Consider the following 115,343-nt stretch of genomic DNA (forward strand, 5'->3'; position numbering starts at 1 on the left):
GAACTAAAGCCATAAATCCTCCATATATAGCTGAAAGGATCCCCAAACCAGTAAGAATCGCTGGTGTAATCTGGGTATCGATTATAGGTAGGGTTCTCATTACACCATATATCCCCATCTTAACCATCACACCTGAAAGAAGAGCTGATGCAGGTGCTGGCGCAAGTGAATGTGCATCAGGTAGCCAAAAGTGTAAAGGAATTATAGCTGCTTTAGCTGAAAAACCTAATATAGTTATTAAAGATATATGTAGAGGCATTATATTTGTCACCAATGGAATATCAGTTAAATACGTAGATAATGCATTTAGGAATCCTCTATTTAAGGATAAATAGGCTAAAAAACTCATTAAAGCTAGATCTGCTGGTACCATTGATACTACTAAATATCTTAAACCTGCTCTAAATGTCTCAGTTCTTATTTCGTACACTATTGTGAAAAAACCTATGATTTCGGAGAGAAACCAGAAGATGATGAATAAAGCAATAGTGGGTGCTAGAAAAGTCAAGTAGATTGATAGAGCAAAGAGATCTATAAGTATATGTAAGTCTGAGGATCTGTATTTCTTTAATTCATATGTATCACTATACATTGATGCAGAAAAGCCTATAGCTAATGCTAGGCATGAGAATACTAATGAAGGTGTATCTATGAAATCTTGGCCATATGTTACTAGAGTCATGAGAACTAATCCTACATATCCTATGAATCTCAATTTTCTAATCTTTTTGAAGCTTCCAACAATAACTATAAAGATTAGTGTCACTATAATAAGTATGAAATAAATGGTTTTGAAAGATTCTTCAACAACTATCAAGGTTTATCACCCAATATTCTGGCAATATCTTCAACTATTTTTATATACTGCTTAACACCATCTATTGAAGAGACATGAATATTGTTGCTGTATAGAAATGTGTAAGGTTCTCCCTGAATAGATATCATTCCCAGAATCATTAATCCTATTGCCATGATCATGCACACTATTGTTGCTATGGTTACGTCAACTCTTTTCTTGTTCTCTTTTGGTTTCTGAAGGAAAAGAGCATATATAAGTTTAAAATAACCTATAGCAGTAATACCTGATATTACTATTAATGCTATTGCATAATAAATGAAATTTGCACTTATTAGTGCAAGAAAAAGTATATATTTGCTGAAGAAGCCTGCTAAAGGGGCAATACCTAGAAGACTCAATAAACCAATAACTATAGCTATAGACAAGTATGGATACATTGTTCCATAACCATATATATCGTTAATTTTTCTACTGTTTGCTATACTAGCTAGAGTTCCTAATCCCATAAAAACCATTGATTCTCCTAGAGCATGTGTAATGCTGTGAAAGATTATTCCTGTTAAGGTTAACGCTATAGTTACTTCGGTTTGACTTGATGTTAAACCAGCCATAGCCATGAACATAAGCCCTATATGACTTATTGTACTATAGGATAAAAGTCTCTTAATATCTTTTTGAATGGTCATTATGAGAGCTCCAAGAAGTCCTGTTATAAAACCAAGTACACTTAGAACATATAGTATAAAGTCTCTAAAAGATACTCCCCATAACCTAAACATCAGAGTTGAGCCGTAAGGTGTAAATATTGTTAAAAATAGCCTCAAAATACCATAGATTCCAACCTTATCAACTATGCCTGCAAAGATTGCTGAAGCTGGTGTAGGTGCTTCAGTATATGCGCTTGGAAGCCAGTAATTATTAGGAAAGAGACCTGCTTCGAAAGTTAGTGCCCAGATCATGAATGCTGTAGCTGTGGCTGAAGCTAACACAATGTTTCCTATACAGATATTATCAGTACAGTTTCCACTCCAGTGACTCATTATCGAATTATAGTTGTGAGCTTTAGCTGAGAGATCGGCAATATTTAGTGTTCCAAAAGATAGGTATAGAAAGCTTACGCCAAAGAGAAAGAATGTCGTTGCTAAAGAACCTATAAATGCATAACTTGCTGAAGCTTCTATAGCCCACTTCCTTTTCTTAAAGAATGAAACAAGAGCGTATGAAGATAGTGCTAGGACTTCGAGCATAACGAAGAAATTGAATATATCACCAGTATAGATGCAACCTGTTATACCTGTAACTAAGAGTAAAAACAGAAGTGTATGCCATACATAATCTCTAATTACTTTATAGTACCAGAAAGTATATAGTGAGACTAGGAAAAATATTGTACATGCAAGTAATCCGTATACAGCATTAATGAAATCAGCTACATAAACTATGCCCATAGGTGGAGGCCAGCCACCAAACGCATAGACAATAGCTCCGTTTTGCAAAACATTCTTTAGAACAATCAATGACAATATAAGCATCATGATTGCAGCAGAAAGCTGTAGAAACGAATAAATATATCTGTTTCTTGTAACTAAAGCAAGAAGGGGTATAATGAGAGCTATAATAGTTGGTACTAATGGTATTAATGCAAGTTCATGATTAAACAATTTTCATCACTTAATCAAATATCTTTTTGGCATAGCTATCGAAAACTTGCGCAATATTCTTGTAACATTCTAAAGGATCAGTAGTTGTAACATTTATCCAATTAACATACGCTAAACCCTTCTCTTTATCTACATCTACAACAACTGTTCCAGGAGTATTAGTAATTGATATAGACACAAGGGTCCAAGCATAATCACTTTTAGAACCTATTGGAACTCTAACTATCCCAGGCCTTATAGACATTCTAGGCGAGAGACCTAATTTAATTACATGTATATGGGCCTTCATCTCATCTATTAAGAAGTAACGTAAGATGTATACAATTAGATATAGAAATCTCTTAATATCCAAGCTTTTTCTCCAGTCCTCTACTAACATTGGAGATAGTATTGAACCAATCACTATGGCTACAACTGCACCACTCACAAGATCATATACCTTTAGAGAACCTGTATATATTATGTATATGGTAAAGGCGATAATAGTTGGCGCTATAGCTTTAAGCACTCTCTTCAACTATCATCACCTTTTTCATACTACCTATTTCATCTACGTCAATTGTAGAGAAATGCCTATAGAGATGAATTATCATTATAGCTAAAAATGTGTTAACAGCTAAACCTATGACTATAGCTGTTAGAACTAGCGCTTGAGGTAATGGATCTACAGATCTCATCAGGAACTGCTTCAGATCTTCATCTGTAGGTGACCAATTGAGTAATACTGGAGGTTGTAATAATAATCCTGGTCTCCATAATCTATATCCACCAAGTATTAGAAAGACATTTATAGAGTCTTGAAGAATAGTTAAAGCTATGAATTTCTTAATTAGGTTAGGTTTAGATATAACTCCATAGATACATAATGCTATATTCACATAAAGCGAAGCTATGGTGGCTATGTACATAGCAACCCTAATATCCATATTCTTCACCTAGGATAACCTCTTTGGATACTTCTTCGCTATAGAGAATTATATTGAAAGCTAGATAGAATGCCATAAAGACTGCTAATCCCTCAAATAGGTTTAAAAACCATAGAGAACCACCCATAGGTACATCGAATATGTATGTGGGATATGAGAAGTTTGTGGAACGTTTATACTGGTTTTGGAATATAAAAGCATTACCAAAACCTAGAATTATTGGTATTAATGCTGTTAATGCTATACCTAATATAGCTAGATTTCTGAAAGTTACAACTTTACTGTACGATAATCTAGAGGTATCGACTAAAAGTCTTGAGAAGACTATTATTACAATAACTGGCGCTACAGCCATTATAGCACCTCCTTGGAATCCTCCACCAGGAGTTAGCATTCCGTGAAGGACTGTAGAAGCGCCAACTACCAAGATTCCTAGAAGCGATATAGCTGTAACCCTTTTTACAACAATACTTAATCCTTCACCTTTCGAAATATCACGCTTACCTAGTATCTCTCTATACAGGATTAGACAACTTACTATAGCTGTATAGAAAACTATCGTTTCATAGAATGTATCCAAACCTCTATAGTCCCACACAATAGCTGCAACGGCTTCAGGTGATGCTGTCCATAGATCTTTGATGTAGATATTGAATGTTGAGTTGAGATAAGCTTTAGCCAAGGGTCTTATATCTCCATGAGGTATAGGTCCAATGCCTCCTAGTAGTGTTGGTATTAATATTACCAACATGATTACTATCAAAAGTGTAATAAATATCATCTCTCTATGTTTTTTCATATCTTCCCACCTTTTTAATCAGTACAATAGATATTAATGGTAGAAGTCCTACAGATATAGCTATGTAGACAAGTACTATATCTGGTGCCATTAAGAGAAAGAGAAGAAAAGCGTAGAGAGTACTCTGTACTGCTGAAAACATTATAGCTTTTAGAAGATCCTTCGAAACTATTGCTAAAGCTACAAACAAAACAGAGATCATCGAGATGAGCCCTATGATTATGAATATTGTCTCCTCTAACATGTTTTCTCACCTTTATCTTCAGCTAGATGATCTACGTAACAAGGATCAAGAACAACTGTCTTAGATCTATGAGCCGCTCTAGAGATGGCATGAGTACCAGCTCCACCAAGGATAAATGTAAAGAATGCTGCAACAAATGCTCCTCCAGCTAAATACCATCTGTGGTCACCTAGAAAGGGAGAGCCTAATGCTATCAGTCCAGCACCTATCATTGGTACAACAGCTCCACCAATGCTTCCAATAGTTAATGCATGCAATCTTACATAGAAATTGGGGAATCTTATCATAAGAATTGCTGCTATAATATCACATAAAAGACCTATAGCCACCATTATTTGCCCAATTATGACTAATATTAGGTTGAGCGTCTCTTGCATAATTCAGTCGCCTAGCTCTTTATGTTCTAGATACTTAGCCACATATATATCGAGAGCATAAATCCATAGAGTTAAAACAATAGCACATATGATTAGAATAGGGGATCTAAAGAGCACGCTTAATACAATGAAGAAGGCGGCAAGATCGTAACCCAAGGCATCAATAGCTATTACCATATCTGGTAATGTTGGTCCTTTAATTATTCTAACTAAGTATAGTGAAAACGAAGTTATGTATATAGTTATAGAAAACATAAGAAATGAAGAAATCCAGGACTCTATATCGATAACCATTTTACATCATCTATACTGAGACAGATAGAACTATTTAACTTTAACTCTTAATGGCTCTATTTTATTCTAATACATCGAAGACATAGAGGCAAACAATAATAGTATTTCTATGTGTTGTGTTCCAATCTTCCCAAAATATTATAACATAAGTTTATGAATACTGTTAAAAGATCTTTATCTTGTTTCTGTAAATATTCGAGAAGCTTTCCTTCATTTAAAGCGTGAGATAATTCCGGTTTTATAGGTAGTTCAGCCAGAATTGGTGTCTCACTAAGATTGATTTCGCCATAAATCTTGTGAGTAGATCCACATACAGGACATCTGAAGTAGGACATATTTAGGATAGCTCCCAGAAGATCTACGTTAGTATTTTTCAGGAACAATCTAACTTTGTTAACTATATGTGCCACAAGGTTTCCTGGTGTTAAAACAAGAAGAGCTCCTCTAACTATAGATCTAAGCGTATGAATTATTGTTAGATGTTCATCTCCTGTACCTGGAGGCATATCGACTACCATAAAGTCTCTATTTCCCCACATAGTTTTTGTTACAAGCTCAATTATTGCCCGTGTCTTAAGGGGGCCTCTCCAGGCAATGGGGTTATATTTTTGACTCAAGAGAAGTTCAAAAGATGCAACAGCTATACCATCAACTTCTTGTGGAACAAGGTTACCCTCAATAGATGCTCCCATGAGGCTATTTTCAATTCCTAAAATCCATGGAACGCTAGGTCCATGAATATCAGCATCAAGAATAGCTACACTATATCCAAGATTTTTTAAGGCTATTGCTAGAGATGTAGCTACAAAAGATTTTCCTACACCACCTTTCCCACTCATAACGATTATAGCATTCCTAACATTTTTTAGATTAAGAGTCTCTATAACTGATGTTACTGACATCTATCATCATCGAGTTGTTACCTTTAGTTGGAATATAACTGTTATGGTGACATAGAGAATTAATAAAACTTTGTATTATTTTTAGATAGTAATAGCACATAACAAACTGATGATCGTCCAACACAAATGGACTAAGTCATTGATCCAATAAGTTTAGTAAGATAAAGTCATTGAAAATGAATGAAGCAAAAAATATATAGCTTCACACCACTAGGTAGTGTACAGAATAAAATCCCGCCGTAGCTCAGCGGCAGAGCGCCCGGCTGTAGTGAGGCGGGTAGATACCGGGTGGTCGGGGGTTCAAGTCCCCCCGGCGGGATTAACCATAATGTTAATGATACTATTGTTATACACTATATGTTATACAGATGTAGTTGTAGTCAAGCATTTAATATTGTTGTATAGATCATTTACGAGCGGTTTAGAAATTTGATGATGAGGGAGGTGATCTGGGATAGATGACGAGAGATCAACCATCTGATTTACGCTATAATTCTATTTAGAAATTCAGTCCATGGAAAGTTACATCATATTTCAGCTCCTGCCGAATACATCATTTGTACAAAAACAATATGTTTTAAAAATTATAAAAATTTATTTGATATGAATATAAATTAGTTGTACAGATGTATCTATCTATTTCACATTTGTTACTGCCTGTTGTCATCCCTAATGCACAAAAAGATGGTTGAGTCATCAAGTACCCTATCCTAAATCTACTATACTAAATATTTGTTATCTATTAATCTAGTGTTACTGTGATTTTGTTACATGATAGTAATAGATAGTAATTCTTTTAACTTGTTGGGAAACTTGTAATGAGATTTCGTTATTTTGTGAAGACTCTAATTAGATGTAGCAATGCTCTATACTTATCTTGATGTTCTGTGAAGTAGTTTTAGCTCTACCCCTATATCGAATTCTTATGTATTGTTACTACACCTGTATACTAAATAATGTACAGTATATTAGGTGGCTCATCACTATACTAATCGTTGAATAGACTTTATAAAGTAGAATATTTACCACTAGTCGAAGATGGTTAAAAAGTTAAAAGATTTGAGGTTACGCATTAACGTAATCAGAGCTATATGATAGTTAATGCTAGAGATTCAGAGGTATAAACGTTATCAACAAATTTTGCTGTAATTATGAGACCCACTTTTTTACCTATTAAGGGGCTATTGTCATGAGTTGATAACCGGATTATTAATGGTATTTCCTGGCCTGGTGAAAGGATAGAGTTTCTGAGATCTATATCTATTCTACCATTGCTAGTGGTACTTGGTGTAGGAGATAGAAGTTCTAGATTAATGCTTCTGTTAGTAGCAATCATTATGCTTAATGCATGGATGTCTCTTGTCCCTAGATTTCTAACAGATATTGTTGCTATAGCAGTGTTTTTATCTATGACCGATGTCGATGTCACTACAATGCCTACCTTTTGTTGCTGTATAAATGTGTTCACAAAATTGGGTATAAATGTATAGAATGCTACACCTATAGCTATTGTTATAGCGATACCTATAACGATAGCAAGTAATTCGCTTATGCCTTTATCAATTTTCTTTACATTACATATTGTTAACAACAGTTTTATCCCTAATCTGTTGCTGTATTTATAAGGTGTTCATGTAGGCAATCAAAGTAGCAAAGGAAGTAGAGTTCCTATTGCCAGAAAAGCTATTGACCTAAACTCGATAACCGGTAAACCTGTACGTAATGTGCTTGAAACCATTGTGTAGCCCAATAGTGACGAGTATATGAGTAAGTATAGCATATTTATGTCTATTCCGAATGCTGATCCTATACCCATGTAGCTGAGTGATGTATGAAGAGGTATCAACGTTCTCCATATCCATACAATCAGTACCGTATTTACCAATGCGAAAACATCAAAAAGAGTACTAATCTTCTTAACAGCATTTTGCAGTATACTAATTTTGTTAATATATTCGTATACTGCTTGAAATACTTCTGGATCTCCTCCACCACATTCATGTACTAGTCCTAATGTAAATAACGTGAATTTGAACAAGAAACTATGGGTGGGGATTTTCATTGAAGTCTCTGTTAGAGATACACCTTGACGAAGCATGGTTAAAGCGAGCCTAAGTTTTCTTTTTGTAGTTTCATTGAGTGTATTCGTGGATATTATATATTCTATGGCTTTAGCTACATCGTAACCATTTCTTCGAAGTTCAACCATGAGTTTCATAATCTCTATGCAATCCTTTTCTAGAATCGATATCTCTTTTAGAATAGACCGATATCTATGTGACAATATTAAGGCTAGAATCCATCCTATAGCTAATGAGATAGAGCCCATAAATACGTAGAGTAGGAGTGATGATAGTACCATTACCGTTAAGGTGATGAATAGGTGCTTCATGGGGAAAATATCTAAGGATTTTGGTCTTATTGTGTACATGGTAAGCACAAGTAGTGGCGTCACAGCTGTGTTTAACAGCATAACTGTAGTTATATTCAGAGCATATGTGGAAATAGCTACAAGTGGTAAAAGTGCATAGAGCGCCAACATAATCTGTCCGAAGATGTTTGAAATTCTTTCGCTATAAAGTTTTGCAGAAAATTCGCTAATAGTAAGTTCCTCGCCTAATTTAGATCTTAGCCAAGAAACAGTATCACCACCACTACGCAATCTACTTGCATAACCGGTAAACATGTTGGATAATCTAGAGTTGGGTGTGTATTTAGCTCTATGAATAAAGGAATCGATATATGAAGGTAAATAAAGTAGAGAATCTCTATTAATGACTGTAAGCTCTTTTGTGATTGCAGATAGAATGCGTGTACGTTTTAACTTATCTATAAGGAACCCTATGTTAGCTCTAACACTTTCTGTAACAATCATCAAGATAAGAAACCATTTAAGCTCATTTTCAATATTTTTGCTATGATCATATACATCAACAAAAGGTTTTGCAATTACGTATCCGAGGAATATTAGTGGTACCAACGAAAAAAGTGTAAATACATACAATCTAAAAATAATTCCTGATACCATTAACAGTAATGTCAATGGCAACATAGTTATAAGGATGTTCACGTATTTTATCGCTATTTCAATAGAATTAAATCTTAAACTTTTTACAGCAAGAGATCTATATATATTACGAACACTCTTGATAACATTCAGAGAAGCAACAGAAACGAAAGGTAATAATATTACACTCAATGTATAGCCAAGGTATATACCAAGTTTATTTGGATTATGTGGAAATTCATCAAATGACGAAACCTTAATGTCATCAATATTGATGACCAGTATCGCAGTCTCTAGAATAACGATAGAGAGTACTAAAATAAATTGTATCAATATTTTTCTTCTAGTTAAATTTTTGTGGCTTAACGAAAAGATTACGATAGGTATCTCCCTAACTGAAAGAAACAGTATATAAGATGTAATTCATATCTACTAAGTTTAATTAAATATGCCCTATGGGAATCCATTAAGCTTTGGTTTCATGTTGTTACCATCATTACCTAAGGCACAGACTCTTCGATCTTGAAAACCATGCACTCTGATAAGAATAACATGTTATCTACTTTAAACACATTAGGGATTGCTGATTCGCTTACAATAGATGTTTTCATACGCTTTATGGTCTAATCTAGCTATTGTGGTATCAGATAGATATGTAGCCCCAGGGCACCTCTTTCAAATCAATTTGCATCAAAACGTCTTGGTATCTCCGATTTCTGTTTGTAGATCATACTACTGAATTACGCTGTTTACTATTTTAACTCCGTAATGTATTGATGTTCCTTGTGTTCCAGCCTCGAACTTGAAGAGCAATGAAGTATTTCAGGTGACATGAACAGTACTCAAGTCGTAGTTTATTTGGCGCCGCGGCCGGGATTTGAACCCGGGTCACGGGCTTTCTGCACGCCAAAGATATGCGACAGGCCCGCATACTGGCCTGGCTATACTACCGCGGCACACCATTAGGATTTCTTTTGTGGTCTCCTTATAAGCTTTATGTTGTTATGTTCATTGCTGGTTTAGCTATAATCAGGGTTGAATTGTAGCATTAGTAGTTTGTTTACTGTTATTCTCTATAAACAATTTAAAAGTGAGTACACTATATTGAGCATTAAAGGAAAGCGGGATCTTAATAGATGGTGTTAATGGATGGCAGTAGTTGTGTTTAGTGATTGGGATATAGATGGTGCTGTTTCTGCTGCAGAAATACTATATTCACAAACTGTTCTAGGGATATATCCTGTGAACAAGAAGTGTAATGTCGAACTGATACCCACATCACCAAGATCTATAATTAGAGATTTCAGAAACATTAAAGATATTGAGGTCGAGTACATAGTTATTCTTGATATAGCTTACTCAGAGTTTATGAATAAAGCTCTGTCCATATTCAAGGAAAAGGGAGCAGAGGTACTGTATGTCGATCACCATATTTCCACGGCAATTCATGCTGATGAAATAAGATCACGTACAGTAAACCTTGTCATAGGTAAATCTGCAACAGCAGTACTTGTGTATAATTTGCTGAAATCTCATGGACTAGATGTTACTGATAGATTGAGAGCATTCATAGAGGCTGTATCGTTCATTGAGAAAGGAGGTGATAAGCTTAGGATCAAGTCCATAGATAGAAGACTGGTGGATATTGTTGTAGCTATTTCCAGAACACTAATTAAATCCAAGAATAAAGATCTATGGGTAAAAACAGTTAACTGGCTTACAGAACCTCTACCTAGATTATCTATACCGTTCAGTATTGATATCAAGCAGTTTGTTAGCAGATCGCAAAATGATTTTAAAGAGCTTAAAGCTATAGCGAATGAAATTGCTTTAAGTGCTATAAGAATATTCAATATTAGGTTTATAGACATTAGCCATAGAAATTATCCCTATAAGTCAACCTCTATCGCATCAATACTCTACAGACTTCTCAAAACACCTGTGTTTCTTTTAGCTAAGAGTAGACAAGGACGAAAGATACTGATAATAAAATCTGATGGAACATTAGCATACGACTTAGCACTCCATCTCTATAGAGCCGGTATCGCAGAGGATATTGTTGGTCACCAAACGCTAACAATATCATTACTAAGACCTGATGTAGACAAAGATATGGTGCTACAAAAGATAAGAGAAATAGTTACCAGTGGGCCCGCCGGGATTCGAACCCGGGATCACGGGGATCTCCGCTGAAGAGGTCCCGAGTCGGGCACCTAATCTAAGGTGTACCCCGCATCCTAGCCAAGCTAGACTACGGGCCCCCAACTAGCTCGTAATTGTGTAGTAGATTTTAAAGGTAATGGTTTAATCAAAACTAGTCTGTATAATTTTTGTATATTGAAACATAGGTAAACTTGGTCTATCAAATTCTGTGTTTAAAACATTTATTTGACTATTGTGGTTAATGCATGTAGGTGAGATAGATGAGCACCAACAGTCTCATTGAAGATAAAAACAATGTGCATGAGTTGATTGATATAGAGTTTTTCAAGAAAATAGATTTAAGGGTTGGTTTAATTAGAAATGCTGAACATATACCAGGCTCAAAGAAGTTGATAAAACTGATTGTAGATCTAGGTTCAGAAGTAAGACAAATTATAGCTGGTCTAGCTGAATGGTACAATCCTGAAGATCTTGTTAACAAATATGTTATCGTTGTAGCTAATTTGAAGCCTAGAAAGTTAATGGGTTATGAGAGTCAAGGAATGATTCTAGCTACGTGTAGTAAAGGTAAACCAAGTATATTAACGGTAATGGAACCTGTAGAGCCAGGTTCAAAGGTATGCTAGACGCGATATAAATAAGCTTTATAAAGTTTCACTCACAATTGGTAAAATACCTAGTGTAGCTGATTGAAGTGGATGTACATTGTCTTTAGAAGAATTAGTATCACCATCTATAAAGGGACGTTATGACCCTATATCTGTAGAGAAATGGGTGATGGATTTCTGGAAACGACATAGAATATATGAGAAAGTCAAGAAAGAAAAATGCAGAAATGATAATAAGAAGTTATTCAGATTCCTCGAAGGTCCTCCAACAACTAATGGATTCATGCATGTAGGACATGCTAGAGGACGTACCTATAAAGATGTTGTACTTCGTTATGCTAGACTCAAGGACTACTGTGTATGGGATCAAGCTGGATGGGATACGCAAGGACTACCCGTAGAACTTGAAGTTGAGAGAAACTTGAGGTTTAAGACGAAAAAGGATATAGAGGTTTATGGTGTTGATAGATTCGTTCAAGAGTGTCAGAAAATTGTGGATTTCTATATAAGTCAGTGGAGAAAAGGTAGTGAAAGGCTTGGACTATGGCTAGATTACGATAATGCTTATGAGACAAGGAACCCCAAATACATAGAGGTTGTATGGAGATTTCTGAAAAAAGCATGGGAAAAAGGTTATCTATACGAGGATTTTAGGGTTGTACCAATATGCCCTAGATGTGAAACGGCACTAAGTTCTCATGAAGTAGCTCAAGGATATAACACAGTAGAGGATCCTAGTCTCTTCTTTAAAGTGAAGCTAGTTGACGAAGAAAATACATACCTTATAGCATGGACAACAACCCCCTGGACTATTATAGATAATGAAGCTATAGCTGTTAATCCAAATGAGATATATCTAAAGCTTAGGGTAGGAAATGAGATATGGATTGTAGCTGAGAAGAGATTAAGAGCATTAATCTCTGAAGCAAAAATAAATGGTTATGAGGTTATTGAAGCACTTAAAGGTTCACAACTATTTAATAAGAAGTATATTCATCCATTACTAGAAGAAGTTCCTGCGCATATAAATCATGAACCTCTGAATCACAGAATTTTGTTAGCTGATTGGGTTAGCATGGAAGAAGGAACAGGTATAGTACATATAGCTCCTGCCCACGGTCCCGAAGATTTTGAATTATGTAAAAAATATGGCATAAATGTATTCAATAGTCTACAGAAAAATGGTGTTTTTAATGAATTGGCTGGCAAATATAGAGGGCTATGGTTTAAGGAAGCCAATAGCATTGTAATTGAAGATCTAAGAAGAAAGAATCTTGTTGTACATGTGGGGGTTCTTCAGCACGAATATCCGCATTGTTGGAGATGTGAAACACCACTAATGTTCTATGCAGATAAACAGTGGTTTATAAAGATAGAGCCTATCAAGAACACTATGTTGCGTGAGAATGAAAAGGTTACATGGTATCCTGAGTGGGCGGGAAAAAGATTTTCTGATTGGATAGAGAATGCTAGAGACTGGTGTATATCTAGAGAGAGGTATTGGGGTACACCTTTGCCTATATGGACATGCAGCTTCTGTGGATATAGGGTTGCTGTAGAAAGTATTGAAGAAATAAAGAAGCTCTCAAAAACAAGTGAAGCTCCAAAAGATGTGCATAGACCGTGGATCGATAAAATTGTGTTTAGATGTCCTAGATGTGGAAACGATATGTATAGGGAACCTTATGTAGTAGATGTATGGATGGATAGTGGTGTAGCACATACAGCTTCACTAGTACAAATAAACGAAGAGTATCGATTCAATGAGCTGTTTCCGTATGACTGGATTACAGAAGCTGTTGATCAAACAAGAGGATGGTTCTATACCCTGTTGTTTACATCTATAATTATGCATAATGCAGTGCCCTATAAGACAATATTGTGTCAAGGTCATGTACTAGATAAGTATGGTAAGAAAATGAGTAAGAGCAGAGGTAATGTTGTATGGGCTTTAGACTTTATGGAGAAAAACGGTGCAGATTCTCTAAGGCTGTATCTATTATCTAAATCTGCTCCATGGGATAGTATAAACTTTGATCCTGATGAAGTTAAAGACGTGAAGAGAATACTAGATATACTATGGAATTCAGTTAATTTTGCTAAAACGTATATGGATCTAGACAGATGGAGTGCTGTATCAATAGAAGAGGATCTTAAGCATCTTAAGGCAGAAGATTACTGGTTCATATACGAACTCTATATGATGATTAACGATATTGATAAACACATAACCTCAGGAGATCTGCATTTGGCTACAAGAAGGTTATTGAACTTCATAGTCGACGTATTGAGCCACAAATACATAACCGTTATAAGACCTAGAGTCTGGCTTGAAGAAGAAGCTCCACAGAAAAGATCTGCTTACGCTATATTGTTCATGGTGCTTACAGCACTCATCAAAGTGTTGGCACCCTTTGCACCTTATGTATCGGAGTACTTGTATCAAGCATTTATTAAAAAATATGCGAAAGAAAATGAAGTTAAGGAAAGTGTTCATATCGAGGTACTTCCAACAATTCCAGAAAATCTGCTCAATAAGAAGTTATGGGAATGTGTATCAACGTTATTTAGGTTATCTGAAGAGGTCCTAGCTACAAGATCTAAATATGGGATCAAGAGGCGATGGCCATTAAAGAGAGTGATGATAATAACGAATGATGCTGATAAGAACCTCTACGAGAAGGCTATAGATGTTGTGAAAACATATGCTAATGTTAAGGAGATACTTGTTTACAGCAGTACCGAGAGTATAGATACCTCTGGGTTAATCGAGATAGACCTTAAGTACTTAAAGGGGTACGTAGACATTACAGTGGATGAAGATTTACTGCATGAAGGGTTTGTGAGAGATATCGTTAGGAGGATTCAAATGTTACGTAAGGAAAGGAGCCTTCCTGTAGATTATGTACTCAACAAGGTATCTATATATACAGAATCTGAAGCCATACGCAGAGCTGTAACTAAATTTAGAGAGTATATAGCTAGAGAAACAAGAGCTAAGGAAGTAGTATTAGTAACTTCGAGACCTAGTAACTCTATAGAATTCGATATAGAAGATCAGAAAATATACATAGCCATAGAGCTGTAAAGAGAAGTAGAGATGAGACTTTATATTCTTCCAAACAATCTAAGGAAGATTTTGGCAGAATTACATGTGTATGCTGAAGGCTCATTAACTGTTGTTATAGGTTCCAGGGAATATGTAGGTCTTTCGCTAAGAGCTAAGCTGTATTGTGATTTACATAGGGTAGCTGTTATCGGAGACACCGTTTGCTATACTTTTCTTAAGTTTGTTGGTATACCAAGAATATGTGTAATTGACGGGAAATCCCTTAGAATACCTATAAATTATATGGCTGAAATTATGGAATGCTACGATTGTGTAACCCGTTGCTCAAATCCTCCAGGTACGATCTCTCAAGAGTGTCTTGATGTATTGAATAACGCGATCAATTCACATCGTCGATGTTTAATTATAGTAAATGGTGAAGAAGATCTTTTAGTGTTAGCTACGGCTTTAAATACTCATAAAATTACATACATTGTCTATGGAATTCCATCTAAAGGTGTAGCAGTAATAGATGGTGAGAAATTCATAGAAACAGCTATAAATCTATTTTCACAATTCAAATCTTAGTGGTTAAGCGAGTAAAATATTTAGGAAAGCGCTATGGCTGTTCAGCGTTTCAATAATGTAATAGGCTTATCCAGGAGATATCTTGTAGATCCACATGGTTTAGATGATATATGTTATGCTCTCTTTAAGATGTTCAAAGATGAGTCTGTATCTATAGTATACGAGAAGCCAATATGTTCACATATATTTGTAATAGGTAGCAACTTCGAGATCAGATTATTCATAAATACTTCTTATGAGCTACATCTCAGTATAATCTTTGACTCAGTTAATTCTCTTTCGACGTCAACTCTACGGTTCATTCAAGACATTTTTCACAATCTCGATAAAACCTTCAGCAAGTTCTGCAAATCTTTTGGAGATATTCAGCTTTCTCTAAGGAGTACATTCAAAATAGATCATATTAATATGGATAAGCTTATGAAGTCCTTATCGAGTTTGGGAGTAGTTATCGAAACTAAAGAGAAACACCATATAGATAACATAACTATTGTTGTAATCCGCGGAAAAACTGTAGGTAAACATTTAAAAATGTACAATATTATGGTGACGCTTCTGTATGACGATATTTCCGAAGTTACATTCACCATAGATTCAGAGGTAAAGACCGATGATGATATAGTTCTATGGGTTGTTGATATACAGAACTTTTTGTATAATACTATTGAACATCTATTCAATTACACTAAAAATGGTATATATACTCTAACATAACCTGATAGCTTAATTTAGCTAATTACTGTAGCCAGAAACAAGTGTGTGGTGGAAACTATGCATGAGTGGGCCTTAGCCGAAGGAATTGTAGAAGCATTAGTAAGAAGAGCTAAAGAAGTTGGTGTAAACAGATTCAGTAGGCTCAAGATAATTTTGGGAGAATTGCAGCAAATAGATAGAGAAATACTTAAGTACGCTCTTGATGAGTTACTCAAATTGACTAGAAATTCTCTAGATATTAATGTTGATAATATTGTTTTTGAAAAAGAGAATGTGGTTTTGCAATGCTCCAGATGTGGCTACATATGGAGACCAGCTCTAGATATTCTTGATGAATCTGTTAAAGAATGTATACATTTCATTCCAGAAGTAATTCATGTATATATCTCATGCCCTCAATGTAACTCACATGACTTCAGTATTGTCGGTGGACGAGGTATAGCTATCGAGATAAGTTGATCTCTATGACCATAGACCCCAGAATCTTCTTAGCTTCAAGTAGATTATCTGTATTTAAGTATATAGTTCCGGTACTAAGTCCTAAGGGAGGTGTAGGTAAGTCTACAGTAGCTACGGCTCTTTCTCTAGTATTAACCGACAGCTTTGGAACAGTATCTCTGGTGGATCTAGATATCAATAACCCAACAGCTCACATCATTCTGGGGGTAGATGCCGGTTCACTAAAGATAGAAGAAGATAAAGGAATACTTCCTATAAAACTATTCGATTCTAGACTCGAGTTCATGTCCATAACACTATTTACAAGAGATAAACTTGTACCATTGAGAGGTAGAGATATATCCAATGCTATTCTAGAAATCTTAGCAATCACCAGATGGAGTGGCAAGGTATTGATTGTAGATACACCTCCAGGATTTTCAGATGAGGTTATGGATTTGATGCGCATAAAAAGCATTATCAAGCCGATCATTGTATCAACAACAGATAAGCTTTCCTTATACTCAGCAAGCAGATTGATTGAGCTCTTAAAGAGTGAGGATATAGATATCTTAGGTATTGTAGGAAATATGTGTAAAAGTGGTGATATCCATATCTTAGAAACCTATCTACAGAGAGATGATGTTATAGCTTGTATACCAAAAATAGATGGATTTGATAAACTGTACGGACGTATAGACACCATATATGAATTATTTAAACAGCACCTTATGAAAGTAGTGAAGGTATTGATAACCAGATGAGAGCATATGGTAGAGATAGTTAAGAAGGAAGATATATGTAAGTTTATACACAACATGTTAAAGAACTCGTATACAATTGTGTGTATAGGAACATACCTAAGATCAGATGATAGAGTAGCTCTAGAACTATGCAACACCATCAATATACATAATATTACTACTATATCATGTGAACATGGGCTTGAAAATTGTATACATGAAATAATTGAGAAAAAACTATCGAAACTAGCTATATTTGATGCAGCTATAATAGAAGGAGCGGAACTAGATGGTATAGCCATTCTCTCATTAGATGAATTAGAAGATACTCATGGGGTTTCGTTATCATCGCATTCTATACCTATGAACACAATAGTGAGATATCTAAAGGATGAGTTAAACAATGTTGATATCTTATTCATAGCTATACCTGTTAAGAATTTGGATATAGGTTTGGAGATGTCTCCTGAGGTTAAGAGTCTTTTAGAAGATGTAGTTAAATGCTTTACATATAACTAAGATTTTGTGTAACGAAATTAGTGTAGCGATGTAGCGAATAATTGTATAATTAAGTGTTACAATAAATGACAATGATCGCTATTCTGATTCAAAATGTATAGTTATAGAATTATCTGAAGTGAGTAATGAAAAATTTTGAAGAAATAGTAGAGATCACTATTCAATCATAGGGTATCGAGCTAAAAATTACTAACAATATTAAATCCAACAATATAAAAATCAGATGCAACATTCATAAATTCTCCTATACCTCTATATCACTACACCCAAACCATGTATACTACTATACATCCTAGAAGGGATAAAGCTTCATGAACACTTAATCACCATTACCCCTGTCCAGTAATTATCCTGCTTATACTTTCATCATTTTCTCACAAACCATAAATAAAGTAAATGCTCGTTTAATTATTCCGGGAATTAGCTTGAGCTCTGTACATATTAGGTTTACAGAGTACAGGAAGAATAACATGGTTCTCTGCACTGTATTCGTTCTCCTGCTTCTGGCACTGAGGATATCATATACTACTGTCAGTTACGGTTGCAGTAGCTATGAGGATTAAAACTAAGAGGTTGATGGTCCTCTCTACAAGTCTAAGCAGAATAATATCGTGCAATGGTTTTTGCACTCTTCCGGAGTGAATCAACTGCTAGGTGTGCTCTATTATGAGAGTAGTAGCTGTGCTCCTCGAGAAACAGGTGGCATGGGTGTGTTGTAGAGTTGCTGAGAGAGGTAAACTAGCAGGTCTTGGTGTAGTCCTAGAACATACAATTCACGAAAAGCTCACAATCTATTAACGGCAGAGACACATCAATATCTTTGATAATATTATCTAAAACATCTATGACCAAGAACATTCTTCAAATACCTCAAAACACACGTAATGGTTCTATAAGTAACATAAATTCTCTAACATGATCCGTAATATCGCTATTACAAGAATTAACCCTAAACCTCTTAACCACTCTACCTCCCATCCTATCTACACGATAACGAAAACAATAAGAATGAACATGAGAATCTGTTTCTATGTTTTCCATGGAGCTTGAGAAAGAAGATAGAATTTAGAATTGATCTACCCGAAAAGCGTTAGCCTATAAACATCATGGGAAGCACTAACAATAATATCTCTCCTCTTCATCAACCTTTTCTCTAGTCAAATCAACTACAGTTGAAGGCTAGATAAAGGACCGTTGCCATAAGGTTGATGGATAGGATATACATAAAATGTCTTTAGGGTCATTATTTAAGAGAATTCAAATTAGTTCGAATCATTGAAGATGTTCCCACAATAGTATAACTCTATACTCAATCAAGCTCGTACCAACGTAAAGTTTTACAGTACCCTATACTACATAGATAGAATACAGATATATTTAAGGTGTTCATATGGATGTAGCGATAGTTGGAGCAGGAATTTCAGGTATCCTAACGGGGTACACCTTATCAAGAAATAGGAGGATATGTAGAGTAGATATTTTTGAGAAAAGAAAGGATGTTTCTCCAAGAAGACATTGTACTGGCCTTGTTTCGAGGAGCACATTAAAGCGTATGCCTTTTGCTGATAAGTTTATTGTAAATAGTTATAGTTGCATTAACATAGTGATGTTTGAGGGAACAGATTTCAATATATATTTAGAGAAGGATGCGGTATATAAAATTGATAGAGTTGCTCATGAATCTTATCTAATTGACATAGTTAGAGACAAAGGTATTGAAGTTAGATTCAATAATAACGTTACTAGTCTAGAGAAGATTAACGAGAAAATTCATGTAATATCGGTAGGTAGTATCACTAAGAATGAGTTATACGATATTGTGATTGTTGCAGAAGGTTTTCCCTCTAGGCTAGCTAAATTAGCTGGATTAAAATCCTACAGAGAATGCTTAAAAGGATTTCAGGTAGAGGTATTTTTTAGTAGAAAGACCAGCAACTTGGCCATAGACAATCTATATGTTGCTACGTCATTTAAAAGATTTTTGTCTGAATTTGGATGGTTCGTACCTATATCAGATAGAAAGGCTGTAATAGGTGTAGCGTTACCTAGTGGAAATGTTCTTAATAGTGTCTATGTGTACATGAAATTTTTCGAGAAAAAATTCGGTATAGAGATATCAAAAATAGAGAACGGTTATGGTGGAGCTATTTTAAGGGGATACCCAATAGATATTGTAAAAAAGGACTTTCTAGGCATTGGTGATGCTATTGGAGCTGTAAAGAGCATTAGCGGTGGTGGACTCTATGCTATATCTATTCTCTCAAAAATCTATGGAGAAAATATACACAGAAATGATTTAATTAAAGAGAAGGTAGAGATGTTAATAAACGAGCTTAAGAAACAATACAGAGTTTACTATATTTTGTACAGAACCTTTAGCAAAATCAACATGAACTGGACAAAAATCTTTAAAAAAGTATCGATAGACATAGGTAATGAGTACTATTATGATCACCATGAAGGAATATTGACTAAAGCAGTTTTAAGCCTATTCAAATAGATGTTTGTATCCCTTGGAAAAGAATATTCAAGTATCTCAATGCATGGCGCTCAGAAATATTGCTTCATTACGTACAAAGATCTTCTGGGCATTAAAGTATCTAACTCCATCTCTAGAGCCGCGGCCGGGATTTGAACCCGGGACCTCCGCCTTACCAGGGCGGCGCTCTACCAGGCTGAGCTACCGCGGCTTGTTCAACAGAAAATGGTGAAAGTCCAGGTTTATTAATATTTCTCTTTAATTAACGTTATAATCGATGCTCAACTTAGATAGCCATAAATTTAACAATATTTCTGAAGGTATCTACATTTATTGTCTGATATGTCTTGAGCTTCTCAATAGTCCTTAGACAATCTTCTTCAATTGAGTGAAGCTTTTTTGCCGGTATGATTAATGTATATACAGTTTTATCAAAATACTCTTTAAGCACTTCTTTGATAGTTCTAATCTTTATTTCACATTTAGGGCTACCGATAGCTTTTAGTATTACTACTACATCATCTTCACTTAGTACCTCCTCTCCTAGTAGTCTTTGAATATATAGCAGAACAGTTATAGCATCCTTAGGAGTCATGAAGTAGTCTTTCTCTATATCTACTTCCAGAAGAATTAGTGTATGTAGACCAAGAGATCTATTAATCTTTATAACGTGTATGGGGTATTCATATACTATACCATCCTTTGGTTTAACTACTGTTACAGTCTTTCCAAATCTATACATCTGTAAACAGCTTAAAGACATTGCAGCATTAAGTATAGATGTAGAGGGAAAAATCTCTAGCTCCACACCATTTCTTGCAGCTTCAACTGCTATAGCTACATGTGTTGTTGCTATCATGGGATCTCCAGCTGTAGCTATACAGACATCAAATTCCGAAGCTTCTCTCACGATCTTAGAGATACTATAGCCTTCGAGATCCTTTCTATAAGCCATAATCACATCAATACCATGCTCCTTTAAAACTCTAGCAAGCTCGTCTATGGAGGGAAACCACAGGTTCGTGTATACATCGATATAAACTTTTCTGCATTTTAAGAGCCTGAGTATCGCTCCTATAGCTAGTTGCTCTAATGATAATCCTAGCCCTACGAATCTAATCATTCAATTATACCTCGAGATCTTAATGCGTTATACACCTTACTCCATTCACTATTCAATACATATAATCTCTTTATGTGGTATCTTCGTGGAATATACTTTACAATGCTTGTCTCAATCATTGTTATTGGTATAGACTTCTTACCCGAAATAATTCTAGGCACTATATGGGGATCCTCATCGATTATCTTTATATCATCGACAAAGGGCGCCATTTGGTATTCTTCAACTATACCTCTCACAATAGAGGTTATGTGACGTATCATCTGGACATCAGCATCATTACTAACATCGAGCTGGGTGTTCCCAAAACTTGATCTATCTATAATTATTTTGTAGCCTTTCCTTTTGAAAAAAGAGTCTATAAGTTCTATAAGCTCCTTAGATACTGATCTAGACCTATATACTTGTATCATTAATCCTGATAACCATTCATCATTCCAGTAAGCTATATCACCGTTTCTAATTGCTTTAGCTATATCTTGAAGAGACTTAAATAGGAGCTGATCTGAATAATTGTTACATAGATATTCATAGATTTTCCTAAGCATAAGCTCGTATCCTACAAGAGTTTTATGATAGTATACAGCTCTATACATATGCATTCTGGCTAGATAGAAGTTATCGATGGAATCTATACCTTTATCGAGAACGGCTATATTTCCATCACCATCAACACTTATTGTAGCTATTATCCTGTGTATATCTATCATTCCATAGGTTACACCGGTATGAAGTGCATCACGTATCAAATAGTCCATTCTATCTATATCTATATCACTAGAGAGAAGCTGATTATATAGAGGCTCTTTATACCTTCCCTCTAAAAGAGCCAATATCTCTTTATAATCGAAACCATGTTTTGATAACACATCTCTTAATTCAGAACTCTCACTTATTATGACTCTAGATATATCTTCATGATTTATGTTGAGTCTATGTCTATAGAATGGCTCTATAGCGTGACTAAAAGGTGTGTGACCCACATCGTGAAGTAATGCGGCTAAACGTAGAAGCTGTATATCGTCTACGTCATATATGTATCCAAGCGTATAGAATTTAGATGCTATAAGACCTGCTATATGCATGGCGCCCAAGCTATGACTAAAACGTGTGTGTGTTGCACCTGGATATACATACCATGCAGTTGCAAGCTGTTTGACATATCTAAGTCTCTGAAAAATGGAGGCATTCACGATATCTAGTTCTATATCAGATAACTCTATATATCCGTGTACCTCATCATATATTCGTTTAACTATATTACGTACTCTGATATCACTAGGATTCACAAAACCACCCTTTAGATACTGGTAGCCTATCTATACACGGAATCTAACTTGTTTACTGTTTAACCACATATATCTTTATCTACAAGAAACCTCCACACATTTTTAACAAACTCTCTGGATAGGTTCTTCTTCTTTTTCAGAAGTTCTTCGACTGGATCCACAGGTTTTGGATAGATATCGCTACACACCATAATTAGACTAGCTAGCACTTCAAGTGATTTAGGATCCAAAGTTCCTACACGACTTCGGAACTCCTCTAAGAACTCAATAACATTCTTTATTGCCATCTGTGTGTCACTATCAAGTTCCATACTAGGATCTATATCTCCGCGTCTAATACCTTCTATCGTAGTAGCTATAGCGCTATAGAGGTTCTGCAGAGACTTAGAGTATGGACCCAGAGAAAACCATCCAAATCTAAGTTCCAGATCCTGACCAATCTTCTGGTATATATACCCAACCTTCTGGACAACTATCCTGAAATCAAAATTATTACCGTCGATAATCTCAACTATATCAAGATCTGTAATAATTTTACTTAATATAAGTACTATTGGTTGATGTCCGGCTACCATAAGATTCTGCCACAACTATACTGTAGTTTAGAAGAATATATGAGGAGAGAGATTAGTGAAAGAGTTCATCCAAGGTATCAACTAAAATCGCAATAGATGATATCCTTCAGTCACGTAATTACTGGTTTAGAAATAACTGTAGAATAAGCATTAATAGGTAGTTTTGAGATCACTCTTTAAATATTTCTTTAAATATTTTAAGTATATGGTACACGGTATCATATTAATGAAATGTACATACAACCTATGGTGAATAACCAATGTTTGGTGGACCGGCCGGGATTTGAACCCGGGACCTCTCGGATGCCAACCGAGCGCTCTTCCAGCTGAGCTACCGGCCCACCACAAATACTGCTATAGTGAATTATGAGAGGATTATAAGTTTTATTGATGATTCTATATTCTATAGGTTTATAGATGCCTTGAGTTTTACTACAATTATTCTCGCTATATCTTTACTATTCATCACTGCGGGGCTTCATCACTTTTCAGTATCGGAGATCCCATTCATCGTGATACCTTAGTATCTTCCAAGATATATAAGGTTTTCAGGTTTGAGGTTTTCTTTTATCAAGATGATCGAAAATAATGTTCAAACACTCGTTTACTACATCATTAACTTTACGTGAAGCGTCTACAGGTACCAATTTGTTCAATAATACAAGCTTCTCATATATATCTTGAGCTTTTTTTAACCGTTCTATATCTTCAAAATAGCTCCATTTAGATTCTTTCTGTTTTTTTCTCTCTATAGCTATATCAAATGGTACCCTCAAGTATATCGCTACATCAGGTTCTATAGCGTATCTATTGACTATGTATATCCAATCTAGATCAATTCCACGAGCACCTTGATAAGCTATAGACGAATACAAATACCTATCGCTAACAACAATAAATCCTTCGTTAAGAAGAGGTAGTACAACTTTCTTAATGTGATACAGTCTGTCTAGAGCCATTGTGAGTGTCTCTATTTCTGGTTCTGCACCTCCATATGTATCGATGTATTGTTTAAGAGCTTGTGAGAAAGGTGATGCAAATGGTTCATATGTATATTCAGCTCTATAGCCCATAGATTTAAGTTCTTCAACAAGTTTTTTAGCTATGGTTGTTTTTCCTGACCCATCTATTCCTTCTATAACTACAAAAAATCCTTTTCTACGACTATACATACCTCGTTTGCACCCTTATCCATTTCGATTCTTATTTTATCATCTGTAGAAATAGAGGAAAGAAAGTTTTCTGAGATACCGTAAATTAGTGGAATTCCACAAAGAGCTGCACCAGCAACTACAACAGGATCTGGTTCAATCGATATTATAGCTTTTGGCGCTAAACCTTTTCTACATAACGAATAGAGTACATAGGTTCCTACAGTACTACCTCTAAATCTTTCAACCACTAGGATCTTGTTCTTTATACTACAACCAAAACAGCCACTATCTTTAGATATTATGGTTCCTTTCTCTCTATCAATATCACCTAGAAACGATATTACAGAAACCTTTACAACTTCACCTTCGATAGTGTTCATGATATCATTCTCTAACTTCATGCAATATCTACTAAACATGCTGAAGCACCAGCTGTTTTAGGTATATAGTGTCGTGCTTTTCCATGAACAGTTGACACAGCCTTTAAATTCTTTAAATCAGATACCACAGGACATGCACCGGGGAGATAAACAATCTCAATTCCTTCTAAAGAACCAATATACTTAAGGATCTTCTCTTGTTCATACATAGGTACAGAGACATACAGTTTTTCTATTTTCAATATCTTCAATACTTCTATAGAGTTTCTCAAAATCAATTCTAATTCATCTATATCTATATGCGGACATCCTAGGTAGAGAACTGGTGAACACATGGAATCAAAGAAGGTCTGGACATCCTTAAAATCTATAGAGATCTTTTCCAAAGAACTATGTTTATCCACATACTTTTGTGCCTCAGGAGAAACACCTTCTATTAATACTAAAGGACAACTTGATGTAGATGCTAGTGAGGCTAAAAAAGATCTTAATACCACATTCTTTAGTTTTTCATCGATATACATCTTCATTTTTATGTAAGGAATACCTCTTACCACATTCCCTATGTATAATCCTATGGCAGAAGCTTCAGCTATAGACCTTATGGGAAAATCTATCACTATAGTTTCCGTGGGACATCTATTTTCATCTAAGTGCATACCGCTGAAGCATGTTCTTCCGGCTATAGCTGCCATAAGTGCTGTTACGCCACCCTCTCTATTCGTTTTAGCTCCCAAAATAGAGTTTGCATAGATAACGGCACTTGATTCAGCCCATGCTAAATGCTCACCAAGTACAGGTGTTTTCAATTTATATGGTATACAAGTAAAGCTCTTTCTATCTATACCGATAGATATCAAGATATCTATGATTTTCCTCTGTTTAACTATTATTTCTGCACTATATGAATCTCTAAATTTATCGAGAAAAGCTATAGAGGCAGGGTTAGCTGTGGTATAGATAGATGTTTTTGCCCCTTTCTTCACAAGGTCTTCTAGAAATTCTATTCCTTCATCACCTATATTGAAATACGATACACCTGAAACATGTGCATGAGAAATTTCAACAAGTTTCTCAGCTTTAAGAGCTCTGCAGACTTTTACAAGAACATTCATAGATAGCTGAAGAGCTTCTCCAAACTCACCTTGTAATGCTTTTTCTTCCCATTTACCTAAATACATAGTTCATCCAGGCTTTACAAACATGTACTTAAGCTTATTCTCATTGAAAGGTATAGTTAAATCAAATCCAACCTTATCGCATAAACCTGTACTAGAGCTTGGATCTAGTGTAGAGCATCTAGCTTTATCTATAATGATCATACTATCTCTTCCTCTGAATCTTGTGGATAAAGCCCATAGAATCATATCATACGAATCTACATCGATATCACCATCTACAGCCATCACCATCTTTAGACTTGGATTAGCTGCAAATGCTGCTAATATAGCGTTTTTTGCATCAGCATCATGAGCTTTGTCTATCGATATAGCTACTAGTAGCCATGAGCCTGAAGCCTCGAGAAGTCTAACCTTATGTACCTTAGGGACAACATGTGAAACATAACTCCATATAAGTGCTTCTCTATAGAAACTCTGCAGAATTTTATGCTCCTTTCCAGCTGGTAATATGACATTGAAATATTCTTCAGGATTAATATATACACGATCTATTCGGATCAAATGCTCTTTACGTACAGCATCATATAGATGCAGTAAATCAACAAAAGGACCTTCATCAACTAACTGGCTCGTTATTCTACCCTCAAGAACTACTGCTGCATTAGCTGGAACAGGCAAACTATAGAGAGGTGTGTACGATATACTGAAACTATTTTCGAGATTTGGGACAAGCTCTAGTTCAAGATCACCAAAAGGAGGTGAAAGTGCTGAAGCTAGAAGAACTGCAGGATGTACTCCCACAACAATAGCTACAGGAACCTCATCTCTACCTCTTTTCCTATAAGAATCGTATATATATCTCAAGTGTCTAGGCACAATTCTAGCTACAACACTATCTTTAGTCACGATCATTGTTCTATGTATAGATGCATTACACACCTCATCTAAACAGGCTATGTATATAGATGATGATAGGTAGGGCCCTCCATCCATTGGGTAGAACTTTATGAACGGTATAGATGCGAGATCAACGTTGGGCATCATTCTGTAGTTATGTTCAAAGCTTACTTCTTTAGGTTTGCTAGGACTTAATGATAATACCCTTCGATAGGCATCTTCATCAGTCTCTACACCTAGAACATACTTATAGAACCTCTTTCTGCTATTGAGAACATTACCTATACATTTAAAAGGACTGTTTTCAATTCTGAATAAAACCATCATTTGTTCATTATCATATTTGGCAAGATACTTGGTTGGCTCTAATTCACGTTTTAGGGGTTGCTCTATATACACTATTTCATCTCTTGTTAATTCACAAAAACTCTTCAAGCTCATTTATAATCACGCTATACACTTACTGAACCGAATATTGTCGTCCCACTGTTCACCTATTTTAACTTTACCCACGATTATACCCCCTATTTCACCCATGTAATCGGTTAATACACATATTTTCTTTTCGATAAAGTTTATATCATCAACTACAGCTACTCCTCGTTCACGTAGATTCTTATCTGTAACAGCCGCTATGAGACCTTTAGCGCTAGAGGGTTTAACTATAAAAACCCTGTGTCCAGAAGATATTCGTTCAAGTATTTCTCTAGGTACGAGAATTCCATCAGGAACAGCAACAATATCTACATCAGTATACCTAGCTATATGGAGAACCTCTGTACCCAATATCTTCTTAAGCTCTAATAGCTCGTCACTATTCGAAGGTACACCATTGAGCAAACACAAGCCTATTACGGCTATAGAGTTCATATCTAAACAGATCCTCTTAGCGTTATTGAACCATGATTGATAATTATATCTTCTCAGATCTCTTCTATCCTCTCTATCTCTTTCTTTAACTACCTTGGGTCTAGGTATGCAGTAGACCTCTATAGATGTGTTTTTGAATGCTGATTGAAATGCACTACAAAACTCCTGACCTAGGACAATAACTGTATCGGGCTTTAAAGTCTTTATTAATGTGTACTTGTACTCTATTGAGGCAACATCACCGAGCCAACCATCAGTATTAACTATTACTAGATCTCTGTTCAGATCTCTGGCTTCAGAAACCAAGTCCATAACAGATGTGATCACTCTAGCCATAGCTAAGGGATTCGATGGCGATAAATAGCCTACAAACCTCATAGAGCTACATCTCTCCCCACGTAACCATAAAACTTTCCTGTCCATGCACTTCATGCCTATAAATGTTGGTGGAGCTAGATCACCTTGACCGATATCGGCATCAACAATACAGGGCTTTAAGCCAAGATCTAGAGCAATATTAGACAAAAGTGTTGAAAAGGATGTCTTGCCGCTTTCTACAGCTCCTACAATAACAGCTATACCACCTTTTTCAGCAACAGTTTTTGCAGTGCTTTCCCATACATCTATTACCTCTTCACCAGGTTTAGGTTTCTCGATACTTCCTCCTTCACCAATCAAAATGCTTAGAATAGAATCTGCTACAGCTCTTAAACAATAGCTCCTATACTTACTAACCACTATAGATTCTCCTTTAGATACGTCTAGACCAAGTATCCTTATATCACCTTCTAGAACACTCAATTTTGCTGGACCTATTACTCTAACAAGAGAATCTTTTTCTAGCTCTATTCGTGTCTGTAGAGCTGATGGCTGTATCAGTAGATTCATACAGATCTAGCCTATAGCTTTAGAAAGAAGCTAGAGATTTTAGCTGTTACCCCTATATAGAGCTATATTGATGGCTGCAACTTCGTCTGACTTCAACCTTTGGCGATCAATGAAGTATCTAAGCTTTGAACTTCTATGTTCTGGAACAAGCTCAATACTGGCCATACCTCTAAATGTGTTAATAAGTGTATCGATAAAGGTATCCTCAAGATTCGAGGCTATACCTATCCTTATGATCTTTACTCGTGTATCCACATTCTCTATAAAGAACCTAATATCTTTTAGCACATTTTCCTTAGATCTGTAGCTATTTATGTACACTATATCGCTATTAACGATAATAGCGATACCTATACTCTTTCCATAATCAATACCAACTATAGTATTCATTAAAGGTCTAACCACAGATGTTTTCGCAAAAACTACTGTTGTTGCTAAACCTTTCTCAAGCCCCCATTCATCGATATCAATAATGTATCCATACACATCTATACTATTTGATGCCAGGTATTGGCGGCCCTCGGTATCTGCTACAATAACACCGTGGACAGATCTTGTATGGGCATCAACACCTCTAACCTTAATTCCATATTTATCAAGTATCTCGAGTGCCTTGATGAACTTTTTTGGATCGCATACAACAACGTAGACGTCTCTAATCTGTTTGTTAACTTCTATCAGCATCACCTAGGCGTGGTACCAGAGTTAGAAATTTTGTGTAGACATATAAATCTAATCAGCTGTAAATCTTCATCATTATTCAGATCCCGGATTCCTCTTCACTGAAACAGTTATGTGGAACTATCAAGACTAATATACTTATCCGTTATATCACAGAATTCTGAAGGTGTTTTATTGAATGTTAACTAGGTTCAGAAGATCTGTATCGAAAAGTATTGAAAAATTTGCCAAAAATATCTCTGAATTAGGGATGACACCAAATAAAATAACATTAATAGGTCTGATTATCTCATTCTTATGTCCTTTTGCAGCACTTAAAGGTAATGTATATATTTTTCTAATATGTATGGTGATTTCATCATTCATGGATGTACTTGATGGAGCTGTTGCAAGGGTTTCGCAAAAGGTAACAAAGTTTGGCTCTATTTTGGACTCATTTAGCGATAGAATTGAAGAAACAATGTACATGATATCGCTGGAAATTCTAGGAGTAAACAGAATTGCAGTGACAATCTCAATTGTTTCATCGTTTTTGATAAGCTATTTGAGAGCCCTAGGAGAGAAACAAGGACTAGTTATGGAAGGTATAGGTCTAATGGAACGAGGTGAAAGATTAATTCTCGTGATAATAACTGGAGCATTTATTGCTATAGGTTATCTACATCTAGCAAACATAGTACTCATAGTATTAATTTTATTGTGTAACCTAACTATTGTACAAAGAATTACGTATATCTATAAAAATAAGTAGTATCTATCTAGAGCTTTTGTAAAACTGTTCGCTTGGTTCTTTCATCTTCTGCTCTAACTTTTATAACACCATAGAATATAGCACAATTGATGCAATAACATTTTGTAACAGGGTACCTCATTATTATTGCGCCTTTCTTTTCAAGTTCTTCCGCTAACTGTGGATCCACAGGAGAGTGCATCCTAGTTACACATACGATCTTATCTTCTGGAACAAGTGCTCCACAATTATCGCAATGCACTCTTGTTACTGATCCTTTATCTCCCTTTCTTCTACCTCTATTTTCTCTCTTCTTAGGCATGAGTTTTAACCCTGATGATCTACATCTTTTCTAATCTTAACCTTTAGTGATTCAAGTATATATACTTTAGTATTTCTTTGCTAAGATCATGTACCTATGAGCATCTCTACCACAGAAACCACATTTCATGTCCTTTACATTCTCGATACCCAGGATATTTAGGGTTATTGGCAATGGTTCACCTAGAGCATCTATACCCTCTACACCTTCTATGTGGCCATGAACGCAAGGCTCGTATCCACACCATGGAATAAAAGCTAATCTCCCTTCACTTCTAATATGCTCTACGGCTTCATCTATATTGTTGAAAATCTTTACATTATCTTTAATCCATTTCCAAGCTCTTTCACGTAAATTCTTATATATATCGTTGAGAGCTTCTTTGATACTATCAATCATTTTATCTATAACTACATTTGTACGTTTCATAAGGTCTCTTCTGAATATCGTTACGGTACCATTTTCAACCTCTCTTGCCCCTATCTCGACTCTTATTGGGACCCCCTTTAGTTCCCATTCATAGAATTTTTCAGAGGGTTTTACATCAACTCTGCTATCTGTATAGACTCTTACTTCTTCCCTCCTTAGCATTTCCTCAATATTGTTGCAGTACTCAATAATTCTTTTGTATTTATATTGATCGGCATGTTGAATAGGCACGATAACCACTTGCCATGGAGCTACTGGTGGCGGTAGTATTAATCCTTTCTCATCGCTATGGATAGCCACTATAGATGCTACTACTCTTTCCGATATACCGTAGCTTGTTTGCCACACATAATCTATAGATTCATCACGCTTCTGTATCTTAACATCAAAAACAGATGAAAACGTTTGGCCTAGATTATGAACAGTACCTATCTGTATGGCTTTTCCATCTGGAAAGAGAGTATCGAAGGCAATTGTGTAGAGAGCTCCTGCAAATTTGTCCCATTGAGGTCTACGGGAAACTATATAGGGTATAGCCAACGTATCAAAGAATTTACTGTAGATAGATATGGCCTCTAAAACCTGTCTTTCAGCATCTTCAAAATCTTCGTGAACTGTATGAGCCTCTTTAAATGTAGTTACTTCGCGAACCCGCATCATAGGTCTCGTCATCTTGGTTTCATATCTAAATATACTTACTATCTGGTAGTACTTCTTTGGTAACTGTTTGTAGCTTTTTATCCAGAAACTCTCCATATATGTTAAAGATGTTTCACTTGTAGGTCTCAGAACCAGCTTTACATCAAGTTCTTCAGCACCTCCATGAGTAACCCATAGCACCTCACCTTCAAATCCTCTGACATGTTCGCTTTCTTTCCTAAATATTGTTTCAGGTATCAGTATTGGAAGGAGAATCTCTTCATGGCTAGTAGCATCAAGTAGACTTCTTATAGTCTCGATAACCTTCTGTCTTATCTTGAATCCATAGGGAAGCCATACACCCATACCTTTAACTGGGTAACGACCATAATCATACAGTTCTGCTTCAGAGATTATCCAATCAAACCATTCGCTAAAGTTCTTAAATTTATTCAAAACTGTCTTAATCGTGTGGGTCACCAATCAGCACCACGTATAACCCATTTTAATGGGATCTTGCCATCAACTATTTTACAAATTAAGTGATAGAGGTATATAATCTGTTATGACTTATTGTGGATCAGATTGCTATAGAGATAGAGATTGTGTGAACTAATTGTGATTTGAAACCCTTCACTATTTTTTCTATCTATTGGATAAACTGAATGCCTCACTTCTTATGATGTTAACACATTCTTCTAAACACTTCATAAAATCACTAAAGCTAAATACTATAGGTTCTCGATATCTTCTGAACACATAGATCTTAGTCTCAACTTTATCTTCGTAATATTCATGAACAGATTTGAAAGTTGTATCAGATATAGATGCTTCAATATTGGTTGTATAGTCGTCTGTGTGATTTCCTATCCTTACAATGTTTATGCCTCTCGACTTAAGGTACATAACCTCGTTATATAGCTCGCGAAATATTGACCCATAATTTGAAGTAATTAATCTAATTACATGAACTCCGTGAAAGACAACAATATCTGGTTTAATTTCATTAATTAGTGAAAGTTCTTGTGCCACTAACTGTGAAGTACTGTATGCGTAAGGATTAACAGCTCTTATGGTGATGTATTTCTCTATGATCTTTAGAACTTTTTCGCTATCTATTCCATACCGTTCTAGTGTCCTTGAGATTAGCTCAAGTAATGTTGAAGGTGGTGATATGTAGCTTATCAGAAGGATTTTCATTGAATTCTTTATAGCAAATGCTAATAGATAGCTTAGAGCATCTTTACCATAGATAGTTTCTGGCTGATAGAATACATTCACCAGAAATCCTCGATGGAAATGCCCTATAGTCTCCCTATGTGCATTGCAAGGTGGATACAGCTCTTCTCCCTGTTCAGGAATTTTTTCTAGTATCGGTGGAGTGAATACCTCTACACCTCTACCTTGAACAATTGCGAAAGGTATCTCTGCAACATATATTGGTGCTCCTCTAGTTTTTCTAATCTCTAGAAGTCTTACTAAGAATCTTTCTTCAACTCTATGTTTAAGTATTAGTATAGAATCGGTTATAAATTCTATTGATCCTAAGCCTAGCTTTTCTTCACCGTATGGAAGCTCTGAAATAAGTATTAAGAGTCCATTAAGAAGCTTGGGGAGCTGATAGAAGTAGTTGAGGAGCCAAGCCCTCTTTGTAGCAGACTCTTCTACAGATTCTAACAAAGCTGTTATAGAATCTATAACAACAATATCATAACCTTCTGAAATAACCTCATTTATGGCGTTAACAACATCACTAACATTTAACGTTAGAGGTAGGTTAAAGTATTTGAACAGACCTCTGAATTCGGCATCAGTAAATCTGAGACCCAACCTATCCATGAATCTATAGAACTTCTCCTTATCTTCGTAGAGAGACAAGTAAAGACATTTATGACCTTTTAACGTGTTGGCGTAGCATATTGTTGATGCTAGTGTTGTTTTTCCGGAACCAGGATGACCCGCAATAAGGATAGCATATGGAGCACTTATCGTGCCTAAGAGTTCTTCTAAGTTACTTATTCCAATGGTGAACATTTTCAATTTCATCAACTTTATATAGTCTTTCTGTAGTATGCTCGATTGGTTTAATGTGGCCTAAAATATAAAGCCTTTTTGTTGCGGTATCGATAGATATCCTATGTTTAGCATCCTATGGATAACCTGGTCTATAACTGATATACGCTAACCTTATTATCTATACGCTAACTGTTTATCGATATCAAGTACTGTCCTCTGGTGAAGAACATAAAGGCTCACGTATATGTCGATACCTCTTCGGTTATTGCTCATCTCGATAAAAGAATCTATGGTCAGTTTATTGAGCATGTTGGTAGATGTATATATGGTGGTATATGGGTCGGAGAAAAATCTTCGATACCGAATCTAAATGGTTATAGGCTTGATGTACTCAATGCCGTAAGAGAGATAAAGTCCCCTATAGTTAGATGGCCTGGAGGAAACTTTGCTTCTCAGTATCATTGGATGGATGGTATTGGACCTAGAGAACAAAGACCTAAGAAATTCGATCTAGCTTGGGGTCTAGTGGAACCAAATGAGTTCGGAACTGATGAATATATCGAGTGGATCAGGTTATTGGGAGCTGAACCCTATATAACTGTTAATGCAGGTAATGGTACACCAGAGGAAGCTGCTGCATGGGTGGAGTACTGTAACTCAAATAGAGATACTTATTATGCTTCTCTGAGAAAGCGGTATGGTCATAAAGAGCCTTATAATGTTAAGTTGTGGGCTATAGGCAATGAGCTAAATGGATGGTGGCAGGTGGGTTTTTGTAGAGATGATGAAGAATGTGGATGGAGAACTGTGGAGTTTGCTGATCATATGAGAAGAGTTGATCCTTCTATAAAGCTTGTTGCTGTTGGTGTCGACTATGATCCTGAATGGAATATAGATATGATTAGGATAGCTGGAAACTATATGGATTACCTCTCGATACACACCTATATATTTAGAGAAAGACAGGGCAAAACGTATGAAGATTTTGTTGCCTGGCCTATATACATAGAGGAGAATCTTAAACATATCTATTACACAATAGAGCAGACTAGATACAAATATGGTATAAAGAAGAAGATAAAGATGGTTTTTGATGAATGGAACGTATGGTATCCCGAAGCCCAGTCTCCATACCTAGAACAAATAACAAGCATGAAGGACGCTATATTTACAGCTCTTATTCTAAATGTTCTACAAAGACTTTCAGATATAGTGCCTATAGCATGTTTTGCTCAAACAGTTAATGTACTGTCTCTGATTCTCACAAAAGATGATAAAATTCTATTGACACCTCAGTATTACGTATTTAAACTCTATACAGAAGTAACAGAAGGTAAAATAATTAGTGTTTCAGCATTCTCGCAATCATATAGATCTAACGAATTAGATAGAAATGTACAGTACATAGATGCCTCGGCTATATACAACAATAACACGGTTTACTTATTCATGGTAAACAGACATCCAGAAGAAGAAGCTGATGTAGAACTACACATAGGTAGCTTTGCGCCTTCGGTAGTAAAACACAAATACATTGCTGGACAAAGTATCGATGATAGGAACACATTTGAAACTCTAACTAATGTAGTTATAGAAGAGAAGAACTATTCTATTACATCAACAAGGACAATAAAACTAAAACCACATTCAGTCAACTTACTGATACTTGCCTAATGATATCTATTAGGTGACTATGATCTAGATCTATTTTCGAATATATATTACATTCGTATCTATATGACTATACACAAAGTTGTTGATTACAGATGAGCTACTAGCATACACCTCCAATATCTAAAAGAATATTCAAAGTACCGATAAATCACTAGACAGCTTGCAAACTAGTTGAGCTCAAAATGCTAAAGATGGTGTACTGATAATGTATGGACCTCACCTATATTGGTATTGAAGAACTCAGATAGTTACCTAATAAGCTGGTACTATATTTCATTCAATGTTTATTAGTCTTAGATAAGCTTCTCCTAAAGGCTTAAGAATTCTTCCCACAAATTCTACCTTACCTACTAACATGATTATGTTCCTGATAATACCCTTATCTACAAATAACGGTAGAAGTGTCAGATAGACTGAGCTGTATATAGTAAGTCCTACAATAATGCTTATGATTTTTGCTACAAAGCTTACACCAATATTTGTTAACAATCTTAGTATAGTGTAGGTAACAATATAGGCTAAACCTGAAGGTAATAGAGCTTTAATTTCTGGCTTAAGATTTACCTCTAGACTGAATAGTTTCTTGGCTATATAGAGACCAGCTATAGATGATACTATCGATCCTATTGCTTGTGAGATTACAGCACCATATACATTGTATCTAGAGGTGAGCGTTAACGCCAAGATGATTGTTGTTAGTTGACCAATTACAGATGTTATAGTATTCCATTTGGTTACCCCTATGGTTATGAAGTAGCTTCCTACTACAAGAGATCCTAAAATAGCTGAAACCACTATCCCTATAGAATAAAGTGTTGCATAAATAGGTGCTTCAGCATAAGCTCTACCATAAAATAAATGTATAGTGGGACTGATTACAGAAATATAGCAAAGAACTAGAGCTATAAATATAGTTGAAGAGTAGAGTATGGCTTCTTCTGTTCTCTTCTTAAGGCTGTTGCTATTGTTTAGCAATAGAGGAAGAGAAGTGAGTGTAGCTACAGATATAGCGCCTTGAAGAGCTACAATGGGTGATAAAGCATTTAGAGCTACACGATAATTGCCGAGATCATAATCTGATACATATCTAGCTAAAATAGTACTTACGAAAGGACCTACAGCTATACCACCTATAGAAGCTATATAGAGGGGTATAGAGAGTCTCAACATATCTGCTAAAGCTTTTCTTGAAAAACCTATGGGTTTAACATGTTTAGTATATATGATGAAATAAATTATTGATAGAATTGTATAGGCTAGCGAACAAGCAACTACTGCGCCATATACACCAAAACCCATGAGTATGAATAAGATAGACAAAACACCTCTTAGTATAAACTGAGAAATATTTATTGAAGCAGAAATCCTGTATCTACCTAACCCATTAAAGATAGACCCTAAGGCAGTCAAAAGTACATAAGAGGCTGTATATACAGAAAGTATCCTCATATAGTCACCCATATATTGTCTAGCGAGAAGATGAGCAAAAGCATTAGCAAGAAAATAAACAGTTAAAGCTCCAATAAAACCGAGAAGACATCTGAAGATTATTCCTGTCCATATGTATATATCCCTATCTCTATTGGATAAAGTAGCATATCTAGCAAAAATAGTTGCAAGACCCAGATCAACTAATCCTGCAACCATGGATGGATAAACCAAAGAAAGACTCCATATACCGTAACCTTCCGGTCCCAAAAGTCTTGCAATAATAATGCTGAAGATGAGGCCAACAATATCAGCTATAACGCTACCTACTGTAAGCATAAAACTTCCAGATACTATTCTAACAGTAATCTCCTCCTCATCCATAAATGCTACAACCAATTACTCTCGCATATGTTTTAGTATAAAAACTATATATAGTGCTAAAACTCTTCAAACTCTTTTCAAAAAGACCTTATATCATTTCAATGTGTTAATTACATCAATATTGCTACACCATAGAGTTATAGAACCTCGGGGACTTCTGTTAGAGACATAGCTATTCGGTATCCTACATATAAAAATAGGATAGTATTCTAAACAGTCTGATTTAGAACATTAAGTATAGATAGGTGAGAAAGGTTCAGAACAACGTTTCTGAATATAAATGAGAGGTATATGGTACCGTCATCAGCTATCATTAGGATTGTTACTTGTTTTCGAGTTTCTTGACCATGTCTATGTATTCTTGTGTTGTTCTCCATCTTTTTCTCGATTCACCGCTCTTTATCTGTTCCACAAATGTGTTGAACCATTTCCAGTCTCTTTCATAGACATGATAAGAATCAGCTACATGTATATAGTGACCAACAGAAATCCCCAGCTGATTAGCTATGTATTTCTGTAGTTCTGTGAATGCATACATGTTCATGTATGTAGCTTTCAAAGCATCATTGCTTCTCATATGTACATGTAGAACTAGTTTATTGTCTATAACTCTAAACCACATTCTCTGTAGACAAGGTGGATGCTCTGTCTCTAGATCTCTCCATGGTTGCCAAGTTATTGCTTGTGCTCTTCTGCTGTAGGGTGCTTTCTTTAGCTTCTCAATAATCTTCTCTATCTGATTAACAACAACACCATTTGGTAGTCTATAGCTAAATAATCTTTCGTGATATGTGTAGCCGAACTTTTCGACAAGATGGTCATGAACACCATACACAACTTCATCAACATACTCTAGCAAACCCTTGAGAGAACCCGCAACAATACCTCTGAGATGCACTCTAGGCTCTGAGAAAGGTTCTTCAACAACTATAGCAGCAGGAGCATCAATAGATTTCTCACCATACTCAGTATCAATAACTATCCCCAGATTCTTAAGCTCAACCAAACTCTTCTCCCATGCCTCAGGCAAACTCTTAGCATACACATATACAATCAACACACTACACCAGAAACTATCTGTATCGTCTCTAATTTATATTCTGAGAGACTATTCAGAATGTGTTATCTATCTCTATATAGATATATCGATTAAATACTTAGATTAACACTTATATTCTGAAAGCAATAATGTATCTAGAAATGCATCTAGATGAGTTGATTTAGCCATGAAGAGATTGTTTGATACACATCTATATGAGGTTGGATTCAATAATATAGTTGACTTCTTCTACAGACTAGCCGATGTTAGTGATAAACTTAGATCGAATGGTCTCTACTTTAGATATGGTCCAGAAACATTACCAGACACAATAACTGTTCCTGCTAAAGGTACTCTGAAGGTTAAGTATGGGTTCCCTGTGTTCCAAAAATATGGAGTATGTATGGATGTTACTAATGTCGAGCAAGCAGTAATAGCTGAAGAAGCTGGAGCAGTTTCGGTTATGGTCCTAGATAAACTTCCTTATGATGTTAGGAAAAGCGGTGGTGTAGCTAGAATGGCCAGCGTTAAAAGGATAGAGGAGGTTCTTGAATCCGTAACTATACCAGTTATGGCTAAAGTTAGGATAGGTCACTACATGGAGGCAAAAGTTCTCGAACAAATAGGTGTAGATATGATAGACGAGTCTGAAGTTTTGACACCTGCAGATGAGGAAAGACATATAAACAAGTGGTTATTCAAGATACCGTTTGTTAATGGTGCTAGAGATCTTGGAGAAGCTTTGAGAAGGATATACGAAGGAGCATCGATGATCAGAACCAAGGGAGAAGCTGGCACAGGAAATGTTTCTGAAGCTGTGAAACATATGAGGTCGATAATGGAGAGCATAATGGTTGTTGTCAGCATAGCTCCAGAGGATAGAATGAGAAAGGCCAGAGAATATGGTGTACCCTATGAATTGGTCGATCTTACAGCTAGACTGAAGAGATTACCTATAATTAATTTCGCGGCTGGAGGCATAGCTACACCCGCTGATGCAGCTCTACTTATGTGGCTCGGTTCGGATGGGGTATTCGTTGGTTCAGGTATATTCAAGTCTCAAGATCCTCAAACAAGAGCAGAAGCAATAGTTCTTGCTACATCTATGTGGTATGATCCTGAAACTGTAGCAGAAGCACAGGCTATGATAGATGAATCAAAGAGTATGATGGGTATAGATATAAGGCAGTTGAAACCTGAAGAACTTCTTCAGGTTAGAGGGATATAGTTATGAACATAGGGGTACTTGGGTATCAAGGAGGTATAGACGAACACAAATATATGGTAATTGAATCATGTAGGGAATTGAATATACAGTGTAACGTGGAAACAGTAGTTAAACCTCAACAGCTAAATAAGCTAGATGGTCTCATAATACCTGGTGGCGAATCAACAACAATAGTTAAGCTAGCCAAGAGGTACAATATGGTTGAGGAGATCAGAAGTAAGGTGATAGAGGGATTACCTGTCTTAGGTACTTGTGCAGGAGCAATATTCTTGGCAAAGAGGGTTACAGATCTAAAAACAAGAAAAGAACTTCAAGGTACAATAGGTTTGTTAGATGTTGTTGTCGTCAGAAACTTCTATGGTAGACAGAAGGAAAGTTTCGAAATAGATCTAGAGATACCTACTTTAGGAGAAAAACCATTTAGAGCTATATTCATAAGAGCTCCAGCAATCATCGAGATCTCAGGTAAAGTCAAGCCTCTGGCTATCTATGGAGAAAACTATGTGTTTGTACAACAAGACACTATACTGGCTGCAGTATTTCATCCGGAGCTATCAGGCGATACAAGAATACATAGATACTTTCTAGAGATTGTTAAAAAATAAAGAATAGCATAAAGAGGGGTATGATATCTTATTTATAATTACTTTTATGGTTTTATGGTATATATTGTTTAAGGTATTTCACAGATGCTTCTAGATTCTTTAGGACCTCTTCATCTGGATACTCGAATGGGGGTATATACTCTAGAAGTAGGTATACTTCTTTAGCTCCCGAAGCTTCTATTGCTTCAACAACTTTATCCGGCTTTATGATACCTATCCTGTTGTATTCTTCAGTAAAAGGCCAATGTCTATCTCCTTTACCATCCGTTTGCTGTATATGTATTGCAGGTGATTTTGGGGCAAATCTCTTTAGCCATTCATAGGGATCAGCTTCCATACCCTGTAATGTACATTGATGACCCAGATCTATATTTAGGAGTACAGATACTCCAGGACCTTCATTGGCTTTAACAAGTATTTCTTCTGTCTCGTTCATTGTCCAAGGAGTTTCTCTAGGAACAGGCATAGGCTCCCATAAGATCATTTCTAGTCCTTTTGCTTTAGCATATATTCTTAAAGCTTTCATGTTATCTATTAATGCTGAGTCTATGTATGTTCTTCTTTTCGGATCATTATAGTCTTTCACACTTTTAGCAGCTATATGACCCCCGGTAGCTTTTACCGATATTTTAGAGGTAAAGTCTATAGCCTTCATATACCAATCTAGAGCATCATACCTCATTACCGGGTCTGGATGTGATAGTAGATTGAATGAGTATGCAGCTAAACCGGTAAATGTTGAATGGATAACTATTCCATACTTCTTTATAGCGTCCAGGATAAGATTAGCCATATGTTCTACAGCATCATGTGTAGATCTAGGGTCAAGTAGATCATATGAAAACTGAACATACTTTACATCAAGTTTAGCCACTATTTCTGCCCATTCATCTGGCATAGGCCATCGTTTAACAGCCCAACTAAGATTCAAACCTAGATGTAGTTTAGCCATAGTCTCTTCCCACACCTATTACCTTTGTAGCTAAAGATTATAAATTTATCCATGAAGATTTTGAGATCAGTAGGAAGTCTTATCAATAGATTAATATTCTACTAAATCTCTTTTTAAAACATCGTTGTCTATCGACGATACACAATGTCTCGTCATGAGATTTGCATAACAATTCGAATTCTTTTTCCTTCCTTTTCTAGTTTTAGGTATCTCGGTATCTGACAACACTAAGGTTATATGCGTTAAACTTATTATGTTGTCCTGAATACGATAGTAGCTTGGGTATCTATGGCATATAAGCCAAAGGTGGATTTCGAACCTTATCACACATGGATAGACAAGAGTTATGCACCAGATCTTAAGAATGATGTTATTGTTACCTTTAGAGTAACACCAGCTGAAGGCTTCAGTATAGAAGAGGTTGCAGGTGGTATTGCTGCTGAAAGTAGTACAGGTACCTGGACCACGCTCTATGTATGGTATGATCAGAATAGATTAGAGAAACTCAAGGGCAGAGCATACTTCTTTAAAGACTTGGGCGATGGTTCTTGGCTCATTAGAATTGCATATCCTGTAGAGCTTTTTGAAGAGAATAACATGCCTGGTTTCTTAGCTAGTATTGCTGGAAACATCTTCGGTATGAGGAGAGCTAAATGGCTTAGAGTAGAGGATATGTATCTTCCATATGATTTCATCAAATATTTCAGAGGCCCTGTTAAAGGTGTTAAAGGTGTTAGAGATATATTCAAAGTCTATGACAGGCCTATTGCAGGTACAGTACCGAAACCTAAAGTAGGCTATACTGCAGATGAAGTAGAGAAACTAGCTTACGAGATTCTAAGCGGAGGCATGGACTATATAAAGGATGACGAAAACCTTGTTAGCCCAAGTTACTGTCGTTTTGAAGCAAGAGCAAAATCGATAATGAAGATCATAGACAAAGTCGAGAAAGAAACAGGTGAGAGAAAGGTATGGTTTGCTAACATTACTGCTGATGTTAGGGAAATGGAGAAAAGACTAAAGCTTGTAGCTGATTATGGTAACCCATACATAATGGTTGATGTAGTTGTCACAGGTTGGTCTGCTCTAACATATATCAGAGATCTAGCTGAAGAATACGGTCTAGCTATCCACGCACATAGAGCTATGCATGCAGCTATAACGAGAAATCCATACCACGGTATCTCAATGTTCACATTAGCTAAACTTTTCAGGATAATAGGTGTTGATCAACTACATATAGGTACACCAGAAGTAGGTAAGCTAGAGGCAAAGACCATAGATGTTATAAGGAATGCTAAAGTACTTAGAGAAGATCCATTCACACCAGATAAAGATGATATATTCCATCTCGAGCAACACTTCTACCATATAAAACCATCAGTACCAACATCATCTGGAGGACTACATCCAGGAACTCTTCCAGAGGTTGTTAAAGTATTAGGTAGAGATTGTGTTATACAAGTAGGTGGCGGCACTATAGGTCATCCAGACGGTCCTAGAGCTGGTGCAGCTGCTATCCGACAAGCACTAGAAGCTATCGTCAAAGGAATACCTCTAGATGATTATGCTAAAGATCATCCAGAACTTAGGAAAGCTCTCGAGAAATGGGGATATGTGAGACCGATATAAATAAAGACAATTATTTTTAAATAAATATCTTCTACTTTATTACCTAGTCTATGAAATATTTGGGTAGAAATTCATGAATCTATATGATATACTTGAAAGATATCTTTATAGTAATATTCCAAGCGCTCTCTTCATTGATATAGATGGCGTGATGACCGTAGCTAGAGGTAGCTACGTGATGGATCTTGAAGTAGTTGGTTTTTTGAGAGAATTAGAGTCGAAAGGTGTTCCTGTGTATCTCGTTTCTGGTAATGCTTATCCAGTGGTACTGACTTTGCAAAGATACCTGGGTCTTTCATCTATATTTATAGCTGAGAATGGTTGCGTCATTCAGATGCATGAAGAAGTCTTAAAAATATGTAAAGAATCTCTAGATAGTTTAGCTGATGTAATCTCAAAAAGTTTCAGTCTCAAGCCATCACCAAGTAACGCTTACAGATTATGTGACAGGGCATTTCATGTACCTAAAGAAATCAGGAGTGATGTTCATGCTGTTAGAGAGCTTGAGAAAAAGATAATGCATCTATACCCAGATATCCATGCATTATACACAGGTTACGTCATACATATCTACCCTAAGTATTGTTCAAAAAGCTCAGGTATCAGAATTGTGGCTGAGAAACTCGGTATGGATCTCAAAAAAGCTGTAGCTATAGGTGATAGTGTAACAGATATTGACATGATTAAAGCTGTAGGAATAGGTGTAGCAACAGGTGATGCTGATGAAGAGCTTAAAAAAGAGGCAGTAATAGTTTTACCATTTAGAGCTTCGGAATCAACAAAGTTCTTCCTGAAAAACCTGCTATCATATATAGAGATTAAATTTCGAGTCTCAAGCTCTATATAGATCTTGCAATTTTAGCCATCTCCTTATGAATGCATCTTTATATGGTCTATACACCTCAACCAAAGCTTCATCAGGTTCTACAGTATCAATAGGCTTCAAGAACATTCTTTTAACTTCATCTATAGAGCTATAGAATCTGTTTCTAATCAATAAGGGTATTATTACCCCTGTACCAACAAGATCTCCATGAACTATGATTTTCTTTCCATATACTGAGGCTCTAATCTTGTTCCATATCTTGGATTTGGTGCCACCACCAGTTAAATTGACACAATTTGTATCTATACTGAAGAGCTCTCTAAATAATTCAATAAAATAGTTTTCAAGCAATGTTATTCCAAGCATAATGCTTCTAATGAATCTCCCTAAAAGTATTTCTCTAGGTTCATCCGAAATCTTTATACCTGTTATAGCTGGCTCTAATAACGGATTGTATGTAGGACCTCTATCGCCATAGGGAAAGAACATATACTCGCTACCAGCTTTAACTTTCTCGACATACTCAGAAGCCTTATCTAGAGGCATTCCAAGGACTTTTTCTGAATACCATGAGAGAAATGCTCCAGTAAATCCTGTTGCAGATCCTGCTAAATACCCCTTTATCGGATGTATATGGTAATAAAGTGCTGGATGAGTTACAATTCTGTCAACAACTATCTTCGGTACAGTTGTTGTACCTATGTACATGTTTATGTCCCCTATATCTATAGCACCACCAGCTATAGCTGCAGCATTACCATCTGTTAACCCTTGATAAAGTCTAGCATTTTTAAGACCAATTTTTTCAGCAAATCTGCTTTTTGCAATACCTATAGCTTCACCTACTGGAGCTAGTTTAGGTAATTTATCTGCATCTATACCTAGTTCATCATATAGTGGGTAGAACCATGTTGGTGGAGAAGATGTGATATCTATGCCGAACTTCAAGGCATTTGTGTAGTCCATGTATACATCTTCCCATATCTCGCCTTCATCATAGTACAGCTTGTATAGAAGATATGTTGTTGGTGAAATAAACCAGTGGACGTTACTGTAGATATCATGGTGTTCAATCTTTAACTTCAGGATCTTTACAGGAGGTGATGTTTGATCTATTTTAACACCTTTCTCGTTCAACTTCTTGATAGAGCTATAGTTTTTGATCTTTTCGTACCATTCATCAATTCTTTCATAGTACATTATGGGACCGTGAATCACTTCACCATATCTATTGACACCTATTAAGGTTCCAGAGGTACTTGTGACAGATACATGTTTTTCACAATCGGTGCATTCTTTAACAATGTTTGGTACAGAAGCTTCTAATGCTCGCAACCATTCTTCACAAGTTTGATTATGGATAGACTCCTTACCCATAGCTACCAGGTTTCCCTCAATATCGTATACCTCTACCCTAATACCACTACTACCTAAATCTATTCCTATAAAGAGTTGCTTCATAGAGTCACCAGAGGACGAAAAATAGAAAACATAGTTTTAGAATTTAAATCTTATTTAAAAGTTGTGTATATAGGTTAGGGTTCTACTATTACTTCAGCTAACACTTTCTCTAAATTGTTGCTGAATCTAAATGCTACTATATCATAGTATGGCGATAAATCTACTATATTCCATCCCTGCTCTAGGTTTACAGAATCTTCATAAACTTTTGTAAGCAAATTGTATTCTGCAATACTCATCTTCACCTTATCTGATACATATATTCTCATTTTCCTTACAGTAAATCCTTTAAGAGGTATACCACCGAACCATCCTTCTATACCTGTTTCATCAAGCTTATAAAATCCATCGAATACCCATAATCTAAGAGAATTCCAAGGTTTTGTGAATAACTCTTTCACAGGTATAGCATATATGCCTCCATCACCTGTTCTGTAAGTATATGCTGGACAGTGATTTGCATATGATGCTCCTAGATATACATATTCTCCATCTGATATCATACCCGAAACGAAGCCTGAGAGAGACACTATCTGCGGTACAACAGGATCTACTCTCACTAAGAGTCCAAATGTGGTTCTAAGTGTAGGTTCTGTTAGTCCTTCAGATGGATTAACAGCTATAATAGGTATTCCAAGGGGGTAAACCTTCTGTGTTCTAAGTCCAGGTATATATGGAGGTCTCTCTGATTCGGGACTAACAATCTCTAGAAACGGATAGAGAATATGTCTATCTCTATAGGGATCACTAACTATCAGTGTACCCCCGTAAAACGATATCAATCGATTTTGTATCTGTACTATTTGACCACCATCTCTCTTTATAGAAATTTTCTTATCTGGGTCTAAAGCAAAATTGAAGTCTTCAATAAGTCTACTTTCTCCACTGAGGGTATCGTATATAGCTACAGCGGATTTCTCCATATGAGCTGGATTGAATAGTGTAGCAAATATTTTATCGTCTTTCATCTCCATCTTATATACTGTCCTGTTTCTAATTATCCATTCAACTTTTTTATCATTTAGAGATATCCTCCATAAACCTAGTTCTGCATATCCATCAGCTCTACTAAAGTACAGTATATTGTCATGTCCATCATACAAGAGATCTGTTACCTCTCCATACCAATGGTTTGGAGGAAGTTTATCATCCCATTTCCTAGACCATAGAAGCTCTACTTTACCATTTTCATCAACTGTATGTATATGGCTGTACTTCTCTCTCATATCTTGTTTAGCAAGAGTTCTATCCGTAGATACGAGCAGTCCTGGAGGAGCCTTCATCCAGCCACCTATGAATACGTATTCTCGAGACCATGTTATAGCACCATGAGTATCTCCTCCAGCTCTAGGCGGTCTACCAATTAATGCAAAATCATATATAATTTTTCCATCCATATATATTTTTCCTGAATGACCCTCATGTACAACAAATGCGCCATTGACTGGGTGAAAAGCCATATAGAAACATCTGAATTGATTTTGACCCATACCTACTTCGTCATGCTGTACGTATCTTTTTAAGTGAAGATTTGGTCTACCCAAGGGAGAGACCCAAAGTAGGGGTGTAGGTTGTATAACTTAATAAGTTTATATATATATCATCTATTCATTTGTATATTCTCCTATGATTAGGAGAACTAAACAAACAAGGATGAACTAGTTAAAAAAATAATAATGTTTGGTAATCATTTTATTCTATATATGCTTCGGCAGTAAATATCTTTCTCTCTTTGAGTTCTATAGTTTCTCCAACAATTTTGATCGTTGTTTCAAAGATACTTTCTTCGCTATTGCGTCCAACAACTACCTTGTATTCACCAGGTTCTATAACAAGTTTTGTATCCCTATTGTAAAATGCTAGAAGTTGTGTAGGTATTTTGAATGTCACTCTCCTTCTTTCTCCAGGCTTGATCTTTATCCTCTTAAATGCTTTCAGCTCCTTAACCGGTAACGCTAAACTATTGTAAGTTCTGGCAATGTATATCTGTACAACTTCATCAGCTTCATACCCACCTATGTTCTCGACCTCAACTGATATCCTGATTTCTCCAGCTATTGGTACTTCTAGTGGCTCTACGTTGATGCTAGTATACCTAAATTCTGTATAACTTAGTCCATAACCGAATGGATACAAAGGTTTAGAAGGCATCTCTATATACTCGCCAAATGATGAAGGTCTTCTTGAATAGTATATCGGTAGCTGACCACTTGATCTAGGTAGAGATACAGGCAGTCTCCCACTTGGTGAATAGTCACCGAAAAGAATATCAGCTATAGCATTACCGCCTTCAGCACCTAGTTTCCAACACCATAGAATAGCCTTTACATCTTTCTGTACATTTTCTAGAGACATAGGTCTTCCAGCTACAACAACAAGAACTACAGGTTTGCCTAAATTACTAATACTCTTAACTAGCTCCTCTTGTGGTTTTGTTAGAGAGAGATCTGTTCTATCAATACCTTCACCTGAGGTACATCTATTCTTATCAAATATGCAGGAAATATCACCAATAACAATCACAACTACATCAGCTTTACTAGCTATAGCAATAGCCTCATTAAGCATATTAAGGTCTGAGGTTTGTACCTCACAACCTTTAGCATATGAAACTGACGACGGATCTATCTTGTTCCTTATCCCTTCGAGAACCGTCACTATATGTATATCAGGTTGAACTAAACCTATGTGTGATGCGTAATGATAATCACCCAACATAGCGAAAGGATTATCTGCAAGAGGACCTACCACCGCAATCTTTATGTTAGATTTCGGTAAGGGTAGTACTCCATCGTTCTTTAGCAACACTATAGATTTTCTCGCAACTTCACGTGCAAGCTCTCTATAGCTGGGGCCATCTATGGTTTCTGGAACTCTTGCTTCATCTACATATGGATTATCAAAAAGCCCCAATAGATACTTGACGTAGAGAACTCTTTCAACACCTCTATCTAGAAGTTCCTCGGGTATCTCTCTCTTCCTTACAGCTTCTACAAGCTCTTTAAAACAGTCATTATGCGGAAGCTCTATATCTACGCCAGCTGATAAAGCTAGTATTGCCGCTTCTTTGCAACTTTTTGCAACTCTATGAACAGTATTAAGCATCCTTACACCCCAATAGTCAGATACAACAATTCCATCGAATCCCCACTCGTATCGAAGTATCTTGCTCAGTAGTTCGTCATTAGCATGACACGGTATTCCATCGATTTCATGGTAAGCAGGCATTACAGATTTTAGTTTAGCTAGCTTCACGACTGCTTCAAAAGGATATAGATGAATATTTCTAAACTCTCGAACACCTATATTTACAGACGCTATATTTCTACCCCCTTCAGGAACACCATGTGCAGCAAAATGTTTTGCTGTAGCAACTACGTAAACTCTATCTCCATCGCCTTGCAGACCTCTAACATATGCTATACCCATAGCCGCTACCAAATTGTGGTCTTCGCCAAAGGTTTCTTCACATCTACCCCATCTAGGATCTCTACATAGATCTAGTACAGGCGATAAACAATGCTTAACACCAACCAGCAATGCTTGTTCTCTTATCTTTTCTGCAACGTTTTTAACGAGGTCGGGATCCCATGTGCTTGCTAATGCTAAAGGTATTGGAAACATAACAACAGAAGGTCCCATTAATCCTGAGAGACATTCCTCATGCACTATAGCTGGTATTCCCAATCTAGTTTTTTCAATCAAGAACTTCTGGATCTTATTAACTATTTTAGCAACTTCTCTAGGTTTGAACCCTAGTTTTGATCCTGCTACTCTACTTATCTGTCCAATTCCATGCTTTATAAGTTGTTCAGCTTTAGCTTCAGAGAAATCACCATTCTCAATGAGATCATCAACAAATATCGAGGTCAGTTGAGCAATTTTTTCCTCTATACTCATCTTTTTGGTGATTTCTTTGATCTTGCAGTAAATAGTGTTTCACCAAAGCAAAGTAAAATGATATAGGTATAAAAATATTTTCATTTATGTCGGTAGAATATTGTAAAAATATTGTGAAAGGTAATGCATAGTCCAGATGTTTTAGATATATACACCAAGAATTTCTCTCAAAAGTTTCTGAGATTCTATAGGATTATTCAATTCTATAGTTTTTCTTATCTTACTCCAGCCAACCTTCTCTAAAGCATTATAGAGTGCTTTAATGTTATATATACTTTGTCTAACCATTTCGGCTGCATCTAGATATCTTGGGAATAGATCTAGTCCATACCAACCATCGTATCCTATCTCGTGTAGCCAGTAGAGTAGTTCAATGAATTCTAGTAGATGTACACTCGCGGGAAAGAGATCTAGATCTACTTCTGTGAATATATCGTTTAGATGTAGATGATACAGAGCTCTATACCTGGATATAAGGACTATAGTTTCGGGTACATATTCTTTTGCTAGCTTTGCATGTGCAAATTCAACATTTATACCTACATTATTTACTCCCTGGGACTTCAACTCAAGAATTGTTGTTAGAGCCCTGGCAGCTGAACCATGAAGAAGATAGCTTGCTGGATCCTCTATTTTATACTCTAGTGCTACCTTTAGATCTGAACCATATTCTGATATCTCCTTTATCGCTGAAACATAGTTGTCCCATAGCTTCCTGTAATCTGTTGTGAGAGGAAGGTCAAAACCTTCTCTACCAGGCCATATAATGAGCATTTTTGCCCCAAGTTCTCTAGCAATATCTATAGCCTTCTTGCACCTATCTATAGCCTTTCTCCTAGTATTTTCATCAAGTGCCGAAAGAGCTCCTCGAGCCCATTGAGCTTCTTGAGAAAGTACTGGAGCTATACCAACAGCCTCAATACCGTGATCCAATAGAGCATCTCTAACATCTTTAACATTACTTTCATCAACTTCTGTAGGATAGTGAAACTCTAGTCCTTTAAGATCATCTACTCTACTTGCTTCATGTACTAAATTCACGATATTTTTAGCCACTTTATAACCTGTAGGCGCAAAACGTTCTACACCTGCTCCAAAAACCCATATTCCTGTGGAAAATCTTATTCTCATATATCTTAACCCGACTAACTAAGTGTGGTTTAACTACTATAAAAATGTACTCTTAATGAAATCATAGAAATCTGAACAATTAGAATAATGATTGGATTTAGAATTAAAAAATAATTAATATAACACAATATTACTTCTTTTTAATGAACCAACCTATAGCTAAACCAACAATAAGCAACACTATACCTACTACTATGGTCATTGTCCAATCAGTAACAGTTACTTCTGTTGTAGTTGTAGTTGTTGCAACAGTTGTTCTCACCTCCGTCTTTGTAGATACTGCTGTTGATGTTACGGTTACTGCAGCTTGTGTAACAGTAGATACTGCTGTTGATGTTACGGTTACTGCAGCTTGTGTAATTGTGGTTGGGACTGTAATTGTGGTTGGGACTGTAATTGTGGTTGGGACTGTAATTGTGGTTGGGACTGCAGCTCCTGCAGCTTTCTGTAGCTCATCAAAGAATACAGATGCTGATATTCTATTGCGTGGCTTTAGGAACTCTGGAACAGTATCTACATCAGCTGTTCCTGGCTGAATCTCTTTAGATGATTTAATCTGGAAGAGAACGAATAGGAATCCTGGATCCCAATTTGTGGCATAGAATGCTCCGTACTTGTTTATTCTGTCTATGTTTGGCCAGCCAACCCAGTATTGTTCAGAATACTGGTACCAGTGAGGATCTTGACCAAATATAAGGAACGGTAGATCTCTAAGCCATATCTCTTGCAGTAATCTATAGAGATATGATCTTCTGCTTTCATCCCATGTTCTACCAACTTCGTCTAGCAACCAATCGGCCACAGGGTTCTTGTACCTGGATATAGGTCCTCCCCATGGATTTGTTGGTAACCTTGAGTCCATAGCTACATCAAAGTTTATCCATGGTGAAGCTGCACCCATTCTCGTGCTATGCAACCACCATGTGGCTTCATAATCTCCTTTACTAATACTGTCCCATACCACGCTAAAGTCTTTCTGATCAACTATAACATCTATTCCCAACTCTTTTCTCCATATCTCTGCAAATACTGTCGCTGAACCTATTACTGGTACCCAACCTGCTGGAACTATTACCGAGAATCTAAATGGTTTTCCATCAGGTAACTCTCTGATTCCATCACCATTTCTATCAATTATACCAGCTTCATCAAGCAACTTTCTGGCATTCTCTATTGTAGCTTCTCCCAAGAAGTTCTCTATAAGATCTTTAGCCAAGTATTTTTCTGTTCTTTCGAGAAGAGGTATTATAGGAACAGGATATACTCTTGCAGGAATGAGGTAGCCTGAGAAAGCAGCTTCAGAAGCTTTTTTAAGTGCTTCCATGTTGTTTGCAAGCATGACATAGTATAGAGCTTTTCTAACTCTTATGTCATTAAATGGATATTTTTCTAGATTGAATGCAAAGAATACAACGCTACCTCCGAACATACAAGGTGGACAGTTCTTGTTATCGAATGTTCCTTTTGTTGGATCTGAATTGATTATCTCCCATAATCTGTCAACGAAGTGGGACATGTGGTCTCTGTTTCCTTGTATCCATTCAAGTCTTACTTGTTCATCGCTCTTAGGTGATATGTGCATTACATATTTAGGTGCAGGTAACCCGAAGTATTTCTTGCCCCACCAATTGTCAATTCTTTCATAGACCCAGGTATCTCCAGCCCAGTAAACAGGTCTATACGGACCTCCTACAACAATTTTATCGAATTCTGTATCCATGAACTCTGTAGCTATTTTACAGCCCATTTCATTGTATAGTTTCTCCCATCTATGCTTAGGTAGAATAAGCCATGTAAGTACATCTACTATTCTGTAGTAGTTAACGTTGGTTTTATTTATATGGAATCTGACTGTCTGTGGATTAACTGCTTCTACAGCTGATATATAGTTCCATATATAGCTTCCGGCTGTTGAACATAACCTGTTCACCTCAAATGACCATACAACATCATCAGCAGTAATGGATTTTTCATCAGACCAGTAAGCATCTGTCTTTAGAGTAATTTCTAATGTGTATTGATCTACCCATCTAAAGCTTGTAGCCAGATAAGGCACAAAGTCGTCAGAGTAAGGTCCATAGACAAATGGTCGAGGATACATCAGTATGTCTGTACCCCAGGCGTATCTTCCAGAGACTAATGGATTGAAACCTCCAGGGGTTCCCCATTGTTGTGATATTATTGCTGTTTGATCTCGTGGAAATTCTTGTGCATAAACTGTGGATGAGATTACAGGTAATATTAGTGCTAATGTTAGTATTAGAGCTAATGATACCATAAATATTTTATTTTTCATGTTTACACCCTACTCTAGGATAACTATATTGTTATGGGTTCTCTTTAAAAATATTGATGAAAGTGTATAAGGATGTAGAAGTGGTTCATAACTGTTTGAACCATGAGGTATAGAGTTTTGGTACTGAGTTTAGTAGGTTTTGTGTGTATTCATGTTTTGGATTGTTGAGGATTTCCTCTGGAGTTCCTTCTTCGATTATTTTACCCTTATACATGACCAATATTCTATCACTTACATATGTGGCTAGTCCTAGATCGTGTGTTATAAACATTATTGATATTTTCAATTCTTCTCTAAGTCTCGTGAATAGATTTAGTATACTGAGTCTTAGCGTGGCATCTATCATACTTGTAGGCTCGTCAGCTATTACCAGCTTTGGTTTTATTAGGAATATTCTGGCTATCAGTATCCTTTGCCTCATACCTCCAGAGAGCTCAAAAGGTCTTCGTTCGAGAACTTCTTCTGGTATAAGTCCAACTGATTGTAGAGCTTCTCTAACTAAGTTCATTTTTGTTTCATTATCATAGTTATGCTCAAATAGGTTAAAAACTCTTAAGAGATCGTCTCTGATTCTATGTGTTGGATTAAATGATGAGAAAGGATCCTGAAAAACCCCATTAACATTTCTCCAATACCACTTAAGATCGTTTTTCGATTTAAGATCGTGCCATATATCTTTACCCATAAAGACTATGGAACCTGATGTAGGTTTCAACAATCTTAGAATAATTCTTGCTGTTGTTGTTTTACCCGAACCACTTTCGCCCACAAGAGATATGATTTCGCCTTCCTTTACATCAAGACTCACATTGTCGACAGCCAGGATCATCTTGTGTGTAATCAAACCTGATCTATAGGTTTTTGTTAAGTTTTTAACATTGAGTAGAGTCATATGTGTTACCTCATCTCTTTAGATATAACCAACATGCAACATAACTATTTTGTCCTAGTTTTTCAAGTTTTGGCTCTTCTCTTCTACATGTATCCATAGCGAATGGGCATCTTGGATGAAATCTACAGCCAGGTGGAGGATTTATTAGGCTCGGAGGTTCACCGGCTAACGCTAGTGATAGTACTTTTTTCACTCTTTCTACTATCTGTGTTTCTGGTGTGAGTATCGAGAACATAAGTGCTTTAGAGTATGGATGTAATGGATTATGTATGATTTCTTCTGTTGGACCATCTTCAACTATCTTACCTGCATACATAACTACGATCCTATCGGCAATTTGTCTCACAGTGGCTATGTCATGTGATATGAATAGGATGCTTTTTACCAACCCTCTCACAAAAATACTGTGTATTGTGGAGAGCACTATTTTTTGTGTTGATACGTCCAATGCTGATGTTGGTTCATCAGCCATCAGTAGCGATGGATTAAGCAGTGTTGCTAATGCTATCAGTATTCTCTGCCTCATACCGCCCGAAAGTTCGAAGGGATACATATTCAGACTTTCTACTGGTAAGTTTAGCTCCTTTAGTCTTTTTTCTGCTAGTTCTGTTATCTTCTCTGAATCGATATCGGTTTTCTCCGATAATACGTCAACTATAAAGTTCTTTATCTTGACCGTAGGTACTAGAGCGTTCATAGCTGATTGTGGTATTATAGAAACTTTAACTCCAGCTATTCTTTTTCTAGCTTGATTAAGAGGCATTTCTGTAACATCAATACCATCTATAACTATTTTACCGTCAATAAGTTTGAGTGGTGGAACTATGTCGAGTGCTAAAGTTTTTGCTAATGTTGATTTACCGCATCCAGATTCACCAACAATACCTACAATGCTTCTCTCGTTTACTATGAGATCTACATTATCAACAGCTTTTACTGTACCTTTGCGTAGGATGTAGTAAGCTTTTAGCTCTCTAGTTTCTAAAACCACCATCATATTCACCTAAATTTATACAGAGCCTACTTTTGGTGAAAAGTATTCATCTAACGATATGGCTATCATGTAGAGGGAGAGATATATAGCTATTATTGCTATTGTTGGTGGTACGAATGTCCACCATATGCCTTGTGTAATGTTTGCATATAGCTGAGCTATATATAGTACAAGTCCTAGGGTGATGTCTTTAGTCATACCTATGCCTATTACTGTTAAACCAACTTCAGACATAACAGCAAAAGAGAATACCATTGCGAAAGCTGCCAATACATATGGAGAGATAACCGGTAGAATATCTCTAACAATTATGCTGAATCTAGAAGCTCCAGAGAGAACAGCCATATTTATATACTCTGACGAGAGTATGCTCATAGATCTGGATCTGAATCCTCTCGCCCATCCACCCCATGATGTTATACCTATAACAAATGCTACAAGCCATAGATTCCTTTCTGGTAGATATGCAGCCAAAACCATCATTAGTAGGATAGCTGGTATTATTATGAAGATTTCTGAAACCGTCAGTATAGCTTTATCCACTAATCCCCCGAATACTGCTGCTATAGTTCCAAGAAATATCGCTAATGCTAAAGCTATACCGGAAGCTACTGAACCCACCAACAGAGATCCTCTTATACCGTGAAGGAATTGCGCTAAAACGTCTCTTCCTAGAGCATCTGTTCCCAATGGATATTTTGTTGATGGTGGTAGATATCTTCTATCGACCATTCTGCCGGGATCAACTTTATAGAAAATTGGACCTATGAGTCCTGTAAGAACTATGGCAGCGAATATCGCGATACCTATGACAAACTTTTTTATCCTTAGTATACCGGGTATCTTCAACTTTATGCACCTACATATGCATATCTAACTCGTGGATCGATAACAGCAAACATGATCTCTGATATAAAGTTGGCTAGTATTATTGTCCCTATCAGTATTACGAAGAAGCCCTGTATCAACATATAGTCTGTAGACTGTAGTGCTCTCCAGAGAGCTGTGCCTATACCAGGGTAATTGAACACTATTTCAGTTATAACTGAACCGGCCACGCTCCATCCTAAAACTATTGCTAAACCAACTATTTGTGGTAGAGCTGAGCACTTAAAGAGGTATCTCATGGTCTTTTTTTGCGAAAGTGCTAGAACTCTGACGTAGTCCATGTAATCTGTTGTCAATTCTTGTAAAGCAATATTCCTCATACTTAGTCCCCATCCACCTAAAGATGTTAGGAATATTGATGTGAATGGTAGTATGTAGTGTCTTAGGTAGTCTAGAACAAATGTTGCAGATAGGCTAGGTCCTAAAGTTGGAGACCATCCACCTCCAGTAGGTAGAATTTTGAGATATACACCAAAAATTAGCAATAGATACATGGCGAATATGTATGGAGGTGTACCTTGAAGAACTGCAAGTAATGGTAGAACGATTTTATCGGTAAGTTTTCCTCTGTTTATAGCTGCTACAACCCCTATGGTGTTTCCTACGATCCATGAAGCTATTATTGCAGGTATAAGTAGAGCTAAAGTCCATGGAAGGTATCGTATAATAATATCGTTAACGGTATTTGGAAAGAACATTATGGATCTTCCTAAATCTCCTCTAAAGAGGTCTTGAATAAATCTGAAGTACTGCTCGTGTAGAGGTTTATCGAGCTGGAAGTACTCTAAAAGCATTCTCTCAACTGCTTTAAGTCTTTCAGGATCGGTTGCACCAGTCTGAACTAGAGAATATATTAGCATGGCTAGTGGGTTTCCTGGGATAAGACGTGGCAATAGGAATATCAATGTCATTGCTACAAAAAACGTTAGGATCATCATGCTAACTCTCTTTATCATAAAAACTATGAATGGATTTAGTTTAGTCACAATATACACCTATTGATACAGCCTTGTATTCTCGGTTTTAAACCTTTATTAAAGTTATAGTTATACCAATTATTACTAACCTAAGTTACCAAGAATAACACTCACTGTCTGCCATGATACCAGCGAGGCGTATGTGGATATAGTGCATAGTATAATACATTCACTTAGTACGACTTTAGTGCAACGAACTGATAAGAAGGTTTATATTCAGATCCACAGAAGATAGTATCATGGGTGTATACCTCGTGAGCGAGATTGTTGCACTAGCTTTCGATTTGGGTGCTAGCAGTTGTAGAGCTATGATTGGGTTTATTAATGAGAAGGAAAAGAAGGTACGTGTTGAAGAGCTTTATCGTTGGCCTAACTATATGGTTAGGGTAGGTGAGAGTCTTCATTGGGATGTTCTCAGGATATGGCACGAGATGAAGTATGCGATAAAGCTTGCCTATAGAAGGTACGGTAATAGGCTTCTATCTATAGGTGTAGATACTTGGGGAATAGATTATGCTCTTTTAGACGAGAAAGGTGAACTCATCGGTAATCCACACACATATAGAGATCCTAGAACTGAGGGTATACTTGAAGAAGTTCTGAAGATAGTTCCAAAAGAGAAGATATATGAGAGAACAGGTATACAGTTCATAAGGATAAATACATTGTTTCAAATATATTCAATGGTTAAGAAAGGTTCTCCACAGCTGAAGATAACCAAAACCTTCCTAATGATACCCGATCTATTCAACTACTGGTTAAGCGGTGAAGCCTTTGCAGAATTTACTGAAGCAACAACAACACAGTTTCTCGATCCCAAGGCAAAGAACTGGGCATATGATATACTTGAGGCATTGGGAATACCTACACGTATATTTCCTCCAGTTATCGAGCCAACCACAAAATTAGGTAAAATATCTCCAAAACTCGTCTCGGAACTTGATGTACCAAAAGATATAGAGATAATTGCGCCAGCAACCCATGATACTGCTTCAGCAATAGCAGCAGGACCTATGGTTAATGAGAGTGCTGGTTATGTGAGTTCTGGTACATGGTCTCTAGTAGGTGTAGAGCTTCCAGAACCTCTAATAAACAGGAAAGCTATGGAGTACAACTTTACTAATGAGGGAGGGGCGTTCAATACTATAACATTTCTCAGAAACATCCAAGGTATGTGGATAGTTGAGGAAGTTAGAAGAGTACTAAGTGAGCAAGGTCAGCAACTCTCTTATCCAGAGATACTCAAGATGGCTCTAGAAGCAAAACCATTTAAGGCATTCATAGATCCTGATGATGATAGGTTTGTAGCACCATTGAACATGGTTGACGCTATAATGCAGTACCTCGAGGAAACAAAACAAGAAAGACCATCAAATATTGGTGAACTCTTCAGAATAGTATTCGAAAGTCTTGCTCTAAAATATAGACTTGTTTTTGAACAAGCAGAAGATCTTATAGGTAGAAAACTAACACATATAAACATATTTGGAGGAGGTTCTAGAAACTGGCTACTTAACCAACTTACCGCTGACTTCACTAACAAAAAAGTGTATGCAGGTCCTGAAGAAGCTACATCGATAGGTAATGTACTTCTACAAGTAGCAGGCTTAGGTATAATAAAGTCTTTGAGAGAATTAAGAGAATATGTTCAGAATTCATATCAGATCAGTGTATATGAACCTAATCACAGTAAAGAACATGATGAGGCATACACAAGATTTCTTGAACTACTTTACGGTAAGGCTTAACTGAATACTAATAATTTAATTTATCTTTTTATTCAACAGTAAATGAAATCGTGAGGAATATCTTGACTTAACACAATCTTTGTAGAAACTTAAAATGTTTCCAGAGGATAATTATTCACGAGGTTTCAGTAAGAGTATGATTAGAGTTAAATCTGATGTAGTTACGATCGAAACGTCATCCAAGTAAGGTTTTGAATTATGTAAAATGAATATTAAAATAGGAGAGCTTCACGACATCTAGAACTACTAGAAAATTTTATGTATGGAGCATGCTAGCGAATCTTGTTGAGATAAATTCATGTATATGGTTATGACATTTTGATCAAGATGTATGATGTTTATGTATGGGGTATCAATATACCTTTAATATTTCATTATTGTTTTGTGAATACTTCTTTAGAAACTCTTCAACTTCACTACGTGTTGGCATACTTTGAGCACCCATGCGCATAATCTTTAAAGTAGCTGTTGCATTAGCATATTTGGCAGCTTCAACTATATCTCTATTTTCATATAGCGATACTGCAAGACCTGCTACAAAGGCGTCGCCAGCTCCAACTGTATCTACTATCTGGGTCTTGAATGCTGGAACAATAACTCTTATTGATGGAGTAACTACTGCTGCTCCCATAGATCCAAGTGTAGTAACTACAGCGTTACAGCCATAGTTTAGTAGTTCTTCGCTAGCCTTAAAAACATCATCAATGGTAGCTATCTTAATGTTCGTGAGCTGCTGAAGCTCAACTCTATTTGGAACGATTACGTCTATGTAGCTATAGATGCGCTTATCTAAGGATCTTGCTGGCGCGGGATTCAATATAGTAGTCATATCCAACTCTTTAGCTATTTCAATTGCTTTATATACTGTTTCTATAGGTATTTCAAGTTGAACTAAAAGGATTCTAGCTCTATTCCTCAGATCTTCGAGAACACTCTCTACGTAATTTGGTGTAAGAGCGTTATCAGCACCAGATGAAACTATTATCATATTTTCACCAGTTTCTTCGTTAAGAATTATAAAAGCTACTCCACTACTACACTCTGCTGTAAAGATATAGTCCACCTTTATGCCATTCTTTGCAAGATTCTCAACGAGCAGGCGACCTATATAATCATTGCCTACAGCTCCTATCATATATGTCTCAATACCTAGACGAGCACATCCTACAGCTTGGTTAGCACCTTTACCACCCGGGTATATTATAAAATCGCTACCGATGATTGTTTCATCTGGTTGTGGAAACTTTTTGGTCTTTATATAAAAATCTGCATGTATACTACCAACAACAGCTATACACATACTAAGCACCATGAATTAGTGCTTGAGCGATACAATATAAGGTTTAAGCTCTACTTTTAACTATTATCTGTTCCCTTACGCTAAGTATTGTTAAAAATGTTACGATATTGCTGATCTTTGATGTAATCTACGTGTATAACATTAGAGCCAGGTTCATAGATTTACAGTATGTCAGAATGTGGCTTTCTGATCTGCATAACGTTAGGTGAGAGGACTGAATAATTAGGGTTACCTATACTGTTACTTAATACTTCATTATGTTAACTTATGTACTCAGTAACAAATGAACATCAATGATGGTATGAGGGTACAACAATCAACATATAGATGAGAGGTTGAGAGATTTTACCTATACTTCTGTTTGGCACAATCCTTCATTTCTAGCTTAATTCACTTAACTTTAAGCTCTAGATATGTAATGAAAATTTTTATAGTAAGTGTGGATAGCTAGTCCAGGAGAGAAAATATGAATATAGGTTCTCGAGGATATGGCTCAGCTGGATTCTCTATGGCACTACCTACACTAAGTTTTAAGGGTTCTTCGCATAAAGTAGATGAGAATTACATTAATAAACTTCTGCTTCCTAGAGGTATATACCTACACTTGTGTCCCAATTGCGGTGGTCCTATAGAAGACAGTAGATTGTTGTTTCGAAATGTTTGTTCAAAATGTATGGGTACTAACGAGATAATACCTGTTAGCAATATGATTGAACTAACAGAACATATTAAAGACATGACTCTCGAGAGTAGCGTTAGAAAAGTTGTTGATGTTCAGAAATTTGTTCAAGATTTTAGTGAATTTTTTGTCAAGTGTTTGAAGAGTTCTCCCTGGCATCTCCAGATAAGCTGGACTGTGAGGATTGCTCAAAATCAGAGTTTTGCACTTGTGGCTCCTACAGGTGTAGGTAAAACAACGTTTGGATTGATAGTAGCTCTCTATCTATCCTATAGACTGGGTAAAAAGACATACATAATCGTTCCAACATCTATCCTTGTGAAACAGTGCGAAGAGAGATTAAGGGAGTTTGCAGAAAGAGCAGGTATAATAGTTCAGATTATAGCTATGCATTCAAGGCTTTCACCAAAGAAAAGAGAAGAATATGAAAAAGCTATACGTGAGGGTTATTTTGATATAATTATCACAACGTCTAAGTACCTCATGAGAAACTTTAACGAAGTGTTCAATTACTTTCTATCCAAAGGATATAAGATGGGGTTCGTGTTTGTGGACGATGTTGATGCTGTAATGAAGGGTAGTAAGGCCATAGACATGATTTTGAAGCTTATAGGGTTTAGTGAAAAAGATATAGAGAAAGCGTATAAACTTATGGCTCTTCGTCAAAGAATGATAAAGTGTAGCTCATCTGAGAATGAAAAAGCTAGAGGTATCTGTTATGAGGGTGAGAAACATATCAGAGATGTTTTTAATGATCTTCAACGCGAAGTTCTAGCTACAAGAAGGAAATGTGGGATACTGGTAATTAGTTCTGCTACAGGAAGAGCTAGAGGCAAGAGAATTAGGTTATTTAGGGAGTTGTTGGGATTTAATATAGGGTCTGCTGTTGAAGTTTATAGAAATGTTGTAGATACCTACATGTTGATGCCTAAAGAAGAGGAAGTAGCAGATATTGTTGCAAAGCTTATCAATAAGTTAGGTGATGGCTGTTTAATATACGTAACGATTGATCGAGGACTAGAATACGCTAACAAGTTCTGTAATGAGCTCAGAGGCAGAGGTATAGAAGTCGAGGTACTCTCGAGTAAGAGAACAGATACTCTAGAACGGTTTATCTTGGGTGAGGTAAAGGCTCTAATAGGTGTAGCTACGTACTACGGTCTTCTTGTGAGAGGAATAGATATTCCGGAGAGGATCAGGTACGCTATATTTATCGGGGTCCCTCGACACAAAATTTCGATAACACAAATAGGATTCAATCCCCAGAACTTACTGAGGCTTTTAACAGCACTTTTAGATGTTATAGAGGATAAGAAACAGAAAGATAGGGTAATTAGACTTATAGCACAGCTCAGAAGGATTCTTCGACAGATGTCTGCTGAAAGAATTAAGATTGTAGTTGATAAGATATCTTCACAAGAGCCTATAGAAGAGCCTGTAGCCTCCATAATAACCGAAGCCCACAATCTCGTTGCATCTCTTCTATCTGATAAGAATATAGTTGAGGCCCTCAAGAAATATCAGAAAACATCTATTGTTGAGGAAAATGACACACTCTACATACTGGTACCAGATGCACCCACATATATACAGGCTAGTGGCAGAACTTCGAGACTTTTTATTGGAGGTATAACGACGGGACTCTCCATAGTATTAGTCGATGATATTAGGTTGCTTAATGGACTTGTAGACAGAGTGAAGTACTTTATAGAGGATTTCTCAATGAACTCCTTAGAAGCAGTAGATATTGACAATGTAATCAAACGTATTGATGATGATAGAGAACTATTGAAAACAATTAGATCTGGTAAACTAGATCTTCGTGAAGTACCCAAGGAGCTTAGAGTTAGAACAGCTTTATTTATAGTTGAATCTCCCAATAAGGCTAGAACTATAGCATCATTCTTTGGAAGACCAACGTTTAGGGAAATAGATGGTCTAAGAATTTATGAAACTAATGTAGGCGATATACATCTGCTTATAACCTCTACTGGTGGTCATGTTTTTGAGGTTGTTGAAGAAGGCATTCAAGAAGATAGCGTTTATGGAATAGCTATTGCTAAACACAACGAGAAGATACTCTTTTTACCAAAATATGATTACATTAAGAGATGCTTTAGATGTGGTACACAATTTGTAAGAGGCGAAACTTGTCCTATTTGTGGAAGTGATAGAGTAAAATCATCTAGATCTATTATTGAGGTGCTTCAGAGAATAGCTATGGAAGTTGACGAGATATTTATAGCTACAGATCCTGATGCTGAAGGCGAGAAGATAGGCTATGATATAGCAATATCCTTAGCACCTTTCGCTAAATCGATTATGAGGATAGAGTTCCATGAGGTTACTAGAAAAGCTGTACTAAATGCTCTTAGAAATCCCAGGGAAGTTAATTTATCGCTTGTTGAAGCTCAGATAACCAGAAGGATAGAGGATAGATTATTAGGGTTTGCACTTTCTGAATATGTGACAAACAAGCTGAAGACCCTCGATATAGGTTTGCGAGAAAGAGAAGGAAGGTTAAGTGCAGGTAGGGTTCAGACACCCGTTCTTGGCAGAATCATAGAGCTCTACATCAAGAAGCTGATAACAGCCAGAAAAGCTAAGATCATATATCTTGATGGAATATCTATAGAAGTTCCTCAGGATTTACTAGAGAAGGTTCTTGGTGAAGAAATCAAAAGGCTTTCTCCCTCACGTGTGGAGGTAGTTTTTAGATCCACATCAATAAACATTGAGAGACTATACCCATTACCACCATTTACAACAGATGAAATGATAACCGAGGCTCATAGGGTTCTGAAGATCGATGCTGTAGAAGCTATGAGACTTGCTCAAGATCTTTTTGAGCTTGGATTTATAACGTACCATAGGACAGATTCAACAAGAATATCGTCAGCCGGTATAAGTCTGGCTAAAGAGTATCTATCCAGTATCTATGGCGATAAGCTCTCCGATGTTTTTGAACCTAGAGCTTGGGGTAGTGGAGGAGCTCACGAAGGTATACGTCCAACAAAACCTATAGATGTGGATAAACTTAAAGAGCTTATAGCTGAAGGTGTTATAGAGACTCCATTAAGACTTACTGCTAAACATTTCAAGCTCTATGATCTTATATTCAGAAGGTTTATGGCAAGCCAGATGAAGCCCGGTATTGTGGAGAAAACTAGATACATTGTAACAGTCTATATCGATAGTAACGAGGTATTCTCACAGACTATAGAGCTTGTAACGAGCGTAATTGACCCCGGATTCCTATTGATGTATATGCCAATAAAAGTCATCTCTACACCTAATACAACATTTTCTCTAAAACCTTCAAAGATAAGAACTGTTGTCTTGAGCGAATACACGATGCCAACTCAAGGCGATATAATTAGGTGGATGAAGGAGGTAGGTATAGGTAGACCCAGTACATATGCCAAAATCGTAGACACAATTATTAAGAGAGGCTATACAATGAGTGTAAAAGGCGGTATACTTATACCTGATATAGAAGGGATATATGTGTATCTTCTTCTTGCTGGAGCGGGTTTTGACAATAAAGATATCGGTCTTGAGACATTTCTAAACACCATAAGGTCTGTATACAGAAGAAGTGAAAATATTGTTGAGAATGTTACCAAGGTACTCAACATGGTTCGTGATGAACTAAGGAGGATGGTAAGTGTCAAGAGAACACAGGAACTCTATACAAAGATACAGTCTGTAGAGTTAGGTAAAGCCAATTATATAGATGTAATACAAGAGTTATTCAAAGAGGTGTGTAGATACATAATTTCTGAACTATATGAAGGTGTGAAGGCATGTCAAACAACGTAAAAAGTGTTATGTCTGTTCTTCATAGTGTTATAGATCTCGGTAGATATGAACAGAATATGCAGAGAATTGAAGAAATGATAGAGCGAGCAAAAAACGAAGGTGCTGAAGTAGTTTTATTGCCAGCTATGATGAATGGTGTATCGATTTTCGATTTAAAGAAGAACTTGAAGATTAAGAGGGTTACAGAAACTATACCTGGAAAAACTTCTGAGCATTTAGCGAGAATTGCAAATAAATTCAAGATCTATATACTGAGTGGACCCATACTTGAAAGAAGAGGTTCAAAAATATATAGATCGGCATTTCTAGTAGATCCATCAATGAACATTAAATCAGTTATAAGTCAAGTGAACACCCCTTCGAAATTTGGACAAAGTTCTTCACCTCCTGTAGTCAATATCTGTGGACTTACTGTAGGTATATTCATAGCCGAAGATATCCATCTACCAGAACTTTCACTCTTGATGAAGATAACGAATGTTGATATAGTGGTTTTCTATCCATATCCACAGATATCAGTAGATAAAATAACAGCTATAATGAAAACCAGATCATTAGAGCTTAACACAATGATCATAAGTATTGGATATACCATTAGAAGAAAAGATGAAGAAATACTGTTTATGCCCACATCAATAGTTGATGAAAATGGTACCGTTATTCATGAAGTGTTAGATAAATCACCAAAGATAATTAAAGTTAATTTGGATAAAGGTAAATCAAAGATAAATGTAGAGCCTTCGCCTTCTCCATCACATAAAAAGCTACTGAAAGTATTGAACAGAGCTATATCATACTACATCAAATGATAGGGATACTCGATACCGCGCCATATAATTCATTGTAATACTGCACAAAATGAAGACTTTTTACTTGCGTAGCGAAACCACAATAACTCGTCTATTCTTGGCAACTATCTCAACTCCCTGAGACACCGCTGCTCTAAGTAATTTCTTAGCCATACTATATCTTATATTGTATTTCTGAGCCACTTGAAACGTAGTTATGTGGCTCTGACTCTTAAGCTCCTCTACAATTTTTTTGATCATTGATTGATCTACTATACCCAATTTTTCTTCTTTCTTTTCCTCTTTTTTCTCTACTTTTTTCTCTACTTTTTTCTGTTTCTTTTCTATAGATGATATAGGTTTACCTCCCTTTGTACCCATAGCTAGCCCACTGCTGTGAATATCTCCCCTAGCTTATAAATTATTATCTTTAGTATAACGCTTATGGTGACACCTTTGCGTATAGTTACAGTAAAAATACCGGAATCATACATTGAGGCAATAGATGAACTTGTTAGAATAGGTAGGTATACCTCTAGATCAGAAGTCATTAGAGCAGCCATTAGGGAATTACTTAAGAAAGAGCTTTGGTCTAGTGGTAATAGGGTTATTGAGGGAAAAAGCAATAAAAGCAGAGTTATAGAGGTTATAGAGGATTTTTGAGTCACAAATTTTAATTTGAGATAGTAGAGATAATGACAAGTTTTTAAGAATTAAGATGTGTATCAGTTACTCTAGGTTAAAGTATCCGTAGATCTTTATCAATTCAATAGTTATTCATATCTTTAATAACCATCATATTATGCCTTAGTCATTAGAGCATGAAGAGTTATGAACTTCATAGACGTAGTGTTAAGATAGTTACGTTATACGATGATGAGGGCTGGTATTGGTGATGTGATGAAGAATGACGTCAGGTCTGAGTGATAACCTCTACGTTAATCCAGATGATAGGGTACTCATCTACATAGATCGTAGACGTAGATGGATTACAAAAATAGAGAAAGACAAGGTTTTTACATCAGATAGAGGCTTCATATATCTTGGTGATATTATTGGTCTTGGATACGGATCTAGAATCAAAACCAGCACCAAGTTCGATGTATATCTTCTGAAACCGCTTCTCATAGACTTTCTTGAAAAAGGTCTCACTAGAGTAACACAAGTAATATATCCTAAAGATCAAGGATTCATAGTCATGCTCTTAGGGCTGTCGCCAGGATCAAGAGTTGTTGAGGTAGGTGTAGGTACGGGTAATACTACAGCTGTATTAGCTAATATAGTTAGACCAACGGGTCATATTTATGGCTATGAAATAAGGAAAGAATTTCTGAATATTGCTAGAAAAAACCTCGAGATACTAGGTTTAGCGAGTTATGTAACGTTAAAGCTTAAAGACGCTAAAGAAGGTATAGATGAAAGAGATGTTGATGGAGCAGTAATCGATGTAGCTGATCCATGGGATCTTTTGGAACCCCTGCACATAACCCTAAAACCTTCAGCTCCTGTGGTTTTCTTCATACCATCGTTCAATCAAATTGAAAAGCTGTACAATTCTTTAGTAGAACATGGAGGATACATAGATATCAGATGCTACGAAGTATTGCTACGTGAGATAATGTTAACCAGAGAGGCAATAAGACCATCATCGCTAATGATTGGGCATACAGGGTACATAATGTTTGCAAGGAAAGTGACAAAGGTATAAACAGCAATACATATATCTTCTTAATCAATAAGAAAGGCATCGGTTCACGTAGTGACTAACTAGCAATCCAATTAGCAATCGATGATCGTAATCGAAATTCCGATCAAACTACAATACCTAGTTATTTGTCGTAGGTGTACATGCCGTGTTCGTTTAAAAGTATAGTCAATTCTTATAAACACTAATTTGTGGGTATCATTCATATCCTTTGTACCGCTTTACCGGCAAAGCATTGGGTGGTTGACATCACAGAGAATACGCTCCAACACGATATTACTTTAATGGTTATGTATTTGACTATAGACTCTGTGATGTATAGTGGTTGACATCATAGGTTATTTAGTTATTTCAAGATATGGATGCTCTATAGTCTGATTTAAGCGAAAAACTTTTAATTTTATTCAATTTGATTAAGAGAGGGTGACATCATGCGCCAATGGAGTTAAATCCTGTTAGATCTATTCAATCAGATGATATAACACCAAAATACTGGTACAATATTGTTCCCGATCTCCCTGAACCATTACCGCCAATGATTAAACCAGATGGATCAGTGGTTGAGCAAAAAGATCTAGAGGTGTTATTCCCTAAATCGCTAGTGCTACAGGAATTCTCTGTAGACACATTTATCCCCATTCCTGAAGATCTGCGTCAACTCTATCTAGAGATCGGTAGACCTACACCACTGTTGAGAGCCTACAGACTTGAGAGATATCTGGATACACCAGCTAAGATATACTTTAAATATGAAGGTGTCATGCCTACAGGTTCCCACAAAGTTAATACAGCTCTAGCTCAAGCTTATTACAATAAACTCGAAGGTATTGAGAGACTTACGACAGAAACTGGTGCAGGTCAATGGGGTTCTGCTCTAGCTTTAGCTGGTGTGATATTCGGACTCAAGATCAGGATATATATGGTTCGTGCAAGCTATGAACAGAAACCCTATAGAAGGATACTTATGCAACTATATGGAGCAGAAGTAGTTCCTAGCCCCAGCCCCTATACTAATTCTGGTAGAGCTATTCTTGAGCAGAATCCGAATCATCCAGGATCTCTAGGTATAGCCATAAGTGAGGCTATAGAGGATGCGGTAACCACTCCAAAAACTAAGTATAGTCTTGGATCTGTACTAAATCATGTGCTCATGCATCAAACAGTAATAGGTCTAGAAGCATTAAAACAGCTAGAGCTAATGGGAGAAGAACTTCCAGACTATGTAATTGGATGTGTTGGTGGTGGAAGTAATTTTGCAGGTCTAGCGTATCCGTTTTACTATGATGCTGTAGTTAGAGGCAAGAAGCGAGACATAAAGTTCATAGCTGTAGAACCCAAGGCAGTTCCATCAATGACTAGAGGGATCTATACATATGATTATGGAGATACAGCTAGATTAACGCCATTGATAAAGATGTACACAGTAGGTCACAAATACATACCACCGCCGATTCATGCAGGCGGTTTAAGGTACCATGGAGCGGCGCCCACACTTGCCCTATTAGTTAAAAACAAAGTAGTTACACCAATAGCATATCATCAAACAGAGGTATTTGAGGCAGCGAAAATCTTTGCGCAAGTAGAGGGAATTGTACCTGCACCAGAATCTGCTCACGCAGTTAAGAGTGTCATAGATGTTGCTTTAGAAGCGAAGAAAAAGAACGAAAAGATAGTAATATTATTCAACATGAGTGGTCATGGGTTGCTAGATCTAACTGGTTACCAAGAGTATCTAGAAGGGAAACTGAAAGATTATGAGCCAAAAGAAATAGATTTAACGTACATACCTAAACTGTAGAGTAGCTAGAGTCTTTAATACCATAATCTCTAATAATAAATAGTTCAGTTTTTTAATTTCGAAAGAGTAGGCTAGATACGTGTCGCATATGACTTTTAATTACGTGGGTAAGAAAATTAGACTCTCGAGAATACTGAGAGATAGTAAAGCTGTTGTATTTGCTTTTGATCATGGTGTAGAGCATGGACCAAAAGATTTCCCTCTAGAGCATGTTGATCCCAAGGTTATTCTGAAGAACTGAAGAAGGTTGTTGATGCTGGTGTTGATGCTATTATGCTCTTACCTGGTTTAGCTTCTTTAACCCATGATGTATGGGCTAATAGAACTGCTCTTATTGTAAAAGTAACAGGTAAAACTAACCTAAGACCAGAGGATCAGAGATTGCTTCAAAATGTCTTCGGTTATGTTGAAGATGCTGTTGCTCTTGGTGCTGATGCTGTTGCTGCAACTGTCTACTGGGGAAGTCCTTACGAAGGTGTTATGATGGATCTATGGTTTAGTATACGTGAAGTTGCTGAAAGATATGGTTTACCATGTCTACAGCTAGCGTATCCTCGAGGTCCAGCTATAAAGAATATGTATGATGTGGAAATCGTTAAGTATGGTGTAAGAGCTGCTGTAGAGAGTGGAGCCGATCTAATCAAGACTTACTATACAGGATCTAAAGAATCGTTCTCAGAAGTTGTTAAGATAGCTTCGGGTGTGCCTATCCTTATGAGTGGAGGACCTGCTAGAGAGAATCCTCTAGAGTTTCTACGAGATGTTAGAAATGTTATTGAGGTAGGTGCCCAAGGTGTTGTAGTAGGTAGAAATGTGTTTCAACATAAGAATCCCAGAGGAATGATTAAAGCCATAATGGCTATTGTGCACGAGGATAAGCATCCTGAAGATGTTGTGAAATATCTTGAGTAGGGGTTTGAGTATTGTCTAAGAGATACGATCTTGTTGCTGTAGGTCATGCTCTAGTAGATATAAGGATAGTTGTGAATAGGTTTCCACAAGCTGATGAAGAAGCCAAGGTTGTTAGCCAGGTTTGGGGTGCAGGAGGATCAGCTGTAAATGTTGCCATCGATGGTTGTAGACTTGGCTTAAAAACGGCTGTTATAGCCAAGATAGGTTTTGATAGTTTTGGAAGAATTATTGTTGATGAGCTTCTTAAGGAAGGTGTAGATATAACTGGTTTAAGGGTTTCATCGAAAGGTCAAACAGGATTCACCATAGTTGTTATAGACAGTAATGGTGATATAGTTATGTATGGTTATAAAGGTGTTGCAGAAGAACTAGAACCAAACGATATTGTGGATGACATTATTGCTAGCTCTAGATATGTACATATAGCCAGTCTTAGGGTAGATACATCATTAAGGGTTATCGAAATAGCTAAGAAGAATAATGTTAAAGTTTCCTGGGATCCAGGTAGAGTGCTTTCAACAAAAGGATTAAAAGAGCTCGAAACCCTGATTAAGCAGGTAGATATAGTTACACTCAATTATAAAGAAGCTGCAACACTAACACAAATAGAATCTGATAACTATAGAGAAGCGGCGAGAATCTTGAAGAACTTAGGACCCGAACTAGTAGCAGTAAAGCTTGGTCCAAGAGGGGTTTATATCCTAGGTGATGGAGTAGATGAAGAAGTACCAGCTGTAAAGACAGATAAAGTAGTTGATAGGACTGGTGCTGGAGATGCCTTTATATCAGGCCTTATATCTGGATTCATAAGGGGTTATACGGTAAAGAAGGCGGCTCTATACGCAAATGCTGTAGCAGCTCTAAAAATAACGAAGTTAGGATCTCATGAAGCTCCTAGACATAGCGATGTAGTTGAATATCTTTGGGAAGCTGTCTAAGTTATAGAAAATAACAAGAATTCTATGTACATTGTTTTAAGCTACATTAATGGGTTAGAGGGAGTCAAGCTAAGTAGCTATAAATTCTTTAGCTAGATGAGGAGCTATATGCTTTAAGAGGTCTATATTTTGAAGAACTTTAAACATCTTTTTCTCGTGATACCTTAATGTTTTCGAAATGTTTTTTGGATATAGATGTAATTCATCCAAGCATAGTCTAGAATACTTCTTGCATAAATTTTCAACTACTTCAATATTCTGGAGTTCTTGATGAGAATTTATATTCATTTCTGTGACATATCTATACACATCTTGTAGTGTTGCTCTAACAATGTATTCTTTCAATAGATATATACCACAGCAATCAGAAGCTGTATGAAGATCAAATAAACCTTCTTTACATGTAGCAAACGTTATTCCATGTTTTTTCAGTTCGTTACTTAACATAGTATATGTTTTCTCTAGTAGGTGAAGAGATATTCTAGCTAAAGGCTTTAAACCCTCTACTTCTCTTAAGCTGTAGCTATCTATATCTATTTCAGTTTCAGTAATGTTTAGATATTCAAGAAGATTTCTTATGTTGTTTGTTTCCATTCTAAGTGCTTCAACAATTATATGTTTAAAGCCTAGGTCTCTAGCTAGATAAACTAGATGCTCTATATCTCTTGATTGTGTAGGCGATGTGTAAGGTATATATGGAGAAATCCTTAAAACCAGCGGGATATCTGTAGAACCGAGTTGTTTAATTGCATTCAATCTCTTTTTCGCTTCTGGTGCTCTTGGCTCAATTACTTGAGTAATATCATTGTTAAGTGTTGATATAGATATCTGTAGAATAGTTAATCTATCATCTAATAGTTTCTCTACATAACTTTTTAGAGGTTGATGAAGAAAATAGATGCTTTTTGTGTTGATAACCAAGGGGTAGCTGTATTCAAGAGCTACTCTCAATATATTTTCTGATACTCTATAGAGCTGTTCATGGGGAGGGAAAGGATCAACAAGTGTTGAAAGTCTGAAGGGAATAGGCTTTAAACTTCTCCTATAAATCTTTAGAATCACTTCTCTAAACATACCTAAAGCCTTAGGTCTTGGATACACATACCTTGAAGGAGACTTCATATACCATCTAGAGTAACAATAGACACATCTAAATGGACATATTGTGTAAGGCTCTAGCTTAAGTATAGTATAGCATAGAGATGATATAATATTGCTAACATTTATCACAAGTTCAGGCATACAAATCAGCTATACCTACTACTATTCATCTCACAAGCTCTTCTGCAGATAAAGAACTTTATACCAAATACACCTCAACTCAACTCAATTATGTCTAAATTAATTAAGACATATATTGTGATGTAATGCATATACAGCAACGAGAATAAATTAGTTACCGATATATACTAACTGATTTGACGAGATCTACATCCTGAAATCTTCCTCATTTAGAGTAGAAAGGAGATCAAAAATTATGAGCTTTAATCTTACTGAAGCATCATATAGATAGAAACCAAAACCTCCAGATATTTAGATTTTACCACTATCTTCACAAATATTGATTCTTGTACAGCTTCACTACTATCTATCAGCAACCTCAGGGATGTATTGATGTTACTAGTTTTTGCATTAACAACGAGAGATAACTCTTCGCGTTTGATCTCTATCTATTCTATAGCTACAGAGTTTATCATCTATGATACTACTTTCAGTAAATTGTACATATTCTTGTGCTAGCGAACCATATAACAACAACTGTATCGCAAATTTGGTTCATCTAGCTATAGTTATACGCTTTCAAATGATTATGGAAGAAATATAGATGAAACAGATTATGATTAACCTTTATATTAATAAAGTTTTATGGTATGTAACAAAAAACTTTAATAATTAAGCTATACCACACCCGCAGCTCTTCTTAAGTATCTTCTAGCTTCATTAGCTGCTTCTGAATCTCCTGGTTTACAGCACAACCACCAATCTAGACATTCATATTGTTTAACTCTTTCACTAGCTTCTTGTACTGTTTTAGCTGGTGGTACAATGATCTTCTCTCCAACAATTTCATTATTTGGCCAGTTAGCTGGTATGGCCCCCTTCAGTTTTTCACTAACTTGTAGTGCTAGTATCATTCTCAGTATTTCATCGATGTTTCTTCCGAGTTCTTGTGGATAGTAGAGTATAGCTCTTATAATCCCATTGGGATCCACTATGAATACTGCTCTAACTGTATGTGTAGCTGATTGTGCATGAAGCATGCCAAGCTTCGAGGATACTTCTCCTCTTGGATCAGCTATTATTGGGAATGGTATCTCTACACCAAGTTTCTCTTTAATCCATTCAATCCACTTGATGTGACTAAATGTACTGTCCACACTAAGACCGAGTAGCTCTACATTAAGCTTCACGAAATCATTATACCTTTTTGCAAATGCCACAAATTCGGTAGTACATACTGGTGTAAAATCTGCTGGATGACTAAATAGTACAAGCCACTTATCTCTATAGTCGTCTGGAAGAGTTTTTACTCCATGTGTTGTTTGTACAACCATTTTTGGAAATTGTTCACCTATTAGAGGTATTTCTCCAGGCATATGTTCACCCTACCTAAGATATCTCTAGCGAATACTTATAAATGTTTCTTAGATAAACTAAAATGATGTATTAACTTTTTGAATCAAGTCAAATAGAAATTTATATGGTTTTTATGACAATTTTATATTTATAATCTTTTATAGCTTTAGAAGTTGTGGTGATACATAATGAAGAAGGCTTTAACTATAGCTGGTAGTGATTCAGGTGGAGGTGCAGGTATACAAGCAGATCTAAAGACATTTGCTGCTCTAGGTGTTCATGGAATGAGCGTGATAACTTCTGTAACTGCTCAAAATACTTACGAGGTTAGAGCTGTTCACGATATTCCTCTAGACATAATAAAAACTCAGTTTGAAGCTGTTGTAGAAGATATAGGTGTTGATGCTGCTAAAACGGGGATGCTTAGCAGATATGAAGTAGTTGAACTAGTCTCTTCTCTAATAAAGAGCTATAGTATACCTGTTGTTGTAGACCCGGTTATGGTTGCTAAAAGTGGTGCTCCTCTCCTTAAGGAAAATGCTGTTGAAGCTTTAATCAAATATCTAATACCTATAGCAACAGTTGTTACACCAAATAGATTTGAGGCAGAAAAGCTCACAAGTATAGCAATAAAAAGTATAGATGATGCTAAAAGAGCTGCTAGAAAGATAGTTGAAGATCTTGGTGCTCGTGCAGCTATTGTTAAAGGTGGACATATGGAGGGTGAAGACTCTATAGATATACTCTACGTAGATGGAGTTTATAGAGAGTTCAGAGCCAAAAGGATAGAGACTAGGAATACTCATGGAACTGGATGTAGCTTTTCTGCAGCTATAGCAGCAGAACTTGCCAAAGGCAAGAACATTGTTGAAGCTGTCAAGACAGCCAAAGAGTTCATAACCATAGCTATAGAGCATGGATTACCCATAGGCAAGGGTCATGGTCCTGTGAATCCTATGGCATGGCTATATATACCGGCGGAAAGGTATAAGGTTCTAGAGGATTTAAAGAAAGCTATAGATATTCTTGAAGCTAACAGCAATATTGTGGTGCCTCTCATCCCTGAAGTTGGTATGAATATAGCTGTATCTCTTCCTAAACCATATGCTAGAAGCTTAAACGATGTAGCAGCAATACCGGGTAGAATTGTGAGAGCTGGAAACAAGATTAAGGTTGTTTCTTCTCCAGAATTTGGGGCATCTAAACACATGGCTAGAGCTATCCTAAAAGCTATAGAGTACAATGAGAATGTAAGAGCTGTAGCCAATATAAAGTTCAGCGAAAAAATCATTGAGATAGCTAGAGAACTAGGTTTTACAGTAGCTTTCTATGACAGATCTAAAGAACCTCCAGAGATAAAGAGTATTGAAGGAGGATCTATACCGTGGGGTATAGAGCAGGCTATCAAGATGTTAAACAATAAGGTTCCTGATATAGTTTACCATAGAGGGGATTGGGGGAAAGAACCAATGATAAACATCTTTGGTAGAACAGCTACAGAAGTTGTTGAAAAAATGTTGATTCTAGCTGAAAAACTCTTCGGCTTAGAGAAACAGTCTTGATCCCTATAGCATTCTTTACTTAGTGCATCAAATACGTATATATATCACCAGAAAGCATATTCTTAGGTGGTAGGAAACAATGTCAACTGTAGCTCCACTTGAAGAAACAATAGCAACTCTTCTATCACAACCACCAGTATTAATAGCAATTGCGATACAGTTTCTGTTAGGTCTAGCATTAGGCTATATATCAACAAAGATTGTTAAATATATACTTGCATTTGTAGCTATATTGGTTTTAGGTACATTTCTATCGATATGGAGTTTGGGAACAACACCAGCAGAAGTCTTATCGACACTTGGTATAGCTGCTGAAGCAGCTAAAAGACTAGCCATAGTACTTGGACTTATGTCTGTAGGGCCTGTTAGCATAGGCTTTATTGTCGGTATCGTGATAGGCATGATTAAGAAGTAGAGGTAGTAGGGAGCTAATTAACATATTCTCAAAAATTTTTTATCTATACTCTTTTTCTGTAACACTTCGATAATGTATTTTATCATCTTATGAAGCATATACATATATATTGTTTAGTGGTTAAGAGCCAGAGAATAGTGGATTGATGGCGAATATATATGGATGAAGACTTAGCTCTCTATGCCATCGATTATGCCTGCAAACTAGGAGCGTATTACGCTGAAGCTAGGCTACATAGAATTGATGGTTTCACTATAGTTTCAAGAAACGGTTCAATCATTGGTGCAGGAAAAAGTGTTAGTCATGGTATTGGTGTAAGAGTTTTAGTTGATGGAGCTCTAGGTTTCGCATCAACAAACATGCTAAATAGAGACTCTGTTAGAAATGTTATTGAAAAAGCATATAGTTATGCTAAAGCTCATGCAAAAATCATGAAGAAACCTATAGTTTTTTCACCAGCTAAAGTTGGTAGAGCTAGCTATAATGTTGTTGAAAAGAAGAGGTTTACAGATATCTCGCTAGACGAGAAGATAGCTCTACACAACAATTTATGGAGCGCACTACATAATGTTGTTTCAGAAGCCAAAGTAGCAACATTCTTTTTAGGTTATAACGAGTCTATTGAAGAAAAAGTTGTTGTAAATAGTGATGGTGCTTTCGTTAAAAGTTACATACCCAGACTTATGGTTTACTACAATATTGTTGTAGCTCATCCACAGAAAGGTTTTCTACAAAGGTTTGAGGAAATTGGAGGTAGTGGAGGAGTAGAACAACTAGATACATGGAGACTCGAGGAAGAGATTCCGAAAAACATCAAGATATACGAACAGATACTGTTATCAGCTATAGAGCCTCCAAAAGAGGAGATACCTGTTGTTGTTGGTAGCGAAATTGTTGGTCTAGTGGTGCATGAAAGTTGTGGTCATCCTAGTGAAGCCGACCGTATATTAGGTAGAGAAGCGGCGCAAGCTGGTAAAAGCTTCATAAGGCAGGACATGATTGGTTACAGAATCGGTAATGAGTATGCCATAGTCATAGATGATCCCACAATACCTGGAGGTTTTGGTTTCTATCTATACGATGATGAAGGTGTTCCAGCAAGACCAAAGCATCTATACAAGGAAGGTGTAATAAATGAATTTCTACACAACCGCTGGACTGCATATATCTTTGGTGTAGAAAGTAATGGTTCAGCTAGATCTATGAGCTATATGGGTGAACCTATAATAAGGATGTCTAATACATACCTAAAGCCAGGTGACTACAGATTTGAAGAACTTATAGAGGACATAGATCAAGGAATCTACATCAAAAGCTATATGGAGTGGAATATTGATGACGAGAGATGGAGCCAGAGATATGTAGGTCTTGAAGCGTATCTGGTAGAGAAAGGTGAGCTCACTAAGTACGTTAGAAACCCCGTATTAGAGCTAACCACTAAAGCATTCTATAGCTCTATAGACGCTGTAGGTAGAGAGCTAAGGTTTAGTGCAGGTACTTGTGGTAAAGGTGAACCAATGCAAGGTGTACCTGTGTGGTTCGGTGGCCCTGATGTGAGGCTTAAGAAGATTAGACTGGGTGTAGCATAGGATGGAAATAGATGTACATGATCTATCGGTTGAACTTACAGAGAAAGCTCTTAGAGAAGGTTTCGATGAAGCTATAGCTATTGTTACGAAGAGAAGTACCGTTATGACCAAGTTAGCGAATAGTGAGATAAGCGTTATACAGAGATGGAATACCCTAGGTATAGACCTGTATTTAGCAAAAGATAGAAGGATAATTATATTATCACTAGAACCTAGTAGGGCGGAAGATATAGATAAATCGATAAAGGATCTTCTGTCTATTGCTCCAAAAATCCTCGAGTCACAACTTTATGCACCACTACCTCAACTAGAATCGATAGAGCCTCTAAATGTTGTAGATACTTTGGTAATAGAAGCTATGGATAGAATTGATGATATTGCTGAACAAGTTATTGAGGTTAGTCACAGAGAAAGAATAGATAGTGTTGCAGGTATGATTCAATTAAACTATACAGAGAGATCGCTATCTTCATCAAAAGGTGCTTCAGCAACAGAACGAAAAACAAGTACAACTACCTACGTAAGAGCGTTTTCTGGACAAGGATCAGGACAATGGTGCCACACATCAACAAAACTTGATCTGAATAATATTAGAGAGGTAGCTCTAATAGCATCTAGATTTGCTGTAGACTCTAGGAACAAGAGAGAAATAGAGCCTGATAGATATGACATTATATTAAGCCCTATGGTGTTTGGAAATTTACTCAATTACATAGTTGATATGGCTTCAGCTTTCTCGGTAATGATGGGTGCATCAATATTTATGAATAGAGCAATAGGTGATAAAGTTGCTTCAGAAAACCTTACGATACATGATGTACCTAGGGATATAGAGCTTCCAGGAGCCACAGGTTTTGATGACGAAGCTATGAAGACATTCAATAAACCTGTTATCGAGAAAGGAAAACTAAAGACTCTGCTACATAATACAAAAACAGCAACAATTATGAAAGCTAGAAGTACTGGTAATGCTGGATGGATTCAACCAAGGCCTTGGAGCATAGCTGTAAAATCTGGAGATGCTACTGTAGACGAAATGATTGCGAATGTGCATAAAGGTCTGGTAATAACTAACAATTGGTACACCAGATTACAAAACTATGTAGAAGGAACATTTTCGACTATAGCTAGAGACGCAATATTTTTAATTGAAAACAATAGAGTAGTAGGAGCTGTTAACAAGATAAGAATAGCAGATAATCTCAATAACTTATTGAGCAACATAGACATGATTGGAAGAGACCTATATAGTATGCAATGGTGGGAGATAGGAACACCAGTAAGAGCACCGTATGTATTGGTAAGAAACATAAGGACATCTAAACATTTCATCTAATCATTCTATACATGGTTACCATATCAATGTGTTGAGTACAGTATATCATTTTTGTTTTATAATTAGATTCAGAATCAGAATAACCTATAGAGCTAAGTAAGTCAGTAGCGTGGTGTATATCGATCTATGTAGTTGTGAAGTTGCAAAACATATTTAGTCTACACGTTCTCTACACTATGGTGTTGAATATATGGTTATTGCTGAAGACTATAGATTTCTAGTAGCTGAAGATGCTGTCAACAGAATAGAGAATAGGATTAAAGGCTGGAGTTTACCTTATCCACTAAATAGAGGACATGCTCTAGAGTGTGTTAAAAGAGTTAGATTAGATCTCTTCTGATGAAGTTAAAGTACATGTATCTTCCACACTATGCTTATCAATTCAGACGAACTTAGGCAACTAGAGGTACAGGTGAGAGAATTATCATCTTTCCTTCTACCACCTAGAAACATTAGAATTGATGGAGTATCGATGAAATTTGCTGTAGCAGAATTACGTTATGCCTTATCTATCCTATTAGGTCTTAGAGCTAGATTGGCTCTTGGTGACGATAATTTCCCTGAATATGCTGTGGATATCGTTGGAGTTGAAGTTGGATTCCTGGAAAAGCATCCTAAAGCTGATAAACTGTGTATAGCTAGAGTAGGTACAGAGCATTTCTCATTTGCTGTTGTCTAAATATCAGACATAAAGAAGGGAAAGTCAGGGGTATAGCTATTCTACCTCCCATTATATTCTTTGAAGTAGTAAGCGAGCTATGTTTTGTTCAGCTCCTCTAGATGCAAGTTACAAGGGTAAAAGAGTTCCTGTAAATCTCATCAATAGAGCTGAAGTATCTAATGTTGTTGAATCCATAGTCAAAAAATTGAAGTAGAGATCTCCATCTACTTGCAAGTCAAATACTAATACATATCATAATTCAGTTGTCACATAGGTTCAGATATTCATTAGCTATGTGGATACAAAATAATTATTTAAGTCATTATAGGTTGAAAATTGTATTGAATCTGTTAACTACATTAATCTGATTGCAATGTTTAGGTTCTTTTCGAATGCTGCTATATAACATAAGCACTATATTTACATTGTTATGTATATAATTATTTTCAGCTAGATTTTTATTCCCTCAGTAGCAGTAGTATCACTTATGGAAAGAGTGAGACTATGTCTGAATTAATTGTATCTATAGATGAGCTTATCAATAGACTCAGAGCTCTATATAGAGATATAGATTGTGCTGTCGCTTGTGTAAGTGGCGGTGTTGATAGCACAACTTCGGCTGTCTTAGCAAAGAAAGCCTTAGGGGATAAGGTGTATCCAGTATTCATTAACACAGGTTTTATGAGAATGAATGAAGGAGCTAGGGTTAGAGAAGCTCTAAAGGGTATTCTAGATTTAGAGATATACGATTTCTCTGAAGAGATCATATCTAGAATCGAAGGTCTTGAAGATGCTGAAGAAAAGAGGATAGCATTTAGAGATGCCTTCTATATGTCTGTAAAGAAGATAGCAGAGGAAAAGAAATGTGGATGGATTGTTCAAGGAACTATCAAGGCTGATGTTGTTGAAACTATAGGCAAAATTAAGACGCAGCACAATGTATTGACTGATGAGCTTCTTAAGCGCTATGGATTAAAGGTTATCGAACCTGTGATAGATCTATACAAACATGAAGTTAGAGCTTTAGCTAAACAGCTAGGTCTTCCTAAGTGGCTTGCAGAAAGACAGCCATTTCCTGGACCAGGCCTACTGGTTCGTACTGTTGGTAAACTATATAGAGAAAAGTTGGAACTTGTTAGAAAAGCTACAGCTATTGTTGAAGAAAGGCTTAACGGAAGAGGATATAGTCAGTATTTCCCAGCTATATGGGAACATGATATCCTAGACAAAGGTGTCATGGGCGATATCGAATATTTGGTATTCAAAGTTAAAGCAACAGGTGTTATAGATGGTAGAAGGATCTACGGTCATCCGGTTATGGTTAGAAGATATCATCAGGTTACGGATATATACACTTTCTATAGACAATTCAATTCAGAGAATTATCCACATGTACTCCTACAGCTTAGAGAAAAAGAAGATGGGGAATTCGTTATAGCTATAAGGATTGTTAAAACTGAAGACTATATGGTTGCAGAAGTGCCTAGAATAGATATCTATAAAGAGCTTAAGGAGTTAGCTGAAGAACTTCTATCTTTACCCAAGATAAAGGCCATAGCATTTGATGTGACACCTAAACCACCTGCAACAATAGAATATGAATAACAAACAAGGATTATAGAATCTTAGTTTTACATTTTTTATTTTTTGCACATGATTATGTATTGAATTTCAGAACCTATGTGTGAAGCTTATGGAATTAATATGCATAGAGAACTAATAGAATATAGTTATAGTGCTTAATTATCTTTTGATATATTTTCTGTACTTCTTGGTTAGACTATCTGCCATATATAAGGGATTTGGTAGAGGAAGCTCCTTATTCCATGTAGCTTTAACAACAGTTAAAGCTTCATCTGGTGTTATTCTATGGCCTACAGATACATATATTTCTCCACTCCATTCAGTCTCGATAATGTATCCAGCTTTAATTCCATCAACAACAATTATTTTCTTATTCTCTACAATCACGATATCTCCGTAGAGAATACTTCTAGCTACACCAATTGATGGTTTTTCTAGAGCTACACCTATATGTGATGCTATACCGAATTTTCTTGGATGTGTAATCCCATGTCCATTAACCATAACTATATCGAAATCAGTACACTTATGTATGAGTTCCTTAATCGCTGCAATCATTATTGGTGCTTCTCTAAATGCTAAAAGACCCGGAATATAGGGTACAGCAACATCGCCTACTACAGCAGTATGGCACACCTCTCTATTTCTTTTAACGCTATATGCTACAGCAACACCTACACCTATAGACTCTCTATACCCTACATCAACACCTACAATAATCTCTACGGCTTCTAGAGTAAGAGGCTCAATTCTTACAAAAGTGCTTAAACGTTCTTGTAGAGATTTAGCCCTTGATATATTAAAATCAAGTATACCTATTTTCGTAAAATTACACCAGGAATTAATACTATATTCTTTAAGAACTTGTTCCAAATCATAAAGTTAACTAGGTTAAAGGTATAGTCTTCTCCCTAATACCATTACTAGTAATAACAGCTGTATCTATACCATCACCAGAAACAGCATCTCTAGATGCAGCAGCTTTGATAGACTTTATGCACAATTCTTCAGCTTCATCTAGAGTCATATTCTTGTTATAGTTACTCTCTATGATACCTATAGCTATAGCTCCCCCAGTACCTACAGCAGCATAATCATCTTCTATCAGCGATCCTATAGGATCAAGAACGTAGAGATGATATCCATCAGAATCATATCCAGCAAAGATGATTTCTGATATGAATGGCATAAGCTTATAGCTATAGAGAATAGCTGACAAAAGTTTAGCGGCAGCTCTAACACTTATCTTTCTTGAAGTTAGTCGCTCTCTATACATAATTTCAGCTACAATTAATCTACTTATAGTCTGCATATCACCGAAAAGACCTGCTGCAGCCATAGCCATTCTATCGCCTATAACAAAAACCTTCTTACCAACCTTACTGAGAACAAATCCACCGTAACTAACTCTCTTCTCTGCTCCAATAACTATACCGTTATTTACCTTTATACCTACAGCTGTTGCGCCTATCATAGCTCTTTCATAAGCCATAGTTGGAGTCACCATCTACGATAATAGGGATAGGAAATTAAAAATCTATAATAACTTAACATCTGAGCAAATATTATTCAGAGAATTCGTAGAATGTACTCTAAGACAGTATAGTATTACCGTATCTTTTCGGCGGGATCATAACCATAGAGAGCTTTAAAAATCTTTCTACCTTCTTCTGTCATTCTCTCTGGCGTCCACTGTGTACTTAAATCAAGTCTTATATTGATATTCTTATTTTTGAAGTGCTCCTTGAGCATAGACTCTACCTGATAAACAACTAGATGTGCAATAGGACAGAAAGGTGTTGTGAGCCCTAAGACAACCTCTATATCGGTATCATTTACATTAACTTCGTAAACTAGACCTAAATCATAGATGTTTATAGGTATCTCTGGATCATAGACGTTTTTGAGTATCTCTATAACTTTCTGTTTAACTTCATCAATCATCCTCTAATCACTTAACACCTCTATTACCTATTATCTGAATACTCTTAAAGAATTTTAGGTTTAACGTATGTGAAGCAATTCGCAGGTTTTAGAGAGATTTCAGTATATTTAGAGCTGCTAGAGTAGCTTTATAGGGATCAGGATCTCGTGTTATAGCTGAACCTATCACTATTATTCTTGCTCCATGAGATACGAACATCCCCACTTCATGAGGTTTGATGCCTCCTGCAACCATAACAATAACATCGCTCGCCGCCACCTCTGCCACTTCCTTGAGTAGTTCTCTAGCTGTTAAACCTCGTTTCTTCTGCACATCTACCCCTAGATGCATAGCCACAACATCTACACCAAGTTCTGCTAATCTTAGTGCTTTATCGACAGGATTGGGAGTATAGATCATGTCTACTATTAGAGCTGAACCATACCTTCTGCACAGATTTAGCGCATCTTGAACAACATCTTCATCAACTATACCGAGTAACGTAACACCATCAACACCTTTGCTAAGGTATGCTGAAAACTCTAGTTCTGTTGCATCAACAGTCTTCAAGTCAACAATAACTAAGTTGTTTTTGGATACATCCTTGATTCTATCTAGAGCTAAGAAACCAAAGGTCTTAACTAGAGGAGTCCCTATCTCAACTATATGTGCGCCAGCATCAACAACTCTTGTAGCTACTCTCAGCGCCTCCTCTAGGTCTACGAAATCCAGAGCTACCTGGAGAAGAGGCTTTTTACGGGCTTCTTCAACTAATCTAGATTTCATCTCTTATACCCTATACTCGTGTCTATCTGCTGAAGGAATTCTTTACCTTCTTTAGTTTTTGGATAAGTAATCGTTAATATGGATTTCGGAAATGATTTACGCTTAACATATTCTAGATACTTTTTAGGCCAGCTAGATGGATCAAAACCTTTTTGAGCTAGAAGTGCTATAAGCCATCTCTCACTTCCAAAACCTGAGCACCCGGTCCATAGAGTTTCATCCTTATTGTGCTTTATTCTAAATGATTGTGTGAACTTTGTTCCGTGTATAGATATGTTGCCTACCTCTAGCCAATTCTTGTTCTCTTCTCTATCACCTCTGTATGGAAGCCATACCTCTATATCTACTGTACCAGGTCTATCTATATCTATCTCGATTTTCTCTTCAACTATACCACTGTGTTCATAAAACCATGGAGTTACCCAAGCGAATCTCCACTCAAGATCTAGAACCTTGTCTAAGAAGTATTCGTATCTATCTAAAAGCTTATTCCTGATATCTATAACTTGCTCAGGTTTTCCAAGCCAAACAACTTCTATTCTATGAAACTCTATAACTCGCTCTATACCGTGTATGCCACCAGCTTCCCACCTAAATGAGGGTCCACTCATATCGTACCACTTAACGGGTAGCAGGTTATCATCTAATATTTCGTTCTCAAAGAACCAGTAGAAAGGTTCGCACTGAGCGAAACATAGAAAATATGATGGTGGTTCTACATATTTTTGTAATTCTTTTGGTGGTGCCTCGTCCATTACAGTCATGTAGTCTATTAATGGTTCGAATTCAGATATATTGTAGCTCTTAGGTAGAGAAGCGAAAACCATGGAGTTTATAACGCCTTTGAGATGTCCTGTCCTTAAACCTACATCAAGTGGATACATCTTCGGGAACACGGCTTCTTCGAAACCCAGGGGCTTGATAACCTCGTCTAGGAATAGTTCTTTAAGCGAGTTAAGTAGATGTGTAAGTGGTGGAGTATAGATCCATTGACCTATGGAGGTTCTCTTAATCCATCCAATTTCTTCGAGAATCTTGTTCGGATCTTCGTAGAATAGAACTGGCTTAGTAGAGCTCTTCTTAAGTAGAATCCAATGTTCGGCTTTACCACCCCACCTATATCTCTTTTCTTTTTCCTCTATAAGTCTAAGAAGTCTAAGGAATATAGGTTTCTTAAGATCACTTTCAAATAAATCGTTAAGTTCAACGATAGTTTTTCCTTCCTCAGAATAAACTTTTTTTATGAATGGAAGAGATATGGATACTGATATAATACCATCGAGAAGTATCTTGGGTTCAGCAAGTTTTAGATTCCTCACACCAATCTTATAGTTTCTCCCGAGTATAGAAGAAAGAACATTTTTTATTCTGAGTGAAGCTTCATCGATACGTACCTTAGAACCTGTATTCAATTTTATGACTAGTTTATCTTCACTAATCTCGAAACTGTCTATATTGGCTGCTTCATTTGGATCTTTTGTACCCTTCTTAAGGTAGTCATTATTGAGATACTCAATAGCTTTTTCTATATCACCCTTAGCTTCCATAGGCAGAGCTTTACTAAATACTATCTCAAGCGTTCCTACTATCCTCATAGCTATTCACATTACAAGATAAATAGAGGAATAAATGCAATATAAGCTTAATGCATAAGATACACGATGAGTAAAGTTATATATCTGATGCTCAATAGGATAGTAAAACAGGATCCTGATGTGAAACCAATGGATATTTACGAAAGGTATGATCGACAAATCATGATTTTTGGTCTCGAAGGCCAGAAGAAGCTATCTAACTCTAGTGTAGCTGTAGTAGGTGCTGGTGGACTTGGTTCCCCGGCTATACTTTATTTAGTTGCTGCTGGTGTAGGTAGGATGTACGTTATTGATAGAGATGCTGTATCGATTTCAGACCTAAATAGACAGATACTGTATACTGAAAACGATATAGGTAGAAAGAAAGCTGATGTTGTATGCGAGAGAATCATGAGATTGAATAGCGCTATTGAAGTATTGTGCAAAGATGAAGAATTCAATGAATCTAATGGTAGAGAAATAGTCAAAGATGTTGATATAGTGATTGATGCTGTCGATAATTGGGAGACCAGATACATAATAAACAAGTTATGTGTTGAGCTAAAGAAGCCTCTCGTTCATGCTGGTATAATTGGTTGGTATGGTCAAGCTACAACAATTATACCGGGTAGAACTCCCTGTCTATCATGCATAATACCCAAACCCTCACCTAAGAAGAAGATACCAGTCATAGGTGTGACACCAGGGGTTCTCGGTGTAATTGAGGCAGCTGAAGCAATAAAATATCTTCTCGGTACAATTCCTTCATTACTAAACAAGCTTCTCATAGTAGATCTTCTCTATATGGAGTTTAGGACTGTAGAAATTAAAAGGAATACACAGTGCCCTGTATGTGGAATGCTTAAGAACGATGAAACAGTTAGAGAGCATGATATGTAGGGTTATTCTCGGTCCTTCTCTATAGCACCTATTCTGTAGAGATAGTTGAGTATCTTCTTAATATCTCTGAACGCTATTGATCTTCTATAGTCTTGCTCTATATGTCTAGCAATATCATAGATGTTCATGGATTTTATCGAAAGAATCAACGGTATGTATCTAGTGAACAGATGATACATAAACTTGTTCTCTATATCATTCATTATGTTTAAAGTATCTTCAAAACCTATGTGGGTATAGAGATGTCTCACAGATATAACACCTTTAGGTGCTATATATCTATAGATAGCTGTGTCTTCAAGATCCTCAAACTTCTCAGATGTGACATCCTCTTTCTCTTGTTTTAATTCTCTATAACTCTCCATAATATATGTATACATATTTTCAATACTCTTCTTTGTAGATTCGCTTAACTGATTTGAAGATTGTACATATATGGCTACACCTATGGCTATCGATATATATGAGGTTATATCTGGATCAAATTTATCTATAGTATCCATATCTGTATGATAGTAGATATCTGGCCACTGATTGATCATTACTGATGGTATTTGGAACTGGAGATAAATATCATGATCGCTTCCACTATCGTAAGGTACTACATCGAATCTATATGATATCGTCTTTATAGATGATGAGAATGTCGAGACTTTAGAGAGGCTATAGTTCAGTAGCTTCAGCATCAAACCTTCGTATAACTTGTTCGATAAAATTTTGGGAGGAGATATGAAGTGAAGTGTGGAGTTCGTTATCCATTGTTTTTCTCCAATCATATCGAGATTTACACTGAATTCTATATTGCTAGATTTTGTTTTTTCAAGCAGGTATGGAAGTGAGCCATAGTATTCAGGAAACAGAACAAACGCTATTTTTCTGTACCTCGGATAGCTAATACTATCTTTATTGAGCGCTCTATTAATTGCTTTAGCGAGCTCTATAAGTGCTACTACGCCACTAACATTATCGTTAACTGTTCCAGCAGGATGACATATATGTGCATATGCATGAATTTCTCTTTCTCCATCACCTAGCGATAGCTCAAGTACTGGTATATATGCTTCTGCTCTAAAGCTAGATTCTACATATATTCTTGCAATAACTTTATACCCCTTCTCTATACTGTTAATGATATGTATAGCGGCATGTCTAGATATCGATGTAGCTGGCGCTCTACATGTTTCTGTGTCTTCTCTAGACAGAAAGAGTCCTATGTATGGTACAGCTTCCTCATGAGCATCTTTCTTAAAGAATATGAATCCAGAAGCTCCGAATCTACAACCAGTTCTATAAACTATGTATGGAGACCCATAACTTAAGACTATTCTACCATCAACATTTCTGTACCTATTAAGATCAAGACCATCAGCCACATAAACAACTTCTGCTTCTACGTCACCTCTAGGGCTATGAGCGACTACAGCTGTTTTAGATGATAGGAATTTACTTAACATTTTATGTTTTGGTTTGACTATAGATGTGAATCCATCTTCTATATCCCATCCAACGATATCGTAATGAGTGCCATAATGTTCACCATAACTGAATCTATATGTCCTCATCTCAAAGTTCTCTAGATCAAGAAGGTTCTTAGCTACATAGTCTACAGCTTTTTCAAGCTCATTACTTCCTTGGATTCGATGAAATCTAGATATAGATGAGGCCATCCATAGAAGTTCTTGTTTAGAGTAGAAAGATTCTAGAGCACTATATATACCACTAATGTTAACCATGATATAGTCTCGCCTCTGCCAAATGAGTTACTAAATTGATGAAGATACACTAAAGCTATAAACCGTTAGTAACTCGTATAGTATATCGGTATCGGATAAAAAATTAGCAAAAGAGAGTTTGAGTATATGAAGGATTTGATTTCATGTCTATACTTTCTCTAGTAGTTCAGCTTCAATAAGTCTATCCACAATATCTATAACAGCATTATATACGGTATCTATATCTAGTCCTTCAACATTAGTCATTATGTCTTCAACTATGTGACCAATACTTGTTTCTCCATCGCAATGCGACCATATGTAATACACGATAGGTGCTAATGCATATGCCTTCTCTTCATTTACAGCAACTATAAACTCATCTTTATCTACTCCTACTTCAACACCCTTCTTCCTATACATTTCATTCCATCTAGGTTTTGATTCTTCATCCATGACCTATTCACCTAAACCTTCTACCACCACGTCCTCTTCCTTCTCCTCTTCTAAAAGATCTTCTTTCAGGTTGATAACCTTCAGAAGATTTAGGCGCATCTTCAGGTATAGACTCTGCTGGAGGAAGATTTTCATCTGGAACCTTATCTATACTACTGTTCTTACCAGCGTTAAGTTGTACTTCTCCTTTGAATGACGTTACCCAGGCATTCCTTATAGACACAGTGTCTCCAGAAGCAAGAGATGCTGCTTTCGCACCCCATAAAACTAGCTTCACTCTACCACTTTCGTCACCAACAATATATTCTCCAAGAGTTCTTACACCAGCTTTCGTATTGATTGTTCTTACACCAAGATTTTCCAGAACCCTTACTTCAACATTTACGTTCTCCATTCCTGGTTTAAGGTTTATTATCTTTGTTTTTTCTGACATTCAAATCGAACCGAAGATTTGGTTGATTTCTCTTTGTTCTGGAAGTTTATAAATATATATGCTGTGAGAGATTCGATGGTTAGAGGAATTGAATAACTTATGGAGTAAACAGTTTTGTGTTTTCAGTAACTATGGATTTTTAGTATGCGTATAGAGACTTTAAGATCTTTAGCTAACGCTACAGATTCTGACTGCATAGTGATTATGGTTGCACCAAATGTACTCTTTATAGCTAAAGTTGATGCAAATCAATATGACACAATAATTGCATATAGATGGACCACTAATGAATATAAAATACTTGCCCCTATTGATGCTAAGGAGAACCTTTCCATATCTCTTCAAGGTAGATGTAATATAGTTTACTACTCATTTAATTTGCATGAGAAAGAAGGTTACGTAATAGGTAGAGACTTTGAGAAGATATTGATAGTTTTTGAAATCTTTTATAGGACTTAATCTTAATACAGAAATACATGCACCATTTAAATACATTGACTTAGCTCTAGCTCGAATACTTCACAAGTATTGGAAAATAAGAGATGCAACTAAATCACTAATGTTTATAAGAGCTAAAAAGAGTCGTGAAGATCTAGAGAACATAGCTGATGTATCTAGATCTATTCTAAATATTTTGAGAGTTACAAGGATTTCAAAACAATAATGTAATTTAAGAATATTTCAAGCATGTGGCTAAAATTGTTGATGCAACTTGTATCGAACCTTTGTCTGTTTCTAGAGATATCGTTTCGATCTATGCATGCATAAAGAAATGTAATATAAAGATTGGGCTTTAAGGTGTCCATGACATTGAATGAGGATATCAAAAGATTCATCGAGGTCGTTAATGATGTTCTCGAGAAATTGCTTGAAAACGCTGTTATAGGAAGTAGGTGCGATGATATTTACAGAATATTTAGAATAGATTCGTATAGCGGAAGGAATGTGTGTATAGATGTTATGTGGTGTAGGTGCAGAGGTATGTGAGTATCTCTCGGATTCTGTATGGTTATTGTACTCTAGATAATGGTATGACTTTAATGATTAATGCTATGTTGAGGAAACTTATATATGTAACCTAAACTTGTTATCGTTAAAGTAGGTGTTGTGGTGATATAGATGGATGATAAAGAATCTACAAGTATGTCTGTAAGTGAGAAAAAAGCATCTATAGATCTAAACAAATTAGGACAGGCATTCATAGTGTACGATGGAGCTACAGATACTCTACATGTAACCTTATCTGATGAAGAAGCTGATGAAGTTGTATTACTTGAAAATGGAGTTATAGTTCAATTAAAAAAAGGAGCTGTTATAGGGTTCTCTATACCAAATGTAATGAGGTATGGCTAGACTTTAACGTTTCTTCATAGTGTTATCTATCTTCTGAATCTGTTAAAAAATATGTGAAATGTCATATAAACTATTAACATTTTTAAACCTTAACAACCTAGATTAGCTATAGGTATTGGGTTGTATGAACAGCACTAAAATTGTTGAAACAAGAAGGGTTCAGAAGTTCGGAAAATCAACATTGATGATATCTCTTCCAGCTGAATGGGTTAAATTTGTGAATCTCAAGCCTTCGGATATGGTTAGACTTGAATCTAAAGAAGATGGTTCTCTCATTATAATTCCGCAGAGTATTCTAGAACAGAAGGCTAAAGGTAAGGAGGTCAGACTCATTGTTTCTCAAACAACTCCTGAAGATATTCTTCTAAGATCTCTTTATGCATCATATATAGCTGGATACGATAGAATTATTGTAGAGAATTCCGAAGGGATACTTTCACCATCTCATATGCAGGCTATAAGATCACTTGTTAGATTATTGATAGGTTCTGAAATAGTTGATCAAACACCTGGAAGGGTTGCTATACAGATATTTGTTGATATAAATAGGTATAGTCTTGATGCACTTGTCTCTAGAGTAATATCTACGCTAAAGAATATGTTCAACTTTCTAACGCTCTCGATAAAGAATAGTAGTGTGGATCATCTGAAGGAAATAACGGAACTAGAGGTAGAGATGGATCGTGTTTATGCACTAGCCATAAGATATGTATATGTGTTGAGCTTGCTAGGATCAACACCTTTCATTACAGAATATAGAGCGTTGATAAAAGCGTTAGAAGATGTAGGAGATGCACTAACACAAGCATCATCGATATTCATAGATAAGCCACACTTAATGAATGTAGTAAAAATGTTTATCGAGGATAAACTCGATGAACTCAATATGCATATACAGTACCTACTAGACATAATACTGGATACGATGACGAAGAACAATGTGTATGTTGCTAGTAGGGCGATAGATTTAGCTCAAGAATCTTCAAAATTTATAGCTCGAATGGAGATGGATGTCATACCCAAATACAAGTCTATAGATGATTACCTTAACGCAAAAGCATTCTTCGAGAGGTTACAATTGATATGCTATAATCTTCAAGCAGCTACAGAAATGATTTTTGATATAGTTGTAGGTAAGCAGGGCAACGTAGTTAATCTAGTGTCAGATAGCGGCTAATGCTAACAGAATGTATCTCGAGGAGTGCTAGAGTTCCTGGATTTTTTCTTAGGTTTTTCATCTTTTTCTTTACTTTGAACCATTACCTCCACCAAAATCACTATTCTGTTCAGAACTATATCTGTTTTTCTTTTCCACAAGATATCTTCTCCAAAATGTCGATATTTCTGCTAGCTTCTCGATAGTTTTATCGTCAACATTTATTACTTTTCTGTCTAGTAGTTTAGCTAATAGTTTCCTTAGAGTCTTTCTTATAATCCATCTCTTTTCAAGAGATCCAAATAGCTTGAGTGATGTTGTTCTAATGCTTCTGTATCTAAGGATATGCTCTACAATTCTTTTCTCTTCCTCATCGAGAACATCTCTTAGATATCTATTAGCTAAGATAGCTATGGTATGGGGAGAAAAACCCAAATAAATATCCTCGGGATTTATATCGCTAAACTTCTTGGTGATCTCAAACTCTATTATGGATACCACATCCTCTTGATGTATATCACGACCATAGATATCTCTTAGATCGTTAAGAAGTTCCTCAATAGAATTATAGCCATCGCGTTTAGCATCTTCATCTGTAAGTTCACGTACCTTCTTATACGTAACATTCTTTATTAGGGCTTCAGCTATAGGTTTACCATCGCTATGTATTATAACAGTCCTAAGCCTAGGTACAACTTTACCCAATCTAATGGTTGTAGTTTTAAGACCATCAAGAATTAGCTGAGCAAAGTATCCTTTAATCATTAGGTACCTTCTGATAAATATCTTTCTCATAGCCACACCACTTCATCAATATTATTGCATCATTATAAGTGACTGCGGTAAATCGTAAACTGATTATCGTACACAAGATACCACACTATGTACAATCTCCAGTAACAGAATGAGCTTTAAGCTTTATTATGTAGATGCTTATACTAAACTGAATACGATGCTTAAATGAAGAAGCTTATGAATAACATCGAAAAAATACTGTTAAGAGTTTGGTGGCTCTACTCATATGAGGTAAAGAACCCGGTACTGAGCAACATATCAATAGAGGTAGCCTCTACCTTAAATGTCAGACCTTTCGAGAAAATCAAGATTTCTGAGAAATTTCCTCTAATTAATGCAGCTGTTGTCGGACTCAGGTGTAGAACCATTGTATTAACACAAACTTTATTAGAATTAATGAGCGCTGAGGAACTTAAAGCAGTATTTCTTCACGAATATGCACACTGTAAGCAGAAACACCAGGTCAAGTTACTAACGGTAGCATTATTAATATTGATACTAATGATGTTGCCCACGTCTTTAATATTCCTGAACATAGAGAATGAACTGATTGCAATATTGCTACTGGTGCTAATGACTTGTACTGCGTACATTGTTATGTTATCTATTATCAGGTATCTAACAAGGAGATTTGAGTTTGAAGCAGATCTTGTAGCAGTGGAGGCTTTTAGAGATCCAGCTATATATATAAATATGCTTAAAAAATTGAAAATATTTGACGTAGAACCATCTAGAAAAAACCTTATGAATATATTCAGATCTCATCCATATGTAGAAGAAAGAATAAATAGAATTATTGAAACATTTACCAAACATGTGTGATGTGGCATATATAGCACGTGTGTAGTGGGCCCGGGGGGATTCGAACCCCCGACCTACGGGTCTCTCCGATATATTCAACGCTCCAGCATTATTTCATCCCTTACGGTCATAAGACCCGTAGCTGCTGGAGCTTCGGCCTTTCTACATGGTCCGCCGCTCTACCTAGCTGAGCTACGGGCCCGCTAGCTATCATCAATACACAGAATTCTGTATATCTCTAGAGGTTTTAAAGGTTTATAGTACTACAAGATGAATATTCATGATGAGGATTCGGCTATCTACAAAGGATAACAATCACAGTTCTTTTACCCATATGTTTGTTGCACGAGTCCTTCTGATCTGTTTCATAAGTTTATCTATGTGTCTATATACTGTTGAGTGTTGTCTACCCTCAATAAGCATCATTATAGCTTCACGTGCAATATTAGCATTTTCATAGTTTCCTATAATTGCTACTGTTTCTCCATAAACAGATATATACGTATCGGTCATCTCCTCTATATTTTTTCGTGCTTTACCTTCTTCACCTATTATCCTACCCTTAACCCTTGTTAAATGGTTTTCAGAGTCTTTAACGTATTGAGTAAGGTCTATAACTATAAGAACATTATCTTCATCAAGTAGCTTAAATGCTTTCTCTGGAGAAAATCCATAGCCTATAGCTCTTATAACGTCTTGAGCCTTCATAAGATCGTAGGGTGTTGTCTGGGGTGATGCAGGCTCTATTACGGCTACACCATTGGTTTCATCAACAGTTATCTTAGTTCTTGTGAGTTCCATGATTTTTTTGATGATCTCTCCATTCTTACCTATAACAATACCTACTCGATCGAAAGGTATTGTGGTATATAGCTTGGTCATACCAATAATCACGTTTCTTTTCGAAACATTAAAACTACCGATTTGAACCTTAGTTGTAGACTTTCTTGGACCTTTGTTCAACTCCTCAGTCATTTTTGTTCCACCCAGGTATAAGAGCTTCACGAGATATTAAGCTTAATTAACTGTTACTACTTACCGTAACTAGTCTTGATTAAGCTTTTTCTCTATAATCAAGTCAAATATATCTTTAGCTGGAGGAACATTTATACCAACTTCATTGTTAAAGAATCTCACAATATTATGTATATCTCTATATAGAAACTGGGTAGCATTAGGATGATCAACTTTAACAGCTTGACTTACATCTATTATATATGGTTCACCCACAAACACCATGATATTGTATTCACTCATATCACCATGAACGAGTCTTGCCTCCCAGTAAAGCTTGTAAATGAAGTATAGAACTTTATCAAAAATCTTTTCAGCAATTTCTTCACAAAGCTCACCATTTTCGTGAAGCTCCTTAAGAAGTGGTGCTCTTGCACCATTCTCGCCTATAAACTTCATGACCAAGACATTTTTATTGACACACAAAGGTTTAGGAACACTTACACCTACATCATATATCCTCTTGAGATTTGCAAACTCTTTTCTAGCCCAAACAGCCATGAGTTTATGTGAAGGTAGTGAAGCTACCCATTCATATCTTGGATCGCCATGTATGTACTTCCAGATACCTTTTCTGAATTCAGCTGTTGCTGTAAGGTATATCTTTACAGCAAGATCAGATCCATCAAATCCTTTGGCCCAATACACCCTAGCTTCCTTACCACTAGCAACAACACCTTTTAATGTCTTTATACATTTCCTCCTTCTAAGGTCTAGAATAGCAAGGATAGTTTGTCTATCGAAAACTTCTTCAACAACTTCAAAAAGGTCTTTATCTCTTAATCTAGGTTCTCTGAATTCCTTCTTGATCTCTCTATCAACTTCACTATCAATACTGTCTTTTTGGACCAGCTATTGACTCCCCTCTATAAACTCTTTTGCCACTACATTCATATTTATAAGTTTCCTAATCTCATCTTTTTCGTACCTATGTAATATATCTCCCTTATTCGGCTGGAAATCCCAAGGTGCTACAAGAACAACATCTCCTTCAGATAGCCATGCCCTTCTTCTGAATCTACCCGGTATTCTACATATTCTTGTTACACCATCAGAACACCTAACCTTTGTGTAGTCAGCACCTATTATCTCTTCTACCACACAAATAGTCTGACCTTCACTAGGCAACATAACGTCTTTTTGTAGTGGTTCAGTTTGCTTTCTCTTTACTATAAATTCCTCACCTTTGCATCTAATTACTTTATGTTACTACTTTATTAACTTATTGCTTTTCAATATGTTTATCTAGCTCTTTTCTTCATCTTGTTATACATGTTCAGTAGCTTATCTAGAGACACAAAAATCTTTTCTCCATCACTATCAACAACATCTATACCGTTCTCATGTACCTTGTCAACTGTATAGGCCTTTCCATCCAAAACTATATAGTCACCTTCTCTAGGGTTGATTATTCTAATAGATATGTACTGTTTACCATGTCTAGAGCCATTCCTTATTCTTCTAACATCGCCAAAAGATTCTACAATCCTAACGTTTCTCCACGTCCTTAAAGCTATGTCTACTATCTTCTTTGCAATACTTCGTGAAGCAATCTTTATGTCGATGCCATTTTTAACATCGCTAATTTCCACAATGTAGTCGTAGAAGAGCTGTAAGATCTCGTTCTTAAATTTCTCGACAAGATCTTCATAGTTCATGAACCTAAGTTGAACAATAGCTTCAAAACCACCTCCAGCTCTCTTGAAACATATTGGACATAAGCCTTTCTTCCACTTTATTTCTGTAGTGCTTTCTATTGTATACCTAATTATATTCTTTATCAAAATATTTACATAAATTTTAGCCTGCTTGTTTAACATATCATCAAGTTCTATATCCAGATTTTCTATATCTACATCTGTTTCCTTCTTTACCAGCGATGTTATGTGTTGTTCAATTATATATCTTGCTTTAGATGGTGTATTGGGATAAAACCATCTGCTACCTATCGATATAGCTCCACATCTACTACACAAAGTAACTTCTATTAGTTTAGGGATCTCTAAGAGTTTCTTAGTTTGAATATAACATTTCACACACAAGTTATCTACTATAGGTGTCTTCAAATCTTCTTCTTTACCGCATTTCGAACAGAATCTCCTCAATCTCTGTATACCTCTCTAATTATCTGTATATGGAATTGATCTTCAACTTTTAGAGCATAATCTTCGTTTACAAGCCCCAACTGAGAAAGCTTCTTTATTATTCGACGCCCAGTCACAACTGCTATCTCACCTTCCTCTATAATCTTGAGAGCTGTCTCAAAATCTACTCTTTCACCTTTGTAGAAATTTGGTGAAACATCGAGAATTAAATCACCTTCTTTAAAAACCTTACCCAAGATTTCTTCATCGCATACAGCCACAATACTGTTGTTGTTTATATGGTGTATCTTAACGTAGTACATACCTTCCATGCTGTACTCCTTCATAAACGCTATATTGGCTTAACAAAAGATTTTGCACCACATGCTAAACACTTTATATAGTACACTTTTCCTTCCTTACCAAGTTCTGTATCATAGCTACCACATGTTGGACATTTAACGTATGTTTCAAGGAATCTGTTATAGAGCTCTCTTATGCTCTGAGTCTTTATAGAGCTGTATATTGTCAATACATTTCTATCATCAAGACCACCGGGTTTACCAAGCTCTTTGAGCATATACCTCATTACTATCCTAGGATCTCTTCTTAGTCTCTCACATATATGGTTGAAGTTTTTGATAACCGTATGATCTCCTATATAATCTACTTCAGGAAATGGTATATCGTAGGCTCTACTAGATTTCTTAGCTGGTAGTAGACTATACGCTCTATCTAGCATGTAGTCGTAGTCGTTGAGTATCTTAAGCTCATTGTCCACCAATATTCTATCCCTAACCTCATATAGATTTATACTGCTTATAACTTGATATGGATTCAGCTTTTATATAGATTTATATTGGTTAGTTTCATTGTCTCATATCGTTTCTCCTGTATTGGTCTTAGGTTTGCATCATTTTTGGAGGTATTTAGGGGTATCCCTAGTCCCCATATCCTGGTGTACCTATGGAATAATACTGATACATACAGTTACATCTCTATCTCCTGTGAATTTGCATTTAATGTATTTCAGTACTCTATTACTGTTATCTTCTAGCTTGTTTCTAGACCTGGATACGTTGATGATGTTCTCATAAGGTTAACGTATGATTCTAAAGCCTCTCTCAAGTGTTTTGTATCGTTTTGTATCTTATGGTGAACTACATCTCTCTGTAGAACTGTAGGGATAATTTTGTTGAATATTTTATTCTTCTTTACATTCTTCTTGAGTTTGTATAGGTTTTTGAGAACTATAGTTGAGTTATGTTCATTGACCGGCTCTATGATCCCATCACCTACCTCATGTACATAGTTTATTGCATAGTTCTAGAATCCTCTCAATCAATATCTTGTGTATCAGTATCTTTCCAAAGAATATTTCAAGGTATTTAAGCTTAATCATTTCCCAACTGAATATGAATAGTTAGAGTATTTTCTCTCTATCAATAGTATAGATGAATATATAGCTAGAATAGAGTTCGTTAGGTGTAGCGTTATAAAGTATAGGAAAAGTATAGGAGAAGAGGTTGTGTTCTCTACTCACTAAAAGGTAAAGAGAAGAGATAGAACAGCTACACAAAAAGAGGGTCTATGCATTAATCGTAGCAGAAGAGTTGCAAAAAGCGATATAAACCTATATGAAGCTCAAAACAGCTACACGAGGCTACAGCTTGAGGTCTTAAACGATATGGTAAAGATCTATGTAGAGACATATGGTTGTGCAGTAAATAAGGCAGATTCTCTAATTATGAAGACTATCTTAATCGAGAAGGGGTACGAGATTGTTGATACTCCTGAGGAAGCGGATATCCTCATAGTGAATACTTGTGTTGTTAGGTATGATACTGAGGTTAAAATGTTTAAAAGAATTGATCAGCTGTTGAAACTAGGTAAAAAGCTTATTGTTGCTGGATGCATTACCAAAGTCTATCCATATAGAATAAGATCACTAGGCCAGTCAATTTCGTTTATAGCTCCTCAAAGCATCAATAGAGTTATAGAAGCCATAGAATCTCAACAGCCTGTAAGTCTGTTCGACGAGTATAAGTCATTCCAAGTTCTACCGGATATAGTTGAAGGTATAAAAGCAACAATACCTGTAGCCGAAGGCTGTCTTGATGAATGTTCTTTCTGTGTAGTAAAGATAGCTAGACCTCATTTGAGAAGTGCTCCCATAGAGAAGGTTGTATCTGCTTTCAAGAAAGCTCTAGAGAAAGGAGCTATCGAGATCGAGATAACAGCACAAGACCTAGCTGTCTATGGCTATGATATATACAGTAGATACGCATTACCAGACCTTCTAAATGAACTACTAAACATAGATAGTAGAGAATATGTAATTAGGTTAGGTCAAATGAATCCTCGACACATTGTGAACTTCTTAGACGATCTTATAGCTATCATAAAGAATCCCAAAGTCTATAAACATCTCCATATACCTGTTCAAAGTGGAAGCAACAAGATTCTACGATATATGAATAGAAAACACAATATAGAACTTTTTCTAGAAGTAGTTAAAGAGCTTAAGAAAAAGATAGAAGGTATACAGATAGCCACAGATATTATCGTTGGTCATCCAGGTGAAGATGAAGAAGCTTTTACAGAAAGCATTAAACTTATAGTTGAAAACTATATAGATCGCGTTCATATAGCTCGCTTCTCCCCTAGACCCCAAACCCTATCAGCATTAATGCCACAGATACCAGACCCTATAAAGAAGAGCCGAAGCAGCTATCTAGAGAAAATATATGAAGCTATAGCACTAGATGTAAACAAGGAGTATGTAGGCTCTATGGCCAAAATCTGGATAACAGAAATCGATACAAATAGAGGGAAAGCTATAGGGAGATTATACAACTACAAGCCTGTTGTATTAGATGTTGGTGTAGAAGCTCTAGGTAAGAGAGCTTATGCAGAAATAGTTGATGCAACTTTTTATGACCTTAGAGGAAAAGTTGTAGGGTATATCTAGATCTATAACCTAAAGACATAAGGAGACAAATATATTATACCTACTGTATAGATTCATAGGTTCTAAAGTTTAGTATAGGTGCATCAGGGAGGGCTTAAAAATTGATTAGTCGTCTTATATCGCTAGATTAGGATATATATGATATCTTCTATTACTCTTCATATGAATATCATAAAATATAAATAGCTAAAACTCTCTAACAGCATTATTATCCATCTCATAATTTCTACTTTAAATAACGAAGTTAGCTATAGGTATGGCGCAGAGATTATAGATATCATTGTATATAAAAATGTATACAAAGTATAGATGGTTCTTACATCTTTATTTCATAACTTGATCCATTCATCCAGACTAGTAATGGTTCTTCAGAACCTTTATGACCTTTAACTACTTCACCAATAACTATTACATGGTCTCCAGCAACATGCTCTGTCACAAATATACATTCTATTGATAGAGGTGTACCTGGAATTATTGGTGCAACTACTTTTTCTGCTTTAATTGGCTGTATGCCAGCTAACTCAAACTTATCTCTATTTCTACCACTCAAACCTCCAAATATCTCTAATGCCATCTTTTCAAATCTCTTAGAGACTACATGAACAACAAATGCTTTGTACTCCTTTATGAGTTGGTATGTGTATCGTGATCTAGTCATTGAGACTGCTATCAGAGGTGGATTCCAGGAAACTCTGGAAACCCATGCAGCTGTCATGCCACCTCTCTTACCCGATTTCTCGGGATCTCCAGCAGTAACTATTGTTAATGGGTGTGGTATTAGATCTAATGCTTCAAGAGGATCTAATTCAATCATACATGTGCACCTATAGCTAGCACTTTAGACACAAAAATAAGTATTGTTTTGGTTCATGCATTATACGAATTCCTTCTCTTCGTACATTCTATTAAGGGTATTCTTCATTCTAATAAATATGTTCAAATCTATGGTTATTAACACGATGACTATAACGAGTAGCAGCATAATCATTATTAGATGTAGAGGTGTTGTACCATAGCCAAAACATATGGGAACAAAGGATACAAGTATACATCCACCTACATTAATATCGATTCTCGAATTATTGGGGATGGCGATAAATAGTGGTATTAATGTAGCAACCATGGCTATAAGGAATCCCAGTACTATAAGTATGAAACTTAGTGTAATTAACTTCATATCTATGGACCTCTTATCCTAATTAATCCAGTTGTAATAAGAAAAGTAATCAATGTTACGAGTGTTAAAATTATTGCAAGTATGATTAAAACTTTGGATGCTTTCTCACTAGTTCCAATAACTATCGGTATAGGGCCTATAACTATAACCCCTCCGCCCTTAACTTTACTATCCTTCTCAGAATTCTTCAAGCCATCTACAATCAAAAGAGCCACACCTATAAATATTAATGCAAAGGCTACAACAATTAGCATAATTGTGATCTCTAGTAGACTCACCATATTTCACCCGAGTTTATCGAAGGCACTGACCGCTAATAAGCTCTAGATAATAAGCTCTAAATGTTCTTGAATTTCTTATACTTGATTAAATTAATGTAGCTGCTACTATAAAATATTTAAATAGGTAGTGATGCAGTATAGGTATAGGGGTAGGGATATGATAGAGAGATTAGTAGATGAGTTAACTAGAGTAGCTACACAGATTATTGCAGCTATACCCTCAGTTGTTCTTGCACTAGTAATCATATTAATTGGTTATGGAATTGGTGTTGTTGTTAAAGGAGCAATCAGGTTACTATTTAATAGAGTTCTAGGAAGATTTCTAGAGAGAACAGCTGTAGGAATAAGGCTTAAGGAAGCTGGTATTGATTTAGGTCGCCTCATAGGCACATTTATATTCGTACTTATTGTAGCGATATCGATTATGTTCGCTATAGACGCTGCTGGACTTCCTGGTGGAGAGTTTATAAGAACGTTTATAATAATTGTTATTAATGTTCTTGGAGGATTTGTCGTATTATCGATAGGTATACCTCTAGCAGTACTTGGTGCAGAATATTTAGCTAAACTTGTAGCTCTACCTCTAAGAGATAAGCACGAAGTTTTCGAGAATCTTACTTCAACAGCTCTATCAGTAATCCTAATACTGTTCGTCTTTGGAATTGCTATATCGATTATGTTTGCTACACCAAATCTACTAACCACCTTAACAACAGCTCTACCATCAGGAATTATGGCCGGTATTATAGTTGTTATAGGCTACATTATTGCCGATATTGTTGGAAAATTTGTTAAAAGTATCGTGGAATCTGTATCTAAACCTCTCGAGGAAACAGATGTAGGCAAAGCACTTAAAGATGCAGGTATAGAGACACCATCACTTGTAGCAGGTCTTGTTAAAGCAACAGTAATAGTTATAGCGATTGCTGTAGGCTTAGGTATGATAGGGGCAACAGGTCTTGTTGGAGATATTCTGTCTACAGCAGCATTCTATTTACCTAGAATTCTAGCTACAGCAGCATTACTGACTCTAGGTTTGGCTTTAGTAGTGATACTGGCCAAATACATAGGTAGATTGTTTAGAGCCGTAGCCAAAGAGAAATTCGAGCCATTGGCACATCTAGCTGAAAACCTTATAGCTATAGGATTAGTAGCAGTACTAGTTACCATAGCTCTAAACATACTTGGACTTCTTGGAAACCTAGTATATGCATTAATTATGGGTTCAATAGTGCTAGTCATAGGCATAATGGTTGTAGATGTTCTAACAAGAATGCTCAAAGAAGTACATCCAGCCTATGAAAAACTAGTACCAGTAGTAGGAGTCACTATAGCGTTAGTATTTGCGTACGTAGGTATGTCAGCAATATTGTTGCAGATACCAGGAGCATCAGAAGTTCTAAGAACAGTTGGATGGGGTATAGCTATAGCTTTTGCAGTAGTATTAATACCTATAGTATTCTACTTCGCAAAGACAGCTTGGAAAGAAGCTTCAACCACATAACAAAGCCATTTTTTAACTTGTATTCTGTGTAGTTTGGACCAGAGGTAGCTGATATAGATCTTAATGAATCACAAACTATATTTGTTTAATGAATCTAGTCACTATTTACTAAATAATGAATAAGATTTGATGAAGCTGAATGTTTAGTATGTATATAGAATTGTAAGAAAATAAAGTGTCTTGATAATTAGTTGACTTAATGAAATTTGCTAAGTTGATATAAGTTCTTTGTGAAAACATTCAGAACCTTAATCCAGCAGGAAGAAAAATTAGTGAAGTAACTATTGGTGGAAGGACATGGGAGATATGGAGATAGGATAATGTTTCTTGGGGTGGTTGGCAATACATTTGCCCTTTAGGACAGTGCCTAACCATTTAGTGTACATTTTGTGTCTAAATAGTTATTGATTTGAGGTATAGATTGAGCTCTCAAGAATTAATAAGAATTAATAGTATGGTCTAGACACTAAATGAATATGTTTTCAACGTTTAAATAAATTAATGTATCAAAGCTTTAGCATCTAGTTTGACAACAATATGTTATTGGCATTGTCTATGATGCTTAATTAAAGAGCTAATTATAGTCTTTCTTAAGTTAGGAGTAGTTTGGAAAGCTATCTACATGGCTTTTTCAACAGTAAGTTTCTCTATTGTTTCTATGTAGTTCTTTATTTGTGGGGGTATGTCTTTTATATCTATGCTTATGAAGCCTCTTAGCAGTATACCTACAGCTTCTTCTCTCGAGAATCCTCTACCGATAAGGTAGTTGATCTCTTCTTCAGCCAGTCTACCTATAGATGCTTCATGTGTTAGTATGGTATTTGGTGATAGAGCGCCTAGTTCTGGTACTGTGTATATGTATGCTTTATCTGAGAGCATAAGCCCTCGACAGTCTATATGTCCTTTACCAGATCTACCTATTATAGATGCTCTGGCAATAATTTTAGAATTATCTCTTGCTAGAGACCTGGAGACTATTTCTGCTACAGCGTCTTCACCTTCTATGTTGATACCACTACCAACGTCTATGTGTGCATCATCTAGTCCAAGAACTATGGAAGCTAGATAGGTGTACGCATTACTTTCTAGAGTAACTATGGGATATGTTTGGATAGACTTAACTTTACCTATATTCACGTAATAGGATATGTATCTACCTCCACGTTTTACTTGTACAGCTGTTCTAGGCCTCACATGAGCTACCCTATTCCATGAATGTACCATAACGAATCGTAGAGTGGCATTCTCTTCGACATAGAATTCAGATATACCTATGTGGAGACCAAAAGATTCTGGAGCTATTGTGCATCCAGTATAGACAGTTGCTTCAGCATTTTTCTCAACTATGACTATATTGTGTGGTGCCTGTATACCGCCTATGCTCATGAATAGGCATGCCATTACCGGTTCAGTAACTTTGGTACCACTCTTAATCTTTATAAAATATCCTCCTCTACCCTTTAATGCAGCTAAAGCAGTATATTTATCCTTCCCCGGATCAATTAATCTCCATACATATTCTTTTGCTTCATCTGGTCTAGATTCTATAAAGTCCTCAAGCCTCATAACCTCTACACCAGGTATCTTACTTAGATATCTAAAGTATGTTTGATCTACTTGAGTATAGATAGCTTTAGCAGATAGATCTACACCTACTTCTCTAACTTTCGATTCATCTATAGCTGTAGAACCTTCTCTAGAATAGTTTATGAATTGAGATATATCAATATCTATACCGTAAGGCGATGATAATGCTAAGCCTTCTCTCGCTCTTGACTCAATAATTTTAAGCCAGTTCTCTAAACCCATGACTAAACACCTCATCTATAAGTTCCCTACCACCACAAACCTTTACATTACCTGAAATGAGTATACATACCTTTGTAGGCTCTATATACTTAGATATCAATGCTGAATGAGTAACTATAACTATTGACTTGTATGGCGAAATATCTATAATCCTCTTAATGGCTTTAGCTATAACAGCTATAGAATCTACATCTACACCACTATCTGGCTCATCTATGAGAGCTAGCTTCGGTTTCTGAGCTAATAGCATAGACATTTCGATTCTCTTTAACTCACCACCAGAAAATCCTTTACCAAACTCTCTATCCAGAAGATGTATTATGCCTAACTCATTAGCTATCTCATATACATCACAACCCGTTCTTCTACAAAGAGCTTCTAAAAGACTTCTAGCCTTAACTCCAAGTAATTTAGGTGGTATCTGATGAGCAAGAGCAAGACCTTTACTAACCCTAACCTCCATAGATGAATCAGTTATATCTTCTGAATCAAAATAAAGTCTCCCTGAAACAATTGTATAACCTGGATATCCTATCAAAGCCTTAAGAAGAGATGATTTACCAGCTCCATTAGGTCCTAAGAGAAACACAATTTCATTTCTATCTATAGTTAGAGAGACATCTTTAACAACAAATCTTCCACCAACAACTACGCTAAGATTATCAATTTTCAGTACCTCCATAGCTAACACCATCTTAGTAGAGGTTATGATCTAGCAGACTATAAGTGTATAGTCTATGAACTTTTTAATAGATGTTAAAGTCTGAAATGTAAAAGAAAACAAAAACCTCAAGAGAACGATATATAGATCCTCAACATCAGTACCTCCTAACATTATATAGAAATATCCTCTATATTTCAACAAATTCACTAAGGCTATCTTCTTAAACACTCTAACACTATTTAAATCAGTATATGAAGACTAATAAGATGTGTCTATACGAAGATAAATTGAATTCATTGCTAATTTTCAATTTCTGTATATAGTGCTACTTAAATCAAATGATACAGATAATATGCAAAAGCTAAGCGATCAATGTTACTAACCAACTTTACATATGATACCGACCGAATGAGATAAATATTAATGCTAATGCTCCACTATCTATGTTCTATACACAAGATCTAAATGGGTAGAAGACCACAATCTTGTATTACTAATTACTGAATGAATCGCTTTAGTGATCACATCACTCTTAATACTGTTAATAATTAATTACTGTCGATGAATTTCAATAAGATAAGAATTAACATGGATGTATAGCAATTTTTAATATATCTATAAGATATACTTAAAAGATATACTTAAGATTCACATCATCTGGAGGTATCAGCTATAGAATTTCGCTCATGAGAGACCTCTATTGTTGTTTCTAGATAAAAATTAGTTGATAGAGTATATGAATGTTTTAGTAATGATCTAGAGGTTTGATTCATACTTTAACCTTTATTAATGCCTCAAGTACTATTCTTGATGCTCTATCTACATAGTATTTTAATTCTTCTGCTGTTGCAAATCCTAATTCTTCTACAAGTGAATCACTTACAAGTAGTAGAGCGCCTGTTTTCATGCCCCTCATAGCGCCTAGCATGAATAGACCTGCACACTCCATTTCTACAGCTATTATACCTCTACTGCTCCATCTCTTAACGAATTCTGGGTCTTCTGCATAGAATGCATCGCTACTTACTATAGGGCCTATAGCGTATTTTACAGCTGCTTTTTCAGTTTCTTCAACAAGAGCTTTAAGTATCTCGTAATGTGGAGAACAAGCCATACAGACGTTATCTCTTAGGTATTGATAGAATGCTCCCCCTGGGTGATATGCAGCTCCAGTAGGTATTATTAGATCACCTATTTTGAGTCCCTTCACCATTGCTCCACATGTACCGAATCTAATGATTGCTTTTGCGCCAAGCATTATCAGTTCCTCTATAACTAGCATTGACGAAGGATGACCTACACCATGCATTGCAACAGATATTGGTATACCCTTGTAGTTGCCTGTATAGACTAGTAAGCCTCTGTTTCTATTAACGAGAACAGGATTATCTAGAATTGATGCAACTTGTTCTACTCTAGCTGGATCGCCAGCAACAATAACTCTTTCAGCTACTTCACCTTTCTTTGCCTTTATATGTATGGGTCCCATCATTTATCGATCCCAGAATCTATGAATGAGGTAGAGTATATATGTTCTATGGTGTTTAACTAAAGAATATCTTAAAGAATACTTATATTGACTAGAAATCAAATTTTTCGTGAATGGTTATGAAAAAAGTTGGGAATACCATAGCCGTATTGATAGTATTAAGTGTTGTAGGTGGGTCTCTAAAAATATATGGAAGTGTTGTAGGTGGGTCTAAATCTGTGTTTGTTGATGCAATGACGTCTATAGCTAATACTCTAGCTATAATCCTTATACTCAAATTCTTTAAGGCAGGAATGATCCCTCCCGATAAAGATCATCACTATGGACACCACCGCATAACTCTTGGAGGACCGATATCTATGCTCATGCTGTACTCTTTTGTTGCAGGATTAGTTATGCTGGATATAATTAGTACGCTTGGCAAAGAATATAGAGTAGGCTATGAATCTCCTATCTATGCTACATTAGCTCTTATCCCCTATGGACTGGCTATATTTATCTCTAAGAGAGCCCATCCTATTGTTGTAGGTTATGCAGGATTTACAGCTATAGAGTTAATTGAGAGTGCTGTATCGATAGTATCATCGTTAGGCGGTATAGCAATTAGCTATATGGTGGATTTAGCGGGATCTGTGGGATTGACACTGTATCTCTTTATAGAGCTTGTGAAAAACTTTAGAGAAGTTGTAGAAGTTGTGAGTGATACTGTTTCACATGATGTTGTAGAAATGGTTTCTGAAACTGTAAAGAGATATGGTCTAAACGTTGATAGGATTAGACTTAGAAAGGTTATAGAGAATGTATATCACGGAGATGTAGTCATAAAAATCTCTTCAGGAACATTGGTTGAAGAAGCTCACAGCATTGTTGATACTGTCGAGAAAGAGCTTAAGAGGAGCGGTATAGATGTGTCCATACATATAGAACCAGAAGAACAAAAAACATAATTGTCTTCATTATTTTTCGCTAGTTGATGATTCATCGAATGAAATCTACTTCAGCTGGATTTCATCTATAGACTATTTCTAGTGCTAGGGGGATCGCTATAAGTATTGATAATAGAGCTATAGCTGTGTATTCCAGAATGTTTTTGAACAACTTATTACTTAATCTTCTTTCACAAATTATTATTATACCTGCTAGAGAGTGTAGATACACTAAGATCAGGAACACTAATCTTAGGTAGAGATCAATATGTATGATTCTTGCTGATGGCATGAAGTATACTTGGGGATAGAGTAATTGGTATCCAGATAGAATGTATAGAGCTGTAAGTATTATCAATGGTATGGATGTTGTCTCGACTATAGCTAATGCTAACCTAAGCGATTTAACCATATCTATCTCCTTCTATTCCTTTCTATAAATCTATATATTTCCTCAAAAGACGTCTCCCTAAATTCTCTAGGAACACCTACAGGCACTATATACATAGGCACTTCATCCTCTGAAGCAGATACAACTCTAGCTACCCAATCATCGATAAAGGCACCAACAACAACCGTTCCAAGTCTCAATGCCGTAGCCATAAGATATATGTTTTGCCCCACGTGGCCTACTTCCATAGGTACATACCTTTCTCTACCTCTAGCTCCATAAACTGATGTTGTTCTCTCAAACACAGCCGTAATGACTATATTTACAGGAGCTTCTCTAACCCATCTCTGGTCTAGAGCAGCTCTAGCTAACTCGTTTCTAAAATCACCTCTTTTTACGAGCTCCAAGCTATGGCTATGTATATGATACTTGTAGACCCCCGCATCAAGATACTTGTTTAAGTCTAGAAGAACACTTCTATTCCCAACAACAACATATATTTCTAGAGGGTATGTAGCTCCTGCACTTGGAGCAGCTCTAAGACCCCATGTAGTTTCTGTTACTCCATAAGCAGCCCAAAGAATCATAGAAAGCTGATCAATTGTTAACGGATCTGCTGTGTAATCCCTTATACTTCTCCTCCATAGAATAGCCTCTTCAACACTAACATTAGTCACCTTTCTAGGTGGAGGTAGATATATTATATCCCCAACAATAGAGACCATGGATACACCTTCTCTATACTCTTTATCGGATGGCTGAATATATGGTTTACCATAAATAAGAGACAAGGTGTATGCAACTATAGCTATAACTATAACCAATACAATTAGATAAGCCACAAACTCAAGTCTCATAATAACAACACCGAATAGTGATTACTCTACACATCAAATAAAGTTTAATGTTATTTCAACAATTGTTTTGTTAGAAAGAGTGTATGGCTTATGTTCTTGGATCTACTCTAATCTACTTCTAATAATATTGTTAATCCGGTAAATGGGTTTACTAGTTTCTGAAACCTCATATCGATGTTGTTTCTATTAACAACTATGGAGTGTCCACCTCTATAGGTATTCTTCAATACAATTAAGGAGATGTAGCTATAATATAGAATAGATGTAGATTTTGTGTCTAATAACCATAGCTATATGTTTGATACTGACGTTATCTAAGCCTTGAGGTAAATACATAATATTTTAGTTTAACTAAATGCGTTATCTAGTAAATGATTTACTGAGTCACTATATTCAATACTGTTATAGACTGTAGCTAGAGCTAAGTAATTGTTAAAATATTTGTAATTTTTGTAACTTATTTTAAACGGTATTCCAGCGTAATTGAGACTAGCAAACGCCTGACATCTACATCCTTAAATAGATGAAAGTATATTATACTTTCTTGGTGTTGTGTTGGTGCAAAATTATGTGGTTGTAAAGAGAGAACATGGTGATTCTAATCGTGATTTGTGTACCATAAATCTACAACACGTTGATCTAGATTCTGTAAGCTGTTTCTCAAATGATTCTTCAGTCTCATCTTTTTCTGAAGCTATAGATAAATTCTTATCGGGTATTTCAGGAGTTAGAAGTATTGATGGTTATCTCATCAAATTAACGTCTCTTATACAGATGGTTCTAGAATCCTATAGAGGTAATTCTAGAGTCATTAGTTATGTTCTATCATGTCGAGAAGTTATTAAAGCTCTTGAACCTTTGGCTTACTACATAGATGAAGTAGCAACACTTATTACCAAAGATCCTAGACATAAACCACTTAGACCCTATCTCTCCTTGATAATCAGTACATTAACCAAAATTCTACATACCACTACATCTAAAAAAGAATTAGAGATTGTGAGACCCTCTATATGGCGTCTAGGTCTTGGACTCAATAAATCAAGGATTCATAGACATGATGTTTCTATGGTACATTATACAACATGCGATAATCTATGGTATAGATCATGGAGAGATGTTCCCATGGAAGTAGATGAAAAGTTTACAAGATTATTCAAAGAAAGACGTATAATAAAAAATGGGTATAGAGTTGAGAGGAGTATTACAAAATCTATAGTGATGGTTACGGTTGTATCGATTATACTGTCCTTCATACTATTGCTCTTACTCTCGTAGTACGTCCTACTTTATCATCTTACTCGGTTATTTTATCCACAGGAACAGTATCTTGTTTTGAAATTCGGATAGGAATAACTCTTCAGTAGCTCTATGTAATGTATTTTCAGTAAAACTTGTTTGAAGACTTAGCAATATCTCTAGAAGACCTTTAGGTCTCTCTATAATTCTTGTGGGCGTATATTGAGGTAGATTTGCAAGTTTTCTTGCAATACTTATAGCGTATTCGAGTGTTCCAATATCATCTGCTAAACCCACTTTAACAGAATCTATCCCTAAATATACTCTAGCTGTAAATACTTCGCTAGCCACATTAGGTCTATTCTCTTTTACTCTCTCTATAAATAGTTCTGCAGATTTGTTCACCAACTCGCTAAATATCTTATATTCATCAGCTGTAAGCGATCTATATATAGAGCCTATATCTTTATATTCACCCGATTTTATTATGGTTACGTTAATCCCTATATTCTTAAGAAGATCTTCAACATCAAGAACGATGGATACAGCTCCTATAGAACCTACGAATGCGTATGGAGATACAATAATCTTATGGGCTGGTAAAGCAATGTAGTAACCTCCACTAGCTAAAGTCTCGGGAGAATACACTACAACAGTTTTCACTTCGGCTAACTTCTTAATGTATTGATAGATTTCTTCTGAAGCTGAGGCAGAACCTCCAGGACTATTAACGATAACTACGACAGCTTTTGCAGCTGGATCTGAAATTAGTATCTCAACATATCGTCTAACATCATCAGGAGTAATACCCACAGAACTCAGAAAACCTCTACTATATCCTATAGTTCCCTCAAGCTTCACAATAGCAATATACCCTATAGATATCTGTACAAAACTCCAGACAAGTAGATAAGATATAACAATCGCTATTCCTACCGCTATTCCTATGACTATAAAGAGAGATCTTCTCCGCATAGGTATACCCAAAATATCTGTACATAACAGGTTATAAGTCTTGAAGTTCAAATATCATACAGAGAAACCTAGATAAGCTTAGATTAATCTATCTATACAGATGCGATCCTTCTATACAAATATTCAGAAGACACATCTATAAACAATGTATATAGCTTCAATACGCTACTTACAATACTGATAATCATCTTGATGTCGAAAACTACATCTGTTTATTAAAATGTCTATATCTTTGATGTTTATGAAGATCTTGTTGTGATTATTTTATTTTCATTATTTTTGTTCATATACATTGAAATAAAGAGCGTTAAATTTATTGAACATATAGCATTATGATTTGATCCTCTCCACCCTAAAAGATGGCTTCATAATGTAAAAGATTTTGTAAACATAGAACATAGTTATAGAAAGTCAAAACTACATTGTATATAGAGTTTGGTAAACAAAATCAAGAATTACTGATTTTCTATATAGAGTATTGAGAACTACTATCTCTTACTTAGAGCATCTATACCTGAAGAAATATAATGAATTATTTAGATTCAATCTTCTGTTTCATTAATCTCGAGATCCTGAGAACTATAGACAGATATAACAAACAGATATAATAGATAGATAGACATGATAAAGTGTAGCTCTTTTTTTATTTAGCTCTACACGATTTAAGATACTAATTGTGATAAGTTAATAATTATTTATAGTTAGTTGGAGCTAGAGATTTGCTAGATGATGTATTCGCTCCGTGCTGAAGTATTATGATGATGTCGGCCTGTTCTGATAAATTAACATTGAATTGTGTATTCGAGTATATCCGTAATTGTGCTTAGACTTTATGTATTTTTCTGATTCTCTTGTCGTTTTAATTGAGATAGAATGTATCTTTAGAATCTTTTATCAGTTTCTAAAGCTGTATTGTTTTTAGGAAATTCTGTGAAATTAGAACATGTATATTTATAATTATTTGAATGTTATTCAATAGAATTATTTGAATATCTAGGTAATCTATTTGCAAGATTTAATGAAGTGTAGAGCTGTGTTTAAAACTGAATAAAAGTGGTTAGATACTGAGTATTGATGTAGAGCTCATGGTTATCATGATGATTAGACTATGACTTGTTGTTTTTCAATTCAATAATTATTTTATCTCCTCTATATATAACCTCTGTATCTGGTTGAGCTTCTTCGATGCCTCCACCTCTCTCTCTATCAACTATAACTATTTTGAAGACAATATCATTTATGCTGTATTTACCTACCTTGTTATCTATAATCAGCTTGGATTCTTCTTCAGACCATTTCAAGGGTATTAATGTGTATTCTCCTAGCTCGTATCTATAGGTTTCACCATCATCTATATATATGTAGAATTCTGAATCTCTTCCTCTATAAACCCTAAGCTCTATCTCATTCACCTCTTCCATAGAGTTCTTGATACCTGAAGAAGCCATAGGAATAAGAGAACCTGCTCTTATATGTAGTGGTATTCTGTCTAGTGGAGCTTCAACTCTAATGTATTTTCCTCCATAGAATTTCTCTCCAGACCAAAAGTCATACCAAAGACCTTTTGGTATATAGACTTCTCTTTCATATGTTGATGGTGTTGTGATGGGGGAGACCATGATATAGGGTCCGAACATATATTGATCATCTATATCTAGAACTTCAGGATCTTCTCTAAAATCCATCACTAGAGGCCTTATGATTGTATAATCTTCGCTATAGACCTTCCACATAAGTGTGTAAATATATGGCAATAATCTGTATCGTAGCTTAATGAATTTCGTAAGTATCTTTTCTACTTCTTCACCAAATCTCCATGGTTCCTTTGGATAATAGGTTCCATGAACTCTAAAGATAGGATTAAAGACTCCAAACTGGAACCATCTAATAAATAGCTCTCTATAGCCTTCTGTATCCGGGTTACCGCTAAAGAAACCACCTATATCTGTTGTCCAATAAGGTAGACCTGAGATAGAGTAATTTAGTCCAGCCTGTATCTGTGACCTAAAGGTGGTCCAATCACCTGTTACATCACCAGACCAATTAATTACACCATACCTTTGTATACCAGCAAAACCAGATCGAGTTAGTATAACTACTCTTTTGTTCGAAACTTTTCTTTGGCCTTCGTAAACAGCTTTAGATTCAAGAAGTGGATAAAGGTTTAGATACTTAATCATCTTACCTTTACCTGTATCTAGATCCTTTTGCCATGTTGTGTATATAAGTAGAGGTTTTACTTCTGGTTCAGATGCATCTAGCCACCAACCATCAACACCTATGCTGAAGAACGATTCTTCAATCTTCTTCCAGAACCATTCTCTACACTTTTCATTGAATACATTCAGAAGACCAAAGTCTCTATCACCTCCATCCATAATACACCCTATCTCTTTAATCTCATTATAGATATCGGTATTCTTCTCGAAAATAGGCCATATAGATATAGCTAGTCTAACACCCATACTATGAATTTCTTCAACCATTTTCTTTGGATCTGGATAATACTCTTCATCAAATTTAAAGGCATTCCACCCATATTTACCCCAGTACCTCCAGTCTTGAACAATAATATCTATTGGTATACCTCTGTCTCTAAACATCTTAACTACAGAAACTATCTCTTCTTGAGACGCGTATCTTTCTTTAGATTGCCAATATCCAAGAGCATACTTAGGTAGTAGAGGTGCTTTACCTGTTAAATATCTATATCCTTGTATAACACGATCTATATCAGGTCCATAGATAAAGTAGTAATCTAGTACCTTTCCAGCTTCAAACCACATCCTCAACTTATTACCTCTAGAGCTGAAGACCCCCATGGAATACATATCCCATAGAATACCATAACCTTTGCTTGAAATCATGAAAGGTACAGCTATATCTGTATTTCTTTGAGCTAGATAAACAGTTCTATTCCTATAATTAAAACCCGAATGCGATGAATAGCCAGCATGTTGACCTAATCCATAGAGGGCTTCATCTACATCTATAACAAATGTATGTTCAAAACTATAGAGAGCTTCACCATAATTCTTAAGATCAAAAGCTTTTCTATCAACTTCAGAAAGCTTTACATCTCTGGTTTCAAAATCTATAGAGTTTCTATGTCTATCAATATAGACACATACTTCATCAGTACAAACTTCTATACAACCTTCTCTATCATCAATACTATATCCATAGAGCATAGGTCTACTAATGATCACAAAACTATCTTCAACACTTCCTCCATAGGGTATATGAGTTACACGAACAATATTTGAACGATACACATAGATCCTAAGTTTACCGAGACCAAAATCCACTTCAACAAATTCTCTACCTTTAACCATATAATTCACATTCTTATTCATTGACTTATATCAAATATCAAGTAACACAAATTTAACCTTTAATCAGAAGCACCATTAAATGAATACTGTAGAACAATACCACATAGACATAGAGCTAATAAATAAAACATGCTGTGTTATTGATTTTATTCCCACTGACTATGACTAGTTATGTTAACAAACTTGTCATAGTCTGTAAAGTTCGTATACCATCTATCTATATTAATGATAGTATTTCTATAGAGACCTAACCTTCAGTATTTAATTTATTTAAACTTCACTAATAGTTATATTTAAATAATTTTAATTCACTTCTTGTTAGGTTTAGAGGTGTTATAGTTATGAAGATAAGAGATATAGTGTTAGCTGTTGTAAATGCCGCTCTTTATGCATTGGTTGGCGTAGCTACTACTTTTGGAATTTTCGCTATTGCTGTTGGAGGTGTCAGATTCTGGCCCTCGGTTTTTATACCAGCTGTTTTTGCTGAAGTTTTTGGAGCTTTAGTTGGTGGTCTTGGTGCAGCTATAGGGATATTTGTAAGCGATATGGTTGTTCATGGTAATGCATTGATCAGTCTAACAATAGGTGTTCCTGCAAACTTTATAGGTTTCTATATCCTTGGATTCATAGCTAGAAAGGGATCAAGAGAATCTAAATTTTTGGCTTTATTAGCCATAGTTATACAGTTTGTTCCCGGAATAGCTCTCTACTATCTCTATAGCGTAGGTTTCATAGATCTTGCCACAACTATAGTATTTATTGGTGTTGCATTAATATCTGCAATAGCTATAGCCACTTCATTAGTTATTTTAATGTTTCGCAAGAAAAGCTATATCTATCCAAATGAAGCTCTAGCATATAGTTTAGGGCTTATGGTAGGCTCTCTCTACATAGGCTTGGGGCTATGGCTCTATAGCTATATAGCTAGACTAGATATAGCTACAATACCTCCCGAATTTCAGGTCAGAGCACCTTTTGTTGCTGCATTAGCATGGTTTCTCTGGACATATTATACAGAGATACCGTTTATGATATATCTAGCACCACCTATAGTGAGAGCTATAGAGATGTGGATGAAGAAATATGGATAGAGAAGAAAGAACGGTGAAAGTAAAGGCTAGAGCTTCTTCAGGTCTTTCAGGCTTTTTTGTACCCCATATAACAGGTAGTCTGGAGACAACAGGTGCTGCTGGAGGAGGTCTTGGTATAGACAGCACTATTACTGTAGAGATTTCTCTAGAGGCTTTGGACAGAAGCCAAGGATCTGTAGCTTTATTGAACATAATCAATGGTGTTGAGGTAAATAGTTGTTTAGCTAGATACATAGTCGAGAAAATACTATCCATATCCGAGGAAAAAAGTAATAGAATAATCATAAAACAGAGTATTTCTGTACCAATAGGTGGTGGATACGGCACAAGTGGAGGATCAGCTGTTGCTATATCTTTCGCATTAGCTAAGGCTCTAAATGTCCCTCTAGACTTTTACACAATTACAGAAATAGCTCATGAGGCAGACATAGTCTGTAAAACAGGTCTGGGAACAGTTGTCGGTATCGTGAAGCCATGCAACGGTATAACGATTGTGAGAAAACCAGGAGGACCTAGATATGCTGAGATAATGTGTATACCTATCGATGATTCTCTTTTAGCATTAACAGCCTTTTACAAACCCATACCGAAAAACACTATACTCACTAATCTAGAAGATCTAGAGAAAGTCAGAGCAATTGGGCTAGAGACTTTAAGAAAGATTGAGCTAAACCCGACCCCAGAAACCTTTATAGATAATTGCTATAGGTTTGCTATAGACTCAAAAATAATGACACCAACAGTCAGAAACACCATAGAGTTGCTAAACAAAGTTGAAGGAGTTATAGGAGCATCAATGAATATGATTGGTGAAGCACTATTTGCTTTAATAGACAAAAATGTTGTTGATAACGCAGTAGAAGCTGTAATGACTACAGATCCTAAATGGATATATATATGGAGACCCGGCAATAACGGTATAGATATAGAGGTAATTAAACATTCGGAAACAACATGATGAATTTCGAGCTATCTGAGTAAATGATGTTGGACACCCTAGCTGATTGGGCGACAGATATGGATAAAGAGGATTATCGTGATTCTTGTAGACATGGAGCTGTTCTAAAGGCTGAAGATGTATGGTTTAGATACGAAGATAGATATGTTTTAAGAAATGTATCTCTAGATATAGATCAAGGAGAGATAGTTATAGTTATGGGTCCCAATGGTGCTGGAAAGTCTACTCTACTAAAGATTTTTTCTGGGATACTTAGACCCGAAAAAGGTGATGTATATGTATGTGGCTACAACACTAAGAACGTTTCTGAAGGATTTCTAGCTAAATTTATAGGCTATATTCATCAAAATCCATGGTTCCATATATTTAATCCAAAGGTTATAGACGAAATAACTTTTACAGCTAGAAATCTGGGTATGGATATACAACATATCGAGAAAAACGTTCTCGATATAGCTACTAGACTCGATATAGTGGATCTACTAGATAGATCTCCATTCACATTAAGCGAGGGAGAGGTACGAAGAGTCGTTATAGCATCTGCTCTTGTACACAATCCCGCTGCATTACTTCTAGACGAACCTACTGCAGGTCTTGATTATATACTGAAGAAGAATTTCATAGATATGATTAAGAGGATCAATAATCATTACAGAACAACAGTAGTGATATCTACACATGATTTAGATCTACTTACCCTAATACCGAGCTCTAGACTTATTGTTCTAGCTAACGGTGAGATAATCTATGATGGATCAGTTAGAGAAGCTATAGAATTTGTTGAAAATCTCTATAGATATGGTCTAGGGATTCCTGCTGAAATAGAGCTATCAAAAAGACTTGGTATAGATTTTGAAGAACTACAGACATTTGTAGACATTTTACTGCATATGGATAAACTTCGGGATGTGATTTGTCATTAACAAGTTTATATCTGAAGAATATTTCACGAGTATTTCTATATCGTCCAAACGAGAAAAAAGTCTATGAACTTCATCCAGTCTCTAAGATTGTTTTTACAATATTTACCACAACTATAGCTATAGCCTCTAGACCAGAGCTGGTCTTAACTACATTAGCAGTTCTTGTTCTACTATCTATTTTTCTGATTAATTGGAGAAATACTTTCTCCTTGGTGATTTCTGTATTCTTATTTATAGCACCTATGGTGTTTTTTGTACATATATACACAATTATTGGGAATCCTATCTATGTGGTTTTATCTACGGCTAGAAATGTTGGTGTTGCTATAGCTAGAGTAATGTCTATGGCGTTATCCTTCCACATACTTTTTGTCTCTACGAAACCACAGTCATTAGCAAGGGTTCTCAATAGAATAGGTATTCCCTATAAGTATAGCTATGGATTTATTCTTGCATTGAGATTTGTATCAGTTATAGCTGGAGACCTCATAGAGATAGTATCTATACAAAAGATTAGGGGGTTGATATTCGAAAAGAACTTGCTCAAGAAATTGAGGAGCTATCTAGCTATATTTATACCGTTAACAATATCAACATTAATGAGGGTTGATGAAATC

At 36.1% G+C, this 115,343-nt stretch carries 109 protein-coding genes, 6 tRNA genes and 1 pseudogene (2 of these 116 cut by a window edge); 46 read left to right on the forward strand and 70 right to left on the reverse strand.

The genetic code is table 11. The features are described from left to right. The 9 genes from QXK50_06695 to QXK50_06735 form a co-directional block, all read right to left on the reverse strand. Window positions 1-817 carry the 5' portion of a proton-conducting transporter membrane subunit gene (locus tag QXK50_06695; GenBank protein MEM2008839.1) on the reverse strand. The gene continues 701 nt to the left of window position 1, outside the view, so only the first 817 of its 1,518 coding nucleotides appear in the window; the start codon lies at window positions 815-817; its stop codon lies beyond the left edge, outside the window. Further along, the gene (locus QXK50_06700) at window positions 814-2,460 is read right to left on the reverse strand and encodes a proton-conducting transporter membrane subunit (protein ID MEM2008840.1); all 1,647 of its coding nucleotides are present in this window, start codon (window positions 2,458-2,460) and stop codon (window positions 814-816) included. The genes QXK50_06695 and QXK50_06700 overlap by 4 nt, the downstream gene beginning before the upstream one ends. A 10-nt stretch (window positions 2,461-2,470) precedes the next feature. Beyond that, window positions 2,471-2,968 (reverse strand): Na+/H+ antiporter subunit E, encoded by a 498-nt coding sequence (locus tag QXK50_06705; protein MEM2008841.1) that lies wholly within the window; start codon window positions 2,966-2,968, stop codon window positions 2,471-2,473. Beyond that, complete coding sequence (locus QXK50_06710) at window positions 2,961-3,386, reverse strand: sodium:proton antiporter (protein ID MEM2008842.1); 426 nt, start codon at window positions 3,384-3,386, stop codon at window positions 2,961-2,963. Before QXK50_06710 ends, QXK50_06705 begins: the two co-directional genes overlap by 8 nt. After that, on the reverse strand, window positions 3,376-4,185 hold the full coding sequence (locus QXK50_06715) for a Na(+)/H(+) antiporter subunit B (protein MEM2008843.1): 810 nt from the start codon (window positions 4,183-4,185) through the stop codon (window positions 3,376-3,378). The genes QXK50_06710 and QXK50_06715 overlap by 11 nt, the downstream gene beginning before the upstream one ends. After that, the gene (locus QXK50_06720; protein MEM2008844.1) at window positions 4,172-4,429 is read right to left on the reverse strand and encodes a hydrogenase subunit MbhD domain-containing protein; all 258 of its coding nucleotides are present in this window, start codon (window positions 4,427-4,429) and stop codon (window positions 4,172-4,174) included. The genes QXK50_06715 and QXK50_06720 overlap by 14 nt, the downstream gene beginning before the upstream one ends. Continuing rightward, window positions 4,423-4,806 carry a monovalent cation/H(+) antiporter subunit G gene (locus QXK50_06725; GenBank protein ID MEM2008845.1) on the reverse strand — a complete coding sequence of 128 codons (384 nt, stop codon included), beginning with the start codon at window positions 4,804-4,806 and terminating at the stop codon, window positions 4,423-4,425. Before QXK50_06725 ends, QXK50_06720 begins: the two co-directional genes overlap by 7 nt. Window positions 4,807-4,809: 3 nt before the next feature. Continuing rightward, window positions 4,810-5,100, reverse strand: coding sequence for a monovalent cation/H+ antiporter complex subunit F (locus QXK50_06730; GenBank protein ID MEM2008846.1), 291 nt, complete (start codon window positions 5,098-5,100; stop codon window positions 4,810-4,812). Window positions 5,101-5,207: 107 nt separating this feature from the next. Continuing rightward, window positions 5,208-6,002: a P-loop NTPase gene (locus QXK50_06735; GenBank protein ID MEM2008847.1), complete on the reverse strand. Its 795-nt coding sequence runs from the start codon at window positions 6,000-6,002 to the stop codon at window positions 5,208-5,210. A 233-nt stretch (window positions 6,003-6,235) separates the two neighbouring features. Between QXK50_06735 and QXK50_06740 the strand changes: the two genes are divergently transcribed. Beyond that, window positions 6,236-6,321, forward strand: a tRNA-Tyr gene (locus QXK50_06740). Window positions 6,322-7,089: 768 nt separating this feature from the next. Here QXK50_06740 and QXK50_06745 read toward each other — a convergent pair. The 5 genes from QXK50_06745 to QXK50_06765 form a co-directional block, all read right to left on the reverse strand. After that, window positions 7,090-7,593 carry a hypothetical protein gene (locus QXK50_06745; GenBank protein MEM2008848.1) on the reverse strand — a complete coding sequence of 168 codons (504 nt, stop codon included), beginning with the start codon at window positions 7,591-7,593 and terminating at the stop codon, window positions 7,090-7,092. 51 nt (window positions 7,594-7,644) lie between these two features. After that, window positions 7,645-9,342 carry a hypothetical protein gene (locus QXK50_06750; protein MEM2008849.1) on the reverse strand — a complete coding sequence of 566 codons (1,698 nt, stop codon included), beginning with the start codon at window positions 9,340-9,342 and terminating at the stop codon, window positions 7,645-7,647. A gap of 526 nt (window positions 9,343-9,868) precedes the next feature. Next, window positions 9,869-9,965 (reverse strand) — tRNA-Asp (locus QXK50_06755). A 576-nt stretch (window positions 9,966-10,541) separates the two neighbouring features. Then, on the reverse strand, window positions 10,542-10,880 hold the full coding sequence (locus tag QXK50_06760) for a hypothetical protein (GenBank protein MEM2008850.1): 339 nt from the start codon (window positions 10,878-10,880) through the stop codon (window positions 10,542-10,544). Window positions 10,881-11,156: 276 nt separating this feature from the next. Continuing rightward, a tRNA-Pro gene (locus tag QXK50_06765) sits at window positions 11,157-11,270 on the reverse strand. Window positions 11,271-11,432: 162 nt separating this feature from the next. Here QXK50_06765 and metG point away from each other — a divergent pair. The 9 genes from metG (at window position 11,433) to QXK50_06810 (ending at window position 20,331) form a co-directional block, all read left to right on the forward strand. Then, window positions 11,433-11,798 (forward strand): methionine--tRNA ligase subunit beta, encoded by a 366-nt coding sequence (gene metG / locus QXK50_06770; GenBank protein ID MEM2008851.1) that lies wholly within the window; start codon window positions 11,433-11,435, stop codon window positions 11,796-11,798. Window positions 11,799-11,877: 79 nt separating this feature from the next. Continuing rightward, on the forward strand, window positions 11,878-14,868 hold the full coding sequence (ileS, locus tag QXK50_06775; GenBank protein MEM2008852.1) for an isoleucine--tRNA ligase: 2,991 nt from the start codon (window positions 11,878-11,880) through the stop codon (window positions 14,866-14,868). A gap of 12 nt (window positions 14,869-14,880) precedes the next feature. After that, a complete protein-coding gene (locus QXK50_06780; protein ID MEM2008853.1) occupies window positions 14,881-15,417 on the forward strand; it encodes a DUF359 domain-containing protein in 537 nt (178 codons plus the stop codon). Between the two features lie 33 nt (window positions 15,418-15,450). Then, window positions 15,451-16,131, forward strand: a complete 681-nt coding sequence (locus QXK50_06785) for a hypothetical protein (GenBank protein MEM2008854.1) — start codon at window positions 15,451-15,453, stop codon at window positions 16,129-16,131. 57 nt (window positions 16,132-16,188) lie between these two features. After that, window positions 16,189-16,590 (forward strand): hydrogenase nickel incorporation protein HypA, encoded by a 402-nt coding sequence (gene hypA, locus QXK50_06790; protein ID MEM2008855.1) that lies wholly within the window; start codon window positions 16,189-16,191, stop codon window positions 16,588-16,590. A 5-nt stretch (window positions 16,591-16,595) separates the two neighbouring features. After that, entirely contained in the window at window positions 16,596-17,333 is a 738-nt protein-coding gene (locus QXK50_06795) for a P-loop NTPase (protein MEM2008856.1), read from the forward strand. 6 nt (window positions 17,334-17,339) lie between these two features. Further along, complete coding sequence (locus tag QXK50_06800) at window positions 17,340-17,831, forward strand: hydrogenase maturation protease (protein MEM2008857.1); 492 nt, start codon at window positions 17,340-17,342, stop codon at window positions 17,829-17,831. Window positions 17,832-18,497: 666 nt separating this feature from the next. Continuing rightward, the gene (locus QXK50_06805) at window positions 18,498-18,629 is read left to right on the forward strand and encodes a hypothetical protein (GenBank protein ID MEM2008858.1); all 132 of its coding nucleotides are present in this window, start codon (window positions 18,498-18,500) and stop codon (window positions 18,627-18,629) included. Between the two features lie 592 nt (window positions 18,630-19,221). Then, the gene (locus QXK50_06810; protein ID MEM2008859.1) at window positions 19,222-20,331 is read left to right on the forward strand and encodes an NAD(P)-binding protein; all 1,110 of its coding nucleotides are present in this window, start codon (window positions 19,222-19,224) and stop codon (window positions 20,329-20,331) included. Window positions 20,332-20,447: 116 nt separating this feature from the next. Here QXK50_06810 and QXK50_06815 read toward each other — a convergent pair. The 11 genes from QXK50_06815 to QXK50_06865 all read right to left on the reverse strand — a co-directional run bounded on the left by QXK50_06815 (window position 20,448) and on the right by QXK50_06865 (window position 29,291). Further along, window positions 20,448-20,521, reverse strand: a tRNA-Thr gene (locus QXK50_06815). 75 nt (window positions 20,522-20,596) lie between these two features. Continuing rightward, the gene (dph5, locus tag QXK50_06820) at window positions 20,597-21,433 is read right to left on the reverse strand and encodes a diphthine synthase (protein ID MEM2008860.1); all 837 of its coding nucleotides are present in this window, start codon (window positions 21,431-21,433) and stop codon (window positions 20,597-20,599) included. Continuing rightward, window positions 21,430-22,722, reverse strand: a complete 1,293-nt coding sequence (locus tag QXK50_06825; GenBank protein MEM2008861.1) for an HD domain-containing protein — start codon at window positions 22,720-22,722, stop codon at window positions 21,430-21,432. The genes dph5 and QXK50_06825 overlap by 4 nt, the downstream gene beginning before the upstream one ends. 59 nt (window positions 22,723-22,781) lie before the next feature. Further along, the gene (locus tag QXK50_06830; GenBank protein MEM2008862.1) at window positions 22,782-23,297 is read right to left on the reverse strand and encodes a hypothetical protein; all 516 of its coding nucleotides are present in this window, start codon (window positions 23,295-23,297) and stop codon (window positions 22,782-22,784) included. Window positions 23,298-23,562: 265 nt separating this feature from the next. Further along, window positions 23,563-23,638: transfer RNA gene (locus QXK50_06835), tRNA-Ala, on the reverse strand. A gap of 207 nt (window positions 23,639-23,845) precedes the next feature. After that, window positions 23,846-24,469 (reverse strand): dTMP kinase, encoded by a 624-nt coding sequence (gene tmk / locus QXK50_06840; protein ID MEM2008863.1) that lies wholly within the window; start codon window positions 24,467-24,469, stop codon window positions 23,846-23,848. Next, window positions 24,439-24,870, reverse strand: coding sequence for a DUF126 domain-containing protein (locus QXK50_06845; protein ID MEM2008864.1), 432 nt, complete (start codon window positions 24,868-24,870; stop codon window positions 24,439-24,441). The genes tmk and QXK50_06845 overlap by 31 nt, the downstream gene beginning before the upstream one ends. Further along, window positions 24,849-26,012: an aconitase X gene (locus QXK50_06850; GenBank protein ID MEM2008865.1), complete on the reverse strand. Its 1,164-nt coding sequence runs from the start codon at window positions 26,010-26,012 to the stop codon at window positions 24,849-24,851. The genes QXK50_06845 and QXK50_06850 overlap by 22 nt, the downstream gene beginning before the upstream one ends. 3 nt (window positions 26,013-26,015) lie before the next feature. Next, window positions 26,016-27,290: a UbiD family decarboxylase gene (locus QXK50_06855; GenBank protein MEM2008866.1), complete on the reverse strand. Its 1,275-nt coding sequence runs from the start codon at window positions 27,288-27,290 to the stop codon at window positions 26,016-26,018. Window positions 27,291-27,296: 6 nt separating this feature from the next. Then, window positions 27,297-28,607 carry a Clp1/GlmU family protein gene (locus QXK50_06860; protein MEM2008867.1) on the reverse strand — a complete coding sequence of 437 codons (1,311 nt, stop codon included), beginning with the start codon at window positions 28,605-28,607 and terminating at the stop codon, window positions 27,297-27,299. 39 nt (window positions 28,608-28,646) lie between these two features. Then, window positions 28,647-29,291: a hypothetical protein gene (locus tag QXK50_06865; GenBank protein ID MEM2008868.1), complete on the reverse strand. Its 645-nt coding sequence runs from the start codon at window positions 29,289-29,291 to the stop codon at window positions 28,647-28,649. Window positions 29,292-29,466: 175 nt separating this feature from the next. On the opposite strand from QXK50_06865, the gene QXK50_06870 reads away from it, so the two are divergent. Further along, window positions 29,467-30,039, forward strand: coding sequence for a CDP-alcohol phosphatidyltransferase family protein (locus QXK50_06870; GenBank protein ID MEM2008869.1), 573 nt, complete (start codon window positions 29,467-29,469; stop codon window positions 30,037-30,039). A 7-nt stretch (window positions 30,040-30,046) separates the two neighbouring features. On the opposite strand, the gene QXK50_06875 is transcribed toward QXK50_06870, so the two are convergent. The 3 genes from QXK50_06875 to QXK50_06885 all read right to left on the reverse strand — a co-directional run bounded on the left by QXK50_06875 (window position 30,047) and on the right by QXK50_06885 (window position 33,442). Next, complete coding sequence (locus tag QXK50_06875) at window positions 30,047-30,340, reverse strand: 30S ribosomal protein S26e (protein MEM2008870.1); 294 nt, start codon at window positions 30,338-30,340, stop codon at window positions 30,047-30,049. A 66-nt stretch (window positions 30,341-30,406) separates the two neighbouring features. Beyond that, window positions 30,407-31,888: a proline--tRNA ligase gene (proS, locus tag QXK50_06880; protein MEM2008871.1), complete on the reverse strand. Its 1,482-nt coding sequence runs from the start codon at window positions 31,886-31,888 to the stop codon at window positions 30,407-30,409. A gap of 165 nt (window positions 31,889-32,053) precedes the next feature. Further along, window positions 32,054-33,442: an ATPase domain-containing protein gene (locus QXK50_06885; GenBank protein ID MEM2008872.1), complete on the reverse strand. Its 1,389-nt coding sequence runs from the start codon at window positions 33,440-33,442 to the stop codon at window positions 32,054-32,056. Window positions 33,443-33,643: 201 nt separating this feature from the next. Between QXK50_06885 and QXK50_06890 the strand changes: the two genes are divergently transcribed. After that, entirely contained in the window at window positions 33,644-35,098 is a 1,455-nt protein-coding gene (locus tag QXK50_06890) for an alpha-L-arabinofuranosidase C-terminal domain-containing protein (GenBank protein MEM2008873.1), read from the forward strand. A 273-nt stretch (window positions 35,099-35,371) separates the two neighbouring features. Here QXK50_06890 and QXK50_06895 read toward each other — a convergent pair whose 3' ends face one another. Beyond that, window positions 35,372-36,910: an oligosaccharide flippase family protein gene (locus QXK50_06895; protein MEM2008874.1), complete on the reverse strand. Its 1,539-nt coding sequence runs from the start codon at window positions 36,908-36,910 to the stop codon at window positions 35,372-35,374. Between the two features lie 322 nt (window positions 36,911-37,232). Further along, window positions 37,233-37,967: a thymidylate synthase gene (locus tag QXK50_06900; GenBank protein ID MEM2008875.1), complete on the reverse strand. Its 735-nt coding sequence runs from the start codon at window positions 37,965-37,967 to the stop codon at window positions 37,233-37,235. Window positions 37,968-38,136: 169 nt separating this feature from the next. Between QXK50_06900 and pdxS the strand changes: the two genes are divergently transcribed. Together pdxS and pdxT are read left to right on the forward strand one after the other, a co-directional pair. Further along, window positions 38,137-39,177, forward strand: a complete 1,041-nt coding sequence (gene pdxS, locus QXK50_06905) for a pyridoxal 5'-phosphate synthase lyase subunit PdxS (GenBank protein ID MEM2008876.1) — start codon at window positions 38,137-38,139, stop codon at window positions 39,175-39,177. A gap of 2 nt (window positions 39,178-39,179) precedes the next feature. Next, window positions 39,180-39,782 (forward strand): pyridoxal 5'-phosphate synthase glutaminase subunit PdxT, encoded by a 603-nt coding sequence (gene pdxT / locus QXK50_06910; protein MEM2008877.1) that lies wholly within the window; start codon window positions 39,180-39,182, stop codon window positions 39,780-39,782. Between the two features lie 52 nt (window positions 39,783-39,834). Here pdxT and QXK50_06915 read toward each other — a convergent pair whose 3' ends face one another. Further along, a complete protein-coding gene (locus QXK50_06915) occupies window positions 39,835-40,734 on the reverse strand; it encodes a TIM barrel protein (GenBank protein MEM2008878.1) in 900 nt (299 codons plus the stop codon). A gap of 288 nt (window positions 40,735-41,022) precedes the next feature. On the opposite strand from QXK50_06915, the gene rbcL reads away from it, so the two are divergent. Continuing rightward, on the forward strand, window positions 41,023-42,366 hold the full coding sequence (rbcL, locus tag QXK50_06920; protein MEM2008879.1) for a type III ribulose-bisphosphate carboxylase: 1,344 nt from the start codon (window positions 41,023-41,025) through the stop codon (window positions 42,364-42,366). A 73-nt stretch (window positions 42,367-42,439) separates the two neighbouring features. Continuing rightward, window positions 42,440-43,213 carry a phosphoglycolate phosphatase gene (locus QXK50_06925; GenBank protein MEM2008880.1) on the forward strand — a complete coding sequence of 258 codons (774 nt, stop codon included), beginning with the start codon at window positions 42,440-42,442 and terminating at the stop codon, window positions 43,211-43,213. Here QXK50_06925 and QXK50_06930 read toward each other — a convergent pair. The 9 genes from QXK50_06930 to QXK50_06970 all read right to left on the reverse strand — a co-directional run bounded on the left by QXK50_06930 (window position 43,199) and on the right by QXK50_06970 (window position 55,740). Next, window positions 43,199-44,653: an FGGY family carbohydrate kinase gene (locus QXK50_06930; protein ID MEM2008881.1), complete on the reverse strand. Its 1,455-nt coding sequence runs from the start codon at window positions 44,651-44,653 to the stop codon at window positions 43,199-43,201. The genes QXK50_06925 and QXK50_06930 overlap by 15 nt on opposite strands. A 74-nt stretch (window positions 44,654-44,727) precedes the next feature. Continuing rightward, complete coding sequence (locus tag QXK50_06935) at window positions 44,728-46,197, reverse strand: DUF2139 domain-containing protein (protein MEM2008882.1); 1,470 nt, start codon at window positions 46,195-46,197, stop codon at window positions 44,728-44,730. 148 nt (window positions 46,198-46,345) lie between these two features. Next, window positions 46,346-48,553 carry a glycoside hydrolase family 3 N-terminal domain-containing protein gene (locus QXK50_06940; GenBank protein MEM2008883.1) on the reverse strand — a complete coding sequence of 736 codons (2,208 nt, stop codon included), beginning with the start codon at window positions 48,551-48,553 and terminating at the stop codon, window positions 46,346-46,348. A gap of 141 nt (window positions 48,554-48,694) precedes the next feature. Beyond that, the gene (locus QXK50_06945; GenBank protein ID MEM2008884.1) at window positions 48,695-49,684 is read right to left on the reverse strand and encodes a sugar phosphate isomerase/epimerase family protein; all 990 of its coding nucleotides are present in this window, start codon (window positions 49,682-49,684) and stop codon (window positions 48,695-48,697) included. 130 nt (window positions 49,685-49,814) lie between these two features. Next, the gene (locus QXK50_06950) at window positions 49,815-51,980 is read right to left on the reverse strand and encodes an ABC transporter substrate-binding protein (protein MEM2008885.1); all 2,166 of its coding nucleotides are present in this window, start codon (window positions 51,978-51,980) and stop codon (window positions 49,815-49,817) included. Window positions 51,981-52,065: 85 nt separating this feature from the next. Then, on the reverse strand, window positions 52,066-52,872 hold the full coding sequence (locus QXK50_06955) for an ABC transporter ATP-binding protein (GenBank protein MEM2008886.1): 807 nt from the start codon (window positions 52,870-52,872) through the stop codon (window positions 52,066-52,068). A gap of 10 nt (window positions 52,873-52,882) precedes the next feature. Continuing rightward, window positions 52,883-53,866 (reverse strand): ABC transporter ATP-binding protein, encoded by a 984-nt coding sequence (locus QXK50_06960; GenBank protein MEM2008887.1) that lies wholly within the window; start codon window positions 53,864-53,866, stop codon window positions 52,883-52,885. A 15-nt stretch (window positions 53,867-53,881) separates the two neighbouring features. Further along, entirely contained in the window at window positions 53,882-54,715 is an 834-nt protein-coding gene (locus QXK50_06965) for an ABC transporter permease (GenBank protein ID MEM2008888.1), read from the reverse strand. Between the two features lie 2 nt (window positions 54,716-54,717). Continuing rightward, window positions 54,718-55,740 (reverse strand): ABC transporter permease, encoded by a 1,023-nt coding sequence (locus tag QXK50_06970; protein MEM2008889.1) that lies wholly within the window; start codon window positions 55,738-55,740, stop codon window positions 54,718-54,720. A 245-nt stretch (window positions 55,741-55,985) separates the two neighbouring features. On the opposite strand from QXK50_06970, the gene QXK50_06975 reads away from it, so the two are divergent. Further along, on the forward strand, window positions 55,986-57,479 hold the full coding sequence (locus QXK50_06975; protein ID MEM2008890.1) for a rhamnulokinase family protein: 1,494 nt from the start codon (window positions 55,986-55,988) through the stop codon (window positions 57,477-57,479). Window positions 57,480-57,831: 352 nt separating this feature from the next. Here the strand turns inward: QXK50_06975 and rbsK are convergent, their stop codons facing one another. Next, a complete protein-coding gene (gene rbsK / locus QXK50_06980; GenBank protein ID MEM2008891.1) occupies window positions 57,832-58,779 on the reverse strand; it encodes a ribokinase in 948 nt (315 codons plus the stop codon). Between the two features lie 466 nt (window positions 58,780-59,245). Here rbsK and rgy point away from each other — a divergent pair, with 466 nt between their 5' ends. Continuing rightward, window positions 59,246-63,280: a reverse gyrase gene (gene rgy / locus QXK50_06985; protein MEM2008892.1), complete on the forward strand. Its 4,035-nt coding sequence runs from the start codon at window positions 59,246-59,248 to the stop codon at window positions 63,278-63,280. Then, on the forward strand, window positions 63,265-64,089 hold the full coding sequence (locus QXK50_06990; GenBank protein MEM2008893.1) for a carbon-nitrogen hydrolase family protein: 825 nt from the start codon (window positions 63,265-63,267) through the stop codon (window positions 64,087-64,089). The genes rgy and QXK50_06990 overlap by 16 nt, the downstream gene beginning before the upstream one ends. Window positions 64,090-64,149: 60 nt before the next feature. On the opposite strand, the gene QXK50_06995 is transcribed toward QXK50_06990, so the two are convergent. Then, window positions 64,150-64,449, reverse strand: coding sequence for a hypothetical protein (locus QXK50_06995; protein ID MEM2008894.1), 300 nt, complete (start codon window positions 64,447-64,449; stop codon window positions 64,150-64,152). A gap of 75 nt (window positions 64,450-64,524) precedes the next feature. Here QXK50_06995 and QXK50_07000 point away from each other — a divergent pair, with 75 nt between their 5' ends. The 5 genes and pseudogenes from QXK50_07000 (at window position 64,525) to QXK50_07020 (ending at window position 69,421) form a co-directional block, all read left to right on the forward strand. After that, window positions 64,525-64,731, forward strand: a complete 207-nt coding sequence (locus tag QXK50_07000; protein MEM2008895.1) for a ribbon-helix-helix domain-containing protein — start codon at window positions 64,525-64,527, stop codon at window positions 64,729-64,731. Window positions 64,732-64,975: 244 nt separating this feature from the next. Further along, window positions 64,976-65,776, forward strand: a complete 801-nt coding sequence (locus tag QXK50_07005; protein MEM2008896.1) for a tRNA (adenine-N1)-methyltransferase — start codon at window positions 64,976-64,978, stop codon at window positions 65,774-65,776. A 436-nt stretch (window positions 65,777-66,212) separates the two neighbouring features. Further along, a complete protein-coding gene (locus QXK50_07010) occupies window positions 66,213-67,571 on the forward strand; it encodes a TrpB-like pyridoxal phosphate-dependent enzyme (GenBank protein ID MEM2008897.1) in 1,359 nt (452 codons plus the stop codon). Window positions 67,572-67,659: 88 nt separating this feature from the next. Continuing rightward, window positions 67,660-68,483: pseudogene (fba, locus tag QXK50_07015) on the forward strand (class I fructose-bisphosphate aldolase). 11 nt (window positions 68,484-68,494) lie between these two features. Next, window positions 68,495-69,421, forward strand: a complete 927-nt coding sequence (locus tag QXK50_07020; protein MEM2008898.1) for a carbohydrate kinase family protein — start codon at window positions 68,495-68,497, stop codon at window positions 69,419-69,421. Between the two features lie 69 nt (window positions 69,422-69,490). On the opposite strand, the gene QXK50_07025 is transcribed toward QXK50_07020, so the two are convergent. After that, the gene (locus QXK50_07025; protein MEM2008899.1) at window positions 69,491-70,663 is read right to left on the reverse strand and encodes a radical SAM protein; all 1,173 of its coding nucleotides are present in this window, start codon (window positions 70,661-70,663) and stop codon (window positions 69,491-69,493) included. 656 nt (window positions 70,664-71,319) lie between these two features. Beyond that, entirely contained in the window at window positions 71,320-72,018 is a 699-nt protein-coding gene (locus QXK50_07030; protein MEM2008900.1) for a peroxiredoxin, read from the reverse strand. Between the two features lie 168 nt (window positions 72,019-72,186). Here QXK50_07030 and QXK50_07035 point away from each other — a divergent pair, with 168 nt between their 5' ends. From QXK50_07035 to QXK50_07065, 7 genes are all read left to right on the forward strand, one after another. Further along, entirely contained in the window at window positions 72,187-73,560 is a 1,374-nt protein-coding gene (locus QXK50_07035; GenBank protein MEM2008901.1) for a bifunctional hydroxymethylpyrimidine kinase/phosphomethylpyrimidine kinase, read from the forward strand. Window positions 73,561-73,639: 79 nt separating this feature from the next. Continuing rightward, window positions 73,640-73,975, forward strand: a complete 336-nt coding sequence (locus tag QXK50_07040) for a hypothetical protein (GenBank protein ID MEM2008902.1) — start codon at window positions 73,640-73,642, stop codon at window positions 73,973-73,975. Between the two features lie 158 nt (window positions 73,976-74,133). Continuing rightward, window positions 74,134-75,564, forward strand: a complete 1,431-nt coding sequence (locus QXK50_07045; GenBank protein MEM2008903.1) for a TldD/PmbA family protein — start codon at window positions 74,134-74,136, stop codon at window positions 75,562-75,564. 1 nt (window position 75,565) lies between these two features. Further along, window positions 75,566-76,900 carry a TldD/PmbA family protein gene (locus tag QXK50_07050; protein ID MEM2008904.1) on the forward strand — a complete coding sequence of 445 codons (1,335 nt, stop codon included), beginning with the start codon at window positions 75,566-75,568 and terminating at the stop codon, window positions 76,898-76,900. A gap of 190 nt (window positions 76,901-77,090) precedes the next feature. Continuing rightward, window positions 77,091-77,240 carry a hypothetical protein gene (locus QXK50_07055; protein MEM2008905.1) on the forward strand — a complete coding sequence of 50 codons (150 nt, stop codon included), beginning with the start codon at window positions 77,091-77,093 and terminating at the stop codon, window positions 77,238-77,240. A gap of 30 nt (window positions 77,241-77,270) precedes the next feature. Beyond that, window positions 77,271-77,579, forward strand: a complete 309-nt coding sequence (locus QXK50_07060) for a hypothetical protein (protein MEM2008906.1) — start codon at window positions 77,271-77,273, stop codon at window positions 77,577-77,579. A gap of 486 nt (window positions 77,580-78,065) precedes the next feature. Next, window positions 78,066-79,166, forward strand: a complete 1,101-nt coding sequence (locus QXK50_07065) for a GMP synthase (protein ID MEM2008907.1) — start codon at window positions 78,066-78,068, stop codon at window positions 79,164-79,166. A gap of 138 nt (window positions 79,167-79,304) precedes the next feature. On the opposite strand, the gene QXK50_07070 is transcribed toward QXK50_07065, so the two are convergent. The 5 genes from QXK50_07070 to QXK50_07090 all read right to left on the reverse strand — a co-directional run bounded on the left by QXK50_07070 (window position 79,305) and on the right by QXK50_07090 (window position 83,450). Further along, the gene (locus QXK50_07070; protein MEM2008908.1) at window positions 79,305-80,018 is read right to left on the reverse strand and encodes an endonuclease V; all 714 of its coding nucleotides are present in this window, start codon (window positions 80,016-80,018) and stop codon (window positions 79,305-79,307) included. Between the two features lie 13 nt (window positions 80,019-80,031). Further along, complete coding sequence (gene psmB / locus QXK50_07075; protein ID MEM2008909.1) at window positions 80,032-80,637, reverse strand: archaeal proteasome endopeptidase complex subunit beta; 606 nt, start codon at window positions 80,635-80,637, stop codon at window positions 80,032-80,034. A gap of 116 nt (window positions 80,638-80,753) precedes the next feature. Then, window positions 80,754-81,089 carry a metal-sulfur cluster assembly factor gene (locus tag QXK50_07080; protein ID MEM2008910.1) on the reverse strand — a complete coding sequence of 112 codons (336 nt, stop codon included), beginning with the start codon at window positions 81,087-81,089 and terminating at the stop codon, window positions 80,754-80,756. 88 nt (window positions 81,090-81,177) lie between these two features. Further along, window positions 81,178-81,855: an orotidine 5'-phosphate decarboxylase / HUMPS family protein gene (locus QXK50_07085; GenBank protein MEM2008911.1), complete on the reverse strand. Its 678-nt coding sequence runs from the start codon at window positions 81,853-81,855 to the stop codon at window positions 81,178-81,180. Further along, window positions 81,852-83,450 (reverse strand): serine--tRNA ligase, encoded by a 1,599-nt coding sequence (locus QXK50_07090; GenBank protein ID MEM2008912.1) that lies wholly within the window; start codon window positions 83,448-83,450, stop codon window positions 81,852-81,854. The genes QXK50_07085 and QXK50_07090 overlap by 4 nt, the downstream gene beginning before the upstream one ends. 129 nt (window positions 83,451-83,579) lie before the next feature. On the opposite strand from QXK50_07090, the gene QXK50_07095 reads away from it, so the two are divergent. Then, on the forward strand, window positions 83,580-84,329 hold the full coding sequence (locus QXK50_07095) for a HesA/MoeB/ThiF family protein (protein ID MEM2008913.1): 750 nt from the start codon (window positions 83,580-83,582) through the stop codon (window positions 84,327-84,329). A gap of 2 nt (window positions 84,330-84,331) precedes the next feature. On the opposite strand, the gene QXK50_07100 is transcribed toward QXK50_07095, so the two are convergent. From QXK50_07100 to QXK50_07110, 3 genes are all read right to left on the reverse strand, one after another. Continuing rightward, window positions 84,332-86,062, reverse strand: coding sequence for a DUF4910 domain-containing protein (locus QXK50_07100; GenBank protein MEM2008914.1), 1,731 nt, complete (start codon window positions 86,060-86,062; stop codon window positions 84,332-84,334). Window positions 86,063-86,209: 147 nt separating this feature from the next. Beyond that, on the reverse strand, window positions 86,210-86,497 hold the full coding sequence (locus QXK50_07105) for a PqqD family protein (GenBank protein ID MEM2008915.1): 288 nt from the start codon (window positions 86,495-86,497) through the stop codon (window positions 86,210-86,212). A 7-nt stretch (window positions 86,498-86,504) separates the two neighbouring features. Next, window positions 86,505-86,930, reverse strand: coding sequence for a single-stranded DNA-binding protein (locus QXK50_07110; GenBank protein MEM2008916.1), 426 nt, complete (start codon window positions 86,928-86,930; stop codon window positions 86,505-86,507). 144 nt (window positions 86,931-87,074) lie between these two features. Between QXK50_07110 and QXK50_07115 the strand changes: the two genes are divergently transcribed. The 5 genes from QXK50_07115 (at window position 87,075) to QXK50_07135 (ending at window position 89,460) form a co-directional block, all read left to right on the forward strand. Beyond that, window positions 87,075-87,389 (forward strand): hypothetical protein, encoded by a 315-nt coding sequence (locus QXK50_07115; protein MEM2008917.1) that lies wholly within the window; start codon window positions 87,075-87,077, stop codon window positions 87,387-87,389. Next, complete coding sequence (locus QXK50_07120) at window positions 87,367-87,594, forward strand: hypothetical protein (GenBank protein ID MEM2008918.1); 228 nt, start codon at window positions 87,367-87,369, stop codon at window positions 87,592-87,594. The genes QXK50_07115 and QXK50_07120 overlap by 23 nt, the downstream gene beginning before the upstream one ends. A gap of 146 nt (window positions 87,595-87,740) precedes the next feature. After that, window positions 87,741-87,917: a hypothetical protein gene (locus QXK50_07125; GenBank protein MEM2008919.1), complete on the forward strand. Its 177-nt coding sequence runs from the start codon at window positions 87,741-87,743 to the stop codon at window positions 87,915-87,917. A gap of 132 nt (window positions 87,918-88,049) precedes the next feature. Next, window positions 88,050-88,283 carry a DUF2283 domain-containing protein gene (locus tag QXK50_07130; GenBank protein ID MEM2008920.1) on the forward strand — a complete coding sequence of 78 codons (234 nt, stop codon included), beginning with the start codon at window positions 88,050-88,052 and terminating at the stop codon, window positions 88,281-88,283. A gap of 124 nt (window positions 88,284-88,407) precedes the next feature. Continuing rightward, the gene (locus QXK50_07135; GenBank protein MEM2008921.1) at window positions 88,408-89,460 is read left to right on the forward strand and encodes a phosphate uptake regulator PhoU; all 1,053 of its coding nucleotides are present in this window, start codon (window positions 88,408-88,410) and stop codon (window positions 89,458-89,460) included. Window positions 89,461-89,529: 69 nt separating this feature from the next. Here QXK50_07135 and QXK50_07140 read toward each other — a convergent pair whose 3' ends face one another. Then, entirely contained in the window at window positions 89,530-90,234 is a 705-nt protein-coding gene (locus QXK50_07140; protein MEM2008922.1) for an ASCH domain-containing protein, read from the reverse strand. A 165-nt stretch (window positions 90,235-90,399) separates the two neighbouring features. On the opposite strand from QXK50_07140, the gene QXK50_07145 reads away from it, so the two are divergent. Then, window positions 90,400-91,056 (forward strand): M48 family metalloprotease, encoded by a 657-nt coding sequence (locus QXK50_07145; GenBank protein ID MEM2008923.1) that lies wholly within the window; start codon window positions 90,400-90,402, stop codon window positions 91,054-91,056. Between the two features lie 25 nt (window positions 91,057-91,081). Here the strand turns inward: QXK50_07145 and QXK50_07150 are convergent. The 7 genes from QXK50_07150 to QXK50_07180 all read right to left on the reverse strand — a co-directional run bounded on the left by QXK50_07150 (window position 91,082) and on the right by QXK50_07180 (window position 94,914). Further along, window positions 91,082-91,237, reverse strand: a tRNA-Trp gene (locus QXK50_07150). Window positions 91,238-91,350: 113 nt separating this feature from the next. Then, window positions 91,351-92,010, reverse strand: a complete 660-nt coding sequence (locus QXK50_07155; protein MEM2008924.1) for a KH domain-containing protein — start codon at window positions 92,008-92,010, stop codon at window positions 91,351-91,353. Between the two features lie 69 nt (window positions 92,011-92,079). Then, a complete protein-coding gene (locus QXK50_07160; GenBank protein MEM2008925.1) occupies window positions 92,080-92,697 on the reverse strand; it encodes a serine protein kinase RIO in 618 nt (205 codons plus the stop codon). Window positions 92,698-92,901: 204 nt separating this feature from the next. After that, on the reverse strand, window positions 92,902-93,246 hold the full coding sequence (locus QXK50_07165; protein ID MEM2008926.1) for a translation initiation factor aIF-1A: 345 nt from the start codon (window positions 93,244-93,246) through the stop codon (window positions 92,902-92,904). A gap of 44 nt (window positions 93,247-93,290) precedes the next feature. After that, window positions 93,291-94,154, reverse strand: coding sequence for an NMD3-related protein (locus QXK50_07170; GenBank protein MEM2008927.1), 864 nt, complete (start codon window positions 94,152-94,154; stop codon window positions 93,291-93,293). Continuing rightward, a complete protein-coding gene (locus tag QXK50_07175) occupies window positions 94,151-94,465 on the reverse strand; it encodes a DUF424 family protein (GenBank protein ID MEM2008928.1) in 315 nt (104 codons plus the stop codon). The genes QXK50_07170 and QXK50_07175 overlap by 4 nt, the downstream gene beginning before the upstream one ends. Window positions 94,466-94,485: 20 nt before the next feature. Next, a complete protein-coding gene (locus QXK50_07180; protein ID MEM2008929.1) occupies window positions 94,486-94,914 on the reverse strand; it encodes a translation initiation factor IF-2 subunit beta in 429 nt (142 codons plus the stop codon). A 906-nt stretch (window positions 94,915-95,820) separates the two neighbouring features. On the opposite strand from QXK50_07180, the gene QXK50_07185 reads away from it, so the two are divergent. Then, window positions 95,821-97,104 carry a tRNA (N(6)-L-threonylcarbamoyladenosine(37)-C(2))-methylthiotransferase gene (locus QXK50_07185; protein MEM2008930.1) on the forward strand — a complete coding sequence of 428 codons (1,284 nt, stop codon included), beginning with the start codon at window positions 95,821-95,823 and terminating at the stop codon, window positions 97,102-97,104. Between the two features lie 316 nt (window positions 97,105-97,420). Here QXK50_07185 and QXK50_07190 read toward each other — a convergent pair whose 3' ends face one another. Genes QXK50_07190 through QXK50_07200 form a run of 3 tightly spaced genes read right to left on the reverse strand, consistent with a single transcriptional unit; the run spans window position 97,421 to window position 98,562 of the window. Next, entirely contained in the window at window positions 97,421-97,921 is a 501-nt protein-coding gene (locus tag QXK50_07190) for a flavin reductase family protein (GenBank protein MEM2008931.1), read from the reverse strand. Window positions 97,922-97,981: 60 nt separating this feature from the next. Next, window positions 97,982-98,284, reverse strand: a complete 303-nt coding sequence (locus tag QXK50_07195; protein ID MEM2008932.1) for a hypothetical protein — start codon at window positions 98,282-98,284, stop codon at window positions 97,982-97,984. Between the two features lie 2 nt (window positions 98,285-98,286). Next, window positions 98,287-98,562 (reverse strand): DUF131 domain-containing protein, encoded by a 276-nt coding sequence (locus tag QXK50_07200; GenBank protein MEM2008933.1) that lies wholly within the window; start codon window positions 98,560-98,562, stop codon window positions 98,287-98,289. Between the two features lie 160 nt (window positions 98,563-98,722). On the opposite strand from QXK50_07200, the gene QXK50_07205 reads away from it, so the two are divergent. Then, window positions 98,723-100,069, forward strand: a complete 1,347-nt coding sequence (locus tag QXK50_07205; protein MEM2008934.1) for a hypothetical protein — start codon at window positions 98,723-98,725, stop codon at window positions 100,067-100,069. A 618-nt stretch (window positions 100,070-100,687) separates the two neighbouring features. On the opposite strand, the gene QXK50_07210 is transcribed toward QXK50_07205, so the two are convergent. The 3 genes from QXK50_07210 to QXK50_07220 form a co-directional block, all read right to left on the reverse strand. Next, window positions 100,688-101,878 carry a SufD family Fe-S cluster assembly protein gene (locus tag QXK50_07210; protein ID MEM2008935.1) on the reverse strand — a complete coding sequence of 397 codons (1,191 nt, stop codon included), beginning with the start codon at window positions 101,876-101,878 and terminating at the stop codon, window positions 100,688-100,690. Beyond that, window positions 101,856-102,560: an ATP-binding cassette domain-containing protein gene (locus tag QXK50_07215; protein MEM2008936.1), complete on the reverse strand. Its 705-nt coding sequence runs from the start codon at window positions 102,558-102,560 to the stop codon at window positions 101,856-101,858. The genes QXK50_07210 and QXK50_07215 overlap by 23 nt, the downstream gene beginning before the upstream one ends. 751 nt (window positions 102,561-103,311) lie before the next feature. Next, on the reverse strand, window positions 103,312-104,034 hold the full coding sequence (locus tag QXK50_07220; protein MEM2008937.1) for a purine-nucleoside phosphorylase: 723 nt from the start codon (window positions 104,032-104,034) through the stop codon (window positions 103,312-103,314). 116 nt (window positions 104,035-104,150) lie between these two features. On the opposite strand from QXK50_07220, the gene QXK50_07225 reads away from it, so the two are divergent. Then, window positions 104,151-104,978 carry a cation transporter gene (locus QXK50_07225; protein ID MEM2008938.1) on the forward strand — a complete coding sequence of 276 codons (828 nt, stop codon included), beginning with the start codon at window positions 104,151-104,153 and terminating at the stop codon, window positions 104,976-104,978. A 61-nt stretch (window positions 104,979-105,039) separates the two neighbouring features. On the opposite strand, the gene QXK50_07230 is transcribed toward QXK50_07225, so the two are convergent. Together QXK50_07230 and QXK50_07235 are read right to left on the reverse strand one after the other, a co-directional pair. Beyond that, window positions 105,040-105,369 (reverse strand): hypothetical protein, encoded by a 330-nt coding sequence (locus QXK50_07230; protein MEM2008939.1) that lies wholly within the window; start codon window positions 105,367-105,369, stop codon window positions 105,040-105,042. Between the two features lie 2 nt (window positions 105,370-105,371). Then, window positions 105,372-106,205 (reverse strand): SagB/ThcOx family dehydrogenase, encoded by an 834-nt coding sequence (locus QXK50_07235; protein ID MEM2008940.1) that lies wholly within the window; start codon window positions 106,203-106,205, stop codon window positions 105,372-105,374. A gap of 555 nt (window positions 106,206-106,760) precedes the next feature. On the opposite strand from QXK50_07235, the gene QXK50_07240 reads away from it, so the two are divergent. After that, window positions 106,761-107,483, forward strand: coding sequence for a hypothetical protein (locus tag QXK50_07240; protein MEM2008941.1), 723 nt, complete (start codon window positions 106,761-106,763; stop codon window positions 107,481-107,483). A gap of 27 nt (window positions 107,484-107,510) precedes the next feature. On the opposite strand, the gene sppA is transcribed toward QXK50_07240, so the two are convergent. Both sppA and QXK50_07250 read right to left on the reverse strand, forming a co-directional pair. Then, window positions 107,511-108,419 carry a signal peptide peptidase SppA gene (gene sppA, locus QXK50_07245; GenBank protein MEM2008942.1) on the reverse strand — a complete coding sequence of 303 codons (909 nt, stop codon included), beginning with the start codon at window positions 108,417-108,419 and terminating at the stop codon, window positions 107,511-107,513. Window positions 108,420-109,525: 1,106 nt separating this feature from the next. Further along, window positions 109,526-111,754 carry a glycoside hydrolase family 31 protein gene (locus QXK50_07250; GenBank protein MEM2008943.1) on the reverse strand — a complete coding sequence of 743 codons (2,229 nt, stop codon included), beginning with the start codon at window positions 111,752-111,754 and terminating at the stop codon, window positions 109,526-109,528. 341 nt (window positions 111,755-112,095) lie between these two features. Between QXK50_07250 and QXK50_07255 the strand changes: the two genes are divergently transcribed. The 4 genes in view from QXK50_07255 to QXK50_07270 are tightly spaced (at most 59 nt apart) and all read left to right on the forward strand, a layout consistent with a single transcriptional unit that may run on beyond the window. Next, window positions 112,096-112,845, forward strand: a complete 750-nt coding sequence (locus QXK50_07255; GenBank protein MEM2008944.1) for a hypothetical protein — start codon at window positions 112,096-112,098, stop codon at window positions 112,843-112,845. After that, entirely contained in the window at window positions 112,838-113,803 is a 966-nt protein-coding gene (locus QXK50_07260) for a hypothetical protein (GenBank protein MEM2008945.1), read from the forward strand. The genes QXK50_07255 and QXK50_07260 overlap by 8 nt, the downstream gene beginning before the upstream one ends. Before the next feature lie 59 nt (window positions 113,804-113,862). Next, complete coding sequence (locus QXK50_07265; GenBank protein ID MEM2008946.1) at window positions 113,863-114,726, forward strand: ABC transporter ATP-binding protein; 864 nt, start codon at window positions 113,863-113,865, stop codon at window positions 114,724-114,726. Continuing rightward, window positions 114,717-115,343: the 5' portion of an energy-coupling factor transporter transmembrane component T gene (locus QXK50_07270; protein MEM2008947.1), read on the forward strand. Its footprint extends 141 nt past the window's final position; only the first 627 of its 768 coding nucleotides appear in the window; its start codon is at window positions 114,717-114,719; its stop codon lies off the right edge, out of view. Before QXK50_07265 ends, QXK50_07270 begins: the two co-directional genes overlap by 10 nt.

Origin of the sequence: Ignisphaera sp., assembly GCA_038831005.1 — an archaeon.
Lineage (GTDB): Archaea > Thermoproteota > Thermoprotei_A > Sulfolobales > Ignisphaeraceae > Ignisphaera.

What these genes read in the sequence shown, in the direction of transcription:
- QXK50_06950 (MEM2008885.1), bottom strand. Translation starts at nt 51,980, where the DNA reads ATGAAAAATAAAATATTTATGGTATCATTAGCTCTAATACTAACATTA.
- QXK50_07035 (MEM2008901.1), top strand. Translation starts at nt 72,187, where the DNA reads ATGAAGAAGGCTTTAACTATAGCTGGTAGTGATTCAGGTGGAGGTGCA.
- metG (MEM2008851.1), top strand. Translation starts at nt 11,433, where the DNA reads ATGAGCACCAACAGTCTCATTGAAGATAAAAACAATGTGCATGAGTTG.
- QXK50_07130 (MEM2008920.1), top strand. Translation starts at nt 88,050, where the DNA reads ATGGATGATAAAGAATCTACAAGTATGTCTGTAAGTGAGAAAAAAGCA.
- QXK50_07065 (MEM2008907.1), top strand. Translation starts at nt 78,066, where the DNA reads ATGTCTGAATTAATTGTATCTATAGATGAGCTTATCAATAGACTCAGA.
- tmk (MEM2008863.1), bottom strand. Translation starts at nt 24,469, where the DNA reads ATGTATAGTCGTAGAAAAGGATTTTTTGTAGTTATAGAAGGAATAGAT.
- QXK50_07055 (MEM2008905.1), top strand. Translation starts at nt 77,091, where the DNA reads ATGGTTATTGCTGAAGACTATAGATTTCTAGTAGCTGAAGATGCTGTC.
- QXK50_06855 (MEM2008866.1), bottom strand. Translation starts at nt 27,290, where the DNA reads ATGAGCTTGAAGAGTTTTTGTGAATTAACAAGAGATGAAATAGTGTAT.
- QXK50_07030 (MEM2008900.1), bottom strand. Translation starts at nt 72,018, where the DNA reads ATGCCTGGAGAAATACCTCTAATAGGTGAACAATTTCCAAAAATGGTT.
- QXK50_06805 (MEM2008858.1), top strand. Translation starts at nt 18,498, where the DNA reads ATGAGAGTAGTAGCTGTGCTCCTCGAGAAACAGGTGGCATGGGTGTGT.
- QXK50_07235 (MEM2008940.1), bottom strand. Translation starts at nt 106,205, where the DNA reads ATGAGACTTGAGTTTGTGGCTTATCTAATTGTATTGGTTATAGTTATA.
- QXK50_07110 (MEM2008916.1), bottom strand. Translation starts at nt 86,930, where the DNA reads ATGTCAGAAAAAACAAAGATAATAAACCTTAAACCAGGAATGGAGAAC.
- QXK50_06860 (MEM2008867.1), bottom strand. Translation starts at nt 28,607, where the DNA reads ATGAATCTACTGATACAGCCATCAGCTCTACAGACACGAATAGAGCTA.
- QXK50_06865 (MEM2008868.1), bottom strand. Translation starts at nt 29,291, where the DNA reads ATGCTGATAGAAGTTAACAAACAGATTAGAGACGTCTACGTTGTTGTA.
- QXK50_06925 (MEM2008880.1), top strand. Translation starts at nt 42,440, where the DNA reads ATGAATCTATATGATATACTTGAAAGATATCTTTATAGTAATATTCCA.
- QXK50_07265 (MEM2008946.1), top strand. Translation starts at nt 113,863, where the DNA reads ATGGATAAAGAGGATTATCGTGATTCTTGTAGACATGGAGCTGTTCTA.
- QXK50_07155 (MEM2008924.1), bottom strand. Translation starts at nt 92,010, where the DNA reads ATGACTGAGGAGTTGAACAAAGGTCCAAGAAAGTCTACAACTAAGGTT.
- QXK50_06990 (MEM2008893.1), top strand. Translation starts at nt 63,265, where the DNA reads ATGTCAAACAACGTAAAAAGTGTTATGTCTGTTCTTCATAGTGTTATA.
- QXK50_07100 (MEM2008914.1), bottom strand. Translation starts at nt 86,062, where the DNA reads ATGGTTAACATTAGTGGTATATATAGTGCTCTAGAATCTTTCTACTCT.
- QXK50_07230 (MEM2008939.1), bottom strand. Translation starts at nt 105,369, where the DNA reads ATGGTTAAATCGCTTAGGTTAGCATTAGCTATAGTCGAGACAACATCC.
- QXK50_06930 (MEM2008881.1), bottom strand. Translation starts at nt 44,653, where the DNA reads ATGAAGCAACTCTTTATAGGAATAGATTTAGGTAGTAGTGGTATTAGG.
- QXK50_06875 (MEM2008870.1), bottom strand. Translation starts at nt 30,340, where the DNA reads ATGCCTAAGAAGAGAGAAAATAGAGGTAGAAGAAAGGGAGATAAAGGA.
- hypA (MEM2008855.1), top strand. Translation starts at nt 16,189, where the DNA reads ATGCATGAGTGGGCCTTAGCCGAAGGAATTGTAGAAGCATTAGTAAGA.
- QXK50_06940 (MEM2008883.1), bottom strand. Translation starts at nt 48,553, where the DNA reads ATGAGTATAGAGGAAAAAATTGCTCAACTGACCTCGATATTTGTTGAT.
- QXK50_07090 (MEM2008912.1), bottom strand. Translation starts at nt 83,450, where the DNA reads ATGAGGATAGTAGGAACGCTTGAGATAGTATTTAGTAAAGCTCTGCCT.
- QXK50_06725 (MEM2008845.1), bottom strand. Translation starts at nt 4,806, where the DNA reads ATGCAAGAGACGCTCAACCTAATATTAGTCATAATTGGGCAAATAATG.
- QXK50_06960 (MEM2008887.1), bottom strand. Translation starts at nt 53,866, where the DNA reads ATGGTGGTTTTAGAAACTAGAGAGCTAAAAGCTTACTACATCCTACGC.
- rgy (MEM2008892.1), top strand. Translation starts at nt 59,246, where the DNA reads ATGAATATAGGTTCTCGAGGATATGGCTCAGCTGGATTCTCTATGGCA.
- QXK50_07060 (MEM2008906.1), top strand. Translation starts at nt 77,271, where the DNA reads ATGCTTATCAATTCAGACGAACTTAGGCAACTAGAGGTACAGGTGAGA.
- pdxT (MEM2008877.1), top strand. Translation starts at nt 39,180, where the DNA reads ATGAACATAGGGGTACTTGGGTATCAAGGAGGTATAGACGAACACAAA.
- QXK50_07205 (MEM2008934.1), top strand. Translation starts at nt 98,723, where the DNA reads ATGATAGAGAGATTAGTAGATGAGTTAACTAGAGTAGCTACACAGATT.
- QXK50_06870 (MEM2008869.1), top strand. Translation starts at nt 29,467, where the DNA reads ATGTTAACTAGGTTCAGAAGATCTGTATCGAAAAGTATTGAAAAATTT.
- QXK50_06885 (MEM2008872.1), bottom strand. Translation starts at nt 33,442, where the DNA reads ATGTTCACCATTGGAATAAGTAACTTAGAAGAACTCTTAGGCACGATA.
- QXK50_07195 (MEM2008932.1), bottom strand. Translation starts at nt 98,284, where the DNA reads ATGAAGTTAATTACACTAAGTTTCATACTTATAGTACTGGGATTCCTT.
- QXK50_07210 (MEM2008935.1), bottom strand. Translation starts at nt 101,878, where the DNA reads ATGGGTTTAGAGAACTGGCTTAAAATTATTGAGTCAAGAGCGAGAGAA.
- QXK50_06785 (MEM2008854.1), top strand. Translation starts at nt 15,451, where the DNA reads ATGGCTGTTCAGCGTTTCAATAATGTAATAGGCTTATCCAGGAGATAT.
- QXK50_07250 (MEM2008943.1), bottom strand. Translation starts at nt 111,754, where the DNA reads ATGGTTAAAGGTAGAGAATTTGTTGAAGTGGATTTTGGTCTCGGTAAA.
- sppA (MEM2008942.1), bottom strand. Translation starts at nt 108,419, where the DNA reads ATGCGGAGAAGATCTCTCTTTATAGTCATAGGAATAGCGGTAGGAATA.
- QXK50_07140 (MEM2008922.1), bottom strand. Translation starts at nt 90,234, where the DNA reads ATGAGAAAGATATTTATCAGAAGGTACCTAATGATTAAAGGATACTTT.
- QXK50_07080 (MEM2008910.1), bottom strand. Translation starts at nt 81,089, where the DNA reads ATGATTGATGAAGTTAAACAGAAAGTTATAGAGATACTCAAAAACGTC.
- QXK50_07220 (MEM2008937.1), bottom strand. Translation starts at nt 104,034, where the DNA reads ATGATGGGACCCATACATATAAAGGCAAAGAAAGGTGAAGTAGCTGAA.
- QXK50_07105 (MEM2008915.1), bottom strand. Translation starts at nt 86,497, where the DNA reads ATGGATGAAGAATCAAAACCTAGATGGAATGAAATGTATAGGAAGAAG.
- QXK50_06780 (MEM2008853.1), top strand. Translation starts at nt 14,881, where the DNA reads ATGAGACTTTATATTCTTCCAAACAATCTAAGGAAGATTTTGGCAGAA.
- QXK50_06945 (MEM2008884.1), bottom strand. Translation starts at nt 49,684, where the DNA reads ATGAGAATAAGATTTTCCACAGGAATATGGGTTTTTGGAGCAGGTGTA.
- QXK50_07190 (MEM2008931.1), bottom strand. Translation starts at nt 97,921, where the DNA reads ATGATTGAATTAGATCCTCTTGAAGCATTAGATCTAATACCACACCCA.
- QXK50_07025 (MEM2008899.1), bottom strand. Translation starts at nt 70,663, where the DNA reads ATGCCTGAACTTGTGATAAATGTTAGCAATATTATATCATCTCTATGC.
- dph5 (MEM2008860.1), bottom strand. Translation starts at nt 21,433, where the DNA reads ATGATTAGATTCGTAGGGCTAGGATTATCATTAGAGCAACTAGCTATA.
- QXK50_06830 (MEM2008862.1), bottom strand. Translation starts at nt 23,297, where the DNA reads ATGGTAGCCGGACATCAACCAATAGTACTTATATTAAGTAAAATTATT.
- rbsK (MEM2008891.1), bottom strand. Translation starts at nt 58,779, where the DNA reads ATGTGTATAGCTGTTGTTGGTAGTATACATGCAGATTTTTATATAAAG.
- QXK50_06730 (MEM2008846.1), bottom strand. Translation starts at nt 5,100, where the DNA reads ATGGTTATCGATATAGAGTCCTGGATTTCTTCATTTCTTATGTTTTCT.
- QXK50_07185 (MEM2008930.1), top strand. Translation starts at nt 95,821, where the DNA reads ATGGTAAAGATCTATGTAGAGACATATGGTTGTGCAGTAAATAAGGCA.
- QXK50_06710 (MEM2008842.1), bottom strand. Translation starts at nt 3,386, where the DNA reads ATGGATATTAGGGTTGCTATGTACATAGCCACCATAGCTTCGCTTTAT.
- QXK50_06955 (MEM2008886.1), bottom strand. Translation starts at nt 52,872, where the DNA reads ATGACTCTACTCAATGTTAAAAACTTAACAAAAACCTATAGATCAGGT.
- QXK50_07255 (MEM2008944.1), top strand. Translation starts at nt 112,096, where the DNA reads ATGAAGATAAGAGATATAGTGTTAGCTGTTGTAAATGCCGCTCTTTAT.
- QXK50_06895 (MEM2008874.1), bottom strand. Translation starts at nt 36,910, where the DNA reads ATGGATGAGGAGGAGATTACTGTTAGAATAGTATCTGGAAGTTTTATG.
- QXK50_07175 (MEM2008928.1), bottom strand. Translation starts at nt 94,465, where the DNA reads ATGGAAGGTATGTACTACGTTAAGATACACCATATAAACAACAACAGT.
- rbcL (MEM2008879.1), top strand. Translation starts at nt 41,023, where the DNA reads ATGGCATATAAGCCAAAGGTGGATTTCGAACCTTATCACACATGGATA.
- QXK50_07135 (MEM2008921.1), top strand. Translation starts at nt 88,408, where the DNA reads ATGAACAGCACTAAAATTGTTGAAACAAGAAGGGTTCAGAAGTTCGGA.
- QXK50_07085 (MEM2008911.1), bottom strand. Translation starts at nt 81,855, where the DNA reads ATGAAATCTAGATTAGTTGAAGAAGCCCGTAAAAAGCCTCTTCTCCAG.
- QXK50_07215 (MEM2008936.1), bottom strand. Translation starts at nt 102,560, where the DNA reads ATGGAGGTACTGAAAATTGATAATCTTAGCGTAGTTGTTGGTGGAAGA.
- QXK50_06915 (MEM2008878.1), bottom strand. Translation starts at nt 40,734, where the DNA reads ATGGCTAAACTACATCTAGGTTTGAATCTTAGTTGGGCTGTTAAACGA.
- QXK50_06735 (MEM2008847.1), bottom strand. Translation starts at nt 6,002, where the DNA reads ATGTCAGTAACATCAGTTATAGAGACTCTTAATCTAAAAAATGTTAGG.
- psmB (MEM2008909.1), bottom strand. Translation starts at nt 80,637, where the DNA reads ATGGCTTATGAAAGAGCTATGATAGGCGCAACAGCTGTAGGTATAAAG.
- QXK50_06720 (MEM2008844.1), bottom strand. Translation starts at nt 4,429, where the DNA reads ATGTTAGAGGAGACAATATTCATAATCATAGGGCTCATCTCGATGATC.
- QXK50_06850 (MEM2008865.1), bottom strand. Translation starts at nt 26,012, where the DNA reads ATGTATTTAGGTAAATGGGAAGAAAAAGCATTACAAGGTGAGTTTGGA.
- QXK50_07260 (MEM2008945.1), top strand. Translation starts at nt 112,838, where the DNA reads ATGGATAGAGAAGAAAGAACGGTGAAAGTAAAGGCTAGAGCTTCTTCA.
- QXK50_06760 (MEM2008850.1), bottom strand. Translation starts at nt 10,880, where the DNA reads ATGTCTATAAACCTAATATTGAATATTCTTATAGCACTTAAAGCAATT.
- QXK50_06810 (MEM2008859.1), top strand. Translation starts at nt 19,222, where the DNA reads ATGGATGTAGCGATAGTTGGAGCAGGAATTTCAGGTATCCTAACGGGG.
- QXK50_07115 (MEM2008917.1), top strand. Translation starts at nt 87,075, where the DNA reads ATGCGTATAGAGACTTTAAGATCTTTAGCTAACGCTACAGATTCTGAC.
- QXK50_07045 (MEM2008903.1), top strand. Translation starts at nt 74,134, where the DNA reads ATGGATGAAGACTTAGCTCTCTATGCCATCGATTATGCCTGCAAACTA.
- QXK50_07010 (MEM2008897.1), top strand. Translation starts at nt 66,213, where the DNA reads ATGGAGTTAAATCCTGTTAGATCTATTCAATCAGATGATATAACACCA.
- QXK50_07040 (MEM2008902.1), top strand. Translation starts at nt 73,640, where the DNA reads ATGTCAACTGTAGCTCCACTTGAAGAAACAATAGCAACTCTTCTATCA.
- QXK50_06795 (MEM2008856.1), top strand. Translation starts at nt 16,596, where the DNA reads ATGACCATAGACCCCAGAATCTTCTTAGCTTCAAGTAGATTATCTGTA.
- pdxS (MEM2008876.1), top strand. Translation starts at nt 38,137, where the DNA reads ATGAAGAGATTGTTTGATACACATCTATATGAGGTTGGATTCAATAAT.
- QXK50_07005 (MEM2008896.1), top strand. Translation starts at nt 64,976, where the DNA reads ATGACGTCAGGTCTGAGTGATAACCTCTACGTTAATCCAGATGATAGG.
- QXK50_06800 (MEM2008857.1), top strand. Translation starts at nt 17,340, where the DNA reads ATGGTAGAGATAGTTAAGAAGGAAGATATATGTAAGTTTATACACAAC.
- QXK50_06995 (MEM2008894.1), bottom strand. Translation starts at nt 64,449, where the DNA reads ATGGGTACAAAGGGAGGTAAACCTATATCATCTATAGAAAAGAAACAG.
- QXK50_06715 (MEM2008843.1), bottom strand. Translation starts at nt 4,185, where the DNA reads ATGAAAAAACATAGAGAGATGATATTTATTACACTTTTGATAGTAATC.
- QXK50_07050 (MEM2008904.1), top strand. Translation starts at nt 75,566, where the DNA reads ATGGAAATAGATGTACATGATCTATCGGTTGAACTTACAGAGAAAGCT.
- QXK50_07095 (MEM2008913.1), top strand. Translation starts at nt 83,580, where the DNA reads ATGGATATTTACGAAAGGTATGATCGACAAATCATGATTTTTGGTCTC.
- QXK50_07225 (MEM2008938.1), top strand. Translation starts at nt 104,151, where the DNA reads ATGAAAAAAGTTGGGAATACCATAGCCGTATTGATAGTATTAAGTGTT.
- QXK50_07145 (MEM2008923.1), top strand. Translation starts at nt 90,400, where the DNA reads ATGAAGAAGCTTATGAATAACATCGAAAAAATACTGTTAAGAGTTTGG.
- QXK50_06845 (MEM2008864.1), bottom strand. Translation starts at nt 24,870, where the DNA reads ATGTTTAGTAGATATTGCATGAAGTTAGAGAATGATATCATGAACACT.